This is a genomic window from Paenibacillus sp. MZ03-122A (genome assembly GCF_024213325.1).
In the GTDB taxonomy this organism is placed as follows: Bacteria; Bacillota; Bacilli; order Paenibacillales; family Paenibacillaceae; genus Paenibacillus; species Paenibacillus polymyxa_B.
The window spans coordinates 403701-518750 of sequence record NZ_JANAVI010000001.1; the positions used below are offsets into that span (position 1 = coordinate 403701).

General features: G+C 44.5%; 120 protein-coding genes, 2 tRNA genes, 1 other RNA gene and 3 pseudogenes (2 of these 126 running past the window's edge). 92 read left to right on the forward strand and 34 right to left on the reverse strand.

Features of this window, described 5'->3' with window-relative positions:
• From NLX74_RS01935 to NLX74_RS01945, 3 genes are all read left to right on the forward strand, one after another.
• A protein-coding gene (locus NLX74_RS01935; RefSeq protein WP_254327791.1) for a radical SAM/SPASM domain-containing protein crosses the window boundary here: on the forward strand, positions 1-358 show its 3' portion. Its footprint begins 521 nt before the window's first position; only the last 358 of its 879 coding nucleotides appear in the window; its start codon lies beyond the left edge, outside the window; it ends in the stop codon at positions 356-358.
• A gap of 237 nt (positions 359-595) precedes the next feature.
• Positions 596-1918 (forward strand): TroA family protein, encoded by a 1323-nt coding sequence (locus NLX74_RS01940; protein WP_254327792.1) that lies wholly within the window; start codon positions 596-598, stop codon positions 1916-1918.
• Positions 1919-1994: 76 nt separating this feature from the next.
• Positions 1995-2141: a hypothetical protein gene (locus tag NLX74_RS01945; protein WP_254327793.1), complete on the forward strand. Its 147-nt coding sequence runs from the start codon at positions 1995-1997 to the stop codon at positions 2139-2141.
• 196 nt (positions 2142-2337) lie between these two features.
• On the opposite strand, the gene NLX74_RS01950 is transcribed toward NLX74_RS01945, so the two are convergent.
• Together NLX74_RS01950 and NLX74_RS01955 are read right to left on the reverse strand one after the other, a co-directional pair.
• Positions 2338-3474 (reverse strand): hypothetical protein, encoded by a 1137-nt coding sequence (locus NLX74_RS01950; RefSeq protein ID WP_235307985.1) that lies wholly within the window; start codon positions 3472-3474, stop codon positions 2338-2340.
• Positions 3475-3565: 91 nt separating this feature from the next.
• The gene (locus NLX74_RS01955) at positions 3566-3991 is read right to left on the reverse strand and encodes a DUF4183 domain-containing protein (protein WP_235307986.1); all 426 of its coding nucleotides are present in this window, start codon (positions 3989-3991) and stop codon (positions 3566-3568) included.
• Here NLX74_RS01955 and NLX74_RS01960 point away from each other — a divergent pair.
• Positions 3962-4237 (forward strand): annotated as a pseudogene (locus NLX74_RS01960) (ankyrin repeat domain-containing protein); the annotation flags it as partial. The gene NLX74_RS01955 and the pseudogene NLX74_RS01960 overlap by 30 nt on opposite strands.
• Before the next feature lie 88 nt (positions 4238-4325).
• Here the strand turns inward: NLX74_RS01960 and NLX74_RS01965 are convergent.
• Complete coding sequence (locus NLX74_RS01965) at positions 4326-5213, reverse strand: LysR family transcriptional regulator (RefSeq protein WP_254327794.1); 888 nt, start codon at positions 5211-5213, stop codon at positions 4326-4328.
• Positions 5214-5339: 126 nt separating this feature from the next.
• Between NLX74_RS01965 and NLX74_RS01970 the strand changes: the two genes are divergently transcribed.
• From NLX74_RS01970 to NLX74_RS01985, 4 genes are all read left to right on the forward strand, one after another.
• The gene (locus NLX74_RS01970; RefSeq protein WP_254327795.1) at positions 5340-6011 is read left to right on the forward strand and encodes an O-methyltransferase; all 672 of its coding nucleotides are present in this window, start codon (positions 5340-5342) and stop codon (positions 6009-6011) included.
• 353 nt (positions 6012-6364) lie between these two features.
• Positions 6365-7111, forward strand: a complete 747-nt coding sequence (locus tag NLX74_RS01975) for a DeoR/GlpR family DNA-binding transcription regulator (RefSeq protein WP_061828662.1) — start codon at positions 6365-6367, stop codon at positions 7109-7111.
• Positions 7112-7113: 2 nt separating this feature from the next.
• Complete coding sequence (pfkB, locus tag NLX74_RS01980; RefSeq protein WP_025719683.1) at positions 7114-8025, forward strand: 1-phosphofructokinase; 912 nt, start codon at positions 7114-7116, stop codon at positions 8023-8025.
• Between the two features lie 67 nt (positions 8026-8092).
• A complete protein-coding gene (locus tag NLX74_RS01985) occupies positions 8093-10021 on the forward strand; it encodes a PTS fructose transporter subunit IIABC (RefSeq protein ID WP_254327796.1) in 1929 nt (642 codons plus the stop codon).
• Positions 10022-10185: 164 nt separating this feature from the next.
• On the opposite strand, the gene NLX74_RS01990 is transcribed toward NLX74_RS01985, so the two are convergent.
• Positions 10186-11061, reverse strand: a complete 876-nt coding sequence (locus NLX74_RS01990; RefSeq protein ID WP_254327797.1) for a LysR family transcriptional regulator — start codon at positions 11059-11061, stop codon at positions 10186-10188.
• Positions 11062-11172: 111 nt separating this feature from the next.
• On the opposite strand from NLX74_RS01990, the gene NLX74_RS01995 reads away from it, so the two are divergent.
• The 8 genes and pseudogenes from NLX74_RS01995 to NLX74_RS02030 all read left to right on the forward strand — a co-directional run bounded on the left by NLX74_RS01995 (position 11173) and on the right by NLX74_RS02030 (position 19494).
• Complete coding sequence (locus NLX74_RS01995) at positions 11173-11559, forward strand: tautomerase family protein (RefSeq protein ID WP_254327798.1); 387 nt, start codon at positions 11173-11175, stop codon at positions 11557-11559.
• Positions 11556-11891 (forward strand): carboxymuconolactone decarboxylase family protein, encoded by a 336-nt coding sequence (locus NLX74_RS02000; protein ID WP_209941581.1) that lies wholly within the window; start codon positions 11556-11558, stop codon positions 11889-11891. The genes NLX74_RS01995 and NLX74_RS02000 overlap by 4 nt, the downstream gene beginning before the upstream one ends.
• A gap of 244 nt (positions 11892-12135) precedes the next feature.
• Positions 12136-12480 (forward strand): annotated as a pseudogene (locus NLX74_RS02005) (CAT RNA binding domain-containing protein); the annotation flags it as partial.
• A gap of 103 nt (positions 12481-12583) precedes the next feature.
• Positions 12584-14464, forward strand: a complete 1881-nt coding sequence (locus NLX74_RS02010) for a beta-glucoside-specific PTS transporter subunit IIABC (protein ID WP_254327800.1) — start codon at positions 12584-12586, stop codon at positions 14462-14464.
• Positions 14465-14539: 75 nt separating this feature from the next.
• Positions 14540-15949 (forward strand): glycoside hydrolase family 1 protein, encoded by a 1410-nt coding sequence (locus NLX74_RS02015; protein ID WP_254327801.1) that lies wholly within the window; start codon positions 14540-14542, stop codon positions 15947-15949.
• Positions 15950-16128: 179 nt separating this feature from the next.
• On the forward strand, positions 16129-17031 hold the full coding sequence (locus NLX74_RS02020) for a LysR family transcriptional regulator (protein ID WP_023987954.1): 903 nt from the start codon (positions 16129-16131) through the stop codon (positions 17029-17031).
• Positions 17032-17154: 123 nt separating this feature from the next.
• Positions 17155-18294, forward strand: coding sequence for a 5-methyltetrahydropteroyltriglutamate--homocysteine S-methyltransferase (locus NLX74_RS02025; protein ID WP_254327802.1), 1140 nt, complete (start codon positions 17155-17157; stop codon positions 18292-18294).
• A gap of 309 nt (positions 18295-18603) precedes the next feature.
• A complete protein-coding gene (locus tag NLX74_RS02030) occupies positions 18604-19494 on the forward strand; it encodes a DNA cytosine methyltransferase (RefSeq protein WP_254327803.1) in 891 nt (296 codons plus the stop codon).
• Between the two features lie 148 nt (positions 19495-19642).
• On the opposite strand, the gene NLX74_RS02035 is transcribed toward NLX74_RS02030, so the two are convergent.
• Together NLX74_RS02035 and NLX74_RS02040 are read right to left on the reverse strand one after the other, a co-directional pair.
• The gene (locus NLX74_RS02035; RefSeq protein WP_254327804.1) at positions 19643-20590 is read right to left on the reverse strand and encodes a hypothetical protein; all 948 of its coding nucleotides are present in this window, start codon (positions 20588-20590) and stop codon (positions 19643-19645) included.
• A 137-nt stretch (positions 20591-20727) separates the two neighbouring features.
• Complete coding sequence (locus NLX74_RS02040) at positions 20728-21090, reverse strand: helix-turn-helix domain-containing protein (protein ID WP_254327805.1); 363 nt, start codon at positions 21088-21090, stop codon at positions 20728-20730.
• A 386-nt stretch (positions 21091-21476) separates the two neighbouring features.
• Here NLX74_RS02040 and NLX74_RS02045 point away from each other — a divergent pair, with 386 nt between their 5' ends.
• From NLX74_RS02045 to NLX74_RS02055, 3 genes are all read left to right on the forward strand, one after another.
• A complete protein-coding gene (locus NLX74_RS02045) occupies positions 21477-21704 on the forward strand; it encodes a hypothetical protein (protein ID WP_237166220.1) in 228 nt (75 codons plus the stop codon).
• Between the two features lie 100 nt (positions 21705-21804).
• The gene (locus tag NLX74_RS02050) at positions 21805-21903 is read left to right on the forward strand and encodes a hypothetical protein (RefSeq protein WP_014599622.1); all 99 of its coding nucleotides are present in this window, start codon (positions 21805-21807) and stop codon (positions 21901-21903) included.
• A 220-nt stretch (positions 21904-22123) separates the two neighbouring features.
• Entirely contained in the window at positions 22124-22573 is a 450-nt protein-coding gene (locus tag NLX74_RS02055; protein ID WP_254327806.1) for a DUF6386 family protein, read from the forward strand.
• 132 nt (positions 22574-22705) lie between these two features.
• Here NLX74_RS02055 and NLX74_RS02060 read toward each other — a convergent pair whose 3' ends face one another.
• A complete protein-coding gene (locus tag NLX74_RS02060) occupies positions 22706-23836 on the reverse strand; it encodes a phosphodiester glycosidase family protein (RefSeq protein WP_254327807.1) in 1131 nt (376 codons plus the stop codon).
• Between the two features lie 132 nt (positions 23837-23968).
• On the opposite strand from NLX74_RS02060, the gene NLX74_RS02065 reads away from it, so the two are divergent.
• The 7 genes from NLX74_RS02065 to nspC all read left to right on the forward strand — a co-directional run bounded on the left by NLX74_RS02065 (position 23969) and on the right by nspC (position 30786).
• Complete coding sequence (locus NLX74_RS02065; RefSeq protein ID WP_254327808.1) at positions 23969-24442, forward strand: DUF7716 domain-containing protein; 474 nt, start codon at positions 23969-23971, stop codon at positions 24440-24442.
• 51 nt (positions 24443-24493) lie between these two features.
• Positions 24494-24865 (forward strand): hypothetical protein, encoded by a 372-nt coding sequence (locus tag NLX74_RS02070; protein WP_254327809.1) that lies wholly within the window; start codon positions 24494-24496, stop codon positions 24863-24865.
• A 155-nt stretch (positions 24866-25020) separates the two neighbouring features.
• A complete protein-coding gene (locus NLX74_RS02075) occupies positions 25021-25644 on the forward strand; it encodes an SMI1/KNR4 family protein (RefSeq protein WP_254327810.1) in 624 nt (207 codons plus the stop codon).
• 180 nt (positions 25645-25824) lie between these two features.
• Positions 25825-27705: a molecular chaperone HtpG gene (htpG, locus tag NLX74_RS02080; RefSeq protein WP_254327811.1), complete on the forward strand. Its 1881-nt coding sequence runs from the start codon at positions 25825-25827 to the stop codon at positions 27703-27705.
• 157 nt (positions 27706-27862) lie between these two features.
• Positions 27863-28123 (forward strand): bacteriocin immunity protein, encoded by a 261-nt coding sequence (locus NLX74_RS02085; protein ID WP_254327812.1) that lies wholly within the window; start codon positions 27863-27865, stop codon positions 28121-28123.
• 315 nt (positions 28124-28438) lie between these two features.
• Complete coding sequence (locus NLX74_RS02090; RefSeq protein ID WP_254327813.1) at positions 28439-29638, forward strand: saccharopine dehydrogenase family protein; 1200 nt, start codon at positions 28439-28441, stop codon at positions 29636-29638.
• A gap of 8 nt (positions 29639-29646) precedes the next feature.
• The gene (gene nspC, locus NLX74_RS02095) at positions 29647-30786 is read left to right on the forward strand and encodes a carboxynorspermidine decarboxylase (protein WP_013309650.1); all 1140 of its coding nucleotides are present in this window, start codon (positions 29647-29649) and stop codon (positions 30784-30786) included.
• A 178-nt stretch (positions 30787-30964) separates the two neighbouring features.
• On the opposite strand, the gene NLX74_RS02100 is transcribed toward nspC, so the two are convergent.
• Positions 30965-31459 carry a hypothetical protein gene (locus tag NLX74_RS02100; RefSeq protein WP_254327814.1) on the reverse strand — a complete coding sequence of 165 codons (495 nt, stop codon included), beginning with the start codon at positions 31457-31459 and terminating at the stop codon, positions 30965-30967.
• A gap of 311 nt (positions 31460-31770) precedes the next feature.
• On the opposite strand from NLX74_RS02100, the gene NLX74_RS02105 reads away from it, so the two are divergent.
• Complete coding sequence (locus tag NLX74_RS02105) at positions 31771-32286, forward strand: hypothetical protein (protein ID WP_254327815.1); 516 nt, start codon at positions 31771-31773, stop codon at positions 32284-32286.
• A gap of 70 nt (positions 32287-32356) precedes the next feature.
• Positions 32357-32875 carry a GNAT family N-acetyltransferase gene (locus NLX74_RS02110; protein WP_254327816.1) on the forward strand — a complete coding sequence of 173 codons (519 nt, stop codon included), beginning with the start codon at positions 32357-32359 and terminating at the stop codon, positions 32873-32875.
• Between the two features lie 14 nt (positions 32876-32889).
• Here NLX74_RS02110 and NLX74_RS02115 read toward each other — a convergent pair whose 3' ends face one another.
• A complete protein-coding gene (locus tag NLX74_RS02115; RefSeq protein WP_254327817.1) occupies positions 32890-33330 on the reverse strand; it encodes a GNAT family N-acetyltransferase in 441 nt (146 codons plus the stop codon).
• 395 nt (positions 33331-33725) lie between these two features.
• Here NLX74_RS02115 and NLX74_RS02120 point away from each other — a divergent pair.
• Positions 33726-33810, forward strand: a tRNA-Leu gene (locus tag NLX74_RS02120).
• Positions 33811-33905: 95 nt separating this feature from the next.
• Here the strand turns inward: NLX74_RS02120 and NLX74_RS02125 are convergent.
• Positions 33906-34436: an NAD(P)H-dependent oxidoreductase gene (locus NLX74_RS02125; RefSeq protein WP_165176719.1), complete on the reverse strand. Its 531-nt coding sequence runs from the start codon at positions 34434-34436 to the stop codon at positions 33906-33908.
• A gap of 198 nt (positions 34437-34634) precedes the next feature.
• On the opposite strand from NLX74_RS02125, the gene NLX74_RS02130 reads away from it, so the two are divergent.
• Positions 34635-34991 (forward strand): winged helix-turn-helix transcriptional regulator, encoded by a 357-nt coding sequence (locus tag NLX74_RS02130; protein WP_069079881.1) that lies wholly within the window; start codon positions 34635-34637, stop codon positions 34989-34991.
• Between the two features lie 168 nt (positions 34992-35159).
• Positions 35160-36323 carry an enoyl-ACP reductase FabV gene (gene fabV, locus NLX74_RS02135; RefSeq protein WP_254327818.1) on the forward strand — a complete coding sequence of 388 codons (1164 nt, stop codon included), beginning with the start codon at positions 35160-35162 and terminating at the stop codon, positions 36321-36323.
• 130 nt (positions 36324-36453) lie between these two features.
• Here fabV and NLX74_RS02140 read toward each other — a convergent pair whose 3' ends face one another.
• The gene (locus NLX74_RS02140) at positions 36454-36657 is read right to left on the reverse strand and encodes a hypothetical protein (protein ID WP_061828633.1); all 204 of its coding nucleotides are present in this window, start codon (positions 36655-36657) and stop codon (positions 36454-36456) included.
• A gap of 168 nt (positions 36658-36825) precedes the next feature.
• Here NLX74_RS02140 and NLX74_RS02145 point away from each other — a divergent pair, with 168 nt between their 5' ends.
• The 3 genes and pseudogenes from NLX74_RS02145 to NLX74_RS02155 all read left to right on the forward strand — a co-directional run.
• A complete protein-coding gene (locus NLX74_RS02145) occupies positions 36826-37977 on the forward strand; it encodes a sn-glycerol-1-phosphate dehydrogenase (RefSeq protein WP_254327819.1) in 1152 nt (383 codons plus the stop codon).
• 198 nt (positions 37978-38175) lie between these two features.
• Positions 38176-39282 carry a GntR family transcriptional regulator gene (locus NLX74_RS02150; RefSeq protein WP_250268905.1) on the forward strand — a complete coding sequence of 369 codons (1107 nt, stop codon included), beginning with the start codon at positions 38176-38178 and terminating at the stop codon, positions 39280-39282.
• A gap of 382 nt (positions 39283-39664) precedes the next feature.
• A pseudogene (locus tag NLX74_RS02155) lies at positions 39665-40846 on the forward strand (ribulokinase); the annotation flags it as partial.
• A 206-nt stretch (positions 40847-41052) separates the two neighbouring features.
• Here the strand turns inward: NLX74_RS02155 and NLX74_RS02160 are convergent.
• The gene (locus NLX74_RS02160) at positions 41053-41637 is read right to left on the reverse strand and encodes a helix-turn-helix domain-containing protein (RefSeq protein WP_013370447.1); all 585 of its coding nucleotides are present in this window, start codon (positions 41635-41637) and stop codon (positions 41053-41055) included.
• Between the two features lie 503 nt (positions 41638-42140).
• Between NLX74_RS02160 and NLX74_RS02165 the strand changes: the two genes are divergently transcribed.
• The 15 genes from NLX74_RS02165 to NLX74_RS02235 all read left to right on the forward strand — a co-directional run bounded on the left by NLX74_RS02165 (position 42141) and on the right by NLX74_RS02235 (position 52947).
• On the forward strand, positions 42141-42734 hold the full coding sequence (locus NLX74_RS02165) for a hypothetical protein (RefSeq protein WP_254327820.1): 594 nt from the start codon (positions 42141-42143) through the stop codon (positions 42732-42734).
• An 853-nt stretch (positions 42735-43587) separates the two neighbouring features.
• On the forward strand, positions 43588-43989 hold the full coding sequence (locus NLX74_RS02170; protein WP_254327821.1) for a hypothetical protein: 402 nt from the start codon (positions 43588-43590) through the stop codon (positions 43987-43989).
• 313 nt (positions 43990-44302) lie between these two features.
• Positions 44303-44821 (forward strand): hypothetical protein, encoded by a 519-nt coding sequence (locus NLX74_RS02175; RefSeq protein ID WP_254327822.1) that lies wholly within the window; start codon positions 44303-44305, stop codon positions 44819-44821.
• 513 nt (positions 44822-45334) lie between these two features.
• Positions 45335-46471 (forward strand): polysaccharide deacetylase family protein, encoded by a 1137-nt coding sequence (locus tag NLX74_RS02180; protein WP_254327823.1) that lies wholly within the window; start codon positions 45335-45337, stop codon positions 46469-46471.
• Between the two features lie 207 nt (positions 46472-46678).
• The gene (locus NLX74_RS02185; protein WP_013309678.1) at positions 46679-47104 is read left to right on the forward strand and encodes a phage holin family protein; all 426 of its coding nucleotides are present in this window, start codon (positions 46679-46681) and stop codon (positions 47102-47104) included.
• Positions 47105-47184: 80 nt separating this feature from the next.
• Positions 47185-47472, forward strand: a complete 288-nt coding sequence (locus tag NLX74_RS02190) for a Dabb family protein (protein WP_013309679.1) — start codon at positions 47185-47187, stop codon at positions 47470-47472.
• A 24-nt stretch (positions 47473-47496) separates the two neighbouring features.
• Positions 47497-47937 (forward strand): DUF86 domain-containing protein, encoded by a 441-nt coding sequence (locus NLX74_RS02195; protein WP_023987986.1) that lies wholly within the window; start codon positions 47497-47499, stop codon positions 47935-47937.
• Between the two features lie 8 nt (positions 47938-47945).
• Positions 47946-48593: a helix-turn-helix transcriptional regulator gene (locus NLX74_RS02200; RefSeq protein WP_023987987.1), complete on the forward strand. Its 648-nt coding sequence runs from the start codon at positions 47946-47948 to the stop codon at positions 48591-48593.
• A 96-nt stretch (positions 48594-48689) separates the two neighbouring features.
• On the forward strand, positions 48690-49013 hold the full coding sequence (locus NLX74_RS02205; RefSeq protein WP_254327824.1) for a YtxH domain-containing protein: 324 nt from the start codon (positions 48690-48692) through the stop codon (positions 49011-49013).
• Positions 49014-49221: 208 nt separating this feature from the next.
• Positions 49222-50031 carry a glutamate racemase gene (gene racE, locus NLX74_RS02210; protein ID WP_023987989.1) on the forward strand — a complete coding sequence of 270 codons (810 nt, stop codon included), beginning with the start codon at positions 49222-49224 and terminating at the stop codon, positions 50029-50031.
• A gap of 120 nt (positions 50032-50151) precedes the next feature.
• Complete coding sequence (locus NLX74_RS02215; protein ID WP_254327825.1) at positions 50152-51372, forward strand: M14 family metallopeptidase; 1221 nt, start codon at positions 50152-50154, stop codon at positions 51370-51372.
• Positions 51373-51508: 136 nt separating this feature from the next.
• Positions 51509-51775 (forward strand): hypothetical protein, encoded by a 267-nt coding sequence (locus NLX74_RS02220; RefSeq protein ID WP_029516685.1) that lies wholly within the window; start codon positions 51509-51511, stop codon positions 51773-51775.
• Positions 51776-52036: 261 nt separating this feature from the next.
• A complete protein-coding gene (locus tag NLX74_RS02225; protein WP_254327826.1) occupies positions 52037-52339 on the forward strand; it encodes an iron-sulfur cluster assembly accessory protein in 303 nt (100 codons plus the stop codon).
• A 23-nt stretch (positions 52340-52362) separates the two neighbouring features.
• Positions 52363-52584: a YuzB family protein gene (locus tag NLX74_RS02230; protein ID WP_007429791.1), complete on the forward strand. Its 222-nt coding sequence runs from the start codon at positions 52363-52365 to the stop codon at positions 52582-52584.
• Positions 52585-52677: 93 nt separating this feature from the next.
• Complete coding sequence (locus NLX74_RS02235) at positions 52678-52947, forward strand: hypothetical protein (protein WP_254327827.1); 270 nt, start codon at positions 52678-52680, stop codon at positions 52945-52947.
• A gap of 194 nt (positions 52948-53141) precedes the next feature.
• Here the strand turns inward: NLX74_RS02235 and NLX74_RS02240 are convergent, their stop codons facing one another.
• Both NLX74_RS02240 and NLX74_RS02245 read right to left on the reverse strand, forming a co-directional pair.
• Entirely contained in the window at positions 53142-55124 is a 1983-nt protein-coding gene (locus NLX74_RS02240; protein WP_254327828.1) for an LTA synthase family protein, read from the reverse strand.
• A 194-nt stretch (positions 55125-55318) separates the two neighbouring features.
• A complete protein-coding gene (locus tag NLX74_RS02245) occupies positions 55319-56473 on the reverse strand; it encodes a THUMP domain-containing class I SAM-dependent RNA methyltransferase (RefSeq protein WP_254327829.1) in 1155 nt (384 codons plus the stop codon).
• Positions 56474-56630: 157 nt separating this feature from the next.
• Between NLX74_RS02245 and NLX74_RS02250 the strand changes: the two genes are divergently transcribed.
• On the forward strand, positions 56631-57275 hold the full coding sequence (locus tag NLX74_RS02250) for an O-methyltransferase (protein ID WP_254327830.1): 645 nt from the start codon (positions 56631-56633) through the stop codon (positions 57273-57275).
• Between the two features lie 109 nt (positions 57276-57384).
• On the opposite strand, the gene NLX74_RS02255 is transcribed toward NLX74_RS02250, so the two are convergent.
• Complete coding sequence (locus NLX74_RS02255; RefSeq protein WP_025722314.1) at positions 57385-58605, reverse strand: MFS transporter; 1221 nt, start codon at positions 58603-58605, stop codon at positions 57385-57387.
• A 233-nt stretch (positions 58606-58838) separates the two neighbouring features.
• On the opposite strand from NLX74_RS02255, the gene hemE reads away from it, so the two are divergent.
• The 10 genes from hemE to NLX74_RS02305 all read left to right on the forward strand — a co-directional run bounded on the left by hemE (position 58839) and on the right by NLX74_RS02305 (position 70341).
• Positions 58839-59885 (forward strand): uroporphyrinogen decarboxylase, encoded by a 1047-nt coding sequence (hemE, locus tag NLX74_RS02260; protein WP_254327831.1) that lies wholly within the window; start codon positions 58839-58841, stop codon positions 59883-59885.
• A 31-nt stretch (positions 59886-59916) separates the two neighbouring features.
• Positions 59917-60858: a ferrochelatase gene (hemH, locus tag NLX74_RS02265; RefSeq protein ID WP_254327832.1), complete on the forward strand. Its 942-nt coding sequence runs from the start codon at positions 59917-59919 to the stop codon at positions 60856-60858.
• Between the two features lie 7 nt (positions 60859-60865).
• The gene (hemG, locus tag NLX74_RS02270) at positions 60866-62311 is read left to right on the forward strand and encodes a protoporphyrinogen oxidase (RefSeq protein WP_254327833.1); all 1446 of its coding nucleotides are present in this window, start codon (positions 60866-60868) and stop codon (positions 62309-62311) included.
• 137 nt (positions 62312-62448) lie between these two features.
• Positions 62449-63930 (forward strand): CapA family protein, encoded by a 1482-nt coding sequence (locus NLX74_RS02275; protein ID WP_254327834.1) that lies wholly within the window; start codon positions 62449-62451, stop codon positions 63928-63930.
• Positions 63931-64012: 82 nt separating this feature from the next.
• Positions 64013-64783, forward strand: coding sequence for a glycerophosphodiester phosphodiesterase (locus NLX74_RS02280; RefSeq protein WP_254327835.1), 771 nt, complete (start codon positions 64013-64015; stop codon positions 64781-64783).
• A gap of 39 nt (positions 64784-64822) precedes the next feature.
• Entirely contained in the window at positions 64823-65446 is a 624-nt protein-coding gene (locus NLX74_RS02285) for a fumarylacetoacetate hydrolase family protein (protein ID WP_254327989.1), read from the forward strand.
• A gap of 210 nt (positions 65447-65656) precedes the next feature.
• On the forward strand, positions 65657-66463 hold the full coding sequence (locus tag NLX74_RS02290) for a DUF92 domain-containing protein (RefSeq protein WP_254327836.1): 807 nt from the start codon (positions 65657-65659) through the stop codon (positions 66461-66463).
• 82 nt (positions 66464-66545) lie between these two features.
• On the forward strand, positions 66546-67124 hold the full coding sequence (locus NLX74_RS02295) for a TetR/AcrR family transcriptional regulator (RefSeq protein WP_254327837.1): 579 nt from the start codon (positions 66546-66548) through the stop codon (positions 67122-67124).
• Between the two features lie 124 nt (positions 67125-67248).
• On the forward strand, positions 67249-69198 hold the full coding sequence (locus NLX74_RS02300) for an ABC-F family ATP-binding cassette domain-containing protein (protein WP_254327838.1): 1950 nt from the start codon (positions 67249-67251) through the stop codon (positions 69196-69198).
• A gap of 153 nt (positions 69199-69351) precedes the next feature.
• The gene (locus NLX74_RS02305) at positions 69352-70341 is read left to right on the forward strand and encodes an aldo/keto reductase family protein (protein ID WP_254327839.1); all 990 of its coding nucleotides are present in this window, start codon (positions 69352-69354) and stop codon (positions 70339-70341) included.
• A 19-nt stretch (positions 70342-70360) separates the two neighbouring features.
• Here the strand turns inward: NLX74_RS02305 and NLX74_RS02310 are convergent, their stop codons facing one another.
• The 6 genes from NLX74_RS02310 to NLX74_RS02335 all read right to left on the reverse strand — a co-directional run bounded on the left by NLX74_RS02310 (position 70361) and on the right by NLX74_RS02335 (position 75288).
• Complete coding sequence (locus NLX74_RS02310) at positions 70361-71260, reverse strand: LysR substrate-binding domain-containing protein (RefSeq protein ID WP_235308025.1); 900 nt, start codon at positions 71258-71260, stop codon at positions 70361-70363.
• Between the two features lie 73 nt (positions 71261-71333).
• Positions 71334-72371, reverse strand: a complete 1038-nt coding sequence (locus tag NLX74_RS02315) for a M42 family metallopeptidase (protein ID WP_254327840.1) — start codon at positions 72369-72371, stop codon at positions 71334-71336.
• A 13-nt stretch (positions 72372-72384) separates the two neighbouring features.
• Entirely contained in the window at positions 72385-72807 is a 423-nt protein-coding gene (locus NLX74_RS02320) for a LapA family protein (protein WP_061828606.1), read from the reverse strand.
• A gap of 55 nt (positions 72808-72862) precedes the next feature.
• Positions 72863-74659: an oligoendopeptidase F gene (pepF, locus tag NLX74_RS02325; RefSeq protein WP_068940260.1), complete on the reverse strand. Its 1797-nt coding sequence runs from the start codon at positions 74657-74659 to the stop codon at positions 72863-72865.
• A gap of 199 nt (positions 74660-74858) precedes the next feature.
• Positions 74859-75047: a hypothetical protein gene (locus NLX74_RS02330; RefSeq protein WP_254327841.1), complete on the reverse strand. Its 189-nt coding sequence runs from the start codon at positions 75045-75047 to the stop codon at positions 74859-74861.
• Positions 75048-75054: 7 nt separating this feature from the next.
• Positions 75055-75288 (reverse strand): hypothetical protein, encoded by a 234-nt coding sequence (locus tag NLX74_RS02335; protein ID WP_013309704.1) that lies wholly within the window; start codon positions 75286-75288, stop codon positions 75055-75057.
• A 173-nt stretch (positions 75289-75461) separates the two neighbouring features.
• On the opposite strand from NLX74_RS02335, the gene NLX74_RS02340 reads away from it, so the two are divergent.
• The 5 genes from NLX74_RS02340 to NLX74_RS02360 all read left to right on the forward strand — a co-directional run bounded on the left by NLX74_RS02340 (position 75462) and on the right by NLX74_RS02360 (position 79248).
• Positions 75462-75659, forward strand: a complete 198-nt coding sequence (locus NLX74_RS02340) for a cold shock domain-containing protein (protein ID WP_013309706.1) — start codon at positions 75462-75464, stop codon at positions 75657-75659.
• Between the two features lie 208 nt (positions 75660-75867).
• Entirely contained in the window at positions 75868-76650 is a 783-nt protein-coding gene (locus NLX74_RS02345; RefSeq protein ID WP_254327842.1) for an MATE family efflux transporter, read from the forward strand.
• 193 nt (positions 76651-76843) lie between these two features.
• Complete coding sequence (locus NLX74_RS02350) at positions 76844-77923, forward strand: tetraprenyl-beta-curcumene synthase family protein (protein ID WP_069291633.1); 1080 nt, start codon at positions 76844-76846, stop codon at positions 77921-77923.
• Between the two features lie 23 nt (positions 77924-77946).
• The gene (pfkA, locus tag NLX74_RS02355) at positions 77947-78918 is read left to right on the forward strand and encodes a 6-phosphofructokinase (protein ID WP_061828603.1); all 972 of its coding nucleotides are present in this window, start codon (positions 77947-77949) and stop codon (positions 78916-78918) included.
• A gap of 120 nt (positions 78919-79038) precedes the next feature.
• A complete protein-coding gene (locus tag NLX74_RS02360) occupies positions 79039-79248 on the forward strand; it encodes a DUF3906 family protein (protein WP_013309710.1) in 210 nt (69 codons plus the stop codon).
• Here the strand turns inward: NLX74_RS02360 and NLX74_RS02365 are convergent.
• The 4 genes from NLX74_RS02365 to NLX74_RS02380 form a co-directional block, all read right to left on the reverse strand.
• On the reverse strand, positions 79245-80615 hold the full coding sequence (locus tag NLX74_RS02365; RefSeq protein ID WP_254327843.1) for an MATE family efflux transporter: 1371 nt from the start codon (positions 80613-80615) through the stop codon (positions 79245-79247). The genes NLX74_RS02360 and NLX74_RS02365 overlap by 4 nt on opposite strands.
• A gap of 196 nt (positions 80616-80811) precedes the next feature.
• The gene (locus tag NLX74_RS02370) at positions 80812-81990 is read right to left on the reverse strand and encodes a putative glycoside hydrolase (RefSeq protein WP_061828601.1); all 1179 of its coding nucleotides are present in this window, start codon (positions 81988-81990) and stop codon (positions 80812-80814) included.
• 216 nt (positions 81991-82206) lie between these two features.
• The gene (locus tag NLX74_RS02375) at positions 82207-82395 is read right to left on the reverse strand and encodes a hypothetical protein (protein WP_080683009.1); all 189 of its coding nucleotides are present in this window, start codon (positions 82393-82395) and stop codon (positions 82207-82209) included.
• A 172-nt stretch (positions 82396-82567) separates the two neighbouring features.
• Positions 82568-83389 carry a YitT family protein gene (locus NLX74_RS02380; protein ID WP_025722295.1) on the reverse strand — a complete coding sequence of 274 codons (822 nt, stop codon included), beginning with the start codon at positions 83387-83389 and terminating at the stop codon, positions 82568-82570.
• A gap of 325 nt (positions 83390-83714) precedes the next feature.
• Between NLX74_RS02380 and cshA the strand changes: the two genes are divergently transcribed.
• The 4 genes from cshA to NLX74_RS02400 all read left to right on the forward strand — a co-directional run bounded on the left by cshA (position 83715) and on the right by NLX74_RS02400 (position 87145).
• On the forward strand, positions 83715-85304 hold the full coding sequence (gene cshA, locus NLX74_RS02385; RefSeq protein WP_029516709.1) for a degradosome RNA helicase CshA: 1590 nt from the start codon (positions 83715-83717) through the stop codon (positions 85302-85304).
• A 222-nt stretch (positions 85305-85526) separates the two neighbouring features.
• On the forward strand, positions 85527-86288 hold the full coding sequence (locus tag NLX74_RS02390) for a YesL family protein (protein WP_254327844.1): 762 nt from the start codon (positions 85527-85529) through the stop codon (positions 86286-86288).
• A gap of 58 nt (positions 86289-86346) precedes the next feature.
• A non-coding RNA gene (gene ssrS, locus NLX74_RS02395) (6S RNA) lies at positions 86347-86541 on the forward strand.
• A 211-nt stretch (positions 86542-86752) separates the two neighbouring features.
• The gene (locus NLX74_RS02400; RefSeq protein WP_013309718.1) at positions 86753-87145 is read left to right on the forward strand and encodes a DUF1499 domain-containing protein; all 393 of its coding nucleotides are present in this window, start codon (positions 86753-86755) and stop codon (positions 87143-87145) included.
• Between the two features lie 91 nt (positions 87146-87236).
• On the opposite strand, the gene tpx is transcribed toward NLX74_RS02400, so the two are convergent.
• A complete protein-coding gene (tpx, locus tag NLX74_RS02405; RefSeq protein ID WP_023988020.1) occupies positions 87237-87755 on the reverse strand; it encodes a thiol peroxidase in 519 nt (172 codons plus the stop codon).
• Positions 87756-87874: 119 nt separating this feature from the next.
• On the opposite strand from tpx, the gene NLX74_RS02410 reads away from it, so the two are divergent.
• Positions 87875-88498, forward strand: a complete 624-nt coding sequence (locus NLX74_RS02410) for a rhomboid family intramembrane serine protease (protein ID WP_254327845.1) — start codon at positions 87875-87877, stop codon at positions 88496-88498.
• Positions 88499-88596: 98 nt separating this feature from the next.
• Positions 88597-89535 (forward strand): glutamate biosynthesis transcriptional regulator GltC, encoded by a 939-nt coding sequence (gene gltC, locus NLX74_RS02415; protein ID WP_039270004.1) that lies wholly within the window; start codon positions 88597-88599, stop codon positions 89533-89535.
• Positions 89536-89625: 90 nt separating this feature from the next.
• Here gltC and NLX74_RS02420 read toward each other — a convergent pair whose 3' ends face one another.
• A complete protein-coding gene (locus tag NLX74_RS02420; protein ID WP_023988023.1) occupies positions 89626-90297 on the reverse strand; it encodes a zinc metallopeptidase in 672 nt (223 codons plus the stop codon).
• 39 nt (positions 90298-90336) lie between these two features.
• Positions 90337-90768, reverse strand: coding sequence for a MerR family transcriptional regulator (locus NLX74_RS02425; RefSeq protein WP_023988024.1), 432 nt, complete (start codon positions 90766-90768; stop codon positions 90337-90339).
• Positions 90769-91062: 294 nt separating this feature from the next.
• Between NLX74_RS02425 and NLX74_RS02430 the strand changes: the two genes are divergently transcribed.
• The 4 genes from NLX74_RS02430 to NLX74_RS02445 all read left to right on the forward strand — a co-directional run bounded on the left by NLX74_RS02430 (position 91063) and on the right by NLX74_RS02445 (position 95136).
• On the forward strand, positions 91063-92466 hold the full coding sequence (locus NLX74_RS02430) for an ammonium transporter (RefSeq protein ID WP_039270006.1): 1404 nt from the start codon (positions 91063-91065) through the stop codon (positions 92464-92466).
• A gap of 48 nt (positions 92467-92514) precedes the next feature.
• On the forward strand, positions 92515-93597 hold the full coding sequence (locus NLX74_RS02435) for a DUF294 nucleotidyltransferase-like domain-containing protein (RefSeq protein ID WP_250261796.1): 1083 nt from the start codon (positions 92515-92517) through the stop codon (positions 93595-93597).
• Entirely contained in the window at positions 93594-94331 is a 738-nt protein-coding gene (locus NLX74_RS02440; protein WP_061828597.1) for an exonuclease domain-containing protein, read from the forward strand. The genes NLX74_RS02435 and NLX74_RS02440 overlap by 4 nt, the downstream gene beginning before the upstream one ends.
• Positions 94332-94491: 160 nt before the next feature.
• On the forward strand, positions 94492-95136 hold the full coding sequence (locus NLX74_RS02445) for a TlpA family protein disulfide reductase (RefSeq protein ID WP_254327846.1): 645 nt from the start codon (positions 94492-94494) through the stop codon (positions 95134-95136).
• Positions 95137-95179: 43 nt separating this feature from the next.
• Here NLX74_RS02445 and cimA read toward each other — a convergent pair whose 3' ends face one another.
• A complete protein-coding gene (cimA, locus tag NLX74_RS02450; RefSeq protein ID WP_069291637.1) occupies positions 95180-96796 on the reverse strand; it encodes a citramalate synthase in 1617 nt (538 codons plus the stop codon).
• A 294-nt stretch (positions 96797-97090) separates the two neighbouring features.
• Here cimA and NLX74_RS02455 point away from each other — a divergent pair, with 294 nt between their 5' ends.
• The 3 genes from NLX74_RS02455 (at position 97091) to NLX74_RS02465 (ending at position 100466) form a co-directional block, all read left to right on the forward strand.
• On the forward strand, positions 97091-98371 hold the full coding sequence (locus tag NLX74_RS02455) for a DNA polymerase IV (protein ID WP_023988030.1): 1281 nt from the start codon (positions 97091-97093) through the stop codon (positions 98369-98371).
• A gap of 161 nt (positions 98372-98532) precedes the next feature.
• On the forward strand, positions 98533-98775 hold the full coding sequence (locus tag NLX74_RS02460) for a ferredoxin (RefSeq protein ID WP_013309730.1): 243 nt from the start codon (positions 98533-98535) through the stop codon (positions 98773-98775).
• A gap of 266 nt (positions 98776-99041) precedes the next feature.
• The gene (locus NLX74_RS02465) at positions 99042-100466 is read left to right on the forward strand and encodes a L,D-transpeptidase (protein WP_254327847.1); all 1425 of its coding nucleotides are present in this window, start codon (positions 99042-99044) and stop codon (positions 100464-100466) included.
• 27 nt (positions 100467-100493) lie between these two features.
• On the opposite strand, the gene NLX74_RS02470 is transcribed toward NLX74_RS02465, so the two are convergent.
• Positions 100494-100640, reverse strand: a complete 147-nt coding sequence (locus NLX74_RS02470) for a hypothetical protein (protein ID WP_023988033.1) — start codon at positions 100638-100640, stop codon at positions 100494-100496.
• 218 nt (positions 100641-100858) lie between these two features.
• Here NLX74_RS02470 and NLX74_RS02475 point away from each other — a divergent pair, with 218 nt between their 5' ends.
• Genes NLX74_RS02475 through NLX74_RS02485 form a run of 3 tightly spaced genes read left to right on the forward strand, consistent with a single transcriptional unit; the run spans position 100859 to position 103370 of the window.
• A complete protein-coding gene (locus tag NLX74_RS02475) occupies positions 100859-101953 on the forward strand; it encodes a quinone-dependent dihydroorotate dehydrogenase (protein WP_254327848.1) in 1095 nt (364 codons plus the stop codon).
• A gap of 34 nt (positions 101954-101987) precedes the next feature.
• Entirely contained in the window at positions 101988-102800 is an 813-nt protein-coding gene (yjbM, locus tag NLX74_RS02480) for a GTP diphosphokinase (RefSeq protein WP_023988035.1), read from the forward strand.
• A complete protein-coding gene (locus NLX74_RS02485; protein WP_254327849.1) occupies positions 102801-103370 on the forward strand; it encodes a DUF309 domain-containing protein in 570 nt (189 codons plus the stop codon).
• Positions 103371-103454: 84 nt separating this feature from the next.
• Here the strand turns inward: NLX74_RS02485 and NLX74_RS02490 are convergent, their stop codons facing one another.
• Positions 103455-103982 (reverse strand): thioredoxin family protein, encoded by a 528-nt coding sequence (locus NLX74_RS02490; protein ID WP_013309735.1) that lies wholly within the window; start codon positions 103980-103982, stop codon positions 103455-103457.
• Between the two features lie 163 nt (positions 103983-104145).
• Here NLX74_RS02490 and NLX74_RS02495 point away from each other — a divergent pair, with 163 nt between their 5' ends.
• Positions 104146-105810, forward strand: coding sequence for an RsmB/NOP family class I SAM-dependent RNA methyltransferase (locus NLX74_RS02495; RefSeq protein ID WP_254327850.1), 1665 nt, complete (start codon positions 104146-104148; stop codon positions 105808-105810).
• On the forward strand, positions 105807-106589 hold the full coding sequence (locus tag NLX74_RS02500; RefSeq protein ID WP_254327851.1) for a pseudouridine synthase: 783 nt from the start codon (positions 105807-105809) through the stop codon (positions 106587-106589). The genes NLX74_RS02495 and NLX74_RS02500 overlap by 4 nt, the downstream gene beginning before the upstream one ends.
• 125 nt (positions 106590-106714) lie before the next feature.
• Here NLX74_RS02500 and NLX74_RS02505 read toward each other — a convergent pair whose 3' ends face one another.
• Complete coding sequence (locus tag NLX74_RS02505) at positions 106715-107896, reverse strand: GGDEF domain-containing protein (RefSeq protein WP_254327852.1); 1182 nt, start codon at positions 107894-107896, stop codon at positions 106715-106717.
• Between the two features lie 206 nt (positions 107897-108102).
• Between NLX74_RS02505 and NLX74_RS02510 the strand changes: the two genes are divergently transcribed.
• Positions 108103-109227, forward strand: coding sequence for a glycosyltransferase family 4 protein (locus NLX74_RS02510; RefSeq protein ID WP_254327853.1), 1125 nt, complete (start codon positions 108103-108105; stop codon positions 109225-109227).
• Here the strand turns inward: NLX74_RS02510 and NLX74_RS02515 are convergent.
• Positions 109224-110330, reverse strand: coding sequence for a YkvI family membrane protein (locus tag NLX74_RS02515; RefSeq protein ID WP_254327854.1), 1107 nt, complete (start codon positions 110328-110330; stop codon positions 109224-109226). The genes NLX74_RS02510 and NLX74_RS02515 overlap by 4 nt on opposite strands.
• A 140-nt stretch (positions 110331-110470) precedes the next feature.
• On the opposite strand from NLX74_RS02515, the gene NLX74_RS02520 reads away from it, so the two are divergent.
• From NLX74_RS02520 to NLX74_RS02540, 5 genes are all read left to right on the forward strand, one after another.
• Entirely contained in the window at positions 110471-111076 is a 606-nt protein-coding gene (locus NLX74_RS02520; RefSeq protein WP_250268020.1) for a DedA family protein, read from the forward strand.
• Positions 111077-111160: 84 nt separating this feature from the next.
• Positions 111161-111733 carry a xanthine phosphoribosyltransferase gene (locus NLX74_RS02525; protein ID WP_254327855.1) on the forward strand — a complete coding sequence of 191 codons (573 nt, stop codon included), beginning with the start codon at positions 111161-111163 and terminating at the stop codon, positions 111731-111733.
• A gap of 101 nt (positions 111734-111834) precedes the next feature.
• Positions 111835-112179, forward strand: coding sequence for a hypothetical protein (locus NLX74_RS02530; protein WP_007429850.1), 345 nt, complete (start codon positions 111835-111837; stop codon positions 112177-112179).
• 140 nt (positions 112180-112319) lie between these two features.
• Positions 112320-112541 carry a hypothetical protein gene (locus NLX74_RS02535; RefSeq protein WP_061828588.1) on the forward strand — a complete coding sequence of 74 codons (222 nt, stop codon included), beginning with the start codon at positions 112320-112322 and terminating at the stop codon, positions 112539-112541.
• Positions 112542-112659: 118 nt separating this feature from the next.
• On the forward strand, positions 112660-112989 hold the full coding sequence (locus NLX74_RS02540) for a carboxymuconolactone decarboxylase family protein (protein ID WP_013309744.1): 330 nt from the start codon (positions 112660-112662) through the stop codon (positions 112987-112989).
• A gap of 142 nt (positions 112990-113131) precedes the next feature.
• Here the strand turns inward: NLX74_RS02540 and NLX74_RS02545 are convergent, their stop codons facing one another.
• Positions 113132-113668 carry a YhjD family protein gene (locus NLX74_RS02545; protein WP_254327856.1) on the reverse strand — a complete coding sequence of 179 codons (537 nt, stop codon included), beginning with the start codon at positions 113666-113668 and terminating at the stop codon, positions 113132-113134.
• Between the two features lie 222 nt (positions 113669-113890).
• Here NLX74_RS02545 and NLX74_RS02550 point away from each other — a divergent pair.
• The 3 genes from NLX74_RS02550 to NLX74_RS02560 form a co-directional block, all read left to right on the forward strand.
• Positions 113891-113975: transfer RNA gene (locus tag NLX74_RS02550), tRNA-Leu, on the forward strand.
• Between the two features lie 279 nt (positions 113976-114254).
• Positions 114255-114767, forward strand: coding sequence for a peptide-methionine (S)-S-oxide reductase MsrA (gene msrA / locus NLX74_RS02555; RefSeq protein WP_061828586.1), 513 nt, complete (start codon positions 114255-114257; stop codon positions 114765-114767).
• Positions 114768-114892: 125 nt separating this feature from the next.
• On the forward strand, positions 114893-115050 hold the beginning of the coding sequence (locus NLX74_RS02560) for a divergent polysaccharide deacetylase family protein (RefSeq protein WP_254327857.1). It continues 778 nt past the right edge of the window; the window shows 158 of its 936 coding nt (coding positions 1-158); its start codon is at positions 114893-114895; its stop codon lies off the right edge, out of view.

Below are 115050 nucleotides of genomic sequence, written 5' to 3' on the forward strand. Positions count from 1 at the left end.
ACTGGACTATCGGATTGAGGAAAAGGTGATACCGGGCAGTGGGGTCAAAATCGCACCAAATGTTTATTTGAATCAAGACCATGAATTTGAATGGCCGAGCCTCAGTGCCCCGGAAGATGACGGAAAAGGCTTTTGCCATGCACTCCGTAGCCAGGCGGCGGTATTGGTGGATGGAACAGTGGTCCCTTGCTGTCTGGATGGAGAAGGTGTCATTAATTTAGGTAACGTGCACGAACAATCTTTTTCCGACATTGTGGAAGGGGAGCGTGCCAACCGTCTGTACTTCGGTTTCTCCAAGAGAGAAGCGGTAGAAGAGTTATGCCGAAAATGCGGGTACCGCAAACGATTTGGAACATAATCATACAGGTGAGCTCTAATCAACAGTAGAATGAATTGCAAGAAAGATAGCCCTTTTGCAGGGCTTTTTTACATATATTTCGATATATACATACATAATCAATGGTTTTGAACTGTTCAGAGGAAGTTAGATACAATCGATTGCTTGTGAGAATGATTATCAATTATAATGAATTTAATTCTGATAGCGCGGAATAAGAACTGAAGGAACGGTTTGGATGGAGGCTGAACAAAAGCAATGAAGTTGAATGATCACATTTTGCTGTGGAATCATGTTTTTATACAGGTGATGGATGTTCGTCATAAGAAGATAGAAAAAGGGGAGGAGCTACGAACCTATCGACTTCCTGTTAGTGCGTTCTTGTGTGCTGTGCGTGGAAGCGCACGGGTACGGTTGGATAACAGTATTCACAGGGTAGAGCGTTTCCATGTACTGCATGGAGGAAAAGGAATGTGCCTGAGCATCCTGGCGGAAGAGGGACTTGAATATTTCATCATTTTGTACAAGGCAACGTTGGCTCTGCCTGGTCGCAAGGAGATTGCACAATTGCTGGAAAAGGAAAATCCTTTTCAGAATCAGTATGCTTTCGCACCTCATTACCCGCTGCCCCTGTACGATCAAGTGAAGCTGTTGGAGCAAGAATGGCGTGAAGCTTCTGGACTGGAGATCGCAGAGCGTGTGGGATATCCAGATGCCCATTCGTTAAGTCGCAGCTTCAAGAAATATAAGGGACTATCTCCCGTACGATTCAAAAAGGAGCGGGAGCATCCTGTCCAGAAGCAAGATCAGGATATGCCCCAAACGATGCTTAAATATGCCCTTCAGCGGACATCTTTCACACGTTATACTGATATTGATTATCAATATCGGTATCATGCGGAAGGGGATTTATTCATGCACGGAAGAGTCAAAATAACGGCTATGATGATTATGTTGTGTTTATCATTGATGCTGGGAGCTTGCTCGGCTCCGACGAATACAAATGGAAGCTCGCAAACGAAGGCTAATCATACAGCGACATCATCCAACAGCGATGGACAAGCGGCAGTGCAAGCACAGACAAGAGCGGTTAAGACATTAAAAGGCGATGTGGAAGTACCTGCAAACCCGAAACGAGTGGCATCGGATCAGTATATGGGGCATCTTTTAAAACTAGGGATTATTCCGGTGGGGGTCAGAAGCTATATGCTGAATGAGGCTTGGATTGATCGATCGGGATATCCCAAAGAGAAGTTGGCCGGAATCAAAGATCTCGGTGATTTTCCTATGGATTTGGAGGAACTGACCGTTCTGCAACCGGATTTAATTATTGGTTCAATCGAAAAGAACATCGACAGCTACCAAAAGGTAGGAACGACCGTGTTCTTGCCGTATTGGGAGGGCGAATCTACAGCGGGCCCACTGGATAAATTCCGTAGAATCAGTGAAATCTTTGGCAAGCAGAAAGAAGCCGAGCAGTGGGAGAGACGGTTTCAATTGTACAAGTCGCCAATAAATCGATATATGTTTTGGCAGCGAAAGGCGGCAATTACGGAAGTCCGACCATTTATCAGATGCTAAAGCTGCCACCTACCAAGAAGGCATTGAATATGAAAGAAGGATTTAATATATTTCACTTGAGGTTTTACCCGAGTATATGGGAGATCACATCTTTGTATACGGTTCAGAAGATGAAGGGGCTAATCAGATTCTGCATAGTGAGCTATGGAAAGACCTTCCGGCTGTAAAAAAAGGACAGGTTTATATGTACGGTTATTCAGCGATAAAGAGGATGAGTTTGTGATGGAAGATCCTTATTCATTGGAACTTCAATTGGATACGATAGTTAATCTCTTATTAGCCCACAAAAAATAAAAGGATGTACAGAACATCTCCTATCTAAACAAGGGGAATCTTTTAGAATTTCAAGCTGTGATAGTCATATAGACAAAATCCGCTTAACACAAAGATTCCTAAGTGTTTGGCGGATTTTATTATGTCTATATTTCTTCTTCTCTGTATGTTTTGGTGTATCTTTGAAATTCAGATTTTTGATTATCGTAATAATCAGCTCTCGTCCAAAAAATAATTTGAGAGAATGAGTCGGAATGTTCTAAATAAGTGATTAAATATACAATTTTTACTTTATCACTCTCTACCCATACTTCGTATTGCAAGCCTTGATTCCCGTTTATATTGACCTTTACTGGTCCCGTCGAAATAATTCCTTTTCCAGACCTTTTGAGTACTAATTGAGTTGAAAACTCAGCGTAATCTTTTAATGTGATCATTGAGGATTTCTCATACGGCAGTTCGGATTTCCAATCCTTGATGATCGTCATGTATGCATCGTTTTTTTCATACCAGGCTTGAATTAGCGCATCTGGATTAAGAATTAAACCAGTCTTCCATATATAAGGGAGACGAATTTGTTGCTTGGCATCTTCACTTTTAAATGTTTTCAAAATAGTTGTTGAGCGAAGGTCTGGCTTAACTTGTGAGTCGCTTAAGACTTTCAAGGAGCTGGCTATAGTTGCAAATTCGTGATGTTGTTCTACTGCAGAGCCTCCCCTTGAATAGATTAATACTTGAAGATAGTGCTGCTTACTCTCTAACATGGCACTGAAGTAATAGACCTGTTGGCCATTGTATTTCCCGCTATAATCGGCTGTTCTGGCGGTTGTGGAATCAATCTGGATTGGGGTAGTATCCACAGCCTTAAAGTTTTCTAGACCCAATGCGGAGATTTCTTCACGTTGCTGTACGAATTCGTCGAGCGTCATATTATTTGCAAAAGCTGACTTGGGGACACGGAAAACCAGACCTACGTTCTTTTTTTCTTTGTCACAAACACTAAGCACCGAATCCAGTTGTCCCTGTTTAAATTTACGCCAGCCAGCGGGAATGGTAAGAGCCACAAGATCCTTATCCGAGGTAACGGTATGAGCCAGCGACTCTGTGACGGGTAAAACAGGCTGACTTTCTTTGTCTACCACTGTTGTACTATGAGTCGCATTGTCTACATCAGAATTTGTTTGGACTGTAGTTGCAGCATTATTTGAGGTGCAGCTGGTAAGCATGAGCACTGCGATCAGTGCAATAACATAAAATCGGAAATGCGCAAAATTGAATTGCATGGAAATAACTCCCTCTGTTTCATATTTACAAAGGAAATTTTACCCTTTTATAAAATTATAAAAAAGAGGCGTTTGTCCTGTTTTACGTAGCTTAGTCACTTATGGTAGTCGTTACTGTGACATTGTTGACAGAGGTTGAGGAAGCACTAGAGTTGAAATTAATAACCTCAATGACTACTGTTGCACCAACAATCAGGCCTGTATTTATAATTAGGTTTGTAGCAGAAAGCGTTGTTAAGCCGCCTCGCTGCAACGTCCCATTTACAAATACATTGTAGTATCCGCTACTGGTCGGAACCACAAGACTGTTTGCCGCGACTGAAGTACCACTATCATTCGTGAAATTTTGTGCTGGGATAGTGGTCACTCCACCTAATATATTACCAAGCACGACAATAGCTGTGTAACGATTAACCGCTGGAGTGACATTGATGCTTGTTGTGATAGCAATGTTTCCAGATACGATACTGTCTACTTCCAGATAGAGAACCTGCCAGAAAATGATCTTGATATTCAATTTGTTGAGTTCTTCTCATTCATAGATACGGTTGAGATGAAGATAGGTCGGCAAATGCTGTTGCGTCTGTCTCTAAACGTAGATAATTACTCGGATGTTATATTGGTGTGGAATCCGAAGCAGAAGTGCCTGGGTTATTATGACGAGGAGCATCAGGAATATGCGGATGTGTGCAGCTTTGCCGAGTTTCTTGCACAGCCGGAAGATTATCTGGAGAAGATTATTGAGGGTGAATATTTATCATAACAAGGTGAGCCATGAATGCGGTATGCACGCAGTCATGGCTCTTGTTATTTTAAAATACAGCGCTAGTGTACACAGTGCCTAATGCTCATCAGGAATGGTTACGTATGAGCTGAATGAGATTTAGAGTAGCGGTAGATAGGGGTTCGTTCTTACGGGTACAGATGGCGATTGAATTAAGAAGCTGGATGTCTTCTACATATACCCGGCACAGTTCGCCACGTTCTACATATTCACGCACGACCAGTGAGGACACAAAGTTGGCACCATATCCGGCAATAACTGCGGTAATCGCCTCATGCAGCCCTGTGAAGTTTAGGGTGACCTGGGGGGCGGGGGCATTATAGGTTCGACATAAGGAAAATAATCTCTCCCGTGTTGAGCTCCCCTTTTCACGCATAACAAAGGGTTCATGCATCATTTCCAATAAAGAAACCTGCTGATTTGCATACCGATGATCTGCAGCCACCACGAACCACAATTCATCACGAAATAATTCTTCAGTCTGAATCGTATCGGGATACTGCTCGGGCAGTCCTCCGTAGATAGCCAAATCCACTTCTATATTTAATAGCTGCTGCAAAGCATCGTTGGAATTTGTAGTGTTAATCGTCATTTCAACATGTTCATATTGTTGTTTGAATTTTGCAATCCAGGCCGGAATGAGAAAATGAGCCGGTAAATAAGTAGCCGCTAGCCGGATATGACCATGGGCTCCATCACGATAATCTTGTGAAAATTGTTCGATTTGCTGTTCGACAGCAAAGAGCCGTCTGGCGAGTACAGCAAGTTTTTCACCAGCATCCGTTAAGGCAATCCCTCTTCCTTGCGGCATGAGCAGTGTGAGAGATATTTCTTTTTCAAATTTTTTAATCTGGGCGGTAATCGCAGGTTGGCTAATATTTAAAAGTTCAGAGGCACGTGTCACACTCCCTGTAGAGGCGACCACGTGAAATAAGCGTAATGCATGCAGGTTCAAGACCATACTTCCTTTCCAACAGATTCATATATGTAGATTATGAATAGAGCAAAAACATATATTATTTTTATAATAATAATTCATTTACAATCAAATTGTAAGTTAATCCAAAGGAGAGTGGAGCGAATGAATCAAACGAACACGTGGGATCAAGTAGACCAGTATATATCGGAGTGTCTCATTCCGCATGATGCTGTCTTGGAACAAGTATTGGCTGCTAATCAAAAGGCGGGACTACCTCCGCATGATGTATCCCCCAATCAGGGAAAGCTAATAAATATCCTTGCTCAAATGCAGGGAGCGCGACGTGTGCTGGAGATCGGTACTTTGGGAGGCTACAGCACAATCTGGTTGGGAAGGGCGTTGCCGGAGGAGGGAGAATTAGTTACGCTGGAAGCCAATCCGATCCATGCTAAAATTGCCCGGTCGAATATATCGTTGGCTCAGTTGGATGAAATAGTGGAACTTCGGGAGGGAGACGCTTTAGAGCAGTTAGCACAGATGAAAGAGGAGAGAGTTGCCCCCTTTGATCTTATTTTTATCGATGCGGATAAACCCAATAATCCATTTTATCTGGATTGGGCACTTCGCTTCTCACATCCTGGCACCGTTATTATCGGTGATAATGTTATCCGTGAAGGAGAAGTGGTTCAAGCTTATAGCACAGACCCTCGTGTGCAGGGAGTAAGAAAGTTTTATGATATGCTAGCTGAGGAATCAAGAATTACAGCTACAGCTATCCAAACCGTGGGGAGCAAGGGGTATGACGGTTTCGTCATTGGAATCGTTAAGGGCTGAACGCTAAGCGTCTCGATTGGCTAAACACAAAGGGGAGCAGTCCTCGTGTTTAGCCTTTTTCTGAGCAGTAGAAAAGGTGGGGACGAATTGTGCGCATAATGGTAAAATAGTACTGCTGGAAGCTTTAGAACGTTTTTGAACGTTTACTGCTGAATTCCTATGTAAGAAGAATGAATTTACATAAAAGTAGATGTATTTTCTTTAAAATGTAAACGCAATCATGATGATTGGAGCAGGAATTCACCATTTTGTAAAAAAATGAATTAGAAATGAATTTTTTTGAATCTTTTTGAAGAAAAGTGATTGTTTTTTGTCAAGTTTGTGGTACGATATGAACAGTTGGGGGAATGATGATGCTGACGGAAGAAAGATACAAGTTAATAATACAGCGCTTACAAGAATGTGGTGTTGTAAAGTTGCAAGAATTGGCTGATCTGTTGGGAGCTTCTGAGTCAACGATTCGGCGTGATTTGATAGATCTTGAGAGCCGTCAGTTGCTCAAGCGGATTCATGGCGGGGCAACCTTGCTGAATCAGAAAAGTCAGGAACCTGGCATGGAAGAAAAAACATTCAAAAACGTTCAAGAAAAAAATGCGGTGGCCCGTATAGCAGCCAAAGAAATTTTGGATGGCGAATGTATTTATCTGGATGCGGGAACAACAACGATGGCGATGATTCCTTACATTGAAGCTAAAGACGTGACGGTCGTGACGAATGGACTATCCCACGTAGAAGCACTGGTAAGCAAAAGAATCAGAAGCTATCTACTGGGAGGGATGATGAAAATTCATACCAAAGCCGTAATCGGGAGTATTGCCCTACAAAATTTGGACAATTTTCGATTCGACAAGTGCTTTCTGGGAACGAACGGGGTGGATATGGAAATGGGGTATACAACTCCTGATCCCGAAGAGGCGCTGATCAAGCGGCGTGCCCACCAGCTGTCTGGCAAAACGTATGTGTTAGCCGATTCCAGCAAAATTGGAGAAGTAACCTTCGCCAAACTATTCGAGCTCAAGGAAGCTATACTTATTACTGAATCGATGCCAGAACGGTCACGCCGATCCATCGCTCAGAAAACTAAGATAATCGAGGGATAACAATGATATATACAGTAACGCTAAACCCTTCCATTGATTATATCGTGGAAGTTGATGATTTGAAGCTTGGTGATTTGAACCGGATGAAACGTGATTTAAAACTGCCAGGTGGTAAGGGGATTAATGTATCACGTGTACTGAACCAGTTGGGAGCAGATAGCACGGCGATTGGTTTTCTCGGAGGATTCACAGGCAGGTTTATCGACGATACATTGCGGGAAGAATCCATTAAAACTGATTTTGTAATGATCGAAGATGACACACGGATTAACATTAAGCTCAAGCATGGCGATGAAACGGAAATTAATGGTTTGGGACCTGCGATTCGTGAGCAAGAGGCCGATGCGTTGGTGCAAAAGCTGGCGGGACTCCAGAAAAATGACATTGTCGTCTTGTCGGGAAGTATTCCACCGTCACTTGGAGGAGACTTCTATGATCGGCTGATTAGCGTATGTCAGCAAACTGGCGCTGAATTCGTCATCGATACCACAGGTGAGGCGTTGATGAAGGCACTGGTTCATAAACCGCTGCTCATCAAGCCGAATCACCACGAGTTGGCTGAGTTGTTTGGCGTAACGATTCATTCAAAGGAGGAGATCGTCACTTACGGTCGTAAGCTGCTGGAAGCAGGTGCAAAAAATGTACTGATTTCCATGGCAGGAGAAGGGGCTTTGTTCATTACGGCAGATGAAGTGTATCACGCAAATGTACCAGCAGGTACGGTGAAAAATTCTGTAGGCGCAGGTGATTCAATGATTGCTGGATTCGTGGGTACGCTGGCTCTTCATGGCGATCCGATCGAAGCATTCCGTGCAGGAGTGGCATCCGGAAGCGCAACTGCGTTTTCCGATGATCTGGCTACTAGAGAGAAAATTGAACAATTACGACCGCAAGTCACGATTTCAAAACGGTAATCCGGCTGCATCATGAGCTTATTATGCGTGTATCGACACGCTGATCGAACTTAGGAGAGTGTGAAAAATGAGAATAACAGACCTGATGATTAAAGAAACGATGATCATGGACCTCCGGGCGACGACAAAAGACGAGGCGATAGAGGAGCTTATCGCTAGTCTCGAAGCAAGTGGACGTATTAATGACCGTGCCTTGTTTAAAGAAATGATTTACAAACGTGAAGCAGAGTCTAGCACTGGAATCGGCGGCGGCATTGCGATGCCGCATGCCAAGACTAAAGCCGTGAATGAAGCGACTGTCGTTTTCGCCAAAAGCAGTAAAGGCGTAGAATTCGAATCGTTGGACGGTGAGCCGGCAAAAGTGTTCTTTATGATTGCCGCTCCAGAGGGAGCAGCAAATACGCATCTTCGCACACTAGCGGCTCTTTCCCGGCTTCTAATTGATACCGATTTCATTGACAAACTGATGAATACGCAAACACCGGATGAAGTATCCGAGCTGTTTGATACCAAGCAGGCGGAAGAAGAAGCAGCCAAGAAAGCAAAAGAAGCAAAGAAAGAGGCTGCCAAAGCACAGAAAACGCCGGATGTTATCGTTGGTAACCCGAATTCAGACGAGTTTGTGGTTGCGGTGACTGCCTGCCCTACAGGCATTGCGCATACGTTTATGGCTGAAGACGCTCTCATTAAGAAAGCGACAGAAATGGGTGTTAACATCCGGGTAGAAACGAATGGCTCGGAAGGTGCGCAAAACGTACTCACAGCGGATGAAATTCGCCGTGCCAAAGGTGTAATCGTTGCCGCTGACAAAAAGGTTGAAATGGCCAGATTTGACGGTAAACCTGTATTGCAAAGACCGGTAAGCGACGGTATCCGTAAATCTGAGGAACTGATCCGCAAAGCGCTGAACGGCGATGCCCCAATTTATCGTAGTGAAGGTAGAAGCAGCGCTGAAGAGTCGAAAGCGGAGAAGAGCAGCGTGGGCAGTAAAATCTACAAGGATTTAATGAACGGTATTTCTCATATGCTGCCATTCGTTGTAGGCGGGGGGATTTTGTTAGCAATTTCCTTCTTGATTGAGCAAGTGGCAGGAGAAGACAATGCATTGTTCCAACTGTTGCAGACAATTGGCGGTGGAACAGGTGCGTTCCACTTCCTGATTCCGATACTGGCCGGATTTATCGCGATGAGCATTGGAGACCGCCCGGCACTGATGCCAGGTATGGTTGGGGGTCTGATGGCTGTAAACTCTAATGCAGGCTTCCTTGGCGGTCTGGCAGCTGGTTTCATGGCTGGTTATGTGGTGATCTTCCTGCGTAAAGCTTTGGCAGGTCTGCCGAAAGCACTGGATGGTTTAAAACCAATCTTGTTATACCCTGTATTTGGACTTCTAATTTCAGGCGCGATTATGTTCTACCTGTTCGATCCAATTTTCGGTGGTATTAATACGTGGCTTGTTAATGTTTTGAACAATTTGGGAACAGGTAATGCAGTTATTTTGGGTCTGATCCTGGGCGGAATGATGTCGATCGACATGGGTGGTCCTTTTAACAAAGCAGCTTACGCATTTTCGATCGGTGTCTTTACTTCCAGCGGTAACACGAACGGTGCTATGATGGCGGCTGTTATGGCGGGTGGTATGGTACCTCCGCTGGCGATCGCATTAGCTTCGACGTTCTTCAAAAATAAGTTTACTGAGCAAGAGCGCAAGTCTGGCTTGACGAACTATGTACTTGGATTGTCCTTCATTACGGAAGGAGCCATTCCATTCGCAGCTGCCGATCCTCTGCGTGTCTTGACCTCTTGTATTGTAGGTTCAGCGATTGCTGGTGGTCTGACGCAGTTCTGGCAAATCAATCTTCCAGCTCCACATGGCGGAATTTTTGTAGCAGCTCTTGCCAATCATGCTTTGCTGTTCTTGCTTGCAGTCGTGATTGGCTCCGTGATTTCCGCGCTCATTCTGGGAATGTGGAAAAAACCGCTCGAAGCGAAATAACGGGTATGTCAAGAGTATAAAAATAAAAAGAGGGCCACATTTTCCTTAGGCCATCAAAATAGTAAAGCCGCTAAACATCAGGTTTCTGAGTGTTTGGCGGCTTTTTCTTTATGGAAAGGTGTCGGCTTTGCCTATATAGCTTATTAGTAGTTATTGCATTGGAGCTATAGCCTATAAAACTCCTTAACCAGCTGTATAAACAGCTTTCGGGCCGAAGACATATACTGCTGGTGATGGTTGTTTTGTAGCAGTCCAATAGGAATATTCGGGTCTGTTAACTGGAGGGGGACGGTGACCAGTTCCTCTGGCAAAGGCATTGACGATAGAACCACTCCAACTGATGGAATCGTTTTTACAAATGTGGGGATCGACGAAATTTGACTGACAGTATAAAAAAACGGCATCGACGGAAAGCGTGAAAGCTCTTTCTCCAGTCGTATATGGTACAAGCAGTTCTTACCTCCGACGATAAGCGGATACTCGTACAGATCTTCGAGATGAAGCCCACTTTTTGCCGCGAAGGGATGATTACGGGACACAATAAAGGCGATGTGTTCGTGATATATGGGTTCAAAGTGTAAGGAAGGAATCGAGTGAGGTTCCCCGGAGATTGCAAAATCCAGCTTACCGTCCACCAAAGCATTTGCGAGTGCATCCGTGTTTCCAACTGTAAAATGGCACGTAATATTCGGTTTATGCTCTCGAAACTGCTGCAGAACCAAGGGCAGTACGGTAGCCGCCACCGTTTCAATCACACCGATATGGAGCGTGCCAATCTCCTCCTTTTTCAGAGACTTCGCCTGGTCCATTACAAAATTCCAATGCTGAATAAGCCCGTCTATCTCCTCGGCATATAGTTTGCCTGGGGACGTTAACTCTGCATCCCAACCCCTTTTAAAAAGCTGAAATCCCAGCTCTTTCTCTAGCCTCTGGATTTGGTTCGTGACTGTAGACTGAGCGTAGTTTAATTTGGCAGCAGCTTTTGAAAACGTTCCTTCTTCGATTATGGTACGAAATGTAGTTAATTCTTTCAGATCCACGCATGTTCATCTCCATCGGTAAAATTGAATATATTTATGATTATTTTCAATTATACAGATGAAAGTAAGGAGAGTACAATCATCTTATCCCAGCGAATAGGAGAGATGAACATGCCATTTGTACGAATTGGCTACATGGAGCAGCAATACGCAGAGCAAGAGTTGCCTTGGATTAGTCGCTGTATCATGAATGCTTTGATCGAACATTTTCAGGTTCCGGAAAAAGATTACTTTCAGTTTTTTCATGCTCATAAGCAAAGTGAGTTTTATTATAGTCCTGATTATTTGAATGTATCCAGAACAGACAAGCTGCTGTACATCCAAATTACAATGGGATCGGGTAGAACTACGGAACTAAAAAAGAGTTTCTACCAAAAGTTAGCGGAACTCTTATCTATTGAATGTAAGGTTAGACCGGAGGATGTATTTGTGACACTGGTAGAGACTGAATTAGAGGATTGGTCCTTTGGCAACGGACTTGCCCAGATGATTGTATGAAGCATAAATTGATCAGATCGAGTGTTAGGGAAACCATCGGTGATTTTGCTCCCGCTTTTGTAGGTTATACGGAGGATGTTCTTTTTGGAGATGTATGGAGAAGAAGTGAGCTATCTCTAAGGGAACGGAGTCTCATTACCGTTGCCGCTCTGGTAGCGTGTGAGCATGTAAATCAACTTCCTTATCATCTGAAACTGGCCAAGGAGAACGGAATTTCGGAGGAAGAACTGGTTGAGGTCATTACACAGCTTGCCTTTTATGTAGGATGGCCCCGGGCAGCCTCAGCTATTCAGGTTGCCAAAGAGGTGTTTTGCAAAGGGAAAGAGAGTTAAGCATGAACCTAAAAACTGCTAAGCGCAAGGGATTCCGAGTGTTTAGCGGTTTTTTGGCATGATTGTGTTGTTATTCTGCCTTGAAAGCGGTATAGTAAGAGTAATTGAATGAGGGGTGAAGTGCCCTTCGGGATTGTTACTGATAAGCAGGCGATACCCAAATAATGACTAATTGATTTAGTCGTTATTTGGTTTTTTTTGTTATTACAAACTTTGTCATTACATCAATGAGGTGAGCAGATAAATGATCATCCGGCAAATTTTTAACAACAATGTCATCCGAGCCGAAAATCAGGTGGGTCATGAATTTGTTGTCATAGGGAATGGTCTGGGCTTTAAAAAGAAAAATGGCCAGAGGGTCGATGAGGAAAAAATAGAAAAAACCTTTGTATTAAAGTCCGATAAAATTCCACAAAAATTAATAGATCTTATTGGGGAAACATCTGTAGAGTATTTAAAGGTGGCGGATGAAATTGTAGCCAGCGCAAAAAAGGAAATGGGAGATATTTTTAGTGACAATATCTATATTTCTCTGATTGACCATATTCAATTTGCCATCTCTCGATACAGAAAATCCGTGGGGCTTAAGGCGATACCTAAATGAATGGCAGTGATCATTTTCTTTGATCATATAGGCCTTTCGTTTAGGTATTTTTTTGTTTTCAGGCAATCTGCCCAAGAGGAGAATGAACATGGACCATAAGAAAATGGGCGAGGACATCGTACGTCTCGTTGGAGGAGAAGAAAATATCAATGGGCTTGTCCATTGTGCTACACGACTCCGATTTGACCTGAAGGATTCACGAAAAGCCGAAAGAGAAGCGCTTGAGAAGCACGAGGGGATCATTACAGTTGTTGAAAGCGGAGGACAATTTCAAGTTGTTATTGGCAGCCATGTTGCCTATGTATATGCGGAGATTATGAAAAACAGAGATTTTGGATCGAATTCCCCTACATCCAGTGAATCCAGTGGTAAAAAAACATCGGTCATATCCACAATCTTTGAAGTCATTTCAGGCAGTTTCTCCCCGTTGATTCCGGCGATGGCGGGCTCGGGAATGATAAAAGCACTCCTAACGGTTTTGACCTTGCTGGGATGGATGTCTGCAACAAGTGATACCTATCTGATTCTGTCTGCTGCGGGTAATGCTGTGTTTTACTTCTTGCCTATTTTGCTGGGGATTACGCTTGGTATAAAGCTGAAGGCGAATCCTTATGTAGCTGGTGTGATCGGTGCGGCTCTCATGGAACCCAACTTTACGGGGCTGATGGACAAAGGCGCTGATGTATCGTTTTTAGGAATACCGGTGGTCATGATGAACTACTCCGCCAGCGTTTTCCCGATTTTCATATCCATTAGCATCTATGCGTTGGTGGACAAGTTTTTGAAGAAGATCATTCTTAAGGATTTACAATTGTTTTTAGTTCCGATGCTGGCTTTAATGATTATGGTTCCGCTATCTGCGATGGCTTTTGGACCTTTCGGTACAGGGGTAGGAGATTGGATTTCTTCAGGTGTGACATGGTTAATCGGTGTAAGTGGCATTTTGTCAGGGATTGTTCTTGGCGGTTTTATGACCTTTATGGTCGTCTTCGGACTTCACTGGGGTTTTACACCCATTACGATTCAAAATATCGGTGTTGGCGGTGATCCGATTGAGGCGATGGCTGCAGCAGCTGTATTTGCTCAAATTGGTGTCGCATTTGGTATCTTCCTGAAGGCGAGAAAAAATAAAACACTTAGAACTCTTGCCGGTTCCACGAGTATTACAGGATTGTTGGCTGGTGTGACAGAGCCGATTGTGTATGGACTTGTACTTCGTTATAAACGTGTCATTCCGATTGTCATTATCGCAGGCGCTCTAGGCGGAGCTATTAATGGACATTTTGGGGTAAAAATGACGGCTTATGTTTTTCACAACATTTTTGCGATTCCAGTGTATACGCCAACCTTGGTTTACGTGATTGCCATTGCCTGCTCATTCGCGGCAGCAACCGTACTAACCCTTATTTTTGGATATGAAAGCAAGGCGAAGGGGGAATCCCCGGTAACAGTTGAATCCATGAAAACAGTAGAACCAGAGCCTGTTGTTACAGCAACCAAGACCGTTGATATCAAGAAAGAAACAATCTACAGCCCGATCACGGGCAGGACCACACCACTGAGTCAAGTAAATGATTCTGCATTTTCTACAGGGGCCATGGGAAAAGGGCTAGCCATTGAACCGTCTGTCGGTGAGGTCATAGCGCCAATAGATGGAGTCGTAACCTCGCTGTTTCCCACAGGACACGCCATAGGTTTGACTTCCAATGCGGGTACAGAGATATTAATTCATATCGGAATTAACACCGTTGCGCTGAAAGGGAAGCATTTTAATCCAGTGGTTAAAGAAGGCGACAGCGTGAAACAGGGTGATTTGCTAATCCAGTTTGACAGGGAGCAGATTATGGAAGCAGGATACGAAATCGTAACGCCTGTCATCGTCACACTGACGAAACATAAAGTGGACGTATTTGAGACAAATCAGGAGCAGATTCAAAAAAACGAAGTATTGTTAACGTTGGTTGTGTAATTCAGGAAAGCAGTGTCATCACACACATGAATTGCGAACATCAGAAAGATATAACGATACTGGAGGGACTATATCATGAAACATAATCAATTGAAGGCATTTCCTGAAAATTTTTTCTGGGGAGGTTCCACTTCCGCTTATCAAGTAGAGGGTGCATGGGACGAAGATGGAAAAGGACCATCTGTCATTGACATGGCTAATCACGTCGAAGGGGTCACTGATTTTAAGGTAACCAGTGATCATTACCATATGTTCAAAGAAGACGTAGATCTGATGGCTGAAATGGGCTTTAAAGCATATCGTTTCTCTATTGCTTGGACACGTATTTATCCCCAGGGTACAGGTGAAGTTAATCGGAAGGGAATCGCGTTTTACAGCTCATTAATTGACGAACTAATCAAATACGGGATTGAACCGATCGTTACTATGTATCATTTTGATCTGCCTTATGCTCTTGAACAACAAGGCGGTTGGTCGAGGAGGGAGACGATTGATGCCTTCGAACAGTATGCCAAAACATTGTTTGAGAACTTTGGAGACAGGGTGAAATATTGGTTAACCATTAATGAGCAGAACATGCTGATTCTCCATCCCGGTTCTATTGGCACATTAGATACAAGTCTCGAAAATCCGCAAAAGGTACTGTATCAACAAAATCATCATATGTTAGTCGCGCAGGCGAAAGCAATGGTATTGTGCCATGAAATGCTACCTGACGCGAAAATTGGACCAGCGCCGAATATTGGGGTGATCTATCCAGCCAGTTCCAAGCCGGAAGATACACTGGCGGCTGATAACTATGCAGCGATTCGCAACTGGCTCTATCTGGATATGGCTGTATTTGGCCGTTACAATCACATTGCGTGGAGCTATTTGGTCGAGAAAGGCTATGAGCCTGTCATTGAAGAAGGGGATATGGACATTTTAGCGAAGGGAGACCCGGACTTTATCGCATTTAATTATTATACCTCTCAAACCGTAGGAGAAAGTTTAGATGACGGAAATGATTTTTCACATACAGGTGATCAGCATGAAATTGTGGGTGAACCTGGAGCATATCGAGGTTCCGTCAACCCCAACCTGCAAACGACGGAGTTTGGTTGGGAGATTGATCCGGTCGGTTTTAGAACCACATTACGACAAATTTATTCTCGCTACCACTTGCCTTTAATCGTAACAGAGAACGGCCTGGGCGCTTTTGACAAGCTTGAAGAAGGGGATGTAGTGAATGATCCTTATCGTATTGGCTTTTTCAAGAAACATATCGAGCAGATTCAACTGGCTATTACAGACGGTGTAGAAGTATTCGGCTTCTGTCCGTGGTCTGCAATTGATCTTGTTAGTACCCATCAGGGCTCCAGCAAGCGTTACGGGTTTATCTATGTGGATCGTGAGGAGTTTGATCTCAAGGATCTGCGTCGTATTCGTAAACAAAGCTTCTATTGGTATCAAAAGCTGATCTCCACAAACGGTGAAATTCGTTAATTAAAGCGGCCGTGAAAAAGTACCTCCTTGAAATGGATATTACCATTTTGAGGGGGTGTTTGTATTTGTAGCCTTGGGGGAGAGTCTGATTTCATTCAAGCATCCAATTACTCCTTTCTCAGAAAGTGTGATCGTGTATTATATAATAGAAGAAACACAAACGGAAAGGACATCATGCATTGACCTTACAACAATTAAAATATGTCATTGAGGTTGCCAATCGCGGTTCCATGAATGAGGCGGCAAAGCGGTTGTTCATTTCCCAGCCCAGTCTGTCGAACGCAATTCGTGATCTGGAGGAAGAAATTCATATCACCATTTTTGAGCGTACCAATAAGGGGATTTCTTTGTCCAAGGAAGGCGTGGAATTCCTTGGTTATGCACGCCAGGTCGTTGAGCAGGCAGAGCTGCTGGAAAGTCGCTATCTGGATGCCAAGCCTTCACCACAGCATTTTGCTGTGTCCACGCAACATTACGCTTTTGCTGTAAATGCATTCGTAAATCTGGTAAATCAATATGGTCAAGAAGAGTATGAATTGGCTTTGCGAGAGACCAAAACCCATGAAATCATACAGGATGTCAAAAGCCTGCGCAGTGAGATCGGAATCCTGTATCTGAACGAATTTAACGCTAAGGTCATTAACAAGCTGCTAAAAGATGCGAATCTGCAATTTAACAGCCTGTTTACGGCCAAGCCACATATTTTTATCAGTGCCAATAATCCGCTATCCCGACAGTCCATCGTGACCATTGACCAGCTTCATCCGTATCCGTATTTGTCCTTTGAGCAAGGGGAGTACAATTCCTTTCACTTTTCCGAGGAGATTCTCAGTACGTTATCGCATCCCAAGAGCATTCGTGTCCATGACCGGGCGACCCTTTTTAATTTGCTCATTGGCTTGAACGGCTATACCATTTCTACCGGGGTGATCAGTGCGGATCTGAACGGTAACGACATTATTTCCGTCCCTCTGGAATGTGATGAGTCTATTAATGTGGGATGGATTTGCCATAAAAACGCTGCGCTCTCCAAGCTGGCCACCGTCTATGTAGAAGCGCTGCATGAGGCGATAGGGGAATAAAAGATTGGGTATAGCCTTAGGCTATAACTAGCTATAGTTTATTAGAGTTACCTTATAACTGAAAATGTATGTTATCTTTCTTACAAGAACTTCACTACAGAAGCGAAAAAGGAGATAACCCTAATGAGCAGCATCCTTGATAATGCATCCCAACGTAAAGTGACCCCTTTTAGACACGATATGGTCGGCAGCTTTCTGCGCCCGCAAGCGATTAAAGACGCCAGAATTCAATTTCAAAATAATGAAATCTCTGCGGACGAGCTGAGAAAGATTGAAGATAACGAAATTATCAAGCTAGTGGAAAAGCAAAAATCCGTAGGACTTCAAGCCGTGACGGACGGTGAATTCAGACGCTCCTGGTGGCATCTAGATTTTATGTGGGGTCTGGATGGCGTGGAAAAGGTACAGCTTTCGAACGGCTACCAATTCCAAGGTGTGGAAACAAGAGCGGAAACCGCACGCTTGTCCGGTAAAATTAGACATTCCCGTCATCCTTTCATTGAAGATTTCAAATTCCTGAAGCAAGTAGCAGGGGAGGATGCGATCGCGCGCCAAACGATCCCGGCACCTGCACAGTTCCTAGCCGAGCTGTTGCGCGGAGAGAATAAAGAAACAACCGATACGTATTACAGCAATCTGGATGAACTGGTGACGGATATCGCCAAAGCCTACAAATCCGTGATTCAAGCGTTGTACAATGAGGGCTGCCGCAGCTTGCAACTGGATGATTGCACATGGGGTATGCTCTGTGATAAAAACTATTGGGAAGCTAGACAGCACGCGGGTGAGAATGTGGAAGATACCAAAAAGCTGTTTGCCCGTGTGAATCAGGAAACGGTGAAGGATCTTCCAGCCGATTTGGTCGTAACGACCCACGTATGCCGTGGTAACTACCATTCTACCTGGGCATCTTCTGGCGGCTATGAGCCTGTAGCCGAAACCCTGTTCGGTATCGACAACATCGACGGCTACTACCTCGAATTCGATACCGACCGTGCAGGTGATTTCACACCGCTTAAGCATCTGAAAGATCAAAAGCAGGTCGTACTGGGTCTCGTTTCCTCCAAAACGGGTGAACTGGAAGACAAGCAGACGGTCATTAACCGCATTAAGGAAGCGACTCAATTTGTGGACATCAACCATATCTGCCTTAGCCCACAATGCGGCTTCGCTTCGACAGAAGAGGGCAATATTTTGACAGAAGAGCAGCAGTGGAAAAAGCTTGCTTTCATTAAAGAGATTGCGGACGAGATTTGGAAGTAAGGGTTTATAGGTTCTCAAACAAAACACACGCACTTGTGGGCGTGTGTTTTTGTTTATATAGTTCTCTTAATAAATAATTAATCAAAAAAAATATAAAACTGATAGGTATAATAATATAAATCTTTTGAAGAAAACTGTTGAAACAACAGTACACATATAAATGTGTTGTTTTTTTCATATATATGGAGGCGAATTTTTTTCTGGCCATGAGTCCTCTCATATGTTATAATTATTTTTATCTTTAAGCAGGATTTTTTTATTATTCGCAGAATTTAGAACATATGTTCTCTTTTTGAAAGGTTGACAAATATGTTGAAAGTTGCGTCTTTCTTTAGTGGTATAGGTGGGTTTGACTTAGGTCTCGAACGAGCCGGAATGGAAGTTGTATTTCAATGCGAATGGAATAGTTTTTGTCAAAAAGTTCTTCGTAAGCATTGGCCAAATGTTAAATTAATGGGAGATATAAATGATGTCACAATCGATGAAGTCCCTGAAGCAGAAGTCTGGTGTGGAGGATTCCCTTGCCAAGACGTATCCCTTGCCAACCAAGGAAAAAGAAAAGGCCTCGAAGGAGACCGAAGTGGACACTTTTACAAATATGCGGAACTCATCGGTCAACGAAGACCTGATTGGGTTCTTGTCGAGAATGTTCCCGGATTACTTAGCAGTAACAACGGAAATGATTTCAGAGTCGTCATCGGAACATTGGCTGAACTCGGGTATGGTGTGGCATGGAGAGTACTGGATGCAAAATACTTTGGAACACCCCAACGTCGTAGAAGAGTCTACATTGTCGCAAGTCGTGGAAACCAACGTGCCGCTGAGGTACTTTTTGAACAGGGCACAATTGCAGTCGCTCCTAGACAGGGCTTGGGAAAGAAAGAAGCCTCTACCTCTGAAGTTAGCAAGAGCGATTTGTCTTCAACTCTCTACTCTATACAGCATGCCGGAATTGGAAGAAAAGCTTCAGCCGGACCCCAAGCAAAAGGATATCGCAATGATGGTGAAACCTATACACTTGACTCCAGAGGCAGCTCAGACGCTATCTGTAAGACGGATGGTTCCTTCGGAATACGAGAGACTTCAGGGATTTCCAGTGGGATGGACGGAAATAGATTCAAAACACTAGGAAATGCAGTAGCTGTTCCTGTTATTGAATGGATTGGAAAAAGACTTTTAACGGTATCTTCACAAGACTAAATTATAAAAGCGAGTTTCTCTCTGTAAAATAAGTATTAGAGAGACAATTTCTAAATATAAAAAGAACTTTCAAAAACCATTTATAAAGATGGATTTGGAAGTTCTTTTTTTAGTACTTTAAAAGATGAATTTGAAATGTTCTATCAATCTATATTCCGTATTTAGGAATATTAACAGTTGAACCATCTAAACGATCGAATTCCCCTGCAAAGGTATCTGGACTCGGCTCACCTTGATTAATAAGAGCATGGACAAAAGTATGGTAATTGGTGAAAAGTTTTCTCCCTACCCTTAATGGCAATGGACCTGGTAGAATAGGCTGTTCCTGATCTTCACTTATTTCTAAGAAAGCTAAAGTCCAGTTATGTTCTTTTAATGAAGGCAAGATAGCCTTATTTTCAATCTTTCTCCAAATATAGTCATAGAGGAGCTCGCCTACACAGAAGATAATACCGTACCCTTTCCAAGTCATTAGTGCAACGTTTCCCTTAACTATAAATTGCTCCTGTTGTCGTCGCCAAGCGTTAGTTTCAATAGTCCCCACTTTAGGGATTTCTTTTCTCAAAAGTTCATTAGTTCGCTCAGGATTCTCTCTCCATCCAGCAATATGTCTAGTGATTTCTCCGGTATTTGATGTCTCTCCTCCACCTTGCATTTCAAGAACAACTCTATCAGGACCGGGTAATAGGTTTCTACCTTCATGAACAGTCATTACAAAATCTGCGCTGTAATCGCTTTGGTCATTCGCTTTTAAAGGCACTTCTCTTTTGACAGCAACGTCACTAAAGGTAAGTTCATCAGAAAATGATACTTTTGCAATATTTAAAAGTACTTCTTTTTGATACCCTGAAAGAGGCAGTTTTATTTTTCTTCTGGGATTTATTGGATCTGGTAAAGTTTTTTTAGAACTGCATAATCGGTTTTCACAAACAATCCATAGCTTTCCTTTATTACGAATTGAGCAAATAGGCACTTTTTTATGACAGTATCTCCCATCCATAAATGGACACAATTCACGTTCTCCTGCGGGCTCAATTTTTATGTGGTCAATATCGGTTCTTTGACCCAAGTACTCTGCAACCGAAACTCCTGCCATGATGCATCACCTATTTTTCAATTATTTTTAAGCGAATTTTTAGTATTTGTCACAATACTATATGAATTAAAAACATCACATTTGTAGAATGTTAAGATAACTACGAATATGATTTATGAGCAAAAGCAAAAAACAAACTATCTAGAATGATTTTGTTCTCCTCCAGATGTAAGCTCCCTCATCACATTCCTCGCTAAGCGCACTTTTTCTGGACTCGACTTTCTAAGCATTGTAATAATCTCAATGATTTCTAAATCAGACTCCATCATTTTGGGGTCTTCGCTTACATATGAAAAAAGTTGAATCAGGTTTACATCTAATGCCTTTGCGATTTTAGCCACGTTTAGCAAAGATACGTTCTTTTCTCCTCGCTCGATCTGTCCTATGTATGAAAAATGAAATCCGCCTTTTTCCCCCAGAGCCTCTTGAGAAAGACCTTTTTCTTTCCGCAAAACACGTATTCTTGCACCAACCAGCTTTAATACTTCTTTATCTTGCATCAGCTACACCTCACTAATTAAAAAGTGTAGACAAGTTTTTACACACCAAACATCGGTTGAATATTATCAATGATATCAATTTGTATCAAAACAATGTATAATAAGACTGACTAATATTGAAATTCTCTGGAGGAATAGATATGAAAGAAGCTCCTTCTACCTGTATTCCAAGTCCCACTCAACCGTCCCGACCCTCACAACACCTACATAATTCAATAACGGATTTCCACACTCTATCCCATTACCACATGAAACTAGCCCAAATCCTGTACAAGCACAATCAAGTCCAATGTTGCATTATCCTATGTGACTGGGCTTTGACCTCCATGTTAAAAGCACTATATATGAAAGAAAACGACAGCCTTTTCCCTCCCGGATTCCTGTCCATGACTGATCTGCTGCACTTATTACATACCGAAACCAACCCGGGGTTGGATGTTGTCGTATTTATAGGCACCACTCAATTTCTTTCATCCCAGTTAGAAACCCCGCTCCTTCAAAAGATGAAGCACAAGGATGTGAGCAGGCTATTGCGAAGAACGGACGACATTCTCTGCCAGTTGTCATCCAGAGTCATTAGCGATCTATCTCAAACGTATCAGTCCATTTTCTGAGTAGTCCTTCCATGGCAAATAAACTTGCCGATTCGCCCTGTCGTTATCCGCTTTTCTTCATACGATAAGAGTAAGCTTTAACGCAAGGAGGGATTCAGACATGGGTGAAGTAGGTTACGGTGGAGCATGGACATCCACAGGAGCGATTTTGGTATTGTTCATTTTGTTGGTAATTATTACTAAGTCTTTTCTGATCTAACAGCAGGTTAGCATCGCTTAAATCCACAAATCGGCCTTCTTTCACGACATCGTGAGGGAGGGCTTTTTATGCAGAATGGGTGTTAGCCCAACATGTTGTCTGGCCCTGCAAGCATTGTTATACTTTACATACAGGGAGATTTTCCCTCAAATCTATGGCAATACGGATAGCGTAAGACGTGGAAAAACAGAAATTCGCTGACCAAAATCAGGAGGATCGCATGATGAATACGGCAAGCAGTCCATTTCAATTTACGACAGACACGGCGACTCTTTGCTTATTTGATACGCAAGCACTTAAACATCGTTTGGACGATGATCCGGATTGGTGGTCCATCGAAGAGGACGAGCTGGGCGAGATGAACAAAGGAAATGTAGCTTTTTTGAATCTGGGAGCCGACGGGACCTATGAGGTTGTGATGACAGATCATATCGACAAGCCTAATGTGCGGCTGTTTTTGAAGGTTCCCTCAGGCAACCTATTTATTGGAGCAGGGGAGGAAGCCACAAGTGGTGGACTGGAGCCTGAATGCGTATGGGGAGGGACGTTCCTTTCTGTACAACCGGGATTTTATGAATGCTTGGCGAGCAGAGAAGACAATCGTATTTATCTTTCTTTAAAAAAAGGAAGTGAAGGCAGCAATAGCTTTACGGGTCTGCTTCGATTGTAGGTTGCAGGTTCAACCCGTAACGGCTCATACAAGCCGTCTGAACAGGTGAGAGCAGGAACACCGAAACCGAGGAAAATGGAAAAAGGGCTATCCCCACGGCTTACACATCCGTGAAGACAGCCCTTTATCTGTCTATTGATACTTTACAATAATGGCATTGCTGATTTGGCGGCCGGGTGTGGTGAGGTAGGAGCCGTTGTAATACAGCCCGCTGGAAGCACCGCCGTCCAGATTCATGGCCTGATAAGCGCCAGCCTGCTTCATCATTTGGGCGAGCTGCGGTATAGTCGCTCCACTTGTGGTCAGGAGGATCAGCTTATGATCCCGACTTATCCCGAGTGCGCTGCGGGCGCCGCCGCCTGTTAATATTTTAGGGTCCTTGAAGCCTTCGGCTTTGACATTTAGGGAAACCTGACCGTTCGTGACCAGACGAGGCCCGGCTTGAAGGGCACCTTCGACACTGCCTTGGCTTAAGCGTTGTTCAAAGGCAGAACCCGACATTAGCTCGGATAAATGGTTGGCATCGTAGGTGAAGACCGTCCGTTGGTCGCCGGAGCTTTTTTTCAACATCTTTCCGTGACTGACCAGATAGCCGTAAGGCGTTTTGTAAGAGCTTTTGGTATAGGCATCAAAGAATGTACCATTGATGGCTACAACCGCTTGGTTACGTTTGGCGAGACTACTTAAGTCTTCCACTTTACCAATGGAATCGCCTGCCAGTGCCACGTCCAGACTTACCTTGGGATGGAGCATAGAGATGGTGACCACCTTAGCGGAAAATGTACGAGACCCGACCTTGAAGCTTTTATGAGCTGTCGTAATGGGTGTAGTGTTTCCGGGTAGCTTGCCAGTATGTACCGGAAGCGTGACGGACGTTGCACCTTGCTTAATGCGTACAGCTGAGGTTTCCTTTTGCCATGAGACTTGCAGGTTTAGATATTGACTGATGAACTGCAAGGGGACATAGGTCGAACCGTTATCGGTAAAAGGAGCATTTTGCAAATGGACCGTTTGATCATTCACTTTGGCAGTAGATTTCCCGGCAAATAGGGTGATCCGAGTATTGCCTTGCGCAATTTCTATTTTTTTGTCCGCTGCCGTTAAATTGAATGTGATCCCTTCATAGCTGTTCAGAAGACGAAGCGGGATGAAGGAGTGGTTAATCTGGTCCACATAGACCAGCATAGGTGCTGGGGCAGCAGCGTAGATCGGGGATACCAGTAATAGCAAGGACAGGATAACAAGTGCGGTGATTCTTTTCATGAATAGATCAATCTCCTTATGTAGTCTTGACACTTTACGAGGTGCTTGTAATTATATCGGGTTTTATAAGTTGTAAATGTATGTTATGCGAATTTTGAGTGTTTAGCTGATATAGGAAGCGGGAGGTTGGAGATGAGCAGGTATGAGACAAGACTTGAGGATTACCGTCGCAGAGAGCGCCCGTCTTATCATGTATTTGAAGGATTGCAGGAATTGGTGCGTAGCGTGGGGCAACTGCATAATAACTGGTTATATGTGAATGTGGATCAATGGGATCAAGACCCTGTTCACACACCAATTTATTATTGGGATGAGCATTGGCTAGAGGAATGTGCAGAGGAGGGTACAGTCGTAACCAACGAACAGGACGAGTATATTCCCAAGTGGGTGCCGGATCGTCAGGTTCAAACCTGGTTTGAGTTGGCGACCTTCGAAAGTATTGTGGAAGTCCTTAAGGCTGCTGGACAGCTAGTGACGCTTCAGATGGTGATTATAGCGGTAAAATACTATGACAAACGAGATGCCTTTCTGGACTATGAAGAGGTGAAGGCAGTGACAGACCTGTGGTCTGTGCTGACAAAGGCGAGAAACCACCTAACAGAATGAACAAAGCCTGTAGAACAAACAGGGCATACATACACTGGATGGGGGAAGCAAATGAGTTGGTTGAATCATGAAATGGCAGCAAAGTGGCGACAGGAAGGAAAAAGGTATGCCGCAGATGTGAATGAATTTGTCAGAGTCGGCATGGAAAGTGAATGGCAGCAGGAGCAATCAGAGCCAAACCAGGATGAACGCCCCAAGATGGCCAAAGATATTTTTCGTATGATTCAGGAGGCGAATCAGGCTGGTGAAATGGAGCAGTTACGTCGAGAGATTCCAGCCGCGTCTTGGCCGCTTACACCAGCGTTCGAGGAGGCTTTGCAAGCCGTTAGGCCGATAGCTTTTGTGAATGGAGGCAATGAAGTCATTCTACACGAGACAGCGCGTTGGGTGATCTGGCGGAACTATGAGCCCTTGCGCTGGTAATACTAATATTCCGCAAATGGTGATAAAAGCAAGTTCTGATAAGCTGAACTTAAAAAGTGTAGCAGCACATGATTACAATGCTATTTTCAGATAGAGGGCATTTGGCATTAACCCATGATGCAAAATGTGAATAGAGAGGGAAGAGGTGTGAAGACATGGACAAGAAAGCGGATATTCGTACATTCATGAAGGAACTATTTGCTCAGATGGATGAAGCCTTTTTTATGGATGTGGAAGAAAATGTACCGATGGAAATGCGTGATGGGAATGTTGACGAGGAGGGATGGATCAAGTGGAAGCCTCTCCTTTCACAGATTACTGAACAGGAAGTTCGGGAGATGGAGAAAAAATACCATTTTGAGCTGCCGCCCCTGTTGAGGAGTTTTATCATGTCCTACCATTATGTATCTTTACAATTCGATAATGAGTCCATCCCGGGAGTATACTGGAGCGATTGTACGTTTGTTGAGTTCCCACGTCTGCCTGTAGGTCAAGGCTTAAAGGCATTTTATGATTTGCTTGATCAATGGTCACCTCTTCTATCAGCAGGCTACATTCCTTTTGCAATAGCAGAGGACGACCAGGGTCCCGTTTGTTTAAATGCAGGCAGCAGACATAAGGACGGCGATTATCCTATTGTTTGGTTCTTTCATGAGGACCTACAGCATTTGAATGAGGATGAGCTTCGGATCAGGAGTAATCTGCTTCCCCATGTACAGGGACTGTTTCCATCTTCTGTCGAAATGTTTAACGTGATGTTTAAGCACATTAGACACTAGCGATTTCCTGAAATGTAATTTTAATGTTTAGCCGACCGAGATATTGACATAAAAAATGAGGAATGATATAAAAAAGGTAGGCTAGCACTCGAATGATGGGAGTGCTAACAAAGTTGAATCGTTTGCATAGCTCATATCTGCTGGCCTTACATAGGTTCATATTTGAAAGGAGATATCCGAATGGAGAAAAAACAGTTTCAGGCTGAGTCCAAGCGTCTGCTCGAAATGATGATTAACTCGATTTACACGCAAAAGGAAATTTTCCTAAGAGAGCTGATCTCCAATGCAAGTGATGCGATTGACAAAATTTATTACAAAGCATTGACGGATGATCAACTGGTCTTTGACAAAGAAAATTATTATATCAAAGTAACTGCCGATAAGGATAACAGAACGCTAACCCTGCGTGATACCGGGATTGGTATGACCAAGGAAGAACTAGAAAATAACCTGGGTGTTATTGCTAAAAGCGGTTCATTGGCATTCAAAAATGAAAATGAATCCAAGGATGGTCATGACATCATCGGTCAATTCGGCGTTGGCTTCTATTCAGCTTTCATGGTAGCAGATGTGGTTACAGTGACTACCAAGGCTTTGGGAAGCAATACTGCATATAAATGGGAATCCACAGGTGCAGACGGGTATACCATTGAGGCAGCTGAGAAGGACGAGGTCGGAACCGAGATAGTTCTGAAAATCAAGGCAAACACCGAAGATGAGTCCTACGATGAATATTTGGACGAGTACCGTTTAAAAGCACTGATTAAAAAATACTCCGACTTTATCCGCTATCCGATTAAAATGGATATTACAGGCAAGCGTCTGAAAGAGGGAAGCGACAACGAGTTCGAGGATTACGAAGAAGAACAGCGTATTAACAGCATGGTTCCTATCTGGAGAAAAAACAAAAGCGAGCTGACCGACGAGGATTATCAAAATTTCTACGCGGAAAAACGCTATGGCTACGACAAGCCGCTCCAGCATATCCACGTCAGTGCGGATGGCGCGGTAGTGTACCAAGCTATTCTGTTTATTCCTGAAAATATTCCTTTTGATTTCTACTCCAAGGAATATGAAAAAGGGCTGGAGTTGTATGCCAACGGTGTGCTGATTATGGAAAAATCTCCTGACCTGCTGCCGGATTATTTTAGCTTTGTCAAAGGGATGGTCGACTCCGAAAGCCTGTCGCTCAACATTTCCAGAGAAATGCTGCAGCATGACCGTCAGCTGAAGCTGATTGCTAAAAATATCGAAAGCAAAATCAAAGGTCAATTGCTGACCTTGCTCAAAAATGACCGGGAGAAATATGATCAATTCTACAAATCATTTGGCAGACAATTGAAATTTGGTGTCTACAACGATTACGGCAGACATAAAGAAACTCTCCAGGATCTGCTCATGTTCTACTCTTCTACAGAGAAAAAGCAGGTTACTTTGGACGAATACGTATCGCGTATGCCAGAGGATCAGAAGTATATTTATTATGCTTCCGGGGAGTCCAATGAGCGTATTGAAAAACTGCCGCAAACCGAAATGGTGGCTGACAAAGGCTACGAAATTCTGTATTTCACCGATGATATTGATGAGTTCGCTATTAAAATGCTCTTAAGCTACAAAGAGAAAGAATTCAAATCTGTATCGAGCGGCGATCTGGGCATTGAGCCTGACGAAAACGATAAAGAAACAGAAGCAGAACAAAACGACAACAAAGAGCTGTTCGAGTACATGAAGGGCTTGCTGGAAGGCAAGGTATCCAGTGTTAAAGCCTCCAAGCGCTTGAAGACACATCCGGTATGTCTGTCCGCAGACGGCGAAGTGACGATTGAGATGGAAAAAATCTTGAACGCCATGCCTAATAACGCCGATGTCAAAGCGAATAAAGTGCTGGAAATCAACGTAAACCATGCGGTGTTCAACTCTTTGAAAGAAGCTTTTGACAAGGATAAGGAGAAGGTAAACCTCTATACGGCATTACTGTATAATCAGGCTTTGCTGATCGAAGGCTTGCCACTGCAAGATCCGGTTGAATTCACGAACGATATTTGCAAAATCATGGTTTAACAAGCTTTATTACTGTATAGAGCCGTTCCCATACTGGGGGCGGCTTTATTTATCATAAACACTTCTTAAATCTCCATAATAGGCCATATAGCGCTTACAGAAGAAGGGATGGGCCCACACAATGCCGATCATACTCAATACAAAGGAGGGCAATTATATGAGTCTGGATAGAGATAGAAAGGAACTCCAAAATTTGGACCGAAGTGAGCTTATAGAGTTAGTGGGAAAAATCATCAGAGGTGAGGGAACAGAAGAGGAAATCGACAGCATGCTGACCATAGTGAAGCAAAATACGCTCCATCCGGGGATCAGTAATTTGATCTACTGGGATGATCGTGATTTGAGTGCAGCTGAGATCGTAGATGAGGCATTACGCTATCAGCCCATTATTTTACCACCCCATGAATCTTCTGCATAGGATGCGGAGGGGTGGTCTTTTGTTTAGAAATAAGATAGTATTAACTCTTTAGAACTATGAGCATTAGATTCAAAAAAACTTCCGTTAAATGCGTGCTGACTTCCCTGGAGTGTATGGGGTAATGTTTGTTTTCTGCACACTTTACGGAGTTTTTATGCCTAATTTTGGGGTTTGTAAAGTTTTTGTGACATGCTCCTGTGAATTTTGACACAGCAAATTGTCGTTTTTCTTGATTATTTGGTGGGATGTCTTTATAATCATTTTGTTTGCAAGAATGATTAGCGATTAGCGTATGGAATAAGGAGGTTATTTATTTTGGGAAAAGCATTGATTATTGGCGCCGGTGGCGTGGCCAGCGTTGTGGTGCATAAATGTTGCCAAAACCCAGATGTATTTGAAGAAATTTGTATCGCAAGCAGAACTGTTGAGAAATGCGATGCGCTTAAAGAGAAGCTGGGTGGAGGTCGTACGAAGATCCAAACGGCTCAGCTTGATGCTGACAACACCGACATGGTCATTGACTTGATTCGAAGCTTTCAACCGGATGTAGTTATCAATGTGGCTCTCCCTTATCAGGATTTGACGATAATGGATGCTTGCCTTGAGACAGGTGTTCATTACGTTGATACGGCGAACTATGAACCGCCGGATACGCCGAAGTTTGAATACAGCTGGCAATGGGCCTACAAAGAAAGATTCGAAAAAGCAGGAATTACAGCTCTGCTGGGCAGCGGTTTTGATCCAGGCGTAACTGGAGTATTTACGGCTTATGCTCAAAAGCACTACTTTGATGAAATTCATACGATTGATATTGTGGATGCGAATGCAGGGGATCACGGATATCCTTTTGCAACTAATTTTAATCCGGAAATCAATATTCGTGAAATTACGGCGAAGGGCCGTTACTTTGAAAACGGAGAATGGATTGAAACTGAGCCACTATCTGAGAAAAAGGTATACGACCTTCCTGAAATTGGACCGAAAAATATATATCTTTTGTACCATGAAGAACTGGAATCTCTTGCAGTGAATATTAAAGGCGTGAAAAAAATCCGCTTCTGGATGACGTTCTCGGACAATTATCTGAATCATTTGAATGTACTTCAAAACGTAGGCATGACTTCGATCGAGCCTATTGATTACGAAGGACAACAAATCATTCCACTGCAATTCCTAAAAGCTATTTTGCCAGACCCGGCTTCTCTGGGACCAAGAACAAAAGGCAAAACGAACATTGGTTGCATCATCCAAGGCGTGAAAGATGGAAAACCAAAAACGTATTATGTTTACAATGTTTGTGATCATGAGGAATGTTTTGCAGAGGTTGGCTCCCAAGCCATTTCTTACACAACTGGTGTTCCTGCCATGATCGGCGCAATGCTTATCATCAAAGGTATCTGGAAAAAATCAGGCGTTTACAACGTTGAGGAATTTGATCCAGATCCATTTATGGAAGCACTAAATAAACACGGATTGCCATGGCAAGAGAACTTTACGCCAACGTTGCTTGATTGAGGTCTGCGATGAATATTGATATTACAGGACTTCCATCACCTTGTTATCTTGTTGACGAAAGACTTCTTGTCAAAAACCTTGAGGTTTTAAATTCCGTTCAAGAGCGGACAGGCTGCAGTATTTTGCTCGCTCTTAAGGGATTTTCGATGTTTTCGACCTTTCCTCTGGTTGGCAAATACTTAAAAGGCGTAACCTCCAGTTCGTTGTTCGAAGCACGACTTGGTCGCGAAAAAATGGACAAAGAGGTTCACGTATACGCACCTGCTTATGTTGACAGTGAATTTGATGAGCTATTGGAGTATGTTGACCATATTGTTTTTAACTCCTTTGATCAACTGAAACGCTACAAAAGCAGAGTGCAAGGCGTAACTTCCAAAAAAATCGACATCGGCATTCGGGTTAATCCAGAATATTCGGAAATCGAAACGCCGCTGTATGATCCTTGCTACAACAACTCCAGAATGGGTGTGACCCTGGCTAACTTTAGACCTGAGGATCTGGATGGCGTGGACGGTATTCATTTTCATACAATGTGTGAACAGAATTCAGATACGCTAGAGCGTACCATTAAAGTCGTGGATGAGAAATTCGGACCATACATTAAGAACATGAAATGGCTCAATTTCGGCGGCGGTCACCATATTACCAGAGAAGACTATGATCTGGACACGCTGGTACGCTGTATTCAATATTTTCAGGATAAATATGGTGTGCAGGTTTATCTGGAGCCAGGCGAAGCTATTGCTTTGAATACTGGATATCTGGTGGCAACCGTATTGGATACGATGAAAAACGGAATGGATATTGCCATTCTGGATACTTCGGCTGAATGTCATATGCCTGACGTGCTGGCTATGCCATATCGCCCAAATATCATTGATGCAGGCAAGCCTGGCGAGTATGCTTACACCTACAGACTTGGTGGACTTACGTGCTTGGCTGGAGATGTGATTGGAGACTATTCCTTTAAAGAGCCATTGAAGCCGGGAGACAAGCTTGTATTCTGCGACATGGCCCATTATACGATGGTCAAAAACCATATGTTCAACGGAGTCAACCTGCCAGCCATCGCCAGCTACAACGACGAAGAAGGCATTAAGGTAATCCGTCAGTTTTCCTACGAGGACTTTAGCTCACGTTTGTCGTAAGACTTCCACAGGGGTAAAAGAACTGAGTGCACCGAATAGAATGACTGAACTACAAAAGCCTCGCCCCTTGAGAAAGGGGTGAGGCTTTTTGGCGTAGTTATGTTTTATTTGCCTTCTGTATGTTTATACTAGTACGACAGTAGGCAGGCATGAAGAAGGTTGATCAGTAGGTTTTTGTTTAATCTACAATTCTAGAAGAAAGTTTATACCAGAATACATGTCCTCCTGGTTGAATGCCCGGTGATTCAACAACAAGGTAGTATTCTTGATCGCCATCAAGCGCTTTTGTTAAAAAGTATTGGCCGTCTTTTGAACGTTTAATTCTTTTTCCATTGTTATCGTAAAGAGTTAGTTGCAACCATCCATCGGAATACTTTTCACCCTCAATTACAAATTCAACTGTACCTGCTTCAAAAGACTTGAATTTATAAACATCGTAGGCTTCCCAGGTCCCGTTTATGCTTTCTCCTAAGGACCCAATAACAGAATCTCCTATTAGCTGTAAGTTAGCTTCTTCAAAACTGTCATTTGGTTCCTGTTCATGTCCAGTAAGGGAAGAGGCAGTATTTAGTTGCTTGTTTGATGTAGAATCTGCTTCTGCAGCAAAAGCAGCACCTGCAGTAGTACTCAGCATAAGTGTAAGACCTAATGAAGCTAACAACGTTTTTTTCATGAATAAGAGCCCTCTCTTTTTTGGGATTTATATTCATTTATATGAATATATTAGTAAACAACATGGACTATTGTATATTATTTACCAGCAAATTGGAATGATAAAAAGGGATATTTATCAATAAAATAAATATAATAGAACATTTTGTTACAAAATTGCATTTTGTGTGTTCACAAGTTTGTCCTAGGGGTTCTGTTCAAAGGTTAGATTTCTTGGAGGAAAATATATATGGTATACTTCATTGGATTAGGAACAAACTTCGACATGAGTTGGGGAAATAAATTGTAACGATAGGCAGAGGTGAATTGCACATGTTCGATCCGACCATTTTTGACAATTTAAAAGTCGCCATGGAAAATACAGTATACGATCTGGATAATCTGGATTCACGTATTGACATTACGCAGCGAATCGACAGATTGGAAATGTCTGTGATGTCGCGTGAATTTGGCGTACAGTTCAGACTGAGGGAACAGCCGAGTGTGACAGCAGAACTTCAACTAAAGATGGATTTAAACAACTTGGCTGCGGAAATTTTGGAAATTAAAGATCAAATTCCGGGATGTGTCTTGTTGCTGAGTTTTCACATGGAAATTCGTGAGATTGAGTCACAATGCAGCCGGATTGAAAATGTACTGACCGAAATTTGGAAGCCCGATCTTCAACCGGTACAAACGCTTAGTCAGATTTACGGAGAAAAGATGTCTACATACCAAAACAGGATTGAACTCCGATTTTCCAGACAAATTAACGAAGATCAGATGGAAGACATTCCAGAGCTGTTGGAACACATATTGCTGACGCTTATGGAATTAAACAAGGTCTAAAGGGTTAGGGCCCTAATGTAAATGACATTAGTAGACCAACAAGTTAACGTTAGAGGAGTTGAAAGTATAAATGAATGAACTTGAATTCTCTCAAGTATATGCGATTATGGAGGCTTCTTTTCCTGAAACGGAATGCAGGACATTCGAGTCACAGAGGGCTCTTCTTCATCATCCATGTTATCGTTTACTTACCGAAAAGAACGAACAAGGGCAAACAATTGCCTTTTTGGCGGGCTGGGAATTTGCGCATTTTCGGTTTGTAGAGCATATTGCCGTAGATTCCCGTATACGAGGTGGAGGGTTAGGTAAAGAGCTTATGAGCAAGTTTATTTCACAGTCCGGTAAACCGGTAGTACTGGAGGTTGAGCCGCCAGTGGATGAATGGACTCGGAGAAGAATTGGTTTTTATGAACGCCTGGGGTTTCATCTGAACCATTTTGACTATGTACAACCCCCATTAAGAGAAGGACAGGCTGATCTGCGGCTTCAAATTATGAGCTATCCAGGTGCGCTGGCTGAACAGGATTTTGCTCCGTTTAAAAAGATTTTATATACCGAGGTCTATGGGTTAAATAAAAAGATTGTATAGCTAATGGTGCTTCATTATCGTTCATGTTTTGTCCATACCATTACAAATTCTTTCTCGTCAGTTTCGGTATCAATAGATTCCGCTTGAATGGTAAATCCATTTTTAGTATAGAAGTTGAATGCTTTTGTGTTCGACTGGTATACCTTTAATTGAATCTCATTATGTTGCTTCTTGATCCAATCTAGTAGTAACTGGCCGTAGCCTTTTCTTTGAGAATCAACACGTATAAATAGAGCTGCCAAGTATCCATCCAACATGGAAACGAAGCCGCCAATGCTATGATCATCTTGTATGATAACGTAGTTTTGAGCGAGGGGAAGGTACCTGTTCTCCATCTCAGTAGCTTGTGATGCCCAATACTGCGGAGCAATAAAATGGTGGGCTTCTACGGAAGCATCCAGCCAGATGGCTGCCAGTTCCTTGAACTCTTCTACATTCGCGGGTCTAATCGACATCTTAACGCCTCTTTTCACAGTATGTAATCCTATTCCGATAGTCAAGTATGAGAAAGATGATGTTGAAATAAAAAAGACCGTCCGTAGACGGTCTTTCTACCCGTGGCGCTTAATTAAAGCTTTGATCCGTATCCCGCGCCTCCGTCAACTCTGTAAATTAGAGAATAACGGACCGGGTAAGGGATACGCTCAACATGTGATTATTGATGTTGACGCACCTCCTTTCCTGATGGACCCATTTTACCATATCTGGTTTGTGATATCCAGTGATTTTCTTATATTTACGGAAATGATTCATAGAAAATATAATATAAAAATAGCTTGATTTTATGTTCTATGGAAGATATAATCTAAATTACCGTGATTGAAAAACATCGGTTGTGAATACATAATATGCGGTCGTGGCGGAATTGGCAGACGCGCACGGTTCAGGTCCGTGTGGGCTAACCCCCCGTGGAGGTTCGAGTCCTCTCGACCGCATCATAGCCTAACATTTACAGGTTCTTGGATTGGCTGGATGCCACCAAGAGCCTGTTTTTATATGGTTAAGATGCGCGTACCATTATATAACTATTTTATTTATACTGAAATATATATTTAATATAGTCTTTTGCACTCTGATCAATGTCTTCGTCGCTTGCTTGAAACGAGGCTCCGAAGACAGCGAAATAGGGTAATGTTATGGCGCCAACATGCACTGCGCTTGCCTTAAAAGGTGCTATAACTTCATCTACAGTAAAAGAAACGGAACCAGTAGGTAAGTAATTTTCTTTTTTATCGCCAATGGACATGGCTATCCCTAGCTTCTTTCCTTTTAACTTATCACCCTTTGAACCATAAGCCCATCCATGGGTAAAAACATCATCGAACCACTTTTTTAATAAAGGAGGGTAACTATACCAATACAAAGGGAATTGAAATATGACATTATCGTATGCTTCAAGTAGCTGTTGTTCTTTCAAAACATCAATGCTCCAGTTTGGATACTCTTTATAAATCTCATGAATTGTAATTTCATTGGTATATTGAAGTAATTCTCGTTTCCATCTGTTATTTACTCTAGAATCTTCGATATTGGGATGAGCTAAAATCACAAGAGTTTTCATCATAAATCACCTTTCTTACGTAACATATTTGCCTTTATAGATGCTCTATTATTATTCTGTATGCTTCAAAAAAAGTAAATACACACAATAAAGTAAGATAGTTACTTGAAAGTATGCATTGGACTTAAAGTGAAGATATGCGATTATAGAATTAATTAGATAAACTTTGTTATTTTTTAGCGTTGAAGAGGTGGTACTATGAAACAATATAATTTAGGCATAGAAGCAACACTTGAGATCATCGGAGGTAAATGGAAATCATTAATCATATGTTTATTAATGTCTGGTAGAAAAAGGACAAGTGAATTACAGCGTAGTATTTCAGGCATTTCTCAAAAGGTTCTTATACAGCAACTTCGCGAACTTGAAAAGGATGGTATCATAGGTAGACATGTGTATAATCAAATGCCTCCAAAAGTGGAGTATTATATAACGGAATATGGAATTACAGCAAATGAAATTATTGACTTAATGTGTTCTTGGGGAAGGGCTAATATCCAAATAAGACAACAGCAAGGAGAAGATGTGATGTTGTTAGAAAATGATTCAAAATGAATAGTGGAGTAAAAAAGCGTTGCAGACTATGATGTTTACGGTAGTTTTCTTCGGCTGTCTTCAAGTGTTATGTTATGTGTTGAGCCGCAAGCTGATTTGCTATATAGTTATGACTGGACAACCATTACATCCATATTAAATGAATGCTAAAGTAGGGGGACCCTTGCAATGATTATTAAACCGAAAATCCGTGGTTTTATATGTACGACTGCACATCCTGCAGGATGCGCGGCTCATGTTAACCGTCAGATCAACTACATCAAAGACAGCACATCAATACAAGGAGCTAAAAAGGTGCTTGTGATCGGAGCATCTACTGGATACGGGCTGGCTTCTCGTATTGCTGCGAGCTTCGGTCTGGGAGCGGACACCATAGGGGTATCCTATGAACGTCCCGCATCTGAGGGGCGCACGGCTTCAGCAGGCTGGTATAATACGGTAGCCTTTGAAAGAGCGGCCAGAGCAGCCGGCTACATAGCAGAAAGCATTAATGGAGATGCTTTTTCTCATGAAATTAAGCAGGAGACGTTGAAGCTGGTAAAGGAAAAGCTGGGCAAGGTAGACCTGATTGTATATAGTGTCGCTTCACCGCGACGGACACATCCCGATACAGGTGAGACCTTTAATTCCGTTCTCAAGCCTATCGGACAGTCTTTTTCTAATAAAACAGTGAATACGAATACAGGTGTCGTATCAGAAATTACGCTAGAACCGGCTACGCAGGAGGAAATTGAGAACACCATCACGGTAATGGGTGGCGAAGATTGGTCCTTGTGGCTAAAAGCGTTGGAAGAAGCTGATCTGCTGGCTGAAGGGGTAACCACACTGGCTTACTCGTATATTGGTCCCGAAATTACGGAGGCTATCTATCGTAAAGGAACCATTGGCCAAGCTAAAAATGATTTGGAAGCTACAGCACATACTTTAACAAAGCAACTGGAGCGTCATCATGGAAAAGCTTACGTTTCTGTGAATAAAGCTTTGGTTACACAATCCAGTTCGGCTATTCCAGTCGTACCTTTGTATATTTCTTTGCTGTTTAAGGTCATGAAGGAAAAGGGACTGCACGAGGGATGTATTGAGCAGGCGCAACGTCTGTTCGAAACGCTATACAGTGGGTCCACTGTGGAAACGGATGAAGAAGGACGCATTCGGCTGGATAACTGGGAAATGAGAGACGATGTGCAGCAGGCTGTCAAAGCAGCTTGGTCCGAAATCACTACAGAAAACGTATCTGAATTGGGTGATCTCGAACAATACCGTCTGGATTTCCTCCAATTATTTGGATTCGGGTTTGATGAAATTGATTATGAATTAGACGTTAATCCATAGGGTGATACACTTTCATAAGTGATATTTGTAAAACAAAAACGGGTACTCTCAAGCGATACAATTGCTTAAGAGACCCGTTTTTTATGTATATTGGCAAAAAAACAAGTTGCACTCGTTTCACCGGCAGTATTTATCGAGAATTAGACGTGGAAAGTGACTTACGGTGCAGCAAGCGAAAAACGGCAATGGTAATGACAATCCCCACAACGCCAAAGACTGCAACAGAAGTCAGAGCTCGATAAGCTTGCCAGCCGAACAAAAAAGCAATACCACTGCCAAACGTTGTACCTGCCAGTAACCCAAGTGCGCAGGCAATATCCGTTCCAAATTTCATAAACATGTTCCTTTCGAATGTATAAATTAAAAAGCAACTTGTACTTTTTCGCTGGACTTGGACATACACTTGTGCGTACAATTGAATAGTAATCGTTTTCAAACGGAATCTATTAATCATTATGGATCATTCTTGTGCAAATTATTCCTTTTTTAGGAGGTAGATGAAATGAATATGAATGAGCAGATCAAGCTTTGGAACGAAGAGGCGCAGGCTAGTAACGCTGATCATCCTCACCGAAAGGTTGAATTGTTTATTGAGGTACGGGATGGAGCACTGGACTCTGTTGTTCCTTATCTGAACCAACAGGATTATCGTCATGTAACTCTGGTAGAAGATGAGCATACTTCAGTGGCGGCTGGAAAAAAAGTAGCTGAGCTGATTCGTGAGGCAGGTTTGACAGTTGATGTAGTCCGCTTACCTCCGAATGCTCTAGGGGATGTCATTGCTGATGAAACCTACATTATGAAAGTGCTGCTGGGTGTGGTGGATAAGAGTCAGGCCGTACTTGCTGTAGGCTCTGGCACGATTCATGATCTGGTTCGCTTCGTATGTTATAAAATGAATCGTCCGTTCTTGTCAGTACCGACGGCTGCTTCGGTGGATGGTTTTACCTCCGCAGGCGCACCACTAATTGTGGACGGCAGCAAGCAGACATTCCAAGCAGTTCCGCCAGAGGCGATCTTTGCTGATTTGTCCGTGCTGGCAAACGCCCCACAAACGATGACTGCGGCTGGTTTTGGCGATATGCTCGGTAAGTTCACCTCACTAGCGGACTGGCATGTTTCCAGAGATTTGGGAAACGAGCCGTATTCACCTGTGGCTAATCGCATTACCGAGGAGGCTTTGCGTGCCTGTATAGAACATGTCAATGAGATTGCGGCAGGTAGCAAGGCTGGGGTCGAGGTATTGATGAATGCGCTGATTGCATCCGGTATTTCGATGCTGATGATAGATCATTCTCGTCCAGCGTCAGGGGGAGAGCACCATATTTCCCACCGAATTGAAATGGATTTTATCGCAGAGGGACGCAAGCAAGTTTTGCATGGTGCCAAAGTGGGCGTAGCATCCGCATTGCTGTCTGACCTGTACAGGGATTTAGCAGCCAGTCAGGATGTAGAGGCATTTAAGGTGTATCGGGAATTGCCTACGTCGGAGCAGATGCGTGCATGGCTGGCTCAAGTCGGAGGCCCATCTACCATTGCCGAGCTGGGGGTTACGGAGGAACAGCTTGCTCGTGCATTGCGCACAGCTTATACCTTGCGTGATCGCTATACTGGACTTAAGTATATGAATGAACATCAATTGCTTCGTTCGTAATGTGCAACCTCTACACAAATTGTCCTTTAGATATTCAGCCACTCATGTGTGGCAAGGAAGGGATAAGCGAATGGGTTTACACCTCCGGCAGCAATACGACGATATCCTGTTGCTGTAACATTTGTATGTACAAATGAACGGTATGCTATAATCGTGGAATATGAACAGGTACACGATATTGCAAGTACGGAGGAAATTATGGCGCCCAAATATATACAAGTTAAACAGGAAATTTTGTCCTGGATTCATTCATCCAAACTGGAACCACAAAGCCAGCTTCCATCTGAGCATGAAATGTCTGAACAATTTGCCGTTAGTCGGCAAACGGTGCGTCAGGCGCTGGGTGAGCTGGTGCAAGAAGGTTGGCTGTTGCGGATGCAAGGCAAGGGGACCTTTGTCGCGACACGGGATAGTAAGCAGCCCGAAGATCCAAAGACGATTGGAGTCATTACAACCTATATATCGGATTATATTTTCCCATCCATTGTACAGGGAATCGAATCCAAATTGAGTCGTCAGGGCTATAAGATGCTGCTGTCAAGCACAGGTAATGACCCTGAGCAAGAGAGTCAGTGCCTGGAGATGCTGTTGAGTCAACCGCTGAGCGGAATTATTATCGAACCGACCAAAAGTGGAGAGCGTAACCCCAATCTGAACTATTATTTAACCGTGGAAAATCGCCAAATCCCTTATTTGATGATCAATGCGCGTTATGAGGAAATGGATGCGCCATGTCTGCGAGTAGATGATGAAAAGGGTGGTTTTTTGGCAGCCGAGCATCTGATTAAGCTGGGGCACCGACGCTTGGCCGGATTTTTCAAAACCGATGATATGCAGGGGATTCTTCGTATGAAGGGATTTGTGGCCGCTCACCGCAAATATGGTGTGACATTACACCCGAACGCAGTAACGACTTACCGGACAGAAGAAAAAAATGAGATTCCGCTACAACGTGCGTCGAGGCTATTGGCGATGGAGGCGGGAGAGCGTCCTACTGGATGGGTGACCTACAATGATGAGCTGGCTGTTCGACTCCTGGATATTGTACGTTCGGTGGGCCTGAACATTCCCAATGATCTATCGTTGGTTGGGTTTGATGATTCATTTTTGGCGACAGCAACGGAAATCAAGCTAACGACAATTCGGCATCCAAAGGAAGAATTGGGGTTACGTGCTGCCGATACCATGCTGTCGATGATTGAAGAGAAGGGGTACCATGAAGAAGATCGTCAGTTAATTCTACCGCCTGAGCTCATCGTTCGTGAATCTACTGGGCCTGTCCAGGTCATGCCTGGAGAACACTAGGCTGAAAAGATCAGTAGGTTTTATTTCTTAACATGTAAGGACAAGTTAGTAAGTATACAGCTTTAACGCTTAATATTTGATGGCATGTTTCTCGTCATACCGAACAGTCTGTTTTCTGGATTGCAGAAATAGACTGTTTTTGCTATATTTTCTCTGAAAATGAGTACATAAATCTATCGAAGAAACACATAAAAAGACTAGCCAAGTTGTACATACAATCGTATAATGAAAGCGGAACCAAGGATAAAGGGTCGTTAAGACCTTCCTGTAATTTTCCATTTGAAGTTAGTTTCAGTCACCTCCTCCATTGCAGATTTCAGAAATGATAGTAAAAGGTGTGTCTTATACATATTAGAACAATTGAAAAAGGAAGTATGGATCTGACGGAGCTGAAATTGCTACACATGTAACACCTTACCGTCATGGAGTTATGGATGAAGTGCTGCCTGGTAGCGGACGCAAATTGGAAATGGATTGGGCGCTGGAACATCCGGCTGATTATATTGAAGTGCTGACTATTTCTATACCTGCCGTTATGAAGGAGACTGGCATTTCTCCAGACGATATCATCGGGATCGGAATTGATTTTACAGCATGCACGATGCTGCCGATCGACGCGCAAGGACAACCGTTGTGCTTTGAGGAGAACCTGAAAGATAACCCGCATAGTTGGGTGAAACTGTGGAAGCATCATGCAGCACAGGATGAAGCGGATCGTTTAAAGCCATTGCCTCCCAGCGCGGAGAGACGTTTCTGCCCCGCTATGGAGGGAAAATTTCTTCCGAATGGATGATCGCAAAAATTTGGCAAATTCTGAACGAGGCACCGGACATTTATAATCAAACAGACCTCTTTGTAGAAGCGACCGACTGGGTAATTTCCCAGCTTAGTGGGGAAGTGAAACGGAACCAGTGTACAGCTGGCTACAAGTCTATTTACCATTATCGCGAGGGTTATCCGGATCGTGAATTTTTCAAAGCGCTCGATCCGCGTTTAGAAAATTTGACGGATACGAAGCTGCGCGGTGAGATTTATGATTTGGGTGCCCGTGCAGGTGGATTAACAGAGGATATGGCTGCAAAACTCGGACTGAATCCGGGAACGGCAGTAGCGGTAGGCAATGTGGATGCACATGCGGCTGTTCCGGCAGTAGGCGTCGTCACACCAGGCAAGCTAGTGATGGCAATGGGAACTTCCATTTGCCATATGCTCCTCGGTGAGGAAGAAAAAGAAGTAGAGGGTATGTGTGGCGTTGTAGAGAACGGAATTATTCCGGGCTATTACGGGTATGAGGCTGGACAATCGGCGGTAGGAGGTAGTGGCTGCGGGAGCTGAAGCTGGAGGATACGACGATATCGTCGAAGCAGCGCTTCATATGGCTCGTGTACGGGACGAGAGCTTCAAGCCGATCCCTGAGAACGCGGCCGTGTATGATAAGCTGTACGAGGAATACAGCCGTCTTCACGACTACTTTGGACGTGGAGGCAACCCGGTGATGAAAAAGCTAAAGACCATCAAGGAAGAAGCCAGACGTTCAACTGAAACGGCAAGCATTCATTTTTAAGAAACTGACAAAATATAAGCAAGAAGTATTTAAAACTCTGTTATCTAAAAAGCACAGTACACCGAGGAATCGGCAGACTGTGCTTTTTTTTGCATTTTATATTCTGTGAATTACATGATGTGAAAGTCTCAGTGGATGAAAGATGGTAATGCGTTCCTTTCAAAGACTTTCATGAAATTACAATCGTTTCGTTTTTACGGACATTTTTACTTTTTCAGCATGGCATCAGCAAACAAAATGGATTTTGGAATACGGAAAAACTGTTCCGCCTGATCCTGGAAGGTTTGCGAAGGAACGGTACCCTGATGCAACCATTTCCGAAATGTACCGGGGTGAACGCCAATCCAATGACTCACATCGGTCACCGAAATATCATGTACCATGCACAGACCCGCCAAGATCCGATTTTTAACCGGAGAACGAGTCACAGTCCGTTTCATAAAACGGGACGGCGATGGTTGACAGATGAGTGGTGAACGCCGGACAACCTCTTCATTAAATAGAATATGGTGCGGATAACCAAGTGTATTACACGTCTTTTCCAGATTAGTGTTGCCGGGAATGCGACCTTCATATACCCACGCACTGACACTACGGGAGGAAATGGAAAGCTCCTCGGCAAGTTGGGACAGTTTAATGTCATTAGCCATCAAAACGGCAAGCAAAACGCGATTGCGCACTTGACAGCGTGTTGGTTTACGAAAACGTTTGACACGCACGCCTTTTCCCAAATATTTGCGATTGATCAGAGACCACGCCTGAATGGAATGTTTATCTTGTTGTTTAGGCATATACCCTCCGATTTTTTTTAACCACATACTACTATACCCGAAGGGGGCTTTGCAAGTGACTCCTCTCCTGATTTTCTTTTAATCCCATGGGCTTAACCGGTTTATGGAAAATAAGGTCCATTTGGCCTATAAAAATGGAAGTTTAAGGTGCCTATATATTAAATTGTAACATTTTTTATGGAAATGAAGGTAATATGTTCTTCTCTTATGATTGTAAGGATTATAGTGACTAATAAAAATGTCATTACAATTAATCCTGCAGTACCTTCACTAGGTAAATATGGTTTAAGTGATAGGAACTATACTGCAAGTGCAACGAATTATGTAGTTACGGACGAAATTTTGAACAAGACTTTGGGTGAAGTAGGCACTGGAAAAACGGTTTACTTACCTACGCAGTATAAAATTAAGTGGTGGCACTCTAAAGCATATAAGGCTTGGCAAATGGTCAGAAACCATAAAATGGACTCCGTAATAAATGCTTTGAAGGAGAAGAGGTATAAATGAAAGTGAAAAAAACATTGTTATATCTAAGCATTCCGTTGTTGTTGATATTTGCAATCATATTGTTCATTGCTTTACCTTGGCTTCTAATATTCATAGGGAATCAATTAGAACCTAATCCTTCACACCCTGAAATCACATATGGGAAATTTCCATTTCGTTTGGAATATGAAATTAACGGGCAACGAAAGGTTATTCAAGATACTTTAATATGCGAATATGATGGCATTGGTTCAAATGAAGCTCGCGGCAAATATCGTAAGTGGAGGGAAATGTTATCCAGCGGGGATAGATTACTACCTTTACTAGAAGTCAACGGCAGAATAGAAATATCCTATCATCCAGGGATTGCAGAGTACTATATGGGTGATTTGGATAGTACTGACGAGTATAAGCAAACTGTTGCTGACTCTATATTTATTGAACAAGAAGGCTTTATCATTAAAAAAGATGGAAGGGTTTTTGAAAATGATGGAAGGACTATTAATACTCAATTTTCCAATTCAAATGAATTACTTGATAAGTACCATATTAAACTGATAAGCTGGGACTCTACTCCACCAATCAAGGATAATTTTCCTGAAACCAAATAATAAAGAAGATGAAATATTCCTTTTTTCGAGAAGGGGCTTTATTAAACCAAAAACGAGATTAATTCTCGCTTGTTCTAGCAATAACTAGTTGTCAACGAGTGTGCTTTGTGTCACAATCAAAGCCACAATGGACAACTGTCTGAGTAACTTAAAATAAATTTATAAAGCACTTGAAACCCTTTGGTGATTTCAGGTGCTTTTTTACGTCCACGTATAATTCTATAAGTCTAGTAACATAACTATGACATTTGGCGAGATAAAACATCTTAGCTGGAGAAGGTATCCAATCCATATCATTACTCGGTTGAGCTATGGGGCAGCACCACAGAACTTCAATATTTGCGAGCCATGTACTAAAATCAATAAATTTATTATATTTTTTTATTGAAACATTACTGGTAAAATCTATTCGATTAATTTGGTGATACTAATACAAGACTCAAATCAACTGACTAATGGAGATTATTCTACTATATGGTTTCCTATTGTAATTTTTATTCTTTTTATAAATAATTTTTGAATAGGTTGTTGGCATAGTAGTTGTTTTACATTGTTAATAGCAGAATTGAATTGTACAGTTTGATTTTATTCAGGGAGAAAGAGTGGATATGAATATCGTATTGACTTAATCAATCCTTTTCGGAGGAACAGTCGGGAACAATTGCATTTGAAAAATGTGTCAACCGGTGGAGGTAGCGATGGCTGGGATTGGAGATTTTAAAACCGACAAAAGTACCGAATTAATATGAGTTGTCTACATTGGATGAAAATAACAACAGTAAGTATGGTATGATTCCTAGAGTTTTTTTAATAGATGTAGAGGCTGGAAGTGCACAAGTATTGAAGTAGAATTTTGGATTATTTAACCACATGGGGAGTCTTTATAAACTTAACTTTGGAAGTAGTGACCAAAATGCTGGTTACAATTATTTCATGGGGATTACAACAGCAAAAGGAGTATAAGGATGTCATTATGAGTAAATTTATTTGTGCAGTCTGTGGTTATAATGAGTTGAATTATCCTCAATGGGATAAACATGGTTTTCCAACTCACGAAATATGTAATTGTTGTGGATTTGAGTCTGGATTTGATGATGATGCAAAGGACATTCCAGAGTCAATCGAAGAATATAGGATTAGGTGGCTAAGTGAGGGGGCTAACTGGTTTAGCTCATCAAAGACCAAGCCTTTGGATTGGAACTTGGCGATACAGCTAAAAAGAATCAATGTGGATATTTCTAATAGTATAATTTGACCTAGAACCCACTGTAGTTTACGGCCTTGAGAGGAGTAAATCCACTCAAGGTATTTCTTTTACCGCCACCCGGTGCCAAATAAATGAGGCGGCTAAGTCCAAACGAACTTAACCCTCTTTGCTCCCGTATAATATTCCTCTAGTATGCCTGTACACAATACCAGATAGTTTCGTGTTGTGGCTTTGTTATTAAAACTTCTTGACTGATAATAAATCTATGATCCTGACCAATATGTTCCAATGCATTTTTAATACATTTACCCTAAGACAGGTAGAACCACATTGGATTACTATTATTTCGAATGATAGGATGATGAATTTGGAAATAAATTTTAAACGTCCTTATGGTGTTATTAAGCATAATATGTCAATAGAGAACATTGCTGACTTGATAAGCTTATTTATTGAAAAGGATTCAATCATATTATTTTCCTTTTACAAAAGGAATATGGATTCATTTGATGTAAATATACAGGAATTCATCTTAGAGAGGTGTGTTTTTGTGAATTCTGAGTGGGTATTGCCATGGGGGGAATCTATACCTCATTGGGATGAACCGAATCAGACACCGCCGAAAATAATGTGGTTTTCGGCGGTGAAAAAAGAAGAAATTATTAAAGCAATTGAAATTGATAATTTATTTAGATGTATTGTCATTAAGAAGGGTTCAGATTTTAAACAACATTTCAATGTTTTATTCCATCAGGAATATTATTCGTCTATTGATGAGCAAGACTACGAATATTATTTAGGATTTACAAATAAGGATTTGTTTCTTACTAATTATCTGGATGAAGTTAAAAAGAGGTTCGAGGTATCATTAATAGAATAGGCAAATGGAAAGATCTTGGGGGCGGAAATCCTCAAGGTCTTTCTTTATATGAACACCTAATACCAAGTAAATGGGTTGAATGATACTCCTTTATGACAATCCCATAGTCTATTAGAAACCCCGAATCTTCAGATACCACTGTATCTTGCTCCAAATACCTTCTCTTCATTTTATTTCGGTAGGTTCTAGTCCACCAGAAGAATCTACTAATCGCTTGTACTCTTCGTAACTCCGGCCAATTTATTCACAAATTTGTAACCTCCTCTGGCAGGGGGTTGCGAGATTGTTTTCAAATTGTTTTACTATATTTACCTACTATAGTCTGGTAATCTATTAGTATATATAGGGGGAACGAAAAGACGTCCGGTTCAGTCGGTTCATATGCGTATATGTTCTATATGTTGAGTGAATGTCTATATTGCCATGTCTATATCGTCATGTCTGTATAACTTCATAGACAAGCTAGAGATAGCTCCCGCACATTATAAAATACAGCACAGGATGGTGTAATGAATGAAGCTTTTAAAAGTAAAATGGATGGCTGTATGCTTGATGGCAATCTGTTGTTTGGGTTTGCTAGGTATACATACGAATACGGCGAGTGCACAAGCGAAGGCTCCTTTGCTGGGGGTCAATGATGTGTTGCTAGATTCGAATACCATTCAGCCCGTAATGGAAAATGATAAGTTGTATGTACCTATCGTTACATTAGGGCAAAAGATGGGTATTTCTACTTCTGCCAATGGAAATACATTGTTGCTGACTGGACATAATCGCAGCTTTACGCTGGATTTGAACAAGGGGGATGTGTTCGAGCGTGGAGGACGCACGATGGTGCCAATTCGCACTTTGACCGATGCATTCGGCTTCACTATTACGGTTCCTACAAGTAATCTGTATCGAATTCAGAATGCAAACGCTAGTTTGTCTGATGCTCAGTTCTTGAATACATTCGCGGCAGAAATTAAACAGTATGCAGCTGTCAAACCGGGCAAAGCCAGCAATACAGGCAACAAGGGAACTGCCTCATCATCCAGCCGTACGATTTATTTGAGCTTCGATGATGGTCCTACAGCGCATACGTCGCAGCTGCTGGATATTCTGGACAAATATAATGCCAAGGCTACGTTCTTCATGCTGGGACCTGAAATTCGCCAACATAGCGCAGTGATGAAGAGAATGGTAGACGCAGGGCATGGTTTGGGCCTACATGGGATGACACATCAGGTGAAGAAGATCTATGCATCCCCGGCAGCAGCGCTGGCAGAGATGAATCAGGATAACGAAATTTTATTTAAGGCTACAGGAAAACGCACTTCTTTGATTCGTACACCTTATGGCAGCAAACCATATTTGAAGAAAGCATACCGCGATCAACTGACGGGTGCAGGCTATCATATTTGGGACTGGAACATCGATTCCAATGATTGGCGCTATACCAAAAATCCAGAGCATTTTGTACAGACTGTCCTAAGTGATATTAAAAGATTGAAAAAGCAAGGAAGAACACCAGTCGTTCTTATGCATGATAAGCCATCTACGATCAAGGTGCTTCCACAAATCATGGCCGCTTTGCAGAAAGAAGGCTATTCGTTCGAGCCGTTGAATGATAACCTGACTCCGCTTAACTTTTGGAATGATCATCGTTAATTGAATAGCATGAAAGAAAAGGCACCTTTTTAACCATTTATATAGTGGTTTTGAAGGTGTCTTTTTGTTGTATTCGCTCGGAATTGTGAAGTTTGCAGCACGCTTTATATGAATCTATGAATTCATGTCTATGCTCAGGGCATACGACTTTACGGGTTACCACGTCGCTGCATATATTACAGTAACCGCCCCGAGAGGAGGAGAGGTATGAATATAAATCCGAGTATGTTTAGTATGATTTGTGCTACCGCAGGAGCCCTTATTACGTTTGCCTTTGGCGGCTGGAATCAGCTAATGGTGCTATTCACGGTTGCAATGGCTGTTGATTATGTGACTGGAGTCGCCGCAGCAATCAAGACTGGGCAAGGTTTAAGCAGTAAAGCCGGTTTTTGGGGGCTGGCGAGAAAGGCTTTAATGCTAATGGTGATTTCTTTGGCACATCATGTGGATCTCCTGATGGGTACCGAAATCATGAAAGGGGCGGCGACGTATTTTTATTTATCCAATGAATTAATCTCTATTACGGAAAACTGTTCACGAATGGGTCTGCCGCTCCCACCCAAGCTCAAGAATTTTTTTGCCCTATTAAAGGACAAGGAGTCTGATGGTAAAAATGGCGGAAAAGATCGCTAGAATTACAAAGTTTCTTTCCGTATGTGGGGCGTTATGATAAAATTTTCAAGAGAACATTTTAAGATAAGGAGCCTATACGCATGATTAAACATATTGTTTTGTTCAAATTGAAAGACCGCTCCCCCGAAAGCATTGAGCATACAGCATCCATTTTGCGCAGCATGAACGGCAAAATCAAAGAGCTGCTGTCACTCGAAGTAGGTACGGATGTGATTCGTTCGGAACGTTCTTATGATATTTCCCTTACCGCTGTTGTCGAAACACTGGAGGATTTGCAAACGTATCAGGTACATCCTGTGCACCAGGAAATTATTGTACACATGAATGAAGTGAAGGATGTATCTATCGCAGTTGATTATGAAATCTAAAGCGATTACTGGAGGTGCAGGACCTTGTATTATGTCAACCGGGAACAAATTGAGCTTCGACTAGGGGCTGTTCCCGACATTGTCGCCGGACTTCGCCAGACTTCTGCTGCCTGGAACGGTGATCTGTTGCAGGGGCTAGTGCAGGAGCGCTGCCTTCATCTGGCGATTGAGACGGTAACGGACGTAGGAAGCTATATCATCGACGGATTTATTATGCGTGACGCTAGTAGCTACGAGGATATTATAGGTATCATTCATGAGGAAGGTGTACTGGATGATACCGTATTTCATTCGCTAGTAGAGCTGGTAGGCTTACGTAAGCCCCTAGTACAGGAGTACTTTCATTGGGACCGGACAAGCCTTCACCCGCTTACACCAAAGCTGCCTGGGTTGCTGGAGCTTTTTGCATCTAACGTGCATGATTATTTAAATAAGGAATTGGGTCCCCAGCCCGAGGGAGTGTAAAGGCAAAAGTGACGGATAAGTATATCGTACCCGAAATGCCCACTAGGCGCATGATCATGACATTATTGAAAACCCAGGGACCTGTGGGCGTCGGAAGCTTGGCAGCTCAATTGGGCATTACCGAAATGGGAGTGCGCAGGCATCTCAAATTGATGGAGCAGGATGGTCTGATCGTGGCTACGATCGTGAGACAGGCGATGGGACGCCCGACGTTTTTATACAGTCTGAGCGAGCAGGGAAGCGAGCAGTTTCCTCGTAATTATGATCATCTGTTACTGGAACTGTTAGAGGAGCTGGATGAAGAACAGGGAATGGAAGCTGTTTACTCGCTGTTTGATGGTAGAAAACGTAAAATGATGAAGCGCTACGCCCCTCACATGGAGGGGGAGACTACACTGGCTTCACGTGTGGAAAAGCTTTCGGGCATCCAAAATGCTTCCGGATATATGGCAGAGTGGCGCGAGGAAGAGGATGGTAGCTACTCTATTGTGGAATACAATTGTCCTATCTCTCAAATTGCAGGCCGTTACCGCAAAGCTTGTGAATGCGAGCAGCAAATGTTTGAGGAGCTGCTTGATGCCGAGGTTGTTCGTGAGGATTGTTTAGCGGATGGGGGTCGCTGTTGCCTGTATCGTATCCGCTCTAAAAAAAAGTAAAACTTTTCAGGCTTGTTTTCTGTATCATGACAAGCTCCCCATGCTTATAATGCACTAACAGATGGGCATTCGCCCGGGCACAAGGGAGAGATGATGATGAAGGAGAACTGCAAAAGTTTTATCCGAGGCGCGTTGGCAGGCAGCATTGTTGGTTCGGTTGCTGCTTTATTATTTGCCCCTAAGTCAGGTAGTGAGCTGCGTCAGAATATTACAGATCAGGCGCGCAACGTAAGTGATAAGGGACAGGAGCTAGCGGGGAAAATTTCAGACACCTCAATTGAGTATACTGACAAAATTAAGGAGACAGCCTCAGCCGTCATTCAAGAAATCGGGCAATGGCGTAAAAAGGGTGAAATTGTTCCTGAGGTTAGTATTTCATCAGCGACTGTTCAAGAAGATACGGAAAAAGATGCTCTGTAACGGTCTGTAAAACGTAAGTGAAACACTGAATACAGTTTGAATTCGTGGCTTCTCCCATTGGGATGGAGCCTTTTTATTGATCACTTCCTCGTTTTAGGGTAATCTTTTGGGGTACCTTTTACACGAATACGACATAAGGTATGTAGTAACGGATAGCTTTCCGAGATGAAACAACTCATATTTGAACAAAAAAGGAAGCGGTGTGCACGTGCAGCAAGCGATTGCAATATTGGATTCCGGTGTAGGAGGTTTGACGGTTGTAAAAGAAGTCATGCGTCAGCTTCCGCGGGAAAAAATCATTTATTTTGGAGACACTGCGCGCACTCCGTATGGCCCCCGACCATCGGAAGAGGTTAAAAAATTTACAGAGCAAATGGTTGATTTTCTGATCCAATTTGATCCGAAAGTCATTATTATTGCTTGTAACACGGCTACTGCCGCGGCATTGGACTATATAAGCCAAAAGGTATCCATTCCGGTGATCGGAGTCATTCACCCCGGGGCTCGTGCTGCGATCAGCGCGACTGCTACCGGGCATGTCGGGGTGATTGGGACTGTCGGTACGATTCGAAGCGGAGCGTATACAGCTGCGCTCAAGCAATTGTCTCCTTATGTAGACGTGGTGAGCCATGCTTGTCCTGCGCTTGTTCCATTAGTGGAACAAGGGTTATTCCGCTCCAAGACGACATCGCAGGTTGTGGAGGAGACATTGAGACCTATTCAAACGTATCCGATTGATTGTCTGATTCTTGGTTGTACGCATTATCCTTTTTTGAAGGAAACGATTCAAGAAGTCATGGGACCTGCAGTAAAGCTCATTAGCTCGGCAGATGAAACGGCGCGTGAGACGAGCACCATTTTGTATAACAAAGGCAAGTTGGAAGCTGGGGACGAAACGCCGGTACATCAGCTTTTTTGTTCCGGCGATCCTGAATTGTTCCAGCGCATTGCCGCACAGTGGCTCGGGGAGCAAATTCGCCAAACGCCTGTCGTCTGGCAAGTCACCAATTTGGATTAACGAGACAACCGACTTTTTTTGTCATTGGACAAATGAAGTCGGTTGTTTTGCTTTTCGCTACATCAAGACACGCCGCGTCTGCATAACATGCAGTAAGGCAGATGGAAGGGGCGTAGTAAGATGAGGGAATATATCGTTCAAAAAGGAGATACATTGCACCGGGTCGCCTCGGCTTTTAAACTATCGGCGGATACTTTAATCGTAGATAATCCGTGGGCCGCCACGCAACCCTATCTGATTAATGGTCAAGTGTTATATATTCGTCCGTCTACGGATCGTAAATACGTTATTCAGCCTGGTGAGTATGCAAGACAGATTGCCAAGCAGTTTGGTGTGGAGCTTGATGAGTTACGGCTAGCCAATTCAGGACTTGCGGAGCATGATTTTACGGAAGGAAAAACAATTGTTATTCCTGAAGACCATCAGGATCAGATTGTACGATTACGTGGAGAGTATGGATATGAAGATTTAAAGGAAGACCTAGCGGCCTTGGCCCACAGATATCCATTTATTGAAGTTGGCAGCATTGGTACCAGTGTCATGGGGAAGGATATTCCTTATGTACGTATTGGGCAGGGAACGCGTAAAATTCATGCCAATGCTTCTGTTCATGCTAATGAATGGCTGACGACGCCTTGTTTGCTGCGTTTTATAGAGCAATATGCACAAGGGATCGATGGGACTGAAGAACATGTAGGGACCTCTCAATGGGTGTATGGAGGTTCTCCGCGGGATTTGCTGGAGCATACATCCTTATGGGTGGTCCCGATGGTCAACCCGGATGGGGTAGAGCTGGTGCAACAAGGTGTACTCCCAACTCATCCGTTGTATCATGACCTCAAAAAGTGGAATGAAGGACGTGCTGATTATCGCGGTTGGAAGGCCAATATTCGTGGTGTTGACCTCAACGATCAATTTCCGGCATATTGGGAAGAAGAGGTACGCAGACGCGGTAAAACAGGTCCGTCTCGACGAGACTATGCAGGACCTGCACCTTTGTCTGAACCAGAGTCCAAGGCGCTTGCCGATCTGACGGAGCGCGAACAGTTCGACATGGTGTTATCCATACACAGTCAGGGACAGGAGATCTATTGGAATTATCGGGATCTAGAGCCTAAGGAGAGCCGAGATTGGGCCTTACGGCTAGCTGCCGCAACAGGGTACCGGGCAGTAAAACTGGGTGGTAGCGATGCAGGGTACAAGGATTGGTTTATACAGCGATTTGGTAAACCAGGGTTTACCGTTGAAGTCGGTCTAGGTGTAAATCCGCTGCCCATGCGTGATTACGATGATATTGCAGCAGAAGTGGGTATGTTAATGGCAACAGTGCTGTCATGGTAAAAAATTCGGCTTACTGAAACGTATCGAATCATTTGCACGTATTAGGAGGAACACGTTTTTTATAAGTGTTCCTCTTTACATGTCCCTTCAATGGGGTATATATACTTAGGAGCATTGGAAATGGAGTGAACAACCTATGAAGTGGAAAAGACTACTATCTCTCCGTCAATGGTCACATGTATTTCGTCGTATGCCCCGATTGATTACTTCATCAAGGATTCCGCTGGGAGAAAAATTACTCTTTGCGGTGCCTGTGTTGCTCTATTGGGTATTACCTGATGTCATGCCGTTTATGCCCATCGACGATATTGGTGTGACGCTATTGCTTATGAATTGGTTTGTCACCCGTGCCGAACGAAAATATCCAGATGTGCTTGAAAAACAGCATGTACGTGTTCGGTAGATAAGCTTATGAATTTCGTGATTGCGATTTTTCACGATTTTCTTTACAATAGGAATATTGCCTTTTGCTATGCTGAACATAATTGTGATCTATTGGCTCATGATGATGCTTCAGGCGCAGCTGTGCCGCCGTAGTACCTCTTTCCCTCTGGGATAGAGGCTAATTATTTGAGTTGTTGATTTTACCCGCTAGGTTGTGTGGTGTGGATATGTATCCAATGAACCACATTACATTTTATGAATATGAAGGAGATGAAGTTTGATGAACTGCAAAATTACTCGTAACGCAGCTAAAGTATTGAAACTTGAACTGGATAAGGAAGAGAACCAAGGGAAGAGCCTGCGCGTTGTTATTACTCATGCTCATGGAGATCATGCTCATTACGGGCTGGATTTGGACACGCCTAAAGAAACAGATACTGTCGTATCTACAGATAAAGGCATTGACGTCATTTTGGAAAACGGCCAGCCGCTGCTGGATGGTATAAAAATTGATTACTTGTACTTCCCCGAAGAAGGATTTGTCATTACTAACCCTTCCCAAGGTAATCACGGCGACCACTAAGCCGGAGCTCGGAGGGATGACAGATGGCCAATGATATTCGCGTATGTGATGAATGCAATCATATCCGCTTGAAAACGATCTTGCCCAAGTTGCAAAAGATGGCACCAGATGCCGAGATCAAAATCGGCTGCAAATCGTATTGCGGTCCTTGTGGGAAACGGGCGTTTGTGTATGTGAACGGACGTTATGTGAGTGCGGCCACAGAGGATGAAGTATTGGAGAAAGCTGCGCGCTTTATCAAATAGTTCCAGTACGCAGCATTTGCAATTTTGAATAGTTCCCCTTCTTCTGATCCATGCTAATGGATGTAGAACACTGCCCAGAAGGAGGTGTGACTCATGGCCCAATATGATTCCAATCTCGACAATCACAGCGTTGAGGCTCAAACACAAAACTCGGTGGACAGGCTGCACAATGCCGTCTCTCAAGCATTGTCACATCCGGCTGAGCAACTGATTGAACAGGCGGAGCAATCTCGTACTCATGCGGAACATGCCATACAGCAGGCGAAGGATAGCCTTGGTGACGATGCAGTAGAAGTTGCGGAGGACATGCTTGGTGAAGAGGTACAACGGCTTGAAGAGGCTAAAAAAACGTTGCGTTCCTAAGCATTTGTGAATGGTAACGAGCGCAGTCGAGTGAAAATCCATATAAAAAAGCACGATCCACAGCACTTACAAGCTGATGGATCGTGCTTTTTTGTTATATGCATGGTAGTTAAGCGATCGACATCCTTAAAGGAGTCCGGGGAGGATGCTATGTCAGCAACCTCCCACAGAAAGTCTATTAGATACAGAAGGAGTTACTTCTTTGTTTGTGGTTCCCATTCGCGAATAAGATCGTATGTGATAACCTGATCGGATATGTTCAATCGATTGAGGGCTTCGGTATATCCCGGTCCGCAGGCGTTAACATCTGTAGGCTGGCCTGTACTCAGGTTGTAACAGGTCCCTTTGGAGAATGTACCGTCCTCCGATGGAATGTAGTACACTCGTCCATCGGTGAAAGCACCAGTACGCAGCACAACCATACGAGGCTTCCCGCTAAACAGATCGTTTCCCATAAAATGATATGGTTTTGTTGAAATCCCAAGTAGGTGCATTACGGAAGGAGTCAGATCCAACTGACCTGCCGGTTCCGTATACGTGCCTGCCTGGCTTCCATCCGGAAGATGCACAAGCAATGGTACCTGATTCATGATTTTCTGCATGTCGAGATCCGTAAGTGGCTTGTCTAAAAACTTCTCATACAGTGCTTTGTCTTTAATAGAATTGTCATGATCCCCATAAAACATCAGGATCGTATCATCCCACAATCCGTCTTTCTTCATCTGATCTACCAATTCACCCAGTGCTTCATCTACATAATGGACAGATTTCAGATAGTCTCCGAACATGGTACCTTCAAACTCGCCAACATCTAAATCTACCGCGTCAGGTGACAGGTTGTACGGATGATGGCTCGAGATACCGACCATATAGGCGTAGAACGGCTGCTTAACTTCGGTGGTGAGATCATTGAGCGTTTGATGGAAAAAGGATTTATCCCCCAGGGACCAACCCAGTGGCTCATCTATTTTAAAATCTTTTTTACTGTAGAACTTGTCATAGTTCATTGCCTTATACATGGTGTAACGGTTCCAGAAGCTGCTGTCGTACACGTGAAACGCATTGGGACTATACCCAGTATCCTTCAAAATGGAAGGTAACGTATCGAATTTATGGTCCGCATAACGGATAAATACGGAGCCTGTAGGGAGCGGATGCAGCGAAGCATGTGTAGAGAAGTCCGCGTCCGAAGTACGGCCCTGCGCAGTCTGGTGAAAATAATTGTTGAAATACATGCTTTCCTTCGTCAGTTTGTCAAAATTAGGCGTAATCGCTTGACCGTTGATCTGTTTGCCGATAAAAAAGTTCATGAACGCTTCAGCTTGAATGACCATCACGTTTTTGCCCTTATACTTGCCAGATAGATCATTTTTAACCTGAAGCAACTTCTGGTGCTGATTAAACCATTCCTTATCTTTATCGGATTCTGCTTGAGCCAATGTAGGCTGGGGACCAAGGTGATCCTGACCATAGCGGTAGATGTCATATCCATGAAATCCGACCAATCCGGTTACGTTGTACAAGGCCATCGACCACCAGTTGCCGACAAATATGCCAGTTGCCCATGTGGAGGTATAATATTTGATCGGCCCAAATGTTAATACATAGCCAATCAGGAAGGCCAATGCTCCTTTGGAGAAGCGAAGCAGAAATCTCTTTGTGAACGAGCTTCGGGATGCTTCTAAATAAGTATCATTCGTTGTAAGTCGACGTCGTAAGGAAGCCACAAATATGACATACGGAATGAATAGAATCCAGTCTGCAAAAAAGAAAATGTCCCACCAGTACATAAGGGATGCGATACTTCCGCCTAGAGAATCAACTTGTCCGGCTTGAAGTAAGACGGGAATCGTAATGAAATCCTGGAAATAACGATAATAAACCATGTCGGAATAAATGAGCGCGGTGAGCAACATATCGAGCACCACAAGAGCAATCAAACGTCCGCGACGTGGCAGCCATAAGGTCCAGAAGCTCACAAGTAAAAGCGAACCAATAGCGATGACATAATCCAGCGGATTCATGTCAATATTTTGGGCATGCAAGTTATAGTGAATCAGTACGAGCTTGCCGATCATAAGTACAAAAAACAGACCTAATCCAAAATATTGAGACAGCAGCATTCTGCTGAACGTGTTACCAGTGCGACTTGCACTGGACGTGCGAATAAGCAACACTTTACCCCCTCTGGCAGAAATGTTCGGCTAGTATAAACTACATATTAACGTAATGTTAAAACCGAAATGCCTTTAATTATTATAGCGCTCATCTCGCGCATTTCAATGATTAAGTAAAGAAAATACAGCACAAATCAGGCCAGAACAACGAACAGAGAGTTCGTTTCCTGGCCTAGGCTTCATCATATTTAAGGCTACAACGGCGAAGTATCTTTGCGGCGCGGAGGCAGAGGGCCTAGATACTGATAGTATTGGCATTCGATCCGGCCGTTAAACAACTTCCGGCGTTTGTCTGCTTTACGACCCCAATAATGCTCAAATTGCTTGGTGGAGCTGATGGCAAAGAAGGACCAAGTCTTCATTTCGGCTGCCGTGCGTGCGAGTGAACGGATCAGCTTTTCCACCTCGGATTGCTCGCTCAGTCTCTCGCCATAAGGTGGGTTTGTAATCATCACACCATATTGTCCTTCGAGTCTGACTTTAGTTACAGGCATCACCTTAAGAGGGATGTCTTTAGCAAAGCCTGCTGCTTTTACAGCTGCCTCAGCAACTTGTATGGCATTTGGGTCGATATCGCTACCTGCAATTTCAAAAGGAATGTCATCGCGGGTCAAATCCATCGCCTCGTCGCGAGCCTGATCCCATAATTCTCTGCCAATGACAGGCCAGTCTTCCGAGTTAAAGGTACGTCTCAGGCCTGGCGCAATGTTCCAGGCTTGCATGGCAGCTTCGACCAACAAAGTACCGGAACCGCAGCATGGGTCATAGAATGGTCGGTCAGGGCTCCAGCGACTAAGCTGAATAAGAGCAGAAGCCATCGTTTCTTTGAGAGGCGCCTCTGTAACGAGCTTACGGTAGCCGCGTTTGTGCAGTCCTGGACCGGTCGTATCAAGTGTCAGCAACGCACGATCATTCAATAGAATGACCTCAATGACGTAACGAGGGCCATCTTCAGCAAACCAATCTGTGTGGTAGGTTTCCTTGAGCTTCTCTACAATCGCCTTCTTGACGATTCCCTGACTGGCTGGTACGCTACTAAGCTGTGATTTGTGCGAACGTCCCTCTACGGGAAATTCACCATCTACAGGAATCCAATCCTGCCAAGGCAATGCTTTGGTACCCTCGAACAGCTCGTCGAAGGTAGTTGCAGCAAATTCACCCATTTTTATAAGCACGCGGTCTGATGTGCGAAGCCACAGGTTACACCGGCATATATCCATATAATCTCCGGTAAAAACGACGCGGCCATTTTCAACGGTCAGATCTTCGTACCCGAGTTCTCTGAGTTCCCGGGCCACGACGGCTTCAAGTCCCATTGGCGCAGTTGCGATTAGTTGCAGTTGAGTCATTAAACGTATTCACTCCGTCCCCATAATCATGTAAGCTTGGTTCAATCCCTATAGTATAGGTCATTGTACTCGAAGAGACAAATCATTAAGGTGAAAAATTTACGAAGGACACCACGTCCAACCTACGTTATGATTAAGCAAGAAGGAGAGATGAACCGTGGAAATTACACCAAATATGACGCCTGAACAATATGTAGACCAGCTGGTACAAGAGGATGAAGCACTGCGCAGTATCAGGGAGGCTATCGTTAAAGAAGGTATGCCGGAAGTATCCGTTGCCCACCCTTACGGAAAACTGTTGACCTTTCTAATTGAAGTATCTGGCGCACAGCATGTACTGGAAATCGGCGCATTAGGCGGCTACAGCGGATTATGTCTGGCCCGTGGGCTGGGAGAAAAGGGTCGCATTGTGTCACTGGAGCTGAAAGAAGCGTACGCAGCGCTGGCACATCGACATATGGAAAACAACGGCTACGGTGACCGTGTCGAATACCGTATCGGACCCGCAGCGGACAGCTTGAAGGAACTTCAGGAAGAGGGAAGAACTTTCGATTTTTTCTTCATAGATGCAGATAAGGAAAATTACCCGGTGTATCTGGAATATGCGATTGCTCTGGCGAATCCGGGTGCCATTATTGCGGGAGACAACTGTTTCCTTCGCGGACGAACGCTGAATACGGATAAGAACGGCCCTGCCGTTCAAGCCGTGAGACGGTTTAACGAAATGATAGCAACAGATCCGCGGCTGGTCAGCACGCTTTTGCCAGCTTACGATGGATTGGCGCTAGCTCGAGTTAAATAGCATGCATTCCATATGTATAGCTATGTAAAAAAGAACCTCCTTGTCCACAGCAGCGTGAACAAGGAGGTTCTTGTCTGTTAAGGCAGGCTTGTCTTACCCTAAGATTATCTTACCTGAAATCAGGTGTAGCCTTACGATCAAAGAGCTTCATGCGTACCCAGAATATGTTAACGATTAACAGGACACCTGACATGATAAACAGTCCTTCGATGCCGATAAACCCGGATAGCACCCCGCCAATGACAGCACCCAGCATATTCCCCAGCGCCAGTGAACTCGTATTAAAGCCGAAAGAACGGCTTTCCATTCCTTCCGGTGTATACGTACGAATCAGCGCATTTACGCTTGGTAGCAGACCGCCCATAAATACACCCATGAAAAAACGGATAATGACAAGTTGCCATACTTCATTGACAAAAGCCTGCGGAATAAGCATAACCGCCGTTCCAAGCAGTGCAATGGTCAAGATCTTGTGTGCGCCTATCTTATCACTCAGTCTTCCAAGGAGCGGTGCAGCAACCATATTGGATACACCTGTAATAGCCGTAACAAACCCGGCAATCAACGCAATTCCTTCTGCCGATCCATACAGCTTTTGCACATACAACGGCAGAAGAGACACCGTACTGATCATGGCAAACTGGAGCAAAAACGTTACGGTGAACAAAGCCGGAAGCTGGGGCGTATGGCTTAACTCCTTTAATCCGGCAAGAACCGAAATTTGTGGTATGCGTGCAGCTTCCGTTTTGCTGAAATTTTCTTTAACCAGAAACATTGCGATAAGCGAGGCTATAAAAATTAGAGTGCCTGTAATATAAAAGATCGGTCTGAATCCGACCCAGTCAGCCAAAAATCCGCCTAGCAGAGGGCCGAGAATCGTGCCAGCCATCTGACCGGATTGCATAATTCCCATAGCGAATCCGGTTCGCTCTTTGGGAGTGGTACCCGACACTAAGGAAATCGATGCCGGATTGAAACCTGAAATCGTACCGTTCAGCAGGCGAAGCGCCAGCAGTTGCCACGGGTGGGTGACCAAACCCATACATCCGATGACCAAAGCCATACCAAAGCCTGAGCGAAGCAGCATGACTTTACGTCCATATCGGTCAGCCAGCTTCCCCCACAAAGGCTGGAACATAAATGAGGTCAAAAAGTTAGCGGCAAAAATAACTCCGGCCCATAGACCAATATCGTGCTCTCCCTTCACATGAAGGTCCTGAGCCAGATACAGGGCGAGGAACGGAGTAATCATCGTAATACCCGCATTGACCAGAAACTGACCGAACCAAAGCACAATGAGATTGATTTTCCATGTCTCCCACGTTTTCAATGTGCTTTCACTTCCTTTCTGCCCATTCTCATCCTGTTGTAAATCCTACTTATCAAAGCATAACTTCTCCCGAGCTTTAAAAAAGCCATTTCTCTAGTATAGCACACTTCATTGAAACTTTATCCAAATGTCATGGGTTTGTCATGGTTTGTTCGAGAGCTGCGGTTGTTACGACTCTTGAAAAAGGGCATAATAAAATATAGTATTTATGATTCGAACTGGAGGCTGAAGTCATGACCTACAATGATACTTTTATCCGCGCTTGCCGCAAGCAAGCTGTGGATCATATTCCCGTATGGTACATGCGGCAGGCCGGAAGGTATGACCCTGAGTATCGCAAAATTAAAGAAAAATACACGTTGCTTGAAATATGCCGCCAGCCCGAGCTGGCCGCAGAAGTGACTTTAATGCCCGTGCGCAAGCTTGGGGTAGACGCTGCAATTTTATATTCTGATATTATGAATCCGGTAGCCTCGCTAGGGGTTGATTTTGATATTGTCAAAAATATTGGTCCGGTTATTGATAATCCGATCCGGTCAGCTGCAGACGTAGACAAGTTGCGTCCGATTGATGTGGAACGCGATTTGGGTCATATTTTGGAAACGATTCGTATTTTGGACCGTGAACTGAACGTGCCATTGATTACGTTCGCTGGAGCGCCTTTTACCATTGCAAGCTATTTAATAGAAGGAAGGCCCTCTAAAGGATATATTCGCACTAAAGCCATGATGTATGGAGAGCCTGAGTTGTGGCATCGCCTGATGGATAAGCTAGGGGACATGGTTATTACATACGTGCGAGCTCATATCGCTAATGGCGGTAAGGCTTTCCAATTGTTTGATAGCTGGGTAGGTGCGCTCTCGCCTTATGATTTTCAAACTTTTGTGCTGCCGACTATCACACGTATTCTCCATGAATTATCTGATCTGGATGTACCTAAAATTTATTTCCCGGGCGTAAGCTCTGGTGAATTGCTTCCACACTTGAATGGGTTAAAAGCCGATGTGATTGGACTGGACTGGCGGGTAAGTATACCTGAAGGACGTCGTCGCTTGGGCAACGGTTTTGGTGTACAGGGAAATCTGGATCCTTATGTGCTTACTGCGCCAATCGATGTTATCAAGCAGTATGCGAAAACCATTGTAGATGAAGGCATATTGGAGCCGGGTTACATTTTCAATCTCGGTCACGGTTTATTTCCTGAAGCCTCGCTAGATAAGCTAAGAGAGCTTACTAATTATGTGCATGAGTATTCCCGTTCGGTTTTGTCAAAAAATTAATACATTAGAAATGTTAAGAGGTGGTCTACTAATGAAAACCAAAGTGGGTGTACTGGTCATGTCCTACGGGACGCCGGAGAGTCTGGATCAGGTGGAAGCCTATTATACACATATTCGTCGTGGTAATGCTCCTTCGCCGGAGCAATTAAAGGAATTAAAGGATCGTTATGAAGCTATTGTGGGCGGTGTGTTTCCGCTACGTCAGAATACGGATCGGCAGGTTCAAAACCTGCAGGAAACCTTAAACCGGGAAAATCGCAACCCGGACATTGAATTTGTCTGTTATCAGGGACTCAAACATGCGAAACCGTTTATTGAGGACGGTGTGGAAGCCATGGTGCAAGATGGCATCCGTGCAGCGGTAGGTGTCGTGCTGGCTCCGCATTATTCCGTTATGAGTGTAGGCACTTATATTAAGCGCGCGCAGGCTAAGGCACAGGAACTGGATCTGGCCATATCATTTGTGGAGAGCTATTATCTTCATCCTAAGTTGATTAAGACGCTGACTGAGCGTGTGAACGCCAAACTGGCGCTTTTTGAAGAAGCTGGAGCCAAGCGGGATGAGGTTCGTGTTCTGTTTAGTGCGCACAGCTTGCCTGAACGGATTTTGGCTATGGGTGATCCTTATGTGGAGCAATTAATGGCGACTTCGCAGGCTGTTGCGGACAAAGCGGGAATTACCAACTGGCAGTTTACGTGGCAAAGCGCTGGTCGTACAGCCGAGCCATGGTTGGGGCCAGACATTTTGGATACCATGCACAGCCTTAATGAGGAGCAAGTGGAGTATGTGCTGGCTGCGCCAGTTGGCTTTGTTTCTGATCACTTAGAGGTGTTATACGACCTGGATATTGAAGCACAGGCGTTGGCGAAGGAATTGGATATGCGTTTTCAGCGTATTGATTCACTCAATAGTGATCCACTGTATATGGAGACGCTTAGTGATGTCATCATAGACCAATGGAAAAAGGGATGAGGACATAATGGAGCAAAAGTTACGTAATATTGTGATTGTAGGCGGAGGCTTGACCGGGCTTAGCACTGCTTTTTATACACGAAAAATGTACAAAGAAGCTGGCTACACACCTCAAATCACGCTGGTGGAGAAAGCTTCCGTGCTGGGCGGGAAAATTGAAACGCTGCATAAAGATGGTTTTGTAATTGAAAAGGGGCCAGATTCCTTTCTGGCCCGTAAAACGGCCATGATAGACCTAGCAAAAGAGCTGGAGCTGGATCATGAGCTAGTGAGCACAAATCCTGAGGCTAAAAAGACATACATTTTGCATGAAGGACAGCTTCATCCGATGCCTCCTGGCCTGGTGCTGGGGATTCCAACGGAGCTGAAACCCTTTTTGCGCAGCGGATTGATCTCTTTAGGCGGGAAAATGCGGGCTATGATGGATTTTGTCATTCCGCCTCGCCGTGTACCGGGAGATGAGGCGTTGGGTGATTTTATTGAACGCCGACTGGGCAAAGAAGTGCTAGAGAATGTAACCGAGCCACTGCTGGCGGGGATTTATGCTGCCAACATGAAGACGCTAAGTTTGCAGGCGACCTTCCCACAATTTGCTGAGGTAGAGCAGCAGTACGGAAGCCTCATTCACGGGATGATGACAGGTCGAAAACCAGCTGAAACACATACGGGGACGAAAAAAAGCGCCTTTTTGACCTTCCGTCAAGGCTTGCAAAGTTTGGTGCATGCGTTGCTGAATGATTTGTATGACTGTGATTTACGCACCGGAATTGCTGTTACTGAATTCACAAAGACAACGGAAAGTGAAGGCAGCCCATATCGCGTTATGCTGGACAATGGAGAGACGCTGGAGGCGGATGATATTTTTGTAACGACTCCCAACTTTGCTGCTGCGCCGCTATTGCGAGATCATGTCAATGTGGCTGCACTGGAAGCCGTTAATTACGTCTCCGTAGCAAACGTGGTCATGGCCTTTGATAAAACAGATATTGAGAACGTCTTTGACGGTTCTGGTTTTCTGGTTCCTCGCAAAGAAGGACGCAGTGTGACCGCTTGTACATGGACGTCTGCCAAGTGGCTACATACTAGCCCGGACGATAAGGTGCTGTTGCGCTGTTATGTAGGGCGAGCAGGAGCTGAAGACACTGTAGAGTTACCGGAAGATGAGCTGATTGCACTGGTACGTAAGGATTTGAAAGAGATGATGGGAGTTACAGCAACTCCGCTGTTCACGGAAATTACACGTCTTCGCAATTCCATGCCTCAATATCCGGTAGGGCACCCGCAGGCTATAGTTGATTTGCGGGAAGAGTTACGCACTGCCATGCCAGGAGTGTATGTTTTGGGCGCTGGCTATGATGCGATTGGTTTACCGGATTGCATCCGTCAGGCTAAGGAATGGGCCTCTAATGCCGTTCAAACGACACAGCAGGAAGCGGTTAAGATACAGGTGTAAATGTTCGATGATGAACCCTTCGAGATCCAGGCGAGGGGTTCTATTTATATTGAAATTTGATATATAATGGAGAAGGTGTAAAATTCGCCAGCTAATAAAGAAGTTATGCAAATGCAATAGCATAGAAGGAGTGAAGAATGTACCCTCCCAGATCACAGCGAAATGAAGGTCGCAAGAAAGCAAGAAAACCAAAAATAGGCAAGGCTTGGATCTTTACGAATCTGGTCCTACTGCTTATGATCGTAGGTCTTTTCGGTTATTATTACATATTTGAACACGACAACAGTGGCTCTCTTGGGGAAAATGCCGAGTATTCGCAAACGGAGAAGAAAATCCAAACGGGATCTGCTAGTGAAGAGAGGTCTACTCCCTCGGTCAGTGAAAATGATACAGCCTTGTCAAATAAACAGCTGGACGAAGGCCCCCATGCAGATAAGCAATTTGCTGACGATGAAACGAAGCAATCTGCTGCTTCAGACACAAGCCATCGTCCCGCGACAATGTCTGACACAAATGCTCCCGAAGGCAGCTCTTCAGGAGCAAAATTATCCTCGGGGAAAGACGGGCAGGCAGGGAACGATATGTCCAGGGATGTATACGACGGTAATAATCCATCCGCCGATAAGGGAGGAACGGAGGATGTAAAAAAATCAAAAACAGACGATGCAGATTCTCCGACAGTCACGCTTCACTTTGTAGGGGATGTGCAATTTTTCGGTAAAGTTGAGCAGCGATTGGAGCAGAATGGGTTTGATTTTCCATATCAATATCTCGGAAACTTGTTTCATAAAGACGATCTGACGATGGCCAATCTGGAAACGCCCGTGACAACGAATGGTGTGGGTGCGTTAAATAAAACGTATGTGTATAAATCTTCGCCCAAGGCGTTAACTGCGTTGGCTGAGGCAGGGATAGACGCTGTCAATTTGGCCAACAATCACATTTTGGATCAGGGCACAGGCGGATTACTGGATACACTGAAATATCTGGATGAAAAAGGTATTGCCCATGCTGGAGCCGGACGTAATGCCAAAGAAGCGTATGCGCCGCATTATTTTGAACGTAAAGGGATCAAAATTGCGTTGTTGGGGACTACACGTGTCATGCCTGAAGCCAACTGGAATGCGGGCGCCAAACTGCCCGGTGTAGCAGGAGCCTATGATTCGACCGCTATCGTAAAGTCCATCCGTGAGGCACGAATGCAGGCGGATCTGGTGATTGTCATTGCCCATTGGGGGAAGGAGCGCGCTATTGCACTTGAGCCCCATCAAACCGAGTTATCGCACGCTTTTATTGATGCTGGGGCTGATCTTGTCATTGGCGGTCATCCACATGTGCTTCAAGGGATGGAGCAATATAAAGGTAAATGGATCGCATACAGCACAGGCAATTTTATTTTTTCTAAATCAACGGTGCCGGCCACTTGGGATACAGCGATATTTCAGGCAACCTGTACCCGAAAAGGTGCTTGCGAAATGAAGCTGACCCCTTACCGGGCGGAGCTAGGTCAACCAATCCCATTGAAGGATACGGAGGCCAGCAAAATTTTGCAAAGAGTGGCGGCACTGTCACCGGGAAATGTCTCGATAGGGACGGATGGTACAGTAAGCGCTCAATAGAAATTCGAAAAGAAATTTTTTATATGGGAATTGACGGAACGATCGTATGAGGGACTCCTTTGTGGATGGAGGTCATAACAAGATGAATCATTTGTGCGTGGCTCACCGCGGTTTTTCGGGGATTGCTCCCGAGAACACGATGGCAGCCTTTCGGCTTGCGTTGGAGCAACCATTTGTACACTGGATTGAGCTGGATGTACAGCTGTCAAAGGACGGTGTTCCGGTGGTAATTCATGATTTTACGCTGGAGCGAACGACGAATGGTACAGGGCGAGTAAAGGATTCGGACTGGAAAGCATTGCAACAACTTGATGCTGGTAGCTGGAAAAGTGCAGAATACCGTGGAGAAAAGATCCCCTCCCTCGCACAGGTACTGGATTTATGTCGTGGCCGCGTATCGCTCAATATTGAGCTTAAAACCGCTGGTGACATGTATCCAGGATTGGAGAAAGCCGTACTCCGTGAAATTGTGATGAGAGGGATGGAGGGAGAGGTGGTATTAACCTCTTTTGAGCGTGCCGCATTACGCCGGGCTAAGGAGCTGTCTCCTGAAATCCGTACCGGATTGATTATCGACGCGCGTCCAGATGACTTGGCAAAGCAACTGGAGCAGCTACAATGCACTTTTTTATCCATGGGCTATCCGCGTTTGGATCGAAACCTGATGAAAGATCTCACCGGACGCGGTATTACTGTTATGGCGTGGACGGTGGATGACCGCCGTATAATGCGGAGATTGTCCTCATTGCATCCTGAATTGATGATTTGCACCAATTGGCCGGATCGCTGGGAGCAGGTTTTTTTGCTTTCCAAGCACCGGATGTGGCACTATATACGTAAACTTATTCGTTAATCAATTGAACTACATACTCGGGAAGGGTGACGGATCGTGATGAACGTGGATATTCGTAATGTTTACTGTGTCGGACGCAATTATAAGCTGCATGCGGAGGAGCTGGGTAATGAGGTTCCCGCAGAACCGATGATTTTTTTGAAGCCGTCTCATGCAGTCCTGCCGCTGGATGGCGCCACGCTGGAGCTTCCTCAGGGGCAAGGAGATATTCATTTTGAGACTGAGCTGGTTGTGGCTGTAGGACGTAAATACGAACCAGGCATGTCGGCAGATACATGTCTGAACGCATTTGCATTTGGGATTGATTTTACCCTGCGTGATGTACAAAGTGTTCTCAAGAAAAAAGGCCACCCATGGACCGCCGCCAAAGGCTTTAAATCGTCTGCACCCGTGACACCATTCCTGCCTTTAGAAAAATTGGACATGCTGGAGCAGCAGGACTTTTCCTTGCTCAAAAATGGACAGGAAGTGCAGCGTGGACATGTTAAGGATATGATTTTTTCTATCCAGCATATCGTTGAATATATAGCGACTCATTATGGACTGGGCGAGGGAGATATTATTTTCACAGGTACTCCAGCAGGAGTAGGGCCTACAGCAAGTGGGGACCGCTTTGAGCTTTTCTGGGGAAGTGATCGTCAGGGAAGCTTCACCATCGCATAAATTTGTGAATGGCATCCATGAAGAGGATTAAAAAAGGGAAGTTCTTGGTGGTTGGGGAGTAAAGAGAGATTCCCGTAGATAAGCATTGTGAAGGCCGTGTCCTGTGCCAAAGCATGGGACACGGCTTTTATATAAGCGTAGAGCGTTGTACAATAGTATACAGAACGAAAAAAGAAAAACGGAGATTCATTTCAAAAGCGGGGGTATATCATGGACTGGATCATCGGATTGCTTTGTGCTGCTGTGGTGGCCGGAGCTGCATTTTATAAAAAATCCTTAACCTTATCTGGCTTTGCCGCGGCTGTACTGATGGGAACTGTATATTATGGGGCGGGTAACCTGTTCTGGTTCGGCACATTGCTCTTGTTCTTTATCACGTCGACCCTTCTGTCGAGGTTCAAAAAGGAGCGCAAGGCTGAACTGGAAAAATCGTATGCCAAAACCGGAAACCGGGATGCAGGCCAAGTATGGGCCAATGGTGGATTAGGTATGCTGTTATGCCTGGGTTATGCGATATGGCCCCATGTTACGTGGCAGCTGGCTTTTGTCGGTGTCATGGCTACGGTCACATCCGATACGTGGGCAACGGAATTTGGCAGCCTGAGTCGTAGGCCACCTCGTTCGGTGCTTAACGGGAAGGTGCTGGCACCCGGAACCTCAGGTGGAGTCTCTGTATTGGGAACGGCTGCGGCCTTGGCTGGGGGTGTACTGATCGGCATAGGTGCATGGGGCTTTGGACACGTCATAGGAACCCCGAGCTTGCCGTTATGGCTGTGGGCACTGGTTGGAGGTATATCCGGTAGCGCGGGGGCCTTTGCTGATTCCTATCTAGGTGCTACAGTGCAAATGATGCATTCCTGCACGGTTTGCGGACGAGAAGTAGAAGTAGACTCACATTGTGGACAAACGACGGTCTATGTACGAGGCTGGCGTTGGATGAGTAATGATCGAGTGAATAGCATTAGTTCTATTTTCGGAGGATTGGTCGCTCTTGCAGGTATTTTTTTAATACTCTGAACACAGGGCTGGAGATCGTTACAAGGAATTAACTGTTATAAGAATTGACCATGTTTCAATCCTTGTATAAGGAGGTGCTAAGATGGGCGATATCCACGGAGATAAATATGAAGCTATTTTGGACGCAGCTTACACCGTCTTTGGCACCAAAGGCTTTTATGAAAGCAAAATTTCCGAGATTGCAGAACAAGCGGGAGTCGCCAAAGGCACAGTATACTTGTACTTTAAAAGCAAAGAGCAGCTATTTACAGCAGTCACACGTAGAGATTGCGAGCAATACCTAGCCGAAATGCAAGGTGCATTAATTAATCGTACTTTGGGAGAAGGACTGCTGCGGATGGCGAATTTGCATCTGCACTACTATTTCAAGCGCAAGCAGCATACTAAATTATTTTTTATGACCCCCAACAGTGACCCCGATCTAATGGAGTTTATGCGGGGATTTATTCAGGACTATACTGATTTGGTCAACAATAAACTGTCGTCAGAGGGTGTACAGCAGTCCGAGTTTCATGCGAAGGCATTCATTGGTATATTGGAACGCCTAAAAATGGATATTTTATTGAATCAAGATTTCCGCGAATGTGACGTGGATCAGACGGCTGAATTAGTGGCGAACTTATTTATGCATGGCTGTAAAGCCGGAATACAAAAATCCTGACACATCTTGTTGCTAAAAAACCGTACTGACTTCGTTCAGGTAACGGTTTTTTTTAATCATTGGCTGTGTCTGTGTTAAAATAAACAGGATGCATCACAAAATTGGGGAAGAGTAGGGAATCCGTATGAATATTATGACCGTTGAACATATAACGAAAAGCTATGGCGAGAAAATGTTGTTTGAGGATGCTTCCTTTGGTATGGATGAACGTGACAAAATAGGAGTTGTCGGTGTAAATGGCACCGGTAAATCAACGTTTTTACGGGTAATTTCCGGATTAGAGCCGCCAGATGATGGCAATATTGCAGTGAACAACGATGTGCGAATTCAGTATCTGGCACAAAATCCGGAGTTTGATCCCGAAATGAAGGTACTCCAGCATATTTTTCATGGCAACCAGCCTGAGATGAAAGCGGTCCGTGAATACACGGAAACCATGGAGTTGTTGGAGTTAAACCCGGGTAGCGAGGAGCTTCAAAACCGTCTATTGCGAGCAAGTCAGCAAATGGATACGTTCCAGGCATGGCAGCTAGAGAGTGAGGCCAAAAATATACTTACCCGACTGGGGATCACCCAGTTTGAGTCTCGTATGGGCGTTCTATCCGGCGGGCAGCGTAAGCGGGTGGCTTTGGCAGCGGCTTTGATCCAACCCTGCGAGCTGCTCATTCTGGACGAGCCTACAAACCATATTGATAATGAGTCTGTTGAATGGTTGGAGCAGTATTTGCAAAAAAGACGTGGTGCGTTGTTAATGATCACGCATGATCGCTATTTTCTGGATAGAGTTGCAAATGTCATGTTGGAGCTGGATCATGGTCGCCTTTTCCGTTATGAGGCTAACTATACCCGTTTTCTGGAGCTGAAGGCAGAACGCGAGGAGCGGGAAGCGTCTACGGAACAAAAAAGGAAGAACTTGTTGCGTAATGAGCTGGCATGGATTCGCCGTGGAGCAAAGGCTCGTTCCACCAAGCAGAAAGCGCGTATTGACCGATATGAGCAGCTTAGGGATCAGCAACCGGAAGCTCGTTCTGGATCTGTAGATATGTCCGTCGCCTCCACACGTCTGGGTAAAAAGATCTTGGAGATCGAGCATCTGTCCAAATCGGTAGATTCTCGTAAGCTGATACAGGATTTGAGCTACATTGCGGTTCCTGGTGATCGTGTTGGTATCCTAGGTCCTAACGGTAGTGGGAAATCCACTCTGCTCCAAATGATTGCGCAGCATATAGAACCGGATTCCGGCAACGTTGTGCTGGGACCGACGGTGAAGCTTGGCTATTTTACTCAGGAACATCAGGAAATGAACGAATCATTACGTGTCATTGAATATATTAAGGAAGAAGCCGAAGTGATTCGTACAGCAGACGGTTCGACGATTACAGCTGCACAAATGCTGGAACGTTTCCTGTTCGCACCAAGCGCGCAATGGACGGTTATTTCCAGGCTGTCTGGAGGCGAAAAACGGCGCTTGTATCTGCTTCGTGTTCTGATGTCGGCACCGAATGTGTTGTTGCTGGATGAACCAACAAATGATCTGGATATTCAGACCCTTTCCGTTTTGGAAGATTATCTGGATGAATTCCCAGGTGTGGTTTTTATTGTTTCTCATGATCGCTATTTCCTGGATCGGACAGTGGACAAAATACTGGCGTTTGAAGGGGATGGACAGGTACGAGTACATGTAGGGGACTATAGCGAGTATGCAGAATGGATCAGTAAAAATGCTCAATCTTCTGTGAATACGTCTGTCTCTACGAGTACGGCTTCCTCGAATCGCTCTTCCGTGCCTAAGTCTGCGGGTCCTTCTGATTCAGTCAAGGAGACAAGTAAAACCAAGCTTAAATTCACCTTTAAGGAACAGCGGGAATATGAGCAAATTGATGAGCTGATTGAACAAGCCGAACAGAAGTTGGCCGACATTCAGCGACAGATGGAAGAGTCTTTCAGTGATTCAGCACGACTACAGGAGCTCATGGCTGAGCAAGTGAAGGCCGAACAGCATCTGGAGCATCAAATGGAACGCTGGACCTACCTGAATGAGCTGGCCGAGCAGATTGAACAAAGTAAATCTTAATAATACAGAAGCAAGTCACCATTCAGAGTGGAGGCTTGCTTTTTTTATCGAATTATTAATATGTTTTTCATATTAAAAGTGCGTGAATTATATATTTTTAATATTAAATTACGGTGGGTATAATGGATTGCATATGGGAGGGAGGAATTGAAAATGGAATATCGTAAACTTGGAAAAAGTGGATTAATGGTAAGTGAGATCGCATTGGGAAACTGGATCACCCACGGTGCTCAAGTGGATGATACTATAGCGCAAGCCTGTGTAAACGCTGCACTAGACTCAGGGATTACCACGTTTGATACTGCTGATGTGTATTCGGATACCATGGCGGAAACGGTTTTAGGTCATTCTTTAAAGGGAATACGCCGTGAAAGTATTGAATTATGTACTAAGGTTTTTCATCCCACAGGTACCGGTCAGAATGATAAAGGGCTGTCTCGCAAACATATCATGGAGGCCTGTCATGCTTCTCTTCGACGCCTGCAAACGGATTATATTGATGTATATTATGCACACCGTTTTGATCCAACCGTATCGCTTGAAGAAACTTTTTTGGCCTTATCCGACTTGGTGCGGCAAGGGAAGGTTTTGTATGTAGGAGTAAGCGAGTGGACAGCAGAGCAGATAAAGCAAGGAGCTGCTCTGGCTAAGGAATTAAAGGTCCCTTTCGTGGCAAGTCAGCCCCAATATTCCATGCTGTGGCGTGTCATTGAAGCTGAAGTGATTCCCGCTTGTGAGTTGGAAGGGATTGGGCAGGTGGTTTGGTCACCTCTGGCACAAGGTATTCTTTCTGGTAAATATGCAGCAGACAAGCCGTTACCCGAGGGATCAAGAGCTTCTACGACAGCAGGGTCACCATTTTTCGAACGTTTGGCTGGACAATGGTTACGTAAAGAAGTCCTTTTGGCAGTAAAGAAAATTCAGCCGATTGCAGAAGAATGCGGACTGACGCTACCCCAGCTTGCAGTCGCATGGGTTTTACAAAACCCGCAAGTGTCCTCAGCTATTATCGGTGCTTCCAAGCCCGAGCAGGTTAAAGAGAACGTAAAAGCGGCGGGTGTCCGTTTAGATGAGCAGGTCATGAGACAATTGGATAGCATTTTAAATGGTATTGTTGAACGTGATCCGAGAAAAACAGGTTAAGATATACGATCAAGGAGATTTACATGTCTAACTCTTCGTTACAAGCTGTTTCTTCAACCACTTCCAGAAAATGAGTCAGAACAGTTTCGTGTGTACCTGTTTTCCATGCAGCATAAAGTGGGATGGACGGAGACTCTTCTTGAAAGGAACGAAATACGACATCACTGCGTTGAAAGACAGAAACGGAAGAGGGGACAATGGAGATACCTATACCTGCCGCTACCAAGTTAACGATCGTATACATTTGAACGGCTTCCTGTACGATTTGAGGCTGAAATCCGTGTTGTCCGCAAAAGTCCAGTATGAGGTTATGAAAAGAAGCTCCCATATGAGGCGGGGACAGGATAAAAAATTCGTCCGCTAAAGAACGTAAAGACAAGGTTGAATGGTGGGCTAACGGATGTGTTTGAGGAAGAACGGCCATGAGTGATTCATTGGTGTAAAGACGAGAATTGATATGTATAGATGGATCTGCACAGCGCAGGAAGCCTACATGAACTTTGCCATCGTGTATAGCTTTCAGTTGTTGGACAGATGTCATTTCAAATAACGTAAGCTTCACATCTGGAAAACGCTCTCGGAATTTCTTCAAGGCATTAACCATCAGACTACCAGAGGCTGAATCTACAAAAGCGATGGATAATTGTCCGAATTTCCCCTGACTTGCAAGCTGTGTGATCTTGATGGATCTTTCCAATTGTGCAACCACGTTTCTGGATTCTTCTAAAAATATCGCTCCTGCTGACGTAAGTCGAACTTGCCTCTTGGTTCGTTCCAAAAGCTTCACGCCAAGTTCTTCTTCAAGGCTTTGAATTTGTTGGCTCAAGGGAGGTTGGGTAATATTCAGTTTTTTCGCAGCACGGTTAAAATGCAGTTCTTCCGCTACTGCGATAAAGTAACGTAGTTTTTTCAGATCCATAGCTGTGATTTCCTTTCGCTAAGCCTTCACCGACCTATTCTCCAAGGGAACAGGTCGGTTTTTATCGTTCGAATTAAACGGTCACGTAAGCTGCAAGCAGACGTGCAGTGTTCACCACGGCCTGCTTGTGCGTGCGCTCCATGGCATGGGAGGCGTGTACGCCAGGGCCGATCAACGCAGCACGGATGTTATTACCGGCTCTAAGTGCAGCTGAAGCGTCTGAACCGTAGTGCGGATAAATATCTACCGCATACGGAATATTCAGCTCTTTGGCCAGCTCAATCAGACGGGTCGTCATAGTATAGTCATAAGGTCCGGAGGAATCCTTGGCACAGATAGAAACATCCGTTTCCTTGCAGCTCAGATCTTCACCCATACAGCCCATGTCGACAGCTATCATCTCACTGATTCCTTCGGGTATGTAAGCCGCTCCGTGCCCCACTTCCTCATAGTTAGAAATGAGCAATTTAACGGTATGTCGAGGCTTCCAGTTTCCATGTACAGCAGATTCCAGTAAACCAAACAGTGCAGCTACACTAGCTTTATCATCCAGATGGCGTGACTTGATAAATCCACTGGGTGTTACGACTGGACGCGCATCGAACGAAATAAAATCGCCCACCGTAATACCGAGCTGAAGTACGTCTTCTTTTGACCCGACTAGCTCGTCAATCCGTACCTCCATATGGCTCTCTTTGCGCTCAAAGCTCCGTGCATCATCATAGACGTGCACGGATGGATGGCTGGACAGAATAGTGCCTGTATACGTTTGTCCGCTTCGGGTATGAATAAGGCAGTATTCGTTCTCAATGCTGTTCATCATGAAGCCGCCGACGGATGTCAGACGTAGGGTGCCTTGTGCTGTAATGGAACGCACCATTGCGCCCAATGTATCCACATGTGCGCTCAGCGCCACCGTATGGTCCGTTTCCTGACCTTTCAGAGTCAAGATGGCACCGCCTTTTGCATTCCATTCGATTTGCACCCCGAGGCTTTCCGCTTCTTTACGAATAAGCTCCATCACATGGTGTGTATACCCACTGGGACTGGGTGTGTTCAGTAGCTGATTTAAAAAGTTCATCATATAATCTTCATTTAATTGAATCGTCATTTGTTGCTCCTCCTCATTTGGACAACCGATCAGGGTTAGAGGACGGTTGCTCTATATCTTGGTCGAATGTAGACCCTGTGCTGGAAGAACCAGTCGTGTCATAGGTCACATCCGCGTTTGCTTTCACCGTGGATGTGTGCTCTTCTTGTAGTGTATGAAGCTGAGTAGTCAGACGTTTAATCTCTCTCTGAAGCCTATATTGGCGGAAAATACCGAAAGAACCGACAATAAGTCCACCTAGAAGAGTGCAACCAAGAATAAGCAAAATCAAAGGAATGCTAACCATACTGAATAGAAGGTTCACTTGAACCGAATTCACATTAATAACAGCAAATACAGCTGTTAACAAAGCAATAACAAGAGCTGCGATCAAAGACCATTGTGTTTTCAAAATGCCACCTCCTCCCGTTACATTATAAAATCCCTTGCCCGCCATGGACAAGGGATTTATCCGTGCATCATTTCAATGCTGGATTTTAAGTGCGCACGGTTTACTTTCCTTCAGTTAGCTTTTCCATTTCTGTAATGACTTCTTCGAATACGCTCATCGCTTCCCGGATCGGCTGCGGAGAGGACATGTCAACGCCAGCTTTTTTCAAAATATTGATTGAATAATCACTGCCACCGCTCTTCAAGAAGCCTAAGTAACGGTCAACGGCTGGCTGGCCTTCTTCCAGAATCTGTTTCGAGAAACTGGTTGCTGCCGAGAAGCCAGTAGCATACTTGTAGACGTAAAAACTGTTATAAAAATGAGGGATCCGTGCCCATTCCATTTCAATGTCTTTGTCTACCTTCATACCAGGCCCGTGATATTTCACATTCAGATCATAGTAAATCTCTGATAAAAGCTGCGGTGTAAGCGATTCTCCCTGTTCAGCGCGTTCATGTACAATTTTCTCAAATTCCGCAAACATGGTTTGACGGAATACCGTTGTGCGGAATTGATCTGCATAGTAGGTGAGAAGGTACATTTTCTCTTTCGGATCGGTTGATTTGTTCAGCAGGTAGTCCATTAGCAACGCTTCATTGGTTGTGGATGCCACTTCAGCGAGGAAAATTGTGTACTGTGCATCTCTATACTTCAATGCGTTGTCTGAATAGTACGAATGCAATGCATGCCCCATTTCATGAGCAAGTGTGAACATGCTGTTCAGGTTATCTTTATGGTTCAGCAGCACATATGGGTGAGTACCATAAGCTCCCCAACTGTATGCACCAGTACGTTTGTTTTCGTTTTCGTATACATCAATCCAGCGCTCATCATAGCCTTTTTGCAACGAAGCCAGATAGTCCGCGCCCAGTGGCTTAAGACCTTCCTTTGTTTGCTTTTTGGCGTCTTCATACGTAATGTCCATCTTGTATTCGTCCACAAGTGGAGCGAACAAATCATACATATGGAGCTCATCCACACCTAACAACTTTTTACGCAGCTTGATGTAGCGATGGAGCAGGGGCAAGCTTTCATGAATGGTATCAATGAGATTCGTATACACTTCCTTCGGAATATTGTCACCGTACAGTGACATTTCCAGTACAGAAGGGTATTTGCGAACACGAGAATAAAAAATATTTTTGTTTACATTGGCACTTAGTGTAGAAGCAATTGTATTTTTATTTTTGGCATATGTGTCATATACCGCTTTAAAAGCACGTTCGCGAACTTCGCGGTGCGGACTTTCGAGGAATTGAATATAGCTGCCATGAGTCAGCTCAACCTCTTTGCCGTTTTCATCCTTAATTTTTGGAAACTTCAGATCGGCATTGTTGAGCATGCCAAAAATCGTTTGCGGGGCTTGAGCCAGATTGCCAACCTGAGCGAGCAACGCTTCTTCTGTCTTGCCCAGAATATGTGCCTTTTCCCGCTTCATTTCTTGAAGTGTAAACCGATAATCTGCAAGCTTTGGATCTTCAATGAAGGCATCGAGCTGATGATCCGGCAATGCCAAAATTTCAGGCGTCACGAAAGAAAGAGACTCGCTAACCTCAACGCCTAATTTTTTGGCTTTTTGCGAAAGACCCTGGTATGTAGGTTCAGCTGTATCCTCATCATGATGCAGATGTGCGTACACATATACACGCTCGGTTTTAAGCGACAATTCATCTTCCAATTTAAAGCAGCTGCCAATCGACTCTGCTGAATTGAGCTTGCCTTGGAATTGTTCAGCCTTTTTGGCTAGTTGTTTGACTTCTTCGTATTCTTGATCCCATGCTTTGCGGTTGGGAAACAAATCTTCCAGTTTCCATGTATTTTCCACTGGCGCATCAGCGCGTTTTACAATTTCACTCATGGAGAGCCTCCTCTGATCGAACGTAATGTGGGGTAGAGCTGCGGCAGTAAGGGACGGATGCCAAAACGAAGAAACCGCCACGCTTACCGTAAGCAGCAGGGCAAGAGGTTTTACAGGATGCATGTAACGGCAGATCCTCCTTATACCATGGCTTGTTATGCCATAGTATGACCTCTTACGCCCGAAAGTATAATTTTCCTTACTGTGGGTTGGAACCTATATTTAATGAGCTGTATACAATGAGATAAAAGGCAAGGCAAACCATGATTACAGCAGTGAGGGCCATCCACTTTTTGAGAGGAGTCGGTATCGTATCACGCTTCATGATCAGCACTCCGCCCAGCGTGAAGGCCAGAATAATGAAGATGAGATAGCTGTTGGACACCATGAATAGGCTAGACCTGTTTGAAAGCGTTCATGATCCGCTGCCACTCTTCCTCATTATCTTGAAAGGACTGCTTGGGAAACCGATTTTGAGCCCAATGCATTAGTGCCGGACGGCTTAAAAACGTGTGGGCTTCCTCGCCCCAATCATCGGATATTTCCCGTAGAACGATGTAACGGCCCTGCACCTCGACTGTCATCATGTTCCAATTGTCTTTTTTGTATATTTCGTGTTTTTTCATCATATGCATGTCTCCGATTTTATAGATGTTTTGGTTCATGATACCGCAGTTTCCGCCGCAAAAGCAAATCATTCCAGCCCGAAAAACCCGGAAAAACATCAATTGCATTGTGAAAAAGCATGAAGTATAATATGGATATTCGCCATAGATGGCGGTATTTTTAGGAGGTTGTTCACTTGAAAGGTACAGTTAAATGGTTTAACGCAGAAAAAGGTTATGGCTTCATTCAAATGGATGGTGGCGAGGACGTATTCGTACATTTCTCCGCAATCCAAGGCGACGGCTTTAAAACTTTGGAAGAAGGTCAAGCGGTTGAATTCGAAATTACTGAAGGTAACCGTGGACCCCAAGCAGCTAACGTAATCAAACTGTAAGTGTAACTGAATTGTAAGAATGGTTCCGTTTCTACGGATGTCTTATATATTACGGTTAAACTATGAATTGAGAGCGCAGTTCCTTTAATTTAAGGGACTGCGCTTTTTTGCGTAAATACGTTTATGATACGAGAAGATTGAGCAGGAATAGGGTATTATACGTAATAAAACTAGGCAGAATACATTTCAAATTGAAGGAGTTGAGAAAATGAGTGCAGCAGAGGCTAGTCGTAAGCCTTCCCTGATTGAAGGTCCTATTGCCAAAACGCTGTTTATGTTCTCTTTGCCGATGCTGTTCGGAAACATTCTGCAATCCCTGAATGGAACGATCAATTCGATCTGGGTGGGGAAGTTTCTGGGAGAAGCCGCATTGACTGCCGCTTCCAACGGAAATATTATAAACGGCTACGGGACAGTGGCAGCAGCAGCTTATACAGCAGCCAATAATTTGTCGAGCTATGTGCAGATGCCAGCAATGGCGTTAGGTGCAGCAGTATCTTCCTTTGCCGCTCAAAATATCGGAGCCGGACGTTGGGATCGAGTGCGCATGACAACCTGGATTGGGATTGTGTATAATTTTGTGTTGACAGGTGGAGCTGTGGTATTAATTTACGTGTTTAACCGTCAGGCCTTGCTCATGTTCCTTCCATCTACGGGGGGTGCATTGGAATTGGGTATGCGGATTAATATGATCACCTTGTGGTCTTTTGTTATATTCGGTATTACCAATGTCATTACAGGTGTTGTTCGATCAACGGGTTCCGTCATGATACCGCTTTTAATTACCATTATTTCATTATGGGGCATTCGTATACCTTTGGCCTATGTATTTGTCGATGAGTATGGTCTAGATGCTGTATGGTGGAGCTTTCCTGTTGGTTTTGCTATCTCTGCCGTAGCAGTCATTTACTATTATGCTTTCGGGAAATGGAAGCAGGCAAGCATGGGAGAGGGAATCCAAGCCATGAAGCCCGCAGAGGACAAGGGATAGGTAGGCCATTTATACTATTTTTGACTAATAAAATATTACAGGTATAAAATTCTTTTTGTAAGAATAGCTCATTTCCTTGAATTTTAAAGAAAAAAGTGAGGTTGTTCATTTGTGCTAAAAGGACGATCATATTATAATGGATATGGTTTGGATAGGTATAATTACGTAGACAACAATGTGGAGGCACCGTCATTTGAGTTATGTTGAGCAAGGACGTTATCAAGTACCGAGAGGCCCCATAGGTCTAATGAGCCGAATGTACAAGCACATTCTCCCTGAAACGAAACTAGAATTGAGTAACTGGAAGAGCAAGGCCGAACAAATTCCGGACCCTGAGCTGCGAAGCCAGGCGCTTGCGAGCATAGCGGATAAGACATTTCACTGCGTGGGTGGAGCGGTTTATGCCGCTGCCAATATGTCTGCCCGGCAGACGCTAATTCCGCTGATCGTAGCGTATCAGACCATTAGTGATTATCTGGACAACCTGTGTGATCGCAGTACGTCCATGGACCCGGATGATTTCAGGCTACTGCATCAGGCTATGCTGGATGCAGTTAATCCGACGGCTAGGCCAGTGAATTATTATGAGTTGCGTCGTGAGCAGGAGGATGGCGGTTATTTGACCAGGCTGGTGACAACCTGTCAGTCTTGTGTAAGCAGGCTTCCGGGCTATGAGGCGGCTATGCCTTACGTTCAGGATTTGGCTCGATTATACACGGATTTGCAAGTATACAAGCATATTAAACCCGAGCTGCGGGAACAAGCGCTTTTGGATTGGTGGTCGCTTCATAAAGACCGTACACCAGAGTTGCGCTGGAATGAGTTTGCTGCGGCTACCGGTTCAACTCTGGGGGTCTTTATGCTGTTTCTTGCTGCCAGCGACCAGCATCTGACAGATGCAGGGGCTGCCTCAATACATGCATCGTATTTTCCACATGTGTGCAGTCTTCATATTTTGCTGGATTATCTAATCGATCAAGACGAAGACCGGAAGGGCGGAGATCTTAACTTTTGCAATTATTATGAAGATACCGACATGATGCTAGACCGGATCGCCTACGTTGTGAATCGGGCGCGGGCTGATATTGCAGATGTCCCTGCCAGCTCCTTTCACCGGATGATTATCGAGGGATTGCTGGCTTTATATTTATCCGACCCTAAAGTTAGCGAGCAGCAGGACGTTCGCGCTGTTTCGAGACGTTTAATGAAAAATAGTCCGCTCATGCGTTTGTTTTTCTTATTAAACAGTCGATGGATAAGAAGGCTTATATGATTATTTTGAGGAGGTCATAAATCATGACAGCAGTTAAGAAAATTGCAGTATTAACAAGTGGTGGAGATTCACAAGGGATGAACGCGGCAGTTCGCGCCGTCGTACGTAGCGGATTGTATTTTGGACTGGAAGTATTCGGGATTCAACGTGGTTATCAAGGCCTTTTGAACGACGATATTTTTCCAATGGATCTGAGAAGCGTCGGAGATATCATCCAACGTGGGGGAACTGTACTTCAATCTGCAAGATGCCTGGAATTTACGACTGAAGAAGGGCAGAAAAAAGGCGCTCAAATTTTGCGTAACCGTGGAATTGACGGCGTAGTCGTGATTGGTGGCGATGGTTCCTACCAAGGAGCTAACAAACTGACCAAGCAAGGCATTAAAACGATGTGTCTTCCGGGTACGATTGACAACGACATTTCCTTCACGGACTATACTATTGGTTTTGATACGGCGGTTAGTATCGTAGTGGACGCAATCAACAAGCTGCGTGATACGATGTCATCCCATGAACGTTCTTCTATCGTGGAAGTTATGGGACGTCATTGTGGTGATATTGCTCTGCATGCGGGTCTGGCTTCTGGCGCAGAAACGATTTTGGTGCCTGAGGTAGAATTTGACCTGAACGAAGTATCCGACCGGATGAAACAAAACTTTAAGCATGGTAAACGCCACAGTATCATTATCGTTGCTGAGGGTGTAGGCAAAGGCGAAACAGTAGCACAAGTTATCCAAGAAAACTGTCCGGATTATGAGCCTCGTGTTACAGTGCTTGGACACATCCAACGTGGAGGCACACCAACAGCGTTTGACCGCAACCTGGCGAGCCGTTTGGGTGACTTTGCTGTTCGCCAATTGATTGAGGGCATATCTGACAAGGCTTGCGGAATGATCGACGGTAAGTTGGTAGCTACAGATATTGACAAGGTTGTAAATACCAAAAAAGATTTCAATATGGAGCTTTATGAGCTGGCCTTGCGTTTGTCCCAATAATAAGAGCATTATGTAAAATAGATCGGCTCTGATATTGGAAATGATCAAAATTAATTATGCGGATGACCCGAGTCATCCGCTATTTTTTTAGCTTTGAGTCCTATCAGGAGGTAGTCATATATGTACCTATTCAAAATCGAAGTGGACAGTTCGGAAGGAGCGCTGACCGTCATTCTCGCTGCTGAAAATGAAGAACAGGCATTTGAAGAGATTGAACAACATGTGGAGAGACACTTTCTATATCCTCCCAAGCTGAATGAAGTGGCTATTGTGGAGAAAAAACGAATAACTTTAGGCGCAGCATATGTAATCGAGACACGCAAAGGCTAAATAGCCTCTGCGTGTTGTTTTTTTTCGGCGAAACGACGTTGTACTCTCACCAGACGCCAGAGAAGTAAAATAGCGCCTACTGCCAACCCTGTTATCAAACCGATCCAGTAGCCGTAGGGCCCCAATGAAGTCCAGCGTGCCAGTATATATCCTACAGGAAGCCCAATGACCCAATAGGAGAGGAATGTGAGCAAAAAGGCTGGATTGACGTCTTTATACCCGCGTAGCGCTCCTTGTGTAGGTGTAGCGACAGCATCAGATATCTGAAAGAAAATCGCATAGATTAGAAAATGCTGTGCCAATTGAATGACCTGCGGATCGGTGGAGTAAAGTCGAGCGACCTGTTCACCCCAGATAAGCAGTACAATAGCTGTAATCAGTGATAGACCTACTGCGCTGCTAATCCCCATTACACTATAAGCTTTGGCATCCCGCCGACGAGCAGCCCCTGTTTCATAGCCAACTAGAATCGTAAGTGCCATGCAAATGCTGAGTGGAATCATATACAGCGTAGATGCAAAGTTCATGGCGGCCTGATGTGCGGCTATGGTAGCTGTATTATAGCTACTCATGAAGAGAGTGACGGCTGAAAAGACGGCAGTCTCAAAAAATATAGCAAATCCAATCGGTACGCCAATCTTGATGAGCTCTTTCAAAGCACCAGCGGCAATCCCGTATATTTTGCTGAAGATTCGGTATTCGGCAAATATTCTTCCACGATGCGTAGTGATACCGGCGACCAGCATGATGATCCAGTAGGTGGTTGCCGTTGCCACCCCGGAGCCTACACCCCCCAGACGCGGAAAACCCCAGTTTCCATAAATAAGGAGATAGTTCAACAATACATTGATGGGTAACGACATGAGCGTGATGAACATCGTAAAGCGGGTTTGTCCCAATGCATCCATGAAGCTTCGGAGCACAGTGTAGGCAAATAGAGGAACAATCCCGAAAGCCATCGCACAAAGATAGTACAGGGACACATTATGAACTCTCAATTCCAAATTCATACCGTTCAAAATAGGCTTGACCAAAATGATGCCAGCAATCAATACGACCATAGACAGGGCAAGAGAGAGCCAAAGTGCTTGAATGACATAGTAGGAGACTTTATCTTTGCGCTGTGCTCCTACCAATTGAGATACAATGGGCGTGATAGCCATAAGTATTCCGTTAAGGCCTGTTTGTACAGGAACCCATAGACTTACTCCAATGGCTACTCCAGCCAGATCGGCAGGGGAAAAGTGTCCCGACATATTCGTATCAAAAAAAGTCATGGCAGATAGTGCAAGCTGGGTAATCAGGATTGGGAGTAAAATGTAGAAAAGCTGCTTCCATTTCTGTCCCGTTGTTAGAGTCAATTGCATTTTTGTTTTCCTCATTTACTAGGGATTGATTATTCGTATGTATCATAACATGTAAGTATTTATTGTAAGGGATACCGATACATTTGAACAGTAATAAAAAAGACTGCTCCCGTTCGCCAAACAACGGGACAGCCTTCGAAATGATTATATAATTTCTAGATTTTATATAAAATAATAAAAAGTCCCGAGAGATAAATTATTTGTATGTTACTCCGCTAGTATAGCGGTTTGTGGCATTCCAAAGTAGATATTCATCCACTTTCATATCCTTAAGCGCTCGAATTTGGTCCTCTACTTGAGTTTTTCCATACTTAGCATAATGTCCGCTCCCCAACCAACTTGCGGTAAAATCCTGGATCCAAGGACGAATAATTGGCTTTAGCTTGCCCGTCGGATCGAGCTTTTTGTGTGTATCGGCCATGGAGCCTTTAATCGTCTGGTATGGATTCTTATCGGGGTCTTTTACACCGAACCAGCCTGTGGTGTAGTGACTTGGATAAACCATGGGCGAAATGACATCCACATTTTCGGAGATTTTAGTGAAATCCTGTCCGATCCCCTCCGCAGCAGGAACGGATGCGGCATATCCGAAAATATCTACCGATACTCGTACACCTAATGGAGCAAGCTCTTTACGGGCATATTGTACGAATTCAGCGACTGCATCCGAGCGGGATTGATCTGATTTGGTATATTTCAGCTTGTCTGCTCTTTTCTCAAAGCCTTCGGGGAAACGTACATAGTCAAATTGAATTTCCTTAAAACCAAGTTTGGCTGCTTCCTTAGCGATGGCGATATTATAATCCCATACTTCTTTATTATAGGGATTGACGAACCCGTCTCCTTTGCCGTTTTTCCAGACAGAGCCGTCAGGGTTACGGAAAGACATCTCGGGATTTTTGTTAGCTAGTACCGTATCTTTAAATACGACAATACGAGCAATCGGGTAAACATTATGCTTTTTCAATCGGTCCATCAAACCGGAAATATCCCGAATGAATTTTTGCGGCTTGCCCAATTTGAGCAGCTCGGGATTGGTCGTTGGATAAGTGATGTAACCTGCATCGTCTTTTATATCAATAACCATGGAATTGAGCTCTGTCTTGTCAAGCAGTTCAAGCAGCTGAGTCATACGCGAACCGCCTGCGCTATAAGCCGTGACATAGATGCCCTTGATAGCAGGAGTCGTCGGTTGTGGGTCAATTTTAACTGGGGGATTGGAGGCATCCACCTTCATATTATTGTGCTGAGCCTGGATCATGGCGCTACTAATTGTTGTTGCCACCGTATCTTTTACATTTGGAGCGTTGGCTGACTGATCGCCGTTTCCGCCTATCCCCATCGCCAATAGCATAATTGCCCAAATCATATTCATTTCCTAACTCTCTCCCTTATGTATGTCGCTTACCTGATTATACGTAAAGTTATGTATCGAAAAACAACACGCTTGTAACCAATACTGGAATCATCAGGCACAGTCTTACATGATTAACCCAACCTGTGTTCATTGAATCCATAAAAATGCATAAATAATGCCGCTCTCTTCGCGGTTGTAGATGTAACCGGAAGAAGCGGCACTTGGTAAAGAAATTTATTGAAGATAATTATTGTCTTGATGCTCGCAAATACTGTACTGAATAATTTCTAGCGCATCCGTTGGCTTGAGTATGGCCATCCCGTCCCGAAGCACAATCATCGAGTTCAGCTCATCCTTTTTGAGAGAAGGGAGCATTTCCGGGTACCATCTTAAGACAATGTCGGACAGTTTTACCGTTTCCATTTCCACAAAAATCACCCTTTCCTGCTCGGAATCATTCCAAAAGAATCATTCAATACGATTCGGAAAAGCAAAGTGCCTGTGAAATAGCAGGTAAAGCTGGTCTTTATATACTATGGGAACAGCGCACATATAGTGTACCACAGAAACTGTATTTTGACACTTGGGTTTGTGCTTATCTTCGGCGAAATGAACCCATCACCCCAACCGTTTCCACAATATTGACAAAAGCTGAAGGGTCCACTTCTTTAATGATCCGTTTTAATTCAACTAGCTCGTAGCGTGTCGTGACAGTCATCAGCATGTCCTTTTCGGTATGTGAAAATGCGCCTTCAATTTTTATTTTGCTAACACCGCGTGGTGTGGTCAACATCCGCTCCAGTAGCTTGTCGGTGTGTTCTGTAATAATGTAGACGGTAATCTTCGTGTGACTGACATAGATTTGATCCAATACCTTGCCAGTCACAAAAATAGATAGCATGGACGCAAGTGCAATATTCCAATCATCGTTCAAATATCCTGCTGCAAGAATAACCAGTCCATTCATGCCAACAAGTACAGTTCCTACGGGGAAGTCACGATAACGAGTGACGATGGAACCGATAATGTCAAAACCGCCCGTAGAACCCCCTACCCGAAAGGAAATTCCTGCTCCAACGCCGATCATCACCCCACCAAAAACGGAGGCTAGCAGGGGGTCCGATACGACAGATTGCACCGGCACCCAGGCCAAAATCCACGTTGTAACGACAACGGATAAAATGCTCAGGCTAATAAAACGCTTGCCTAAAATAAACCAGCCTGCAATAAGCATCGGAATATTGATAATAAAATACATCGCGCTGATATCAAATTTTGTGAAGTAGCCAATTAACATGGAAAGACCGGCTACTCCCCCGCTCAGCAAGTGGTGTGGCACGAGAAACAGATTAAAACCGCATGCAATGGCAGCGGCTCCAAGAATGACAGTTAAGCAGTTTAACACTATTTTTAACAACTTATTTTCACCTCATTTAAATTATACGGGAAGCAACTTGCTGGTATTCATGAATTGTTCTGTGCTATAATGCGATGTGGATATTCTTGAGTAGGGACCTATGTCCAGAGAAACACTTAAAATTTAAACTGTTTTAAAAAGGATAAATTCGTTTAAGATGTATCGGATAGGTTCCCCAAATTCATTACAGAAAGATACAGTTATAGGTCTAAATAAACTGTCACTGTATTGGGGAAAACTTATACAATAATATCGCTACTTAAGAATACAGACAACATTGTGGATTGTCCACCACATCCACCATTATGAAGGAGTTTGAATAAATTTGACGACATTTGCAGAATTTGATCTTGAACCGAAAGTAATTCAGGCGATTACAGAACTGGGCTTTGAAGAAGCAACACCAATTCAATCCCAATCCATCCCGATTGCACTGCAAGGCAGAGACATGATTGGCCAAGCCCAAACAGGTACTGGTAAAACCGCTGCGTTTGGTATTCCGCTGATTAACAAAATTTCTAGAAGCGACGAAAAAATCAGAGCCCTGATCATGGCACCAACACGTGAGCTTGCTATCCAGGTAGCTGAAGAAATCGAAAAACTTTCCCGTTTCAAAGGTCTTCGTACTTTGCCAATCTATGGTGGACAAGATATCGTACGCCAGATTCGTGCTTTGAAAAAGAAACCTCAAATTATTATTGGTACGCCAGGACGCTTGCTTGACCATATTAATCGCAAAACCATCAAGCTGGAAGATGTAAACACAGTGGTTTTGGATGAAGCAGATGAAATGTTGGATATGGGCTTCATGGAAGATATTCAATCCATTCTGAAGCAAGTTCCAGACGAGCGTCAAACGATGCTTTTCTCGGCTACAATGCCTCCTAATATTAAAAGATTGGCTGAGCAATTCCTCAAAAATCCTGAGCATGTTTCAGTTATTCCTAAACAAGTTAGTGCTCCACTGATTGATCAGGCCTATATCGAAGTTCCTGAGCGTCAAAAATTCGAAGCATTGAGCCGTTTGATCGACATGGAATCCCCAGAACTTGCTATCGTATTTGGTCGTACCAAGCGTCGGGTAGACGAGCTGGCTGAAGCTCTGCAAAAACGCGGATATTCTGCAGACGGTTTACACGGTGACTTGTCTCAAAACCAACGTGATGCTGTAATGCGTAAATTCCGTGACGGAAGCATCGACGTGCTCGTAGCGACTGACGTAGCTGCCCGTGGTTTGGACGTTTCCGGCGTAACTCACGTTGTTAACTTTGACCTTCCGCAAGATCCAGAAAGCTATGTTCACCGTATTGGACGTACTGGACGTGCAGGTAAAGAAGGGGAAGCTTGGTCTTTCGTAACGCCTCGTGAAATTGACCATTTGCACTTTATCGAACGTGTAACTCGTCACCGCATTCCACGCAAGCCGCTTCCAACGTTGGCTGAAGCTCTGGAAGGTAAACAACGTATCATTGCTGAACGTCTCCTAGAGGCTGTAGAAAGCGGTGAGCTGAACGAGTATAAAGGTTTGGCTATTCAAATGCTGGAGCAATATGATTCTGTACAACTTCTCTCTGCAGCTCTGAAGCTGATGACTGGTGAGAAGAGAGAAGCATCGATTGAACTGACTCCAGAAGATCCAATCCGTGCAAAACGTCGTAAACCAGACGTGCGTTCTGGCGGTCGCAAGCCTTCTAACTATAGCGGTCGCAGCAACGGTGGTTACAATTCCAACCGTTCTGGTGGTAGCGGCGGTAGTGGAAGCAAAGGTGGATATGGCGGTTACAACCGTGGCAAAGAAGGCGGTGGCTACAACCGTGATTCCGGAAGCCGCTATAGTGGAGATCGCAAACCACGCCCGAGTAGCAATGGAGAAACTCGTCGTCCTGCAAGACGTGAAGATTCCTCTTCCGAATAAGAAATGAAATAATGAAAAGTCGAAGCAGATGAAGCTTCGGCTTTTTTGTTATGATTAATCAGTAGGTATGAACCTTTTAGAGATCTGCTTTAATGGATCACGTATTGATTTCACTGGCGTATTAGGGCTGAAATACGGTATGATATAGTCAAGAGCCGGAATTTATAGGCATAGCAACATGAGTCTTGGAACTGCCAAGGCTTGCGGAGGGAGAGACTGACATTGGAGTTTAAAGGAGCTATGGGTGGTATTTACCGCCTGACCGAGTGGATTACCCGACTGGCGGCTACAAATTTGTTATGGGTGTTATGTTCGTCGCCTTTTGTGTTCTGCCTCATACTGAAACTACTTGTAATGAATCAGAATTTGGCTAATGAGTCTTTACAAATGAATTGGGCGATGGCTATTTTGGCACCGCTTACTTTATTTCCAGCCACATCGGCTATGTTCACAGTGGTTCGCAAATGGGTAATGGGAGATACCGATACAGGCGTGTTTCGTACCTTTTTTAAAGGGTATAAAGAGAATTATAAGCAAAGTTTGATCGGGGGTATCTTTTACACGTTGCTATTTGTTATCATGTATGTGGATTATACCGTATATATGACACAACTCAGCAACTTGCAAATCGTCGGCGTAATTATGCTTATTCTTATCATTATTTTGCTTGTGTCTATGTTTAACTTCTTTTCGATGGTGGCTCATTATCATATGTCTACCGGACAAATTATTAAAAATGCGGTGTTACTGACGCTGATTCGACCATTTCGTGTATTTTCTACCCTGCTCGGCAGCGCTGTTGTTATATTTATCGGAGTCAAATATCCTGTGCTTTTCCTATTCTTCATTGGCAGCCTGGTTGCCTGGTTCGCTTTCTTTAATTTTTACGGAACGTTCCTCAAAATGCAGGATCAAATGGAAAAGATGAAGCAGAAAGATGAAGATACGGCAAGCATTGAAGACAAAAAAAGTGATAACCCCTAAAAATAAAACATATTTCTCCTAGCATTTACTTTCTGAGTGAGAAGCGCTATAATAAGGTCACATCCTGCGATGCACGTTACGATCATTTGTTGTTTTGAACCAATGACAATGTCTAGGGAGATCTATACGGATGAATAGCTGAAAAGCCCTGTCAATTCCTGACAAGGGGACTTCAAAAGTTTATTCTGCGGTCACCCACCTGCTAAAGCAGGTTCAGAAGACGCTATGGTCGGACGGCATCGGCGGGTACTCCAAAGATAATGAATACACTCTGTTCATGCTTCGTGCAGAAACAGGGTGTTTTTTGTATGCAACAATGTTAAACTAAGACATGAGGTACTAAGGTCGCATACCACAGGTATGGTCGGTTAACTTTTTGTTGTTTAACGTTTTTATAAAGCGCTTGCAGCAAAAAAACCGATGTGCTGCATTTCGGCAACGATTATCGTGAAGGAGGAAATGTCTTGTCGTTGAAGAGGACTCTGGTAGGGATTGTGCGCAGCCAAGAAGGTACAAGCGACCGGGTCAAGGACCCCCAAATGAAGACACGCTATTATAACTTATCGAGAGACAAGGCTTGGGAAGAAGTATCATCTATTTTGAAAAAAATTCCTGGCTACAAGGTACTCCATGAGGTAGCATCCGTAGGTGAGATTACGTTAGAGAAGCGAACGGCGTTCGGTAGAACTGTCGACATTACCGTTTCCATATTGTCCGTCTCGCCAGTTCGGAGTGCGGTGGATATTTATTCTGCTTCACGCGGATCGCTAGGGGACTTGGGCGCGAATTACCGCATCATTTTGCAACTGTTCGCTGTGATTGACAAGAAGCTGTCCGCTCATAAGGTCGTGCAGTAATTGTAGATGTGTGAGCAGTGATATGGCAGACAAACGTCAAAAAAAGCGAGGAAGGCAACCCTTCACTCGCTTTTTTAATATTCAGTCTGATTTAGACGAGTTTTTTCACTGCTGCAATCGCTTGGTCATAGTCAGGATGTTCGGACATTTCGCTCAAGTATTCTACGTAAGCGATTTTGTCATTTTGATCAATTACAAAAATAGCTCTATGATCCAAATGGAATTCCTTGATGAACACACCATAAGCTTCGCCGAAGGAATGATCCTTATAGTCGGACAGTGTCAATACGCGGTCGATACCGGCAGCACCGCACCAACGAGCTTGAGCGAAAGGCAGATCGACGCTGACAGTTAGCACCACGACTTGATCCCCAAGGGAATCAGCTTCTTGGTTAAAACGTCGAGTCTGTGCGTCACACACGCCTGTATCCAAAGAAGGAACAACACTGATCAATTTGACTTTGCCTGCAAAGTCTTGGAGCGTAGCTGCTTCTAGCAGGTTTTTCTGTAATTTGAAATCAGGTGCCTGATCTCCAACCTTCAGTTCAGGACCTAAGAGTGTCAAAGGATTGCCTTTAAAAGTAGCAGCTCCTGTACGTTCTTGTGCCATATGTAATAGCCTCCTTGGTTTTTAGCATTGGTTATCGTTGCCGAAATCTATTATAATCTTTTATAAAAGACATTGTCCAATTTGAATAAGGTGGAGACACCCATGAAGGAAGGATTGCCTTGATTTTTTTACGTTATGAGAACTGGAAAAGTTATTTGCGGTTTTACCCAGTGACCTGTCTGATTTTGCTCATTAATATTGTGATGTTTATTGTACTCACCGTACAGGGTGGATCGGAAAATAGTTTGACGCTGATCCGATATGGAGCTTTGATTAATGAAGCGCCATTCACTGATCAGCTGTGGCGATATGTATCAGCCATATTTTTACATGCAGGGTTTGATCATCTTCTGTTCAATTCCTTCGCCATACTCGTATTCGCTCCTCCGCTGGAGCGTTTGCTGGGGTCCTTCCGCTATGTGTTATTGTATCTGGTCACGGGCATTGTAGGGAACATACTGTCCATCGCGCATTACAACATGATGGCGGAAACGACAGTCTCTGTAGGAGCCTCAGGAGCGATTTATGGCATCTATGGAGCATTCCTATATGTTGCCCTGTTCCAGCGGTCACTGATGGATGACGCCTCGCGCAAAACGCTGTACACGCTGCTTGGGTTTGGTATCCTGTTTTCTTTCGCTGTAGCGAACATTAACTGGACGGCTCACTTCGGGGGATTACTCAGTGGGTTTTTCCTTTATGGATTAATGATCAGATTGACTGGCCAACGCAAACGTCACTAAAGACAGTTTTACCGTAAGTTAGCAGGGTAAGAAAGAGGATGATGTTCGATTGACGTCTTCTTCCGGATGTTGAAAAACAGATTGGAGCGAATATCGGAGTGGAATTACGACAGTTGCAATACTTCATGAAGGTAGCGCAAAAAGAACATGTCACTCAGGCAGCCGAGGAGCTACATGTGGCGCAATCTGCGGTAAGCCGGCAAATTCATCAGCTTGAAGAGGAGCTGGGAGTTAATCTTTTTATGCAAAAGGGTCGCAATTTGCAGCTAACGCCAGTGGGACAGCTATTTTGCAAACGGGTTGAGACGATTATAAAAGATCTAGAGCGAGCTGTTTTGGAGGTTCATGAGTTTTTGGACCCTGAGGGGGGCGAAATCCGCATCGGTTTTCCGCACAGTTTGGGGATTCATCTTATTCCTACGGTGGTGGCTGAATTCCGAAAGCGGTATCCCAATGTTAAATTCAGATTTAAACAGGGGATGTACCCGAGTTTAATTCGTGATGTGTTAGCGGGTGAGGTGGATTTGGCTTTTGTATCTCCTTTTCCAGATCGTCATGATCATGTAGAGGGGGACGTGGTGCTGACCGAGGAGTTGTTTGCTGTTCTCCCGCCCAATCATCCTTTAGCCACGGCCAAACACATCACGCTGAGTCAGCTTAAAGGAGAAAAATTCATCCTGTTCAGAGATGGATATTCGTTACGCCCGATTGTCTGGCAGGCTTGTCTGGAGGCAGGATTTACGCCAGATATTGCTTTTGAAGGTGAAGAGACAGATACGATTCGCGGATTAGTTGCGGCTGGTATGGGAGTCAGTCTTTTGCCTGAAATGGCGTTGTTTCAGACCAACCCGCTTCAACCTGCAAGAGTGTCAATTGTTGATCCAGAGGTCACGCGAACTATAGGCTTGATTCATCGCAAAGATGACAAGCTACCATTAGTTGCAAAGTCATTCCGGACTTTTTTGTTGCAATATTTTGGTCTTAAAGGTAGTGTTGCTACTCCGAATGGAAGTGCAAAAGCGGATTTAGGGCAGTGAGTATAGCTGGTTGGTTTTAGATAAAGAAAAAAAGGTTGTTCCTCTACCGTTAACTTGGTGGAGGAACAACCTTTTTTGCAACACAAGCAATTAATCCCGGCTGTTAAAGATACCGATTAAGCGAATTAGTTCCAGCAAGGAAACGAGAGCTGCAGCCACATAAGTTAATGCAGCAGCATTTAATACTTTGGCGATACCCCGTTCTTCATCACTACGGATAAACCCTTCGGAAACCATAATTTCCCGGGCGCGGTTGGAAGCATTAAATTCAACCGGTAATGTAATTAATTGAAAGGCAACAGTAGCCGAGAAAAAGATAATACCCAAGCCAATCAGGTTCGTATAGCTGAATAAGAAACCGGCAATCAGCAGAAATGGTGCAATCCCGGAAGCGAAGTTTACGATCGGAAAGATCCGATGACGGAGTGCTAGCATGGGATAATGCTCTTTATGCTGAATGGCATGACCGACCTCGTGACAAGCTACGGCAACTGCAGAAATCGATTTTTCATAATAAACGGGCTCGGATAGCCGCACGACTCTTTGCATTGGATCATAATGGTCAGATAACGCACCAGGTACTGGTTCAATAGGCACATCATGCAAACCATTGCGATCCAGCATATGCCGAGCTGCATCATAACCGGTTAACCCATTTTCATTTGGGACATCAGACCATTTATTAAAAGTACCTTTTACACGGAATTGCGCCCATAAGGATAAGCCGAACGCAAGAATAATCAATATATACATACCCATCATAAAGCAACCCTCCATTATTGTTCATCATAGCCCGGGCATCTACATCATAGAACTATGCTCCAGCAGATACTTCAGAGCTTCGATACAAGCGGCGCTTTGTGGTAGTAGACCAGTAAGCAACTTGCGCGCTTGAACGGGCTTGAGCTGCCCCAAAAGAGGCTGTAGTTCATTGACTTCACGTTCTAGACGCTGCATGTGCATCTCTAGACTCGTTAGTTTGTCAGTGACGTGCTCTTCCCCCGCGACCGAGTTCCATTTAATCAGTGTCTGTCTGATTTCCTCAAGGCTATACTTCTCTTGTTTCATTTGGTTAATACGTTCAAGCCTGTTTAAGGTTTCATCATTATAAAGACGATAATTTTTCAATGATCGTTCTTCAGGTGTGATCAAACCAAGCTTTGTGTAATAATCAATAGTTCGTTCGCTGACACCAGCCGCCTTGGCTAGCTCACCAATTCGATACAGCTTCATATCCCCATCTGTCTTCACCTCGCGCTCTTCGTTCAACCTTCAATATTAGCATTTGCAAACGGAGTGTATATAAAGAATATTTTACATGATTCCCAACCATACAGTCAAACGTCATGCTTTTTTTGGACGGAAACAAGCTACTTTTATAGTTAGTAAATGTGACATGGAGTGTTTGGGACCATGTTTTTTTAACATAATAAAAAAAATCTTGTCAATTTTCATGTATTCTGATTATAATGACAATAAGAATTTCACGAAATGTAAAGAAAATTAACATTCGAGGGAGTGGGCTTCATGAGAAAAAAGTGGTTAGTTGTATTATTGGCCATGCTGACAGTATTAGCTTTTCCGGTAGGTGCGTTTGCTGCTGACGGTCCGACAAATATTCAACTTCAAGCCGGGCTAAACACGGCCTTTACGTTCTTGGCATTTATACTTGTATTTTTTATGCAAGCGGGATTTGCATTGCTGGAGGCAGGCTCGACACGAATGAAGAATGCAGGCCATGTCGCTGGTAAAACGATTCTCACCACAGGTGTTGCGGCTTTGTCCTTCTGGGCACTTGGATTTGGATTCGGATTTGGTAATGATGGCGGCAACGGATTTATGGGACTGACGGGTTTCTTCATGAGTGGTACGAATGCTGCTGCATCGTTTGATGCTCTTTCAGGTCTGGATGTTCCGATTACAATTATGTTTTTGTTCCACTTTGCTTTCGCTGCGGTATCACTTTCTATCGCATGTGGGGGAATGGCAGAGCGTGCAAAATTAAGTGTATACATTATCTTCGGTATTTTGTTCTCTATCGTGATCTATCCGGTTGTAGCTCACTGGGTGTGGGGCGGCGGATGGCTTGGTAAGTTAGGCATGCAGGATTATGCCGGTTCGACGGTAGTCCATTTGACAGGCGCTACGGCGGCACTCGTCGCTACACTGCTGCTCAAACCGCGTCTAGGCAAGTTCAATAAAGATGGCAAGCCGAACATTATCCCTGGTCATAATCAGGTGTACTCTATCTTGGGTGTTATTATTCTCTGGTTTGGTTGGTTTGGGTTTAACCCAGGTAGTGCTGTATCGGCTATGAACGACGGATTCTTTGGATATGTGGCCTTGACTACCAATATTGCTGCTGCGGCAGGTGGAGTTTTCGCTTTGCTCGTATCCTGGATGGTATATGGAAAGGCAGATATTCCTGCTATGCTAAACGGTGTGCTGGCGGCTTTGGTTGCTATTACTGGTTCTTGTGCCTTTGTAGCCCCTTGGGCGGCACTGGTCATTGGTGCAGTTGCAGGGATCGTCACTTTCTTCACAGCGCAATGGTTCGAGCGTGCAAGAGTAGATGACCCGGTATATGCTTTCTCCGTGCATGGTGTTGCAGGGATGTGGGGCGCAGTGTCCACAGGGTTCTTCGCTACTCCTGAGCTTGTAAAAATAACAGGTGTAGGTCAAGCGGGTCTGTTCTATGGTGGTGGATTTACCCAATTAGGAGTACAGCTGCTTGGACTGATTGGCACCTTGGCTTTCGTGTTCGTCATTTCCTTCATTATTCTGGGTGCGATGAAAGCGATTATGGGTATCCGCGTTACGGAAGAGGAAGAAACGATGGGACTGGATATCAGTGAACACGGTACGTACGGCTATCCTGAGCAAATGAAGTTGGTTGCCGAGGCTGAAAAGCGTTCTGGAATTGTGAACTAATATGTAAAATATAAAGAACCAGTATGGATGAGCGGAGGAGATGGAAGTATGGAACTGCAAAATATGGCCTCTTGGGTGAGTTCCGCTGAAGCGATTGATCAAGCAGATACGCCTGAATCGCTAAGGCAGGCCAGGGTCGACTCTCAAAAATGGCTGCTGGCTTCCCAAGCCTCCGCTCCGTTATCAGACTGGTTACGAACGGCGAATGAAATGCATGACCGCATCGCGGCCAGAGCTGTACAAATGTGTGAAAAAGGGATGGTTGAGGATGGCTTCGGCCCTCCTCCCGTCCCTTATGCATTTATAGCCTTCGGAAGCATGGGGCGCTCGGAATCGACGCTGTGGAGTGACCAGGATAACGGTATGATTATCAGTGACACAATATCTGCTAATAAAGAATTGTATTTTAGAGAGTTTGGTCGCAGAGTGTCTGCGATGTTAGAGTATTTGGGATATCCCAAATGTGAGGGGAAAGTAATGTGCTCGGAGCCGTTGTGGCGCCAAACATTGTCTGGATGGCAAGAACAGCTAACGAAATGGTCGGACGATTTTGCTTGGGAGCCGATCCGTTATCTGATTATCTCGTCTGATATGAGGCATATCGCTGGAGATGAGCAATTATCTGCAAACTGGAAACGAAGTTTTTATGAGTTGTTCCGAAAACATCCTGATTTACCCTCAGCGGTACTTCGGAACACGGTGAGGCATAAAGCGACACTTAATATTTTAGGTCAGATTGTTACCGAGCGCTTCGGTGAGCATGCGGGCGATTTTGATGTGAAATACGGGTTGTACATTCCGCTGGTGAACGCAGTCCGTTTTTTGGCGTTGCAACATGGTGTAGAGGAAACCTCCACCCTCAAAAGGCTCAGTCGTCTCGCATCATTAGAAGCGGCGCCGTTGCCTTTACTCGATGCTTGCGAGCGAGCCTTTCGGATCGCGCTTCAGCTTCGAATGGCTACTCCAGTGAAGAAGAATGATGGATTGCTGGTCAGCAATGGCTACCTGGCTGTAAAGCCGCTCAAACAAAGTAAAGGCTGGCATGAGTTGCGCGAGGCGCTTTCGACAGTACGACGACTGCATCGTGCGTTGCAAAGGCAGTTGCGATTTATGGAAGGGAGAAGGTCATGAAGGAACCAGCGCAGGGAAGTGGCTTCTGGAGCGCTCTCCGCAGAGGAGGAGTGCCGTCTGCGATCGCATCTGTAATGGGGGCTCCTACGGCTCAGCAGATGGCGTTTATTCGCTCCTTAACCCGGGAGCAACGGCGCTCTGAAGTATTGCGGACCCCGCTGGATCGTTTGGAGACGGTAGTTTTTGATCTGGAGACAACGGGATTTTCAGCACAGCATGGAGATGAGATTTTATCGTTCGGGGCGATTAGGGTTGTCGGGGACATGATTATGGAAAAAGAGCAGTTTTATACGCTTGTTAATCCACGGACTGTGATTCCTGAGCATATTACCGAGCTAACTGGGATTACCCGGGAAATGACGGATGAAGCTCCACCGCTTATGAACGGACTGCACGACTTTATGTCCTTTGTAGGTGGGCGAGTACTTGTGGCACATGCTAGCGCTCATGACAAGGCCTTTTTGAATGCTGCGTTATGGAAAACATCTAAAGTTCAATTGACTCACCGTGTTCTGGATACGATGATGCTTGCCAAATGGCTTGAGCCACAGCAACATCAAACCTACAGTTTGGATGAATTGTTGACCTATCAATCCATTCCGATTGAAGGACGGCACCATGCGTTAGAGGATGCGAAAATGACGGCTAAGCTGTGGGTTGCTTATGTTCAGGAAATGTTGAAGCGTAATGTGACCAATTTGGCAGATGTCTACGCGCATTTAAGTCATGCCTGATTCAGTACAAGGCATAGCATAAAAACAGCAAGTTCGCGATTTCGTGGGTTTGCTGTTTTTTTTTCGTCCTGTTCAGATTTAGAAGGTTAGAGGTGGGAACAGTATGGGCATCCTATGGAGAAGGTAAGGGTTATTTAGACGAAAGACAGGTGATACGACTGTGAAAAGATTTCTTTTCATCAGAGCGATGGTTATGCTGGTTGTGGTTGGGGCTTCGTGGGGAGTTATTGAAAACACAACTTATGCAGCAAACCTGTCCATGGAAAATGCACCATTAAAAGAGGAATACGGTAGAGAAAGACTTAAAGCTGAGAAAGAGGTAGAGGATGAAACAGATGCGGTAGAGGTAATGAAAATGATAAAGCCTGGTCAACGGCTTCCTTCTATGATTTTAAAGGGGTTAAATGGCAGGACCTACGATGTAGGGGCCACGCGCAATAAAGCTTTGGTTATTAGCTTTTGGGCTTCGTGGTGCGATCCGTGCCGATTAGAAGCGCCTATGCTGAATGAGTTGTATAGTAAGTACAAAGATGATGTGGATGTGTATGGTATCAATGTAACTCGCTATGATCGATTGGAGGATGTACAAAAGTTTTCCCACTCTTTGGATCTCAAATTTCCCATTTTACTTGATGAGCAAGGAGCATTGTTTGAACGATTTGGAGGGGTGGCTTTTCCAACCCATGTAATGGTTGATCATCATGGACAGGTCCGCGAAATCATAATCGGCATGCTCAGTGAGCAGGAGTTGGAACGCAAAATAGAAACTCTTGAAAAAAAGAAGGTGTCTTTGGGAGCCGAGTAGACTAGACCCCAAAGACACCTTATAAGCTCGTGCGAGCACCTGATTAGTGATTAACTAATCCATGATGAGTAAGCTCTGCCTGATCGTTTTTTGGAGTCGGTGCTTCCAATAATGCGTAACGGAAGCTGTCCAAGAGAGCTTCCCAGCTGGCTTCGATTACATTTTCAGATACACCTACGTTACTCCAGACGTCCTCGTAATTTTTAGACTCAATGAGCACACGTACCTTGGCGGCAGTGGCATCCTTTTCGTCAAGCACACGTACCTTGTAGTCAGCCAAATGCATGTCCCGCAAGGCAGGGAAATATTGAGAAAGAGCCTTGCGGAGTGCGTTATCGAGCGCGTTGACAGGACCGTTGCCTTCAGCTGCGGTATAGACACTCGTCCCTGCGACATTCAGTTTCAAAAATGCCTCGGATACGACCGGGCGGCCGGCAGTTTTCTCTACCAGCACTTTGAAGGATTCAAAAGAGAACATTTCCTTCACTTCACCACCTGCTTCACGAATGAGCAGTTCCAACGAAGCATCCGCGCCTTCAAACTGGTACCCCTGATGCTCCAGTTCCTTGATGCGGCTAATTACGCCACGTGCCTCATCACTAGATGGGTCAAGGGTGATGCCCAGCTCTTGTGCTTTGGATACCACGTTGCTTTGCCCGGCCAGTTCGGAGACCAAGACCCGTTGCTTGTTCCCCACGAGTTCAGGAGCGATGTGCTCATAAGTTCGCGAGTCGCGCAGAATGGCTGACACGTGGATGCCCCCCTTATGGGCAAAAGCTGCATTGCCTACATAAGGCTGGTTCACAGGCATATTGACGTTGGCGACTTCGCTCACAAAGCGGGCTGTATTGTGGAGTTGATTTAACTTCTCAGTATCTAGACAGTCGTAGCCCAGCTTGAGCTGCAAATTAGGAATGACGGAGCACAGGTTAGCGTTACCACACCGTTCACCGTAGCCGTTGATGGTACCCTGAACCTGCCTTGCGCCTGCTTGTACAGCACTTAGAGAGTTCGCTACTGCCAATTCGCAGTCATTGTGTGTATGAATACCCAACTGCGACCTCGTTATCTGGCTTTGCAGCATAGTGACAATTTCCTGAATCTCATGCGGTAGGGTACCGCCGTTTGTATCGCACATCACGAGCCAATCCGCGCCTGCTTCTTCTGCTTTTTTCATAACGGCCATTGCATACTCGGGATTGTTTTTATATCCGTCAAAAAAATGTTCGGCATCAAAAATAACCTCCATGCCCCCTTGCTTTAAAAAGGCGATGGAGTCGTAAATCATAGACAGATTTTCCTCCAGTGTCGTCTGTAGGGCGGTGTGTACATGAAAATCCCATGATTTACCCACAAGTGTAGCAGCCTGAGCGCCGGATTCCAGAATTCGTTGTAGATTGACATCCTGTGCTGCGATGCTATCTTTGCGGCGCGTGCTGCCGAAGGCGACAATCTTTGCCTGAAGGCCTAGCTCTTGTACCCGTTTGAAAAATTCGATATCCTTGCTGTTGCTTCCGGGAATCCCGCCTTCAATATAATGAACACCGAGATCATCGAGTTTTTTGGCGATTTTCAATTTGTCATCAGCAGACAAGCTAATTCCTTCTCCTTGAGTGCCGTCTCGCAGCGTTGTGTCAAAGATAGAAATAGCGGTGGACATGAGGGACTCCTCCTTTGCGGATTGCTCAGATTGGTGATGCTCTGCTTTTTTTAAGCACATTAATTTAGTTGTTTAACGCTTAAAAACAGGAAAGCGTTAGTTTGTCGTGTTCGTATGTTAGTCGATTATATCAACTTATGACTTCAATTGTAATATATAATTATCATTTTTAGCCGCAAAACCTTTATTTTTTATGTAAAATAGAAATAGCATTTAAGGGTATTTCAAGTATAAAATCAAAACACATATTCCCGCAATGACGGGTGAATTTACAGTTAAAAAGAAGGGTTGAGCATGAAAGATGTCAGTGCTTATTATCCGGCTGGTGGACGAGTTATTCTGCATGTGGATATGAATGCATTTTATTGTTCCGTTCATGCAGCGGAGGAGCCGGAGAAATATAAGGGACTGCCTACCGCGGTGGCAGGCAGTAGTGAGCTGCGCAAAGGTGTAATTGTAACCTGCTCATATGAAGCTCGACGATTGGGCATTTCAACAGGGATGGTCGTTCAGCAGGCTCGTCGGATCTGTCCGCAGCTCATCGTAATACAGCCTGATTTTCACTTGTATCGTCGTTATTCCAAGGCATTTATGAGTATTGCCTATTCGTATACGCCTATGCTGGAAGCAACTTCAATTGATGAGTGCTATCTGGATATTTCTGGATCCAAACAGTTTGGAACACCTATGGAAATTGCTGAGGAAATCCAGCGCAGAGTAGAGGACGAACTGGGTCTGCCCTGTTCAATTGGAGTTGCTCCCAACAAGTTGCTGGCCAAAATGGCCTCTGATCTGAAAAAACCACGCGGGATATCTATTCTACGTTTGCGTGATGTACCCAACATTTTGTGGAACCTTCCCTGTGGTCAATTGTTTGGTGTGGGCCGCAAAACGGCAGATAAGCTTCTACAAATGAACATTCGCACCATTGGACAACTGGCTAAAGCTGATGAGCATATGCTGGTTGGCGTATTTGGTGTGACGGGTTCGTGGTTAAAATTGGCCGCTAATGGGATTAACCATTCTCCAGTCAGCACTGAACGGGAGCCAAACAAGTCCATTGGTCACACGACTACCCTGCCTATGGATGTGGTAAAGCTGGAAGAGGCCCAACGGGTACTTCTTAACATTAGTGATCAGGTAGCCCGGCGGCTTCGACGACACGGTATGCTGGCAGGAGGTATACAATTGACGATTCGGACGCCGGATATGAAGACCTTTACGCGTTCTCAGGTCAGGAGTACTCCTACGGAAAGTGCAGAGGACATATATAAGGAAGCTTGTGCGTTGTATCGTCGCCATTGGGGAGAGGATAAGCCAGTGCGCTTGCTGGGGATTACGCTACAGCAGCTCATTCCAAAGGAGGAAGCGGCCGTTCAAATGGATCTATTTGAATACCAGGATCAGCCTAAGAAGGAAAGCTTATTGAAGACGATGGATGCACTGCGCGATAAGTTTGGTGAAAATGCAATTTTGACCGCTGGGATGTTGGGAGATGATCCTTCGGTACTTCTTCGCAACTCCAAGTTGCGTGGAACTTCGCTGCAAAAAGACAATCTACCAACTCCGGAGTGAACTTCTGGGTGATTTATTGCAAACATCAGAAGCTTACGTTATAAGTGTTTTTTGCATGAAGGATAAAGGAAAATAATTTGTAATAATATTGGGTTTGTATTAATATGTGAATAGAATGCAAAAGCTGGTTTGTTTGACTGTATAGGAGGAAGAGAAAAGTTATGGCTAAATACACTTGGGTAGAAAAAGATACATGCATTGCTTGCGGAGCGTGTGGCGCTACAGCACCAGACATTTATGATTATGATGATGAAGGTTTGGCAGAAGTGATCTTTGAAGGGGATGCAAACCAAGGCATCAAGGCGATCTCAGAAGATTTGTTTGATGATATGCAGGATGCTTGTGACGGTTGCCCTACAGATTCCATCAAAGTAGCAGACGAGCCGTTCAATAAAGAAGGTTAAGCGTAGGCTTCTTCGATAGGCACAGCACTGACAGCTCCCTTCGCCGTATAACGGTGAAAGTAAGCTGTTGGTGCTGTTTTTTTAGATTATAGAATGGTTCAGCGGAGCTGAACTATCCTATAATCGCAAGAAAGACTTCTGCCAAGAGCGGTCTGGCTTCCGTGAGAGTACGTCGATAGACGTTTTTTTATGTGCTGTCCATCGAGTCTATTTTTGCCGATATACATAATAGGAAGTATGCAAGATTACACGATCAGGAGGATCCGATGAACCATTCGCCTCATCTTAAATCGTATGTAAAAAAACACCCTGATAATAAAATGGCCTGGTATTTACTCGGCAAAGAGTATGAGAGCAGCGGTCAAGAGGGCAAAGCAAATTATTGCTTTAATCGCGCAGGAGAAGTGTTCGAAGCCTTCGAGCATAAACAGATTCCGGCAGACGTATGGATGGAATATCAGGATAAACTGGTTCAAATGTCGAAGGAGAAGGATCGAAGGACGGCTCGAACACGCCACCTGTTAACTGCGTTAATGGTACTACTGCTCATATGGGTTCCTTCAGCCAATTCACCGAGACCTTCAAATGAAAATGCATCTGATCCCTCTGGAACTGAGCAGGTAGCAATTGATAATATTGAAGTTACGAAAGTGGCCACTGCTGATCCGAAGGAGATGGCCCAGATCGGTGTGGTTGGTGGTGTGTTTACGGCTCAAGCTCGAAAAGGGAGTGGAGCTGGAACGGGGCTTACTGATTTGTTGGCTAAGACTAGCCGACTGCCGTCCAAGACTACGGTGTTGGGTATGGAGCAAGGGGGCTCATGGCTGCTCTGGAGAGAGGGTATGAAGCCATTACTTAGTGTACAAAACAAAGGAAACGGTGGATTAGCTGTTCAGTCTTACGACGCCGCTGCGTGTGCTTGCAAGCCGTCAGACAGTGAAAATCTTCGCAAAGCAGGTCTGAAATGGGCTGCTGGACAGGAGGAATTAGCTGTGTTGAATAGCTCCATGCATGCTTTTCGCTCACAGCATCACCGTCTTCCCCAGAGTCTTGATGAACTGACACGAGACTTTCCCGCTAACACGATTTACGGTACGACAGACGGGATGAAGAAGGCTTTTACACCTATGCGTAATTTACTTGCTTCACCAGGACAGGGAACAGGGAAGGCAGTAGATTTAGACGCTAACTCGTCGGTCGAAAGCAGTCCATTACTGGCATCGTCATTGCACGGACGACCTTTTCTGGGGCAACCGCTGCGAATTGTGGTGGACAAATCCAAGCACAGGCTCGCACTGGTGAGTGGGAATGTACTTATTCGAAATTATCCTATCGGTTTGGGCGGAGAGAAAACACCAGAAGGGAAGTTTGTGATTACCGATAAAGTAGTAAATCCGAACGGCAAATCCAACGGTGAGTTTGGCAGTCGTGGAATGCAACTGTCTGCAACGAATTATGCCATTCATGGCACGAACGAGCCGGACAGCATTGGCAAAAATGAGTCGTTGGGTTGTGTCCGAATGGGTAAAGAGGATGTGGAGGAATTGTTTGCACTAGTACCTTCGGGTACGGAGGTAGTTATTGGTAACGGGGAATTGCCTGATCAAGTGCTTGTGCCTGGTTCTCGATTTACAAGTGAGCCGCAGCATGACCAGACGAATTCCCGCAAAACCTATCACTGGCTAAATTAACGTTTTGATGTTATTGCTACTTGGTGTTTAACGATTTCCTGCTTGTGCTAAAACAATGACCAGAATAATCACAATGATGAGGAGAACAAAGCTGACGGCGGTCCATACAATCGCTTTCTTGTTCACCTCATCCTTTTTCTTTTGCAGACTGGGCGGCTTGCGCTTGGTCTTCATATCAGCAATCCCTCTTTTCTAACGGGCTAAGGTCTTGTCTTACTATGTCCATTGTAAATGGTTTGATTATACATTTTCAATGACATCTCCATGACAACTGAATTGTTCTGGAGCTACACCTCGCAAATTACTTTCTTTTTGGTATGGAAAAAGCTAAACTATTTTGTAGAGATGTTTTTTTAGGATTGTGCAAGGGCATAGAACGGAGTGGATGAATCGTGTTGTATCGAAGGATTGCGAAACCTGTTTTTTTTAAAATGAGTCCAGAGACGGCCCATCATGTAGTCATTGACGGCTTAAAACATGCGGGCTCATTCCCTGGTGGAGCAGCGACACTGCGAGGGATGTACGGAGTCAAGGAAACGGAGGATCTTGCCGTTGATCTGTTTGGCATTCATTTTCCCAACCCGATTGGACTGGCTGCAGGACTGGATAAAAATGCAGAAGCGGTTACTGGTTTTTCTTCCATCGGGTTTGGATTTATGGAAGTGGGAACGGTGACACCTGTGGGACAGCCCGGCAATGATCGGCCCCGGTTGTTCCGACTACCTCCTGATGAGGCGTTAGTCAATCGGATGGGCTTTAACAATCTGGGTGCTGAGAGCATGGCCAAACGTCTAGCTGCACTCAAACATCGACTTGTTCCGGTCGCAGTTAATATCGGCAAAAATAAAATCACTCCCAATGAGGATGCTCATAAAGACTATGAAAAGTGTATTTCCGCACTGTATCCGTATGCGGACTTCTTTGTAGTGAATATTAGCTCGCCGAATACGCCGGATTTAAGAAAGCTCCAGCATGGTAATGAACTGAAGTCGCTATTGGAAGCGGTTCGGGCAGAGATGGGAGTTCAGGCGAAAAAGTATGGCAATGCCAAGTCTGTACTGGTTAAAATTGCGCCAGATGTATCGGATGAAGAATTGGAATATATGACAGATGCGATTGCTGCCAGTGGAGTAGACGGCATTATTGCGACCAATACAACAATATCCAGAGCTGGTCTGACACACCGAAATGCGAGTGAAACAGGAGGGCTGAGTGGTAAGCCGCTGCGTGACCGTTCCACAGAGGTCATCGGACGGGTGTACCGCCAGACGGAAGGTAAGCTGCCTATTATCGGATCAGGCGGCATCTTCACGAGTCGTGATGCCTATGACAAAATTAAAGCAGGCGCAAGCCTGATTGAAATTTATACAGCATTGATCTACGAAGGGCCGGAAGTAAATAGGGCTATACATGCTGGCCTGCGTGAGCTGCTTCGAAAGGACGGCTTTAGACACATTACCGAGGCTGTTGGTGCAGATCACAGATAAAAAAGTGTTGTCGGAAGAGACAGGAGGTACGGGGATGGACGGAAGAGACTGGGGAACATTTTTACTGCCATACGATCAGGCGGTGGAAGAGCTTAAGGTCAAGTTCAAAACAATGCGTGCGGAGCTGAAAAAGCGCGAGGAATACGCTCCTATCGAATTCGTAACCGGACGGGTTAAAAAAATATCAAGCATCCTCGATAAGGCAAAGAGATTACAGGTTCCTTCTGATCAGCTGGAGACGGGAATCGAGGATATTGCAGGCATTCGCATTATGTGCCAATTTGTAGAGGATATTCGGCGGGTGGCCGAATATATCAGAAGACGTAAGGATTTGACCGTACTGTATGAAAAGGACTATATCACCAATTATAAAGACAGCGGCTATCGCAGCTTTCATATGATTGTGGAGTATCCGGTTCAAACAGCAGTGGGGCTGAAAATTGTGCTAGCAGAAATTCAAATCCGTACTTTGGCTATGAATTTTTGGGCAACCATAGAGCATTCTCTTAGCTATAAGTATCGTGAAAGCTTGCCTGATAATATGCGCACACGATTGAAAAAGGCAGCTGAGGCAGCCTTTGTATTGGATAATGAGATGTCTTCTATGCGTCTTGAAATATTGGAAGCGCAGAAAAAGTTCGAGGATGAAGCCAATATCGTTTCTAAAGTGCTAACAGGTATGCACCGGCTGTATTTCTACCATAAGATCAGTGAAACGATTGATGCGCAGCGCAGATTTAATGAACTGTGGGAACGGCACGACATGGAAGGAATCAAGCTGCTTCACGATGAGGTCAAAGAGATGCTAGAAGCCTCTACCAAGGAAGAAGACAGGGATGAGTATTAAATGGAAAACCTTTCCTACGAACCGCTGTACGTGACTTATTTGGTATACTTCAATCGGGATCGGGATTACTTTGAATGTCATGAGGTACTGGAAGAGCTGTGGCTTAAGCTGGACCGTGACCCTGTATATAAAGGTTTGCTTCAAGTTGCTGTAGGGCTGTATCATTTCCGGAATGGTAACTATCGTGGTGGACATATGATGCTGAATAGTGCGGTCCACAGGTTGGAGCATGCTCCTTCGCAGGCGCTGGGCATTAATATGGCGAAGCTGGTGGACGAGGCGCGCGTTTGCGCCCGTCAGCTTGCTCAAGCAGTTATGACCAGTACGGAAGAGCTTCAGCACCAACCGCCGGTTTATCGGGATTTGACGATTGAAATCGTCGAGCCCGGGCTGCGCCGGGCCGTGGAGAAGGCATCGTCGTCCATTCCAGTCAACATCCCGCAGCAGAGAGGTCCTCGGCGTGGGGAAAAGCATGAGCAGCGTCAGCAGGCGCTGGCAGCTTCAATTAGGCGAAGACAGGCCGCTGACGGCTCAGGCTCTGTCTCGGCGGAAACGAAGGATACGCCTTGAGTTTGAAGCGCATGATAAGCAAGCAGCCCGATCCGTTTCATGAGGATCGGGCTGCTTGATCGTTTCAGGTGTGTGAACGTTTGACTAGGAGGTTACGTTCTTTTTATATTTCTCAAAGAAGGCTTTGAAATCGTCGAGTGTATACCCATTGTCCGAAGGACTTTCCTTCAATCCACCTACCATACGTTCCTTTTCCACGCCTTTTTCGTAATAAATGAGCGTAGGGGTATACTCAATCTTATACTTGTCCCAGCCATCCTCATACTCACGCAGGTTAAATTCGTGCATCGTAATGTTCTCCTGCTTGCTCAAAGGCAAGAGCTTAGGGGTAGTGGCGCGGCAATGCACACAGTCGGACGCGAAATGATAGACGAAGAAGTTTTCCTTTTTGTCAATTTTACTCTGTAGATCTTCCGGCTTAATAATTTGCTGATAGTTCGGGTCATTTAGCAGCTCTTGAGTAGCAGGATTTAACGAGGCTGTGGAAACGCCATACAGCTTGTTTTTAGTGCCTGAATTTAAAGCGAGCAGCACTCCAAGCAAAATGACCAGCACAACAAAAAAGCCGATGACAGGTATAAGCTTTTTTTTGTTGGATTTTTGTGCGTTCAATGCAATCTCTCCTATCAAAATTCAAAATATGTAGCTATGAATCTCATTATTATACAACATTACAGATTGTAGTGAAAGTTCGTAAATCACACCGATATTGCAGGATAACAGGTTGAATATGGTACAATAAAATTTATTTTAAAAGGACAGGATGATTACGATTATGGGTGTACATTTCCCCACAGCATTTGTAAAGCGCATGGAGCAACTGCTCGGCGACGAATTTGAAGCATTTATGACCGCCTATGACCACACGCCCCATGCCGGGATTCGCGTCAATACGTTAAAAATTCCGGTGGAGGACTTTAAGGAACGTTCTCCGTTCGAACTGCGGCCAATTCCATGGTGTGCCACGGGTTTTTACATTCCGCACGGTACGAAACCGGGGTTACATCCTTACTACCATGCGGGACTGTACTATATACAGGAACCGAGTGCAATGTCTCCGGTTGAACTGCTCAACGTAGCTCAAGATGAAGCTGTATTGGACTTGTGCGCTGCACCGGGCGGGAAATCGACCCAAATAGCTGCCAAACTACAAGGAAGCGGCGTATTGGTGACCAATGATATTAGCACGGACCGAACCAAAGCATTGGCTAAAAATGTGGAATTGTACGGTGTGCGTAATGCCGTGGTACTGAATGAAAGCCCGGATCGAATCGCCGATGCCTTTCCTCATTTTTTTGACAAGATACTAATTGATGCACCTTGCTCGGGAGAAGGTATGTTCCGCAAAGATGAGGATATGGCAAAACAATGGGAAACGCATTCGGTGGATAAATGTGTAGTCATGCAACGGGACATTTTGCGTGTAGCGGCCTCGATGCTGAGCACAGGAGGGAGAATTGTCTATTCGACCTGCACCTTTGCGCCAGAAGAAAATGAAGGAATGATCGCAGAATTTCTGGAGGCTCATCCCGATTTTGACGTAGTCCCTGTTCCATCGGAAGCAGGTTTTGCACCAGGCCACCCGGAATGGATGAGTGAAGAGGTCGCGGCATCACATCCCGAACTGCGGGGAACAGCACGCCTTTGGCCGCATCTCGTAGAGGGAGAAGGCCATTTTATCGCTGTGTTGCAACACCAGGGTGGTCGTGTCACTGGGACTGAAGATCACACTGAATCCGGGGATTTGACTCCATTTGAGGGCAAGAATGACAGGGCATTGAACATAGATGCAGTGTATCCACGGAAGAAGCAGTTTTTGTCCGTCAAGGAAGCACTGACGCCAAGCGGTCAAGGAAGGCATGCGACTGGGGAGCCTAAACGAAGTGGAAAAGGAATGGATGGGAGGTCCGGTAAAGGAAAGTCCGCGCGCGGCTTGGGTGGCAATAAGTCTCGTTCTGGCAAAGAGAATGTAAAATCTGCTGCACGCTCCCCACAAGATGTGTTGGAGTCCTATCACCAATTTATGAAGGATCAGCTGGAGGTGTCCTTTACAGGCTATACGGTGGTCTATGGAGATCGTATTTATCAGTCGCCATTGGCATACCATCGTTTGGACGGCCTTAAGGTAGTGCGACCAGGCTGGTTTATGGGTACCGACAAGAATGGTCGCTTTGTGCCTTCACACCCGCTGGCGGTGGCATTATGCCCTTCAGAGGCGGCTAGAAGCATCAATCTCTCCAGTTCAGATGCTGAGGCCATCCGGTATTTAAAAGGGGAGACCTTGTCCATCCCCGTTGAGAGAATGGCACTGCGGAACGAAGTCCAGCCCAAAGGCTATACTCTCATGTGCATTGATGGTTATTCGGCTGGGTGGGGCAAATGGCAGGACGGCATGCTCAAAAATGAATACCCTACAGGTTGGAGGTGGACATCGGTATGAGTGGAAAAGGGAGACAAACGCAACGTTTGGATAAAGTTTTGACCCATATGGGATATGGCTCCCGTAGTGATATCAAGCGACAGGTGAAGCAAGGGATGATCACGGTAAACGGGAGGATCATCAAGGATAGTGGCTTACAGGTTCATCCATACCAGGATCAGATTGAAGTGAACGGGGAACGTGTTGTTTTTCGGGAGTATATTTACATCATGCTGCACAAGCCACCGGGCGTTATATCTGCAACCGAAGATACAAGGGAGCGGACGGTGCTGGATTTGCTGAGCGCGGAGGAACGACACTTTGAGCCTTTTCCAGTTGGACGCTTAGACAAAGATACAGAAGGGCTATTGTTGTTGACCAACGACGGTAAGCTAGCGCACGAACTACTTTCTCCACGGCGGCATGTCCCTAAAACATATGAGGCTATCGTATCGGGTCATGTCACGGAGGAGGACATTCATCAATTTACAGCAGGAGTGGAACTGGATGATGGGTATGTTACCCTTCCTGCACAGTTGACCATTCTTCGCCATGAACATCCGCACCAGGCAGATGGGGAAGTCATTTCTTATATTTCACTTGTAATCCATGAGGGAAAGTTTCATCAAGTGAAGCGTATGTTCGAAGCGGTTGGTAAAAAGGTTACCTATTTAAAAAGAATAGCTATGGGCCCATTGAAGCTAGATGAACAGCTTCCACTGGGCAGCTATCGAGAGCTGACCAGTGAAGAACTGGCATGGATCGGCCGGGATATAGCATCTGCAACGTCAGAAGTTTGATGGGCAGATTAAATATAAATGACGCACAGGCTCTTATGAAATTCCTGTGCGTCATTTTATGATATAGACAACCAGACAGAGAATTATTCAAACTCAACGTTCAACACTGAATCGCAGTTTACGAATTATTGTGCGCGTGCTGCCCGACTCTTTTTCACTTCGGCTGCTGTATAAGCTGTAACCTTGTTTTTACCTGTCGTTTTGGATATGTACATCGCTTGATCGGCCTGCTTGACCAGTTCATCCGGGTTCATTTCCTTCTTCACTGTACTGTGTCCGACACTGATGGTGACAATGCTTTCTTCCGCGACCCGCTCGCGGATACGTTCTGCAACATGTCCAACCTTGGCACGTCGATCCACAACCATTGCGACCAGTTCCTCGCCACCGTATCGTCCGGTCAGTCCGATTTCATCCAGTTCATCCTCCATAATCTGTGCCACCTGTTTGAGTACTTCATCCGCACGAGCATGGCCCTGCGTATCATTCAACTTTTTGAAATTGTCAATATCGCAAAAAATGACCGACACGCGGATTCCTTGATCCATATATCGCCGTAGTCGTCCCGAAAAATATTTACGGTTATATAGCCCTGTCAGGCCATCGGTGATGGAAGAACGGTAAATCCTTTGGAGCAGCTCCACAATCCGTTCAAACAGGATGAGGAATAACGTAGTGTAGTACAGCAATGGTAAAAATGACATATATAGGACTGTGTTTGATCTTCCAGCTTCTGCAGGGATGTCATTTCGCAGCCACAAATAGCCAAGCCAGAGCAAATACATGAATAAGCCGGCTACATACTTCTTTGGCTGTCCGATTCGTGGGGTGATGAACACAAGGCTCAGTATAAGTACCAGTACTCGATAAAACAGAGTGAACCCAACTAGTTTCGCTGCGCTGATCCAAGCGGGCAACAAACCTGCAGTCCAGGCAATAACCGGCAATATCAATAACGCACCCAGCAGCAGCAAGGTCCATGTCTGCGCACGTTTCAGCTTCCGGTAGAGTTGAAATACGGCGGCATTGATGAGCACGAAGGCAGACGCCTCCAGCACATTTTTCCACACGATTCCTTGGAGTTGCATCTTGCCTCCACCTGCTGAATAGAGATTCATGGCTTCATATGTCATAATAATAATAGCGGCAACCGAAAAAAGGATATAGGCTTTTTTTCGTTGTCTGCTATATATGATCACGCACATCAGTGCCATCATGAGTATAATATACAAACCGCAGGCTGCACTTACGGCCCCGGCCAGAGATGGGAAACCCAAGGTTCCCGATAAGGACAACAACGTCAACATCACCGACTCCATTTGCAAGAATAGTCAATCTATTGAACGGTTGATATCGTTCCGATACAATAGACAGGATTTATCCTATTTAAAATGTTATAATTTTCTTTTGTGACTAACATTTATTCTCAATATATCATCTTTCAGAAAATCCGGAAACCTATACATACAATCTGTGATCCGGGCAGTTTAATGCTTGAAAGGGGAAGCACGTCATGAAATTGCTACAGGCTCTCTTTTTCCCACCCGAGCAACCGGGAGGCGTTTCATCCATGATTCCATATCTGCAAGAGCGATTTACATCCCCCCGTTGGGAAATGGAGCTATTTTCAATCCCTAAACGGATTCGTAACAAGGGTAGGGACGAAGTAACTTTTGACACCTTTGACTGGACGAGATATGAACAATATCCAATCGTTCAAAAATATATTCAGACGTACCGCGACTATTTGTGGTGGACCCGGCTTCGTATTCAGAAGCCCTATGACCTTATTCACGCTCATCATCCGATTGCCGGAATCGCCATGAAAACTGTTTTTCCTGACATTCCGCTCGTACAGACGATTCACTCTTCCTATGAGAAGGAATTAATTCTAAACGGGAAAATAGAGGAGAACGGGCCTGAACACCAATTCTTGGTGTCACTGTATGGCGAAATGGAGCAGAAGGCGGATCGCCTGATAGCGGTATCTCATTCTTTTCAGCATTACTTAACTCCTTACGTTCAGAATCCGCAAGACATTGCAATCATTCCGAATGGATATGATGAGAAGCGCTTCAAACCCATTCCACACGAAAATGAAGTGACACAGCTCATAACCGTTTGTCGCCTTGTTCCGGCGAAAGGACTGGATATTTTATTGCGGGCCTGTGCTGAACTTAAAAAAAGAAATCTGGATTTTGTGCTTCATATTATTGGAGACGGCCCGGTTCGCCCTGAGCTGGAAGAGATGGCGCGACAGCTCGATATATACCATGAGACGATTTTTTATGGATATACCCTTCATCCAGAAGAGTTTATGCCTTTCTTTGATGTATTTGTCTTGCCTTCTCGGGCGGAGGCCTTTGGTTCGGTATTTGCGGAAGCAGCGTTAAGTTGTCTGGCATTGGTAGGTACAGAAGTGGGAGGAATACCGGAGCAGATTGAAGATGGGGTAAATGGTCTGCTCGTGCCACCCGACAATCCGAGGGCACTGGCAGACGCATTAGAGAAGGTCATTGCTGACCCTGCCTATCGTTATGAGCTGGCTAGATCTGCCTGCGATAAAGCTAAATCAAGCTATTCTTTAAGTCGGGCGGTTAACGAGTTGAAGAAAATGTATTTGAAATTTCCACATTAACTATGACGGGTACCACCTGGTTTGGAATCGGAATGCCGAAAGCTGGAGCGAGGACGTGAGGAACGGAAAGGTCTCCTGCGTCCTGCTATGATCAGTTTACTAACCCACATCAGACTGAGCATTCCGAAAATAGGATAAAGGACAGATAACAGTGAACTGAAGCCGAACTGACTGATTAAAAAACAGGTGAGCATAATGAATAGTGTGATGAGCTTGGGCGAAATTTGGACATGCTGACGAATTTGCAGACTGACTCCATAAATGTCGGCTACAAAGGTACTGAAGATTTCCATGAAAATGAGTAGAATGTATATGATTTCGACAAAGGCACCCAGACGGTAAGCAATGCTTCCCATAGGGATTTCAAATTGCTGAATACCCGGCATATGTGCTGACATGGCAAAGTGTGCAGCCATCAGCATAAACCCGACACCAACTCCGCCCAAAACTCCGCCCCAGCGGATGGTTCTTCGGGAAAAGGTTTGGCTGCCAAGTGGTACAAGCACGGCTTGGGCCATAGTTAGGTTGAAGGACGTGTACAGCAGTGGAGAGAGCAAGGTTCGAAATGTACTGTGATCTGTCGTATTCGTAATAAAACTCTGAGGATTGGGCATGGAGAGCGTGCTGTGAACGAGCAGAAGAGACATGATGATCATCAGAGGGACAACCACGGTGTTCATGTGCAAGATGGCCTTAATGCCTTTACTTAGCAGCAAATAAGTACCAATCAGTGTAATAAGCAGTCCGGTTTGGTAATGCAGGTGAAGGTGCTCTACAAAAACAGAGCCGGCTCCTGCCAGCATGACGCTGTTTACGCCAATCAACACGATGAGTGTGAACCAGCTAATCCATTTCCCGGCATTGGCACCAAAAAGATGTTTGTTCAGGTCCTCGTAGGATTTGGCCGAAATATCATGAGCGATCAGCATCATTTTCGTACCCAACCATACAAATATGATTGTGGATAGCATAATAGTGAGTGTAGCCCAACGACCATACTGCGTAAAAAATTGCAGAATTTCTTGTCCGGTAGCAAATCCGGCACCGACGATTGTACCGATGTATGTAAAAGCAATTTGAAAAACATGAATATTACGTTTCATCCCCAGTCCCTCCTTGCCTGCTTGAATAACGCTGCAGCGAGCATATAATACAAACTATGTTCAACTGAAATAGGACATGACTGGATGAGACTGAAAATAATTAAAGTGAATTAATGAATAGCTTGACGGGAGCGTAATTTATGGGTCAAATCCTTGCATGGATACTTGAATACGGATATTTGGCAATGTTCGGCTTGCTTGCACTTGGAGTAGCGGGTATGCCGATACCCGACGAAGTGCTAATGATCGCCTTCGGCGGGCTCGTGTCTCAAGGGCACTACAACTTCATTGCTGCACTGGCAGTCACATTTTTCGGTAGTATGACGGGTATGATGCTTAGCTACACATTGGGGCGTCTGTTGGGCAAACCACTTTTGCATCGATACGGAAAATGGGTGAGGCTTACGCCTTCTAGGATTGCCTCTTCTGAAAATTGGTTTGGGCGCTATGGTACCTGGGGAATCCTGTTCGGATATTTTGTCCCCGGCTTGAGACATGTATCCTCATATCTGGCAGGTACAACCCGTCTAGGCATTTTTCGCTATATCAGTTATGCATCAGCAGGAGCTTTGCTGTGGTGCGGTACATTTTTGGGGATTGGACATGCGGTGGGCATGCATTGGGAGCAGGTGGCGAAGCTAATGGAGAAGGTGACGCATCAGGTAGGGCTGGTCGTTATTCTTTTAATCGTTGCGGGAGGAATCACCGCATGGTTCTGGAACAAGCGTAAAAAAAATGTCACATGACCGCATGGAAAGTAGCTATAGCTTGAAAGCGGCGGGTGAAGTATGGTACTTTTACCGCATAGGATTGCCGTGGGAGGTCATGTAATGGAAGTATTAAAGAAACGAATTTTAAATGAAGGCGTGATTGCATCAGATCAGGTGCTGAAGCTGGATGGTTTGCTTAATCACCAGGTTGATCCAGAACTGACAATGGCAATGGGACGAGAGTTCGCAGCACGTTTCCGAGAAGAGAAGATTACCAGAGTAGTGACCGTGGAGTCCTCAGGCATTGCCATCGGGTTTGCGACAGCATTGCAATTGGGTGTACCGTTGGTATTTGCTCGTCGCAAAAAGACTCTATTAGCTGATCCAGACGCGCTGTGTGAACGCGTACCTTCGTTTACAAAAGGAATTGTTACGGATATTATGCTGTCTCGTCAATTTATTCACGAAGATGACCGTGTTCTGTTTATTGATGATATTATTGCTAATGGTGATGCGGCGCGAGGTATGGTTAAAATCATTCAACGCTCTGGAGCGGAGTTGGTTGGATTTGGTGTCGCGGTGGAAAAAAGCTTTCAGGCCGGAGCGAGAACCATCCGTGAGCAGGGTATTCGTGTAGAGTCATTGGTCAAAATTTCGTCGTTAGCTGACGGCAAGATTGAGTTTGCTGAATAGTAACAATTCAAAACTCCTGATCCTTATTTCTAATAATAACCTTTGCATGAGCTTCAATTTCGCTTATAATATAGATAAGGTTTTGGAGAGGAGGCAGCAACATGGGGAAAGAACAATTGACCGAACAGTTTTTTCTGGAAAAACTGGCAGCGGCTAAAGTACACTTTGAGCGTGCCTTGGATTGTAAGCATACGGAATTCGACGATTTGTATCCCTATATGATTGAACATCCTCAGTTTTTTTGGTATAAACGCTATGTGGCCTGGTCTGAGTTGTTGACGTTGGTTAACCTATGCGAAGAATTGTCCTTCTCTTGGAAAGAAGAATTTACTGCTCACCAAGTGGAGTATGTAGATCAGCGAGTGTTGTCTGCACAAGTGCTGGACTTCTGGTATGAGAAGAATGATACAAAAGAACATGATCACAGTGTGAATCAGTCGGGATAATTTGTCGCTCTGTTGGCAATCCATATAAGTAGTAAGAGAGAAGAGACCTAAATGATTCGTTTAGGTCTCTTTTTAAACTTTTTTCATGTATATAGAACCATGATCGTTATGTTAAAAAAGTGAATAAGGAGGGGACAAGGATGATTATGGACGAAGAATTGGATGCTTATCGACTCTCCGGTGAAAAGGTGCGTGTCGTACGCGATGGATTGGAGTCCAACGATGTTGTGGGCATTGTACTGGCATGGGATGAGGAACAGGTGCTTATTCGTCGCCAGAATCGACGTGTGGTCAAATTGGATCGCAGCTATACATACCAGTCGTTCAGCGAGCCGCGTCACAATCCGATAGATCTGGATTAGGAATGGGTTCTCAAATGGGTGTTGGATAAAAATAACTGGGTGATTCATTAGGCATACAGAAACTCTAAATCGGACACAGTAATGAAGGGAAATTCAACAGAGAGGACGTGCTGTGTCAATGACGGTTATGGACGAAAAAGTACATGCATACAAGGATCAAATCAGCCATTTGGAAGATCAGTTGCCCGAGGTAGTTCATGCATATCATCGCTTTACCGGAGAGTGCTTTCAAGCCGGCAGTCTAGATGAGAAAACCAAGCAACTGATTGCGCTAGGCATTGGCTTATTTGCCAACAATGAAGTATGCACGTTTTATCACGTGGACGAGGCGCGGTCCAAAGGAGCCAGTGATCAGGAAATTATGGAGACCATTGCTGTAGCCGCAGCAGTAGGTGGAGGACATGCTCTAAGCCAAGGGGTAACGCGTGTACAGAAGGCGTTGCAATAAGGCGAATCATTAATTGATGAGCTTATACTTCGTCATAGCGGTTATAGATCGATTTGGATATATGATGAATATGGAAAGGAGCTTCCGCGCCCAGTTGGTGTCTGCGGAAGCTTTTTTCTTTTGCGTGTTGGTTGTGCGGGGATTATGCTCTTCTGCTTGCGGCAAAAGCAGCAGGGCGAGACGTTTTACGCTTATAAGCCAAAGAGGATGTAACCAAACTTCGTTCAACGTTGCGTAGAGGTTTGGATGTTGAATTGTTTGGTAATTCGGGGCGATGTTTCTCTAGTAAAGGAAGGGCAGCTGTATGGGGCATAGAGGTTGAGAGCCCGAGATATGCTCGCATCCGCTCATACATTTCTTTGCGGAATGCTGGCATTGCCATACTGAACTGCTCTTTATTGCCGTTACTTATATAGGTGGCGTGAACGCCGGAGTGGTTTTGTTGTATGTCCAGAACTTGAATGTGATATTTATTAAATTCATGTTTTATTTCAGACAGCAGGATCCCGGTACGATCTACACCTGCGTTAACCATTTCGACATAAAGATCAGGGGTTTTCAGCATACCGCTTTCTTCAAGAATTAGGCTGTCCCGCTCAAATACTTTTTGAATAAAGGTAAGGAGCAGATAACTTTTCACAAGAGACCATTCATGCTGAGTAGTATCTAAAGAGATCATTACCATTCACCGCCTTAGGAAAATGTGATGATAATTCATAACCGAATGAAGAAAAGGAACCTTCGTTCCCAAGAACTTATGTTCTTATTTTAGTTTATTATTCCTTTTTTATCAAGAGGAAATTAACAAACATAAAAGGTTTGACATCTCGATATGAGCATGGTATGATCTATCTTGTCGCTAAGAAAGATTGATCTTTCGAGGATAAACGACAACTTATATGCGGTCGTGGCGGAATTGGCAGACGCGCACGGTTCAGGTCCGTGTGGGCTAACCCCCCGTGGAGGTTCGAGTCCTCTCGACCGCATCTATTAGAAAAGGTCTATAAAATTGCTCTCGTAGCAGTTTTAGAGGCCTTTTTCTTATATTTCTGGGGATTTGCTCATAGTTTAAGCTGAACACGTTTCTTGTCTTCCCGAAAACTATGGATTTCCATAAAGGATTCTGACAAATTACTTGATTTCTTTTAGGTGGAATTTTTGCGAATTCCTCAAGTTCATAAACAATTCTTTTATAAGGTTATCTTTTAAGATATGATAGAAAATAACGCACTTTATGATGAAGTTATTGAAAGGTTGGATGTAAGATGGAGAAAGCGACTTTTGCAGGTGGATGCTTCTGGTGTATGGTGACTCCGTTTGAAGAACAGCCGGGCATTCATGGCATTGTGTCAGGATACACTGGAGGGACGATTGCCGATCCGACCTACGAGCAGGTTAAAACAGGAACTACAGGTCACTACGAGGTGGTGCAGATTACTTTTGAACCTGAGCTGTTTCCTTATGAAAAGCTGCTCGAATTATATTGGCCGCAAACAGATCCTACCGACGGGGAAGGTCAATTTCAGGACCGGGGTACACAGTATAAACCCGCAATTTTTTATCATACAGAGCAGCAACGTGAGCTTGCACAACAGTCCAAGGAGCAGTTGGCACAAAGTGGACGCTTTGATAAGCCAATTGTAACGGAGATTCTTCCTGCTTCGATTTTTTATCCTGCAGAGGATTATCATCAGGATTACCACAAGAAAAACGTGAAGCACTATAAGGAAGATCGGGCCCAATCAGGTCGTGATGAATTTATTGATAAGAACTGGTAAGCGGCTTTATTATACGTTTCTACGCACGATAAGGCAGATCAGGGAGTATTCCATGAATCTGCCTTATACATATTTAGACGACGTTACTCACACAATGAAGGGACAGAGAAGGAGGCTGACCCGCAATGAGTACACGACGGAAGCTGCACATGAGAAATATAATAAAAAAGGCTTTAAAGGAATCTCGCGCTCGGAAAGAGCCAGCTTATGTACCTGTATTCCATTCAAGCTCCAAAATGCGAAGAACCGTAGTACTCTGTATTTCGGTATGCATGTTATTCAT

What these genes read in the sequence shown, in the direction of transcription:
- NLX74_RS02050 (WP_014599622.1), top strand. Translation starts at nt 21,805, where the DNA reads ATGGGTGAAGTAGGTTACGGTGGAGCATGGACATCCACAGGAGCGATT.
- NLX74_RS02075 (WP_254327810.1), top strand. Translation starts at nt 25,021, where the DNA reads ATGGACAAGAAAGCGGATATTCGTACATTCATGAAGGAACTATTTGCT.
- NLX74_RS02290 (WP_254327836.1), top strand. Translation starts at nt 65,657, where the DNA reads ATGGACTGGATCATCGGATTGCTTTGTGCTGCTGTGGTGGCCGGAGCT.
- NLX74_RS02125 (WP_165176719.1), bottom strand. Translation starts at nt 34,436, where the DNA reads ATGAAAACTCTTGTGATTTTAGCTCATCCCAATATCGAAGATTCTAGA.
- NLX74_RS02500 (WP_254327851.1), top strand. Translation starts at nt 105,807, where the DNA reads ATGAGTGGAAAAGGGAGACAAACGCAACGTTTGGATAAAGTTTTGACC.
- NLX74_RS02245 (WP_254327829.1), bottom strand. Translation starts at nt 56,473, where the DNA reads ATGACTCAACTGCAACTAATCGCAACTGCGCCAATGGGACTTGAAGCC.
- NLX74_RS02360 (WP_013309710.1), top strand. Translation starts at nt 79,039, where the DNA reads ATGTACCTATTCAAAATCGAAGTGGACAGTTCGGAAGGAGCGCTGACC.
- NLX74_RS02045 (WP_237166220.1), top strand. Translation starts at nt 21,477, where the DNA reads ATGACTGATCTGCTGCACTTATTACATACCGAAACCAACCCGGGGTTG.
- NLX74_RS02205 (WP_254327824.1), top strand. Translation starts at nt 48,690, where the DNA reads ATGAAGGAGAACTGCAAAAGTTTTATCCGAGGCGCGTTGGCAGGCAGC.
- NLX74_RS02525 (WP_254327855.1), top strand. Translation starts at nt 111,161, where the DNA reads ATGGAAGTATTAAAGAAACGAATTTTAAATGAAGGCGTGATTGCATCA.
- msrA (WP_061828586.1), top strand. Translation starts at nt 114,255, where the DNA reads ATGGAGAAAGCGACTTTTGCAGGTGGATGCTTCTGGTGTATGGTGACT.
- NLX74_RS02115 (WP_254327817.1), bottom strand. Translation starts at nt 33,330, where the DNA reads ATGTCGATTAGACCCGCGAATGTAGAAGAGTTCAAGGAACTGGCAGCC.
- cimA (WP_069291637.1), bottom strand. Translation starts at nt 96,796, where the DNA reads ATGTCCACCGCTATTTCTATCTTTGACACAACGCTGCGAGACGGCACT.
- NLX74_RS02345 (WP_254327842.1), top strand. Translation starts at nt 75,868, where the DNA reads ATGAGTGCAGCAGAGGCTAGTCGTAAGCCTTCCCTGATTGAAGGTCCT.
- fabV (WP_254327818.1), top strand. Translation starts at nt 35,160, where the DNA reads ATGATTATTAAACCGAAAATCCGTGGTTTTATATGTACGACTGCACAT.
- NLX74_RS02180 (WP_254327823.1), top strand. Translation starts at nt 45,335, where the DNA reads ATGAAGCTTTTAAAAGTAAAATGGATGGCTGTATGCTTGATGGCAATC.
- NLX74_RS02365 (WP_254327843.1), bottom strand. Translation starts at nt 80,615, where the DNA reads ATGCAATTGACTCTAACAACGGGACAGAAATGGAAGCAGCTTTTCTAC.
- NLX74_RS02025 (WP_254327802.1), top strand. Translation starts at nt 17,155, where the DNA reads ATGAGCAGCATCCTTGATAATGCATCCCAACGTAAAGTGACCCCTTTT.
- nspC (WP_013309650.1), top strand. Translation starts at nt 29,647, where the DNA reads ATGAATATTGATATTACAGGACTTCCATCACCTTGTTATCTTGTTGAC.
- NLX74_RS02230 (WP_007429791.1), top strand. Translation starts at nt 52,363, where the DNA reads ATGGCCAATGATATTCGCGTATGTGATGAATGCAATCATATCCGCTTG.
- hemE (WP_254327831.1), top strand. Translation starts at nt 58,839, where the DNA reads ATGACCTACAATGATACTTTTATCCGCGCTTGCCGCAAGCAAGCTGTG.
- NLX74_RS02040 (WP_254327805.1), bottom strand. Translation starts at nt 21,090, where the DNA reads ATGCAAGATAAAGAAGTATTAAAGCTGGTTGGTGCAAGAATACGTGTT.
- hemH (WP_254327832.1), top strand. Translation starts at nt 59,917, where the DNA reads ATGAAAACCAAAGTGGGTGTACTGGTCATGTCCTACGGGACGCCGGAG.
- NLX74_RS02330 (WP_254327841.1), bottom strand. Translation starts at nt 75,047, where the DNA reads ATGGTGTCCAACAGCTATCTCATCTTCATTATTCTGGCCTTCACGCTG.
- NLX74_RS02470 (WP_023988033.1), bottom strand. Translation starts at nt 100,640, where the DNA reads ATGAAGACCAAGCGCAAGCCGCCCAGTCTGCAAAAGAAAAAGGATGAG.
- NLX74_RS02420 (WP_023988023.1), bottom strand. Translation starts at nt 90,297, where the DNA reads ATGATGGGTATGTATATATTGATTATTCTTGCGTTCGGCTTATCCTTA.
- NLX74_RS02335 (WP_013309704.1), bottom strand. Translation starts at nt 75,288, where the DNA reads ATGATGAAAAAACACGAAATATACAAAAAAGACAATTGGAACATGATG.
- htpG (WP_254327811.1), top strand. Translation starts at nt 25,825, where the DNA reads ATGGAGAAAAAACAGTTTCAGGCTGAGTCCAAGCGTCTGCTCGAAATG.
- NLX74_RS02305 (WP_254327839.1), top strand. Translation starts at nt 69,352, where the DNA reads ATGGAATATCGTAAACTTGGAAAAAGTGGATTAATGGTAAGTGAGATC.
- NLX74_RS02035 (WP_254327804.1), bottom strand. Translation starts at nt 20,590, where the DNA reads ATGGCAGGAGTTTCGGTTGCAGAGTACTTGGGTCAAAGAACCGATATT.
- NLX74_RS02275 (WP_254327834.1), top strand. Translation starts at nt 62,449, where the DNA reads ATGTACCCTCCCAGATCACAGCGAAATGAAGGTCGCAAGAAAGCAAGA.
- NLX74_RS02000 (WP_209941581.1), top strand. Translation starts at nt 11,556, where the DNA reads ATGAAGCATAAATTGATCAGATCGAGTGTTAGGGAAACCATCGGTGAT.
- NLX74_RS02010 (WP_254327800.1), top strand. Translation starts at nt 12,584, where the DNA reads ATGGACCATAAGAAAATGGGCGAGGACATCGTACGTCTCGTTGGAGGA.
- NLX74_RS02465 (WP_254327847.1), top strand. Translation starts at nt 99,042, where the DNA reads ATGAACCATTCGCCTCATCTTAAATCGTATGTAAAAAAACACCCTGAT.
- NLX74_RS02485 (WP_254327849.1), top strand. Translation starts at nt 102,801, where the DNA reads ATGGAAAACCTTTCCTACGAACCGCTGTACGTGACTTATTTGGTATAC.
- NLX74_RS01985 (WP_254327796.1), top strand. Translation starts at nt 8,093, where the DNA reads ATGAGAATAACAGACCTGATGATTAAAGAAACGATGATCATGGACCTC.
- NLX74_RS02455 (WP_023988030.1), top strand. Translation starts at nt 97,091, where the DNA reads ATGAAAGATGTCAGTGCTTATTATCCGGCTGGTGGACGAGTTATTCTG.
- NLX74_RS02185 (WP_013309678.1), top strand. Translation starts at nt 46,679, where the DNA reads ATGAATATAAATCCGAGTATGTTTAGTATGATTTGTGCTACCGCAGGA.
- NLX74_RS02055 (WP_254327806.1), top strand. Translation starts at nt 22,124, where the DNA reads ATGATGAATACGGCAAGCAGTCCATTTCAATTTACGACAGACACGGCG.
- NLX74_RS02235 (WP_254327827.1), top strand. Translation starts at nt 52,678, where the DNA reads ATGGCCCAATATGATTCCAATCTCGACAATCACAGCGTTGAGGCTCAA.
- NLX74_RS02545 (WP_254327856.1), bottom strand. Translation starts at nt 113,668, where the DNA reads ATGATCTCTTTAGATACTACTCAGCATGAATGGTCTCTTGTGAAAAGT.
- NLX74_RS02460 (WP_013309730.1), top strand. Translation starts at nt 98,533, where the DNA reads ATGGCTAAATACACTTGGGTAGAAAAAGATACATGCATTGCTTGCGGA.
- NLX74_RS02280 (WP_254327835.1), top strand. Translation starts at nt 64,013, where the DNA reads ATGAATCATTTGTGCGTGGCTCACCGCGGTTTTTCGGGGATTGCTCCC.
- NLX74_RS02540 (WP_013309744.1), top strand. Translation starts at nt 112,660, where the DNA reads ATGACGGTTATGGACGAAAAAGTACATGCATACAAGGATCAAATCAGC.
- NLX74_RS02285 (WP_254327989.1), top strand. Translation starts at nt 64,823, where the DNA reads ATGAACGTGGATATTCGTAATGTTTACTGTGTCGGACGCAATTATAAG.
- NLX74_RS02165 (WP_254327820.1), top strand. Translation starts at nt 42,141, where the DNA reads ATGAAAGTGAAAAAAACATTGTTATATCTAAGCATTCCGTTGTTGTTG.
- tpx (WP_023988020.1), bottom strand. Translation starts at nt 87,755, where the DNA reads ATGGCACAAGAACGTACAGGAGCTGCTACTTTTAAAGGCAATCCTTTG.
- NLX74_RS01995 (WP_254327798.1), top strand. Translation starts at nt 11,173, where the DNA reads ATGCCATTTGTACGAATTGGCTACATGGAGCAGCAATACGCAGAGCAA.
- NLX74_RS02065 (WP_254327808.1), top strand. Translation starts at nt 23,969, where the DNA reads ATGAGCAGGTATGAGACAAGACTTGAGGATTACCGTCGCAGAGAGCGC.
- NLX74_RS02440 (WP_061828597.1), top strand. Translation starts at nt 93,594, where the DNA reads ATGAAGGAACCAGCGCAGGGAAGTGGCTTCTGGAGCGCTCTCCGCAGA.
- NLX74_RS02085 (WP_254327812.1), top strand. Translation starts at nt 27,863, where the DNA reads ATGAGTCTGGATAGAGATAGAAAGGAACTCCAAAATTTGGACCGAAGT.
- NLX74_RS02535 (WP_061828588.1), top strand. Translation starts at nt 112,320, where the DNA reads ATGATTATGGACGAAGAATTGGATGCTTATCGACTCTCCGGTGAAAAG.
- pepF (WP_068940260.1), bottom strand. Translation starts at nt 74,659, where the DNA reads ATGAGTGAAATTGTAAAACGCGCTGATGCGCCAGTGGAAAATACATGG.
- NLX74_RS02435 (WP_250261796.1), top strand. Translation starts at nt 92,515, where the DNA reads ATGGAACTGCAAAATATGGCCTCTTGGGTGAGTTCCGCTGAAGCGATT.
- NLX74_RS02175 (WP_254327822.1), top strand. Translation starts at nt 44,303, where the DNA reads ATGAATTTGGAAATAAATTTTAAACGTCCTTATGGTGTTATTAAGCAT.
- NLX74_RS02510 (WP_254327853.1), top strand. Translation starts at nt 108,103, where the DNA reads ATGAAATTGCTACAGGCTCTCTTTTTCCCACCCGAGCAACCGGGAGGC.
- NLX74_RS02225 (WP_254327826.1), top strand. Translation starts at nt 52,037, where the DNA reads ATGAACTGCAAAATTACTCGTAACGCAGCTAAAGTATTGAAACTTGAA.
- NLX74_RS02105 (WP_254327815.1), top strand. Translation starts at nt 31,771, where the DNA reads ATGTTCGATCCGACCATTTTTGACAATTTAAAAGTCGCCATGGAAAAT.
- NLX74_RS02015 (WP_254327801.1), top strand. Translation starts at nt 14,540, where the DNA reads ATGAAACATAATCAATTGAAGGCATTTCCTGAAAATTTTTTCTGGGGA.
- NLX74_RS02215 (WP_254327825.1), top strand. Translation starts at nt 50,152, where the DNA reads ATGAGGGAATATATCGTTCAAAAAGGAGATACATTGCACCGGGTCGCC.
- NLX74_RS02110 (WP_254327816.1), top strand. Translation starts at nt 32,357, where the DNA reads ATGAATGAACTTGAATTCTCTCAAGTATATGCGATTATGGAGGCTTCT.
- NLX74_RS02370 (WP_061828601.1), bottom strand. Translation starts at nt 81,990, where the DNA reads ATGAATATGATTTGGGCAATTATGCTATTGGCGATGGGGATAGGCGGA.
- NLX74_RS02430 (WP_039270006.1), top strand. Translation starts at nt 91,063, where the DNA reads ATGAGAAAAAAGTGGTTAGTTGTATTATTGGCCATGCTGACAGTATTA.
- NLX74_RS02030 (WP_254327803.1), top strand. Translation starts at nt 18,604, where the DNA reads ATGTTGAAAGTTGCGTCTTTCTTTAGTGGTATAGGTGGGTTTGACTTA.
- NLX74_RS02070 (WP_254327809.1), top strand. Translation starts at nt 24,494, where the DNA reads ATGAGTTGGTTGAATCATGAAATGGCAGCAAAGTGGCGACAGGAAGGA.
- NLX74_RS01940 (WP_254327792.1), top strand. Translation starts at nt 596, where the DNA reads ATGAAGTTGAATGATCACATTTTGCTGTGGAATCATGTTTTTATACAG.
- NLX74_RS02320 (WP_061828606.1), bottom strand. Translation starts at nt 72,807, where the DNA reads ATGGCGGGCAAGGGATTTTATAATGTAACGGGAGGAGGTGGCATTTTG.
- yjbM (WP_023988035.1), top strand. Translation starts at nt 101,988, where the DNA reads ATGGACGGAAGAGACTGGGGAACATTTTTACTGCCATACGATCAGGCG.
- NLX74_RS02220 (WP_029516685.1), top strand. Translation starts at nt 51,509, where the DNA reads ATGAAGTGGAAAAGACTACTATCTCTCCGTCAATGGTCACATGTATTT.
- pfkB (WP_025719683.1), top strand. Translation starts at nt 7,114, where the DNA reads ATGATATATACAGTAACGCTAAACCCTTCCATTGATTATATCGTGGAA.
- NLX74_RS02315 (WP_254327840.1), bottom strand. Translation starts at nt 72,371, where the DNA reads ATGACGATTCAATTAAATGAAGATTATATGATGAACTTTTTAAATCAG.
- NLX74_RS01950 (WP_235307985.1), bottom strand. Translation starts at nt 3,474, where the DNA reads ATGCAATTCAATTTTGCGCATTTCCGATTTTATGTTATTGCACTGATC.
- NLX74_RS02150 (WP_250268905.1), top strand. Translation starts at nt 38,176, where the DNA reads ATGGCGCCCAAATATATACAAGTTAAACAGGAAATTTTGTCCTGGATT.
- NLX74_RS02495 (WP_254327850.1), top strand. Translation starts at nt 104,146, where the DNA reads ATGGGTGTACATTTCCCCACAGCATTTGTAAAGCGCATGGAGCAACTG.
- NLX74_RS02375 (WP_080683009.1), bottom strand. Translation starts at nt 82,395, where the DNA reads ATGGAAACGGTAAAACTGTCCGACATTGTCTTAAGATGGTACCCGGAA.
- NLX74_RS02300 (WP_254327838.1), top strand. Translation starts at nt 67,249, where the DNA reads ATGAATATTATGACCGTTGAACATATAACGAAAAGCTATGGCGAGAAA.
- pfkA (WP_061828603.1), top strand. Translation starts at nt 77,947, where the DNA reads ATGACAGCAGTTAAGAAAATTGCAGTATTAACAAGTGGTGGAGATTCA.
- NLX74_RS02520 (WP_250268020.1), top strand. Translation starts at nt 110,471, where the DNA reads ATGGGTCAAATCCTTGCATGGATACTTGAATACGGATATTTGGCAATG.
- NLX74_RS01945 (WP_254327793.1), top strand. Translation starts at nt 1,995, where the DNA reads ATGGGAGATCACATCTTTGTATACGGTTCAGAAGATGAAGGGGCTAAT.
- NLX74_RS02310 (WP_235308025.1), bottom strand. Translation starts at nt 71,260, where the DNA reads ATGGATCTGAAAAAACTACGTTACTTTATCGCAGTAGCGGAAGAACTG.
- NLX74_RS02515 (WP_254327854.1), bottom strand. Translation starts at nt 110,330, where the DNA reads ATGAAACGTAATATTCATGTTTTTCAAATTGCTTTTACATACATCGGT.
- NLX74_RS02160 (WP_013370447.1), bottom strand. Translation starts at nt 41,637, where the DNA reads ATGCCTAAACAACAAGATAAACATTCCATTCAGGCGTGGTCTCTGATC.
- NLX74_RS02295 (WP_254327837.1), top strand. Translation starts at nt 66,546, where the DNA reads ATGGGCGATATCCACGGAGATAAATATGAAGCTATTTTGGACGCAGCT.
- hemG (WP_254327833.1), top strand. Translation starts at nt 60,866, where the DNA reads ATGGAGCAAAAGTTACGTAATATTGTGATTGTAGGCGGAGGCTTGACC.
- NLX74_RS02145 (WP_254327819.1), top strand. Translation starts at nt 36,826, where the DNA reads ATGAATATGAATGAGCAGATCAAGCTTTGGAACGAAGAGGCGCAGGCT.
- NLX74_RS02190 (WP_013309679.1), top strand. Translation starts at nt 47,185, where the DNA reads ATGATTAAACATATTGTTTTGTTCAAATTGAAAGACCGCTCCCCCGAA.
- NLX74_RS01970 (WP_254327795.1), top strand. Translation starts at nt 5,340, where the DNA reads ATGAATCAAACGAACACGTGGGATCAAGTAGACCAGTATATATCGGAG.
- NLX74_RS02530 (WP_007429850.1), top strand. Translation starts at nt 111,835, where the DNA reads ATGGGGAAAGAACAATTGACCGAACAGTTTTTTCTGGAAAAACTGGCA.
- NLX74_RS02060 (WP_254327807.1), bottom strand. Translation starts at nt 23,836, where the DNA reads ATGAAAAGAATCACCGCACTTGTTATCCTGTCCTTGCTATTACTGGTA.
- NLX74_RS02425 (WP_023988024.1), bottom strand. Translation starts at nt 90,768, where the DNA reads ATGAAGCTGTATCGAATTGGTGAGCTAGCCAAGGCGGCTGGTGTCAGC.
- NLX74_RS02140 (WP_061828633.1), bottom strand. Translation starts at nt 36,657, where the DNA reads ATGAAATTTGGAACGGATATTGCCTGCGCACTTGGGTTACTGGCAGGT.
- NLX74_RS02100 (WP_254327814.1), bottom strand. Translation starts at nt 31,459, where the DNA reads ATGAAAAAAACGTTGTTAGCTTCATTAGGTCTTACACTTATGCTGAGT.
- NLX74_RS01975 (WP_061828662.1), top strand. Translation starts at nt 6,365, where the DNA reads ATGCTGACGGAAGAAAGATACAAGTTAATAATACAGCGCTTACAAGAA.
- NLX74_RS02130 (WP_069079881.1), top strand. Translation starts at nt 34,635, where the DNA reads ATGAAACAATATAATTTAGGCATAGAAGCAACACTTGAGATCATCGGA.
- NLX74_RS02505 (WP_254327852.1), bottom strand. Translation starts at nt 107,896, where the DNA reads ATGTTGACGTTGTTGTCCTTATCGGGAACCTTGGGTTTCCCATCTCTG.